107 protein-coding genes and 2 pseudogenes are annotated in these 108,528 nt (G+C 70.7%); 34 read left to right on the top strand and 75 right to left on the bottom strand.

The genetic code is table 11. The features are described 5' to 3' along the window. Positions 1-247: 247 nt before the first annotated feature. On the bottom strand, positions 248-1,660 hold the full coding sequence (sthA, locus tag BMZ92_RS29805) for a Si-specific NAD(P)(+) transhydrogenase (RefSeq protein ID WP_245783332.1): 1,413 nt from the start codon (positions 1,658-1,660) through the stop codon (positions 248-250). Positions 1,661-1,820: 160 nt separating this feature from the next. On the opposite strand from sthA, the gene BMZ92_RS29800 reads away from it, so the two are divergent. Beyond that, positions 1,821-3,929, top strand: a complete 2,109-nt coding sequence (locus BMZ92_RS29800) for a transglycosylase domain-containing protein (RefSeq protein ID WP_177228927.1) — start codon at positions 1,821-1,823, stop codon at positions 3,927-3,929. On the opposite strand, the gene BMZ92_RS29795 is transcribed toward BMZ92_RS29800, so the two are convergent. Further along, the gene (locus BMZ92_RS29795) at positions 3,913-5,097 is read right to left on the bottom strand and encodes a phosphodiester glycosidase family protein (protein ID WP_091514320.1); all 1,185 of its coding nucleotides are present in this window, start codon (positions 5,095-5,097) and stop codon (positions 3,913-3,915) included. The two genes, BMZ92_RS29800 and BMZ92_RS29795, sit on opposite strands and share 17 nt — an antisense overlap. A gap of 44 nt (positions 5,098-5,141) precedes the next feature. Beyond that, positions 5,142-5,546, bottom strand: a complete 405-nt coding sequence (locus tag BMZ92_RS29790; RefSeq protein WP_091514348.1) for an SsgA family sporulation/cell division regulator — start codon at positions 5,544-5,546, stop codon at positions 5,142-5,144. Between the two features lie 137 nt (positions 5,547-5,683). Here BMZ92_RS29790 and BMZ92_RS29785 point away from each other — a divergent pair, with 137 nt between their 5' ends. Both BMZ92_RS29785 and BMZ92_RS29780 read left to right on the top strand, forming a co-directional pair. Continuing rightward, positions 5,684-7,069, top strand: a complete 1,386-nt coding sequence (locus BMZ92_RS29785; protein WP_143249978.1) for a YibE/F family protein — start codon at positions 5,684-5,686, stop codon at positions 7,067-7,069. A gap of 78 nt (positions 7,070-7,147) precedes the next feature. Continuing rightward, on the top strand, positions 7,148-7,438 hold the full coding sequence (locus BMZ92_RS29780; protein WP_091514318.1) for a hypothetical protein: 291 nt from the start codon (positions 7,148-7,150) through the stop codon (positions 7,436-7,438). Here BMZ92_RS29780 and BMZ92_RS29775 read toward each other — a convergent pair. Together BMZ92_RS29775 and BMZ92_RS29770 are read right to left on the bottom strand one after the other, a co-directional pair. Continuing rightward, positions 7,395-8,069 carry a hypothetical protein gene (locus BMZ92_RS29775; RefSeq protein ID WP_091514315.1) on the bottom strand — a complete coding sequence of 225 codons (675 nt, stop codon included), beginning with the start codon at positions 8,067-8,069 and terminating at the stop codon, positions 7,395-7,397. The two genes, BMZ92_RS29780 and BMZ92_RS29775, sit on opposite strands and share 44 nt — an antisense overlap. Continuing rightward, positions 8,066-8,644 carry an MBL fold metallo-hydrolase gene (locus BMZ92_RS29770; RefSeq protein ID WP_091514313.1) on the bottom strand — a complete coding sequence of 193 codons (579 nt, stop codon included), beginning with the start codon at positions 8,642-8,644 and terminating at the stop codon, positions 8,066-8,068. The genes BMZ92_RS29775 and BMZ92_RS29770 overlap by 4 nt, the downstream gene beginning before the upstream one ends. A gap of 125 nt (positions 8,645-8,769) precedes the next feature. Here BMZ92_RS29770 and BMZ92_RS29765 point away from each other — a divergent pair, with 125 nt between their 5' ends. Continuing rightward, positions 8,770-9,633, top strand: a complete 864-nt coding sequence (locus tag BMZ92_RS29765) for a peptidylprolyl isomerase (protein WP_091514311.1) — start codon at positions 8,770-8,772, stop codon at positions 9,631-9,633. Here the strand turns inward: BMZ92_RS29765 and BMZ92_RS29760 are convergent, their stop codons facing one another. After that, positions 9,634-10,611 (bottom strand): substrate-binding domain-containing protein, encoded by a 978-nt coding sequence (locus BMZ92_RS29760; protein ID WP_425425874.1) that lies wholly within the window; start codon positions 10,609-10,611, stop codon positions 9,634-9,636. Positions 10,612-10,691: 80 nt separating this feature from the next. On the opposite strand from BMZ92_RS29760, the gene BMZ92_RS29755 reads away from it, so the two are divergent. Beyond that, complete coding sequence (locus BMZ92_RS29755; RefSeq protein WP_091514308.1) at positions 10,692-11,525, top strand: LysR family transcriptional regulator; 834 nt, start codon at positions 10,692-10,694, stop codon at positions 11,523-11,525. Here the strand turns inward: BMZ92_RS29755 and BMZ92_RS29750 are convergent. The 13 genes from BMZ92_RS29750 to pdxT form a co-directional block, all read right to left on the bottom strand. Beyond that, positions 11,522-12,289 carry an enoyl-CoA hydratase/isomerase family protein gene (locus BMZ92_RS29750; protein ID WP_091514306.1) on the bottom strand — a complete coding sequence of 256 codons (768 nt, stop codon included), beginning with the start codon at positions 12,287-12,289 and terminating at the stop codon, positions 11,522-11,524. The genes BMZ92_RS29755 and BMZ92_RS29750 overlap by 4 nt on opposite strands. A gap of 22 nt (positions 12,290-12,311) precedes the next feature. Beyond that, positions 12,312-14,627, bottom strand: coding sequence for a RelA/SpoT family protein (locus BMZ92_RS29745; protein ID WP_091514341.1), 2,316 nt, complete (start codon positions 14,625-14,627; stop codon positions 12,312-12,314). Between the two features lie 153 nt (positions 14,628-14,780). Further along, positions 14,781-14,972, bottom strand: coding sequence for a hypothetical protein (locus tag BMZ92_RS29740; protein ID WP_091514304.1), 192 nt, complete (start codon positions 14,970-14,972; stop codon positions 14,781-14,783). 55 nt (positions 14,973-15,027) lie between these two features. Continuing rightward, entirely contained in the window at positions 15,028-15,546 is a 519-nt protein-coding gene (locus tag BMZ92_RS29735) for an adenine phosphoribosyltransferase (RefSeq protein ID WP_091514301.1), read from the bottom strand. A gap of 2 nt (positions 15,547-15,548) precedes the next feature. Continuing rightward, positions 15,549-16,751, bottom strand: a complete 1,203-nt coding sequence (secF, locus tag BMZ92_RS29730; RefSeq protein ID WP_091514299.1) for a protein translocase subunit SecF — start codon at positions 16,749-16,751, stop codon at positions 15,549-15,551. A gap of 1 nt (position 16,752) precedes the next feature. Beyond that, complete coding sequence (gene secD / locus BMZ92_RS29725; protein WP_091514296.1) at positions 16,753-18,330, bottom strand: protein translocase subunit SecD; 1,578 nt, start codon at positions 18,328-18,330, stop codon at positions 16,753-16,755. 128 nt (positions 18,331-18,458) lie between these two features. Continuing rightward, positions 18,459-18,851 carry a preprotein translocase subunit YajC gene (gene yajC, locus BMZ92_RS29720; RefSeq protein ID WP_091514294.1) on the bottom strand — a complete coding sequence of 131 codons (393 nt, stop codon included), beginning with the start codon at positions 18,849-18,851 and terminating at the stop codon, positions 18,459-18,461. Positions 18,852-18,946: 95 nt separating this feature from the next. Beyond that, positions 18,947-19,993 (bottom strand): Holliday junction branch migration DNA helicase RuvB, encoded by a 1,047-nt coding sequence (gene ruvB, locus BMZ92_RS29715; RefSeq protein ID WP_091514290.1) that lies wholly within the window; start codon positions 19,991-19,993, stop codon positions 18,947-18,949. A 24-nt stretch (positions 19,994-20,017) separates the two neighbouring features. Beyond that, entirely contained in the window at positions 20,018-20,614 is a 597-nt protein-coding gene (ruvA, locus tag BMZ92_RS29710; RefSeq protein ID WP_091514288.1) for a Holliday junction branch migration protein RuvA, read from the bottom strand. Continuing rightward, a complete protein-coding gene (gene ruvC / locus BMZ92_RS29705; protein WP_091514285.1) occupies positions 20,611-21,195 on the bottom strand; it encodes a crossover junction endodeoxyribonuclease RuvC in 585 nt (194 codons plus the stop codon). Before ruvC ends, ruvA begins: the two co-directional genes overlap by 4 nt. Positions 21,196-21,287: 92 nt before the next feature. After that, the gene (locus tag BMZ92_RS29700) at positions 21,288-21,818 is read right to left on the bottom strand and encodes a DUF4262 domain-containing protein (protein WP_346055716.1); all 531 of its coding nucleotides are present in this window, start codon (positions 21,816-21,818) and stop codon (positions 21,288-21,290) included. 92 nt (positions 21,819-21,910) lie between these two features. Beyond that, the gene (locus BMZ92_RS29695) at positions 21,911-22,660 is read right to left on the bottom strand and encodes a YebC/PmpR family DNA-binding transcriptional regulator (protein ID WP_091514281.1); all 750 of its coding nucleotides are present in this window, start codon (positions 22,658-22,660) and stop codon (positions 21,911-21,913) included. 11 nt (positions 22,661-22,671) lie between these two features. Further along, a complete protein-coding gene (gene pdxT / locus BMZ92_RS29690; protein WP_091514278.1) occupies positions 22,672-23,292 on the bottom strand; it encodes a pyridoxal 5'-phosphate synthase glutaminase subunit PdxT in 621 nt (206 codons plus the stop codon). A 111-nt stretch (positions 23,293-23,403) separates the two neighbouring features. On the opposite strand from pdxT, the gene BMZ92_RS29685 reads away from it, so the two are divergent. Continuing rightward, a complete protein-coding gene (locus BMZ92_RS29685) occupies positions 23,404-23,628 on the top strand; it encodes a hypothetical protein (protein WP_091514275.1) in 225 nt (74 codons plus the stop codon). Positions 23,629-23,825: 197 nt separating this feature from the next. On the opposite strand, the gene pdxS is transcribed toward BMZ92_RS29685, so the two are convergent. Beyond that, the gene (pdxS, locus tag BMZ92_RS29680) at positions 23,826-24,734 is read right to left on the bottom strand and encodes a pyridoxal 5'-phosphate synthase lyase subunit PdxS (RefSeq protein ID WP_091514274.1); all 909 of its coding nucleotides are present in this window, start codon (positions 24,732-24,734) and stop codon (positions 23,826-23,828) included. A 223-nt stretch (positions 24,735-24,957) separates the two neighbouring features. Here pdxS and BMZ92_RS29675 point away from each other — a divergent pair, with 223 nt between their 5' ends. Together BMZ92_RS29675 and BMZ92_RS29670 are read left to right on the top strand one after the other, a co-directional pair. Next, positions 24,958-27,075, top strand: coding sequence for an elongation factor G-like protein EF-G2 (locus BMZ92_RS29675; RefSeq protein ID WP_091514271.1), 2,118 nt, complete (start codon positions 24,958-24,960; stop codon positions 27,073-27,075). A gap of 70 nt (positions 27,076-27,145) precedes the next feature. Beyond that, positions 27,146-27,985, top strand: coding sequence for a hypothetical protein (locus BMZ92_RS29670; protein ID WP_091514268.1), 840 nt, complete (start codon positions 27,146-27,148; stop codon positions 27,983-27,985). Positions 27,986-27,992: 7 nt separating this feature from the next. Here the strand turns inward: BMZ92_RS29670 and BMZ92_RS29665 are convergent, their stop codons facing one another. From BMZ92_RS29665 to BMZ92_RS29640, 6 genes are all read right to left on the bottom strand, one after another. After that, on the bottom strand, positions 27,993-28,457 hold the full coding sequence (locus BMZ92_RS29665) for an XdhC family protein (protein ID WP_091514266.1): 465 nt from the start codon (positions 28,455-28,457) through the stop codon (positions 27,993-27,995). 52 nt (positions 28,458-28,509) lie between these two features. Beyond that, the gene (locus BMZ92_RS29660; protein WP_091514264.1) at positions 28,510-29,001 is read right to left on the bottom strand and encodes an NUDIX hydrolase; all 492 of its coding nucleotides are present in this window, start codon (positions 28,999-29,001) and stop codon (positions 28,510-28,512) included. Then, complete coding sequence (locus BMZ92_RS29655; RefSeq protein WP_091514261.1) at positions 28,998-30,137, bottom strand: glycosyltransferase family 4 protein; 1,140 nt, start codon at positions 30,135-30,137, stop codon at positions 28,998-29,000. Before BMZ92_RS29655 ends, BMZ92_RS29660 begins: the two co-directional genes overlap by 4 nt. Continuing rightward, a complete protein-coding gene (locus BMZ92_RS29650; RefSeq protein WP_091514259.1) occupies positions 30,134-31,051 on the bottom strand; it encodes a phosphatidylinositol mannoside acyltransferase in 918 nt (305 codons plus the stop codon). Before BMZ92_RS29650 ends, BMZ92_RS29655 begins: the two co-directional genes overlap by 4 nt. Further along, on the bottom strand, positions 31,048-31,659 hold the full coding sequence (gene pgsA / locus BMZ92_RS29645; RefSeq protein ID WP_091514257.1) for a phosphatidylinositol phosphate synthase: 612 nt from the start codon (positions 31,657-31,659) through the stop codon (positions 31,048-31,050). The genes BMZ92_RS29650 and pgsA overlap by 4 nt, the downstream gene beginning before the upstream one ends. A gap of 137 nt (positions 31,660-31,796) precedes the next feature. Then, positions 31,797-32,306 (bottom strand): MarR family winged helix-turn-helix transcriptional regulator, encoded by a 510-nt coding sequence (locus tag BMZ92_RS29640; RefSeq protein WP_091514255.1) that lies wholly within the window; start codon positions 32,304-32,306, stop codon positions 31,797-31,799. A gap of 91 nt (positions 32,307-32,397) precedes the next feature. Between BMZ92_RS29640 and BMZ92_RS29635 the strand changes: the two genes are divergently transcribed. Further along, positions 32,398-32,946, top strand: a complete 549-nt coding sequence (locus BMZ92_RS29635; protein WP_091514253.1) for a YceI family protein — start codon at positions 32,398-32,400, stop codon at positions 32,944-32,946. Between the two features lie 50 nt (positions 32,947-32,996). On the opposite strand, the gene BMZ92_RS29630 is transcribed toward BMZ92_RS29635, so the two are convergent. From BMZ92_RS29630 to BMZ92_RS29610, 5 genes are all read right to left on the bottom strand, one after another. Next, the gene (locus tag BMZ92_RS29630; RefSeq protein ID WP_091514251.1) at positions 32,997-33,539 is read right to left on the bottom strand and encodes an HIT family protein; all 543 of its coding nucleotides are present in this window, start codon (positions 33,537-33,539) and stop codon (positions 32,997-32,999) included. 85 nt (positions 33,540-33,624) lie between these two features. After that, on the bottom strand, positions 33,625-35,694 hold the full coding sequence (thrS, locus tag BMZ92_RS29625; RefSeq protein ID WP_091514249.1) for a threonine--tRNA ligase: 2,070 nt from the start codon (positions 35,692-35,694) through the stop codon (positions 33,625-33,627). A gap of 79 nt (positions 35,695-35,773) precedes the next feature. Continuing rightward, positions 35,774-36,391, bottom strand: a complete 618-nt coding sequence (locus BMZ92_RS29620) for a malonic semialdehyde reductase (RefSeq protein ID WP_091514246.1) — start codon at positions 36,389-36,391, stop codon at positions 35,774-35,776. A gap of 89 nt (positions 36,392-36,480) precedes the next feature. Then, on the bottom strand, positions 36,481-37,293 hold the full coding sequence (locus BMZ92_RS29615; RefSeq protein WP_245783330.1) for a glycoside hydrolase family 16 protein: 813 nt from the start codon (positions 37,291-37,293) through the stop codon (positions 36,481-36,483). 16 nt (positions 37,294-37,309) lie between these two features. Further along, the gene (locus BMZ92_RS29610) at positions 37,310-38,185 is read right to left on the bottom strand and encodes a glycosyltransferase family 2 protein (RefSeq protein ID WP_091514244.1); all 876 of its coding nucleotides are present in this window, start codon (positions 38,183-38,185) and stop codon (positions 37,310-37,312) included. 83 nt (positions 38,186-38,268) lie between these two features. Here BMZ92_RS29610 and BMZ92_RS29605 point away from each other — a divergent pair, with 83 nt between their 5' ends. Then, on the top strand, positions 38,269-39,495 hold the full coding sequence (locus BMZ92_RS29605) for a glycoside hydrolase family protein (RefSeq protein WP_245783329.1): 1,227 nt from the start codon (positions 38,269-38,271) through the stop codon (positions 39,493-39,495). Between the two features lie 5 nt (positions 39,496-39,500). Here BMZ92_RS29605 and BMZ92_RS29600 read toward each other — a convergent pair whose 3' ends face one another. The 10 genes from BMZ92_RS29600 to BMZ92_RS29555 all read right to left on the bottom strand — a co-directional run bounded on the left by BMZ92_RS29600 (position 39,501) and on the right by BMZ92_RS29555 (position 50,855). Continuing rightward, on the bottom strand, positions 39,501-39,731 hold the full coding sequence (locus tag BMZ92_RS29600) for a hypothetical protein (protein ID WP_091514239.1): 231 nt from the start codon (positions 39,729-39,731) through the stop codon (positions 39,501-39,503). Beyond that, positions 39,728-41,716: a hypothetical protein gene (locus tag BMZ92_RS29595; RefSeq protein WP_091514238.1), complete on the bottom strand. Its 1,989-nt coding sequence runs from the start codon at positions 41,714-41,716 to the stop codon at positions 39,728-39,730. The genes BMZ92_RS29600 and BMZ92_RS29595 overlap by 4 nt, the downstream gene beginning before the upstream one ends. After that, the gene (locus tag BMZ92_RS29590; protein ID WP_245783328.1) at positions 41,713-42,978 is read right to left on the bottom strand and encodes a lipopolysaccharide biosynthesis protein; all 1,266 of its coding nucleotides are present in this window, start codon (positions 42,976-42,978) and stop codon (positions 41,713-41,715) included. The genes BMZ92_RS29595 and BMZ92_RS29590 overlap by 4 nt, the downstream gene beginning before the upstream one ends. Beyond that, a complete protein-coding gene (locus tag BMZ92_RS29585) occupies positions 42,975-43,340 on the bottom strand; it encodes a hypothetical protein (RefSeq protein ID WP_091514234.1) in 366 nt (121 codons plus the stop codon). Before BMZ92_RS29585 ends, BMZ92_RS29590 begins: the two co-directional genes overlap by 4 nt. A 33-nt stretch (positions 43,341-43,373) precedes the next feature. Further along, entirely contained in the window at positions 43,374-45,542 is a 2,169-nt protein-coding gene (locus BMZ92_RS29580) for a glycosyltransferase (RefSeq protein WP_091514231.1), read from the bottom strand. Further along, the gene (locus BMZ92_RS29575) at positions 45,539-46,435 is read right to left on the bottom strand and encodes a glycosyltransferase family 2 protein (RefSeq protein ID WP_091514229.1); all 897 of its coding nucleotides are present in this window, start codon (positions 46,433-46,435) and stop codon (positions 45,539-45,541) included. Before BMZ92_RS29575 ends, BMZ92_RS29580 begins: the two co-directional genes overlap by 4 nt. Positions 46,436-46,499: 64 nt before the next feature. Further along, positions 46,500-47,525, bottom strand: a complete 1,026-nt coding sequence (locus BMZ92_RS29570; protein ID WP_091514226.1) for an NAD-dependent epimerase/dehydratase family protein — start codon at positions 47,523-47,525, stop codon at positions 46,500-46,502. Then, the gene (locus tag BMZ92_RS29565) at positions 47,522-48,316 is read right to left on the bottom strand and encodes a glycosyltransferase family protein (RefSeq protein ID WP_091514225.1); all 795 of its coding nucleotides are present in this window, start codon (positions 48,314-48,316) and stop codon (positions 47,522-47,524) included. The genes BMZ92_RS29570 and BMZ92_RS29565 overlap by 4 nt, the downstream gene beginning before the upstream one ends. A gap of 4 nt (positions 48,317-48,320) precedes the next feature. Next, positions 48,321-49,580, bottom strand: a complete 1,260-nt coding sequence (locus tag BMZ92_RS29560; protein WP_091514222.1) for a class I SAM-dependent methyltransferase — start codon at positions 49,578-49,580, stop codon at positions 48,321-48,323. Positions 49,581-49,760: 180 nt separating this feature from the next. Further along, complete coding sequence (locus BMZ92_RS29555) at positions 49,761-50,855, bottom strand: class I SAM-dependent methyltransferase (protein ID WP_245783327.1); 1,095 nt, start codon at positions 50,853-50,855, stop codon at positions 49,761-49,763. 37 nt (positions 50,856-50,892) lie between these two features. Here BMZ92_RS29555 and BMZ92_RS29550 point away from each other — a divergent pair, with 37 nt between their 5' ends. After that, complete coding sequence (locus tag BMZ92_RS29550; RefSeq protein ID WP_091514219.1) at positions 50,893-51,444, top strand: dTDP-4-dehydrorhamnose 3,5-epimerase family protein; 552 nt, start codon at positions 50,893-50,895, stop codon at positions 51,442-51,444. On the opposite strand, the gene BMZ92_RS29545 is transcribed toward BMZ92_RS29550, so the two are convergent. The 3 genes from BMZ92_RS29545 to BMZ92_RS29535 all read right to left on the bottom strand — a co-directional run bounded on the left by BMZ92_RS29545 (position 51,425) and on the right by BMZ92_RS29535 (position 54,955). Next, entirely contained in the window at positions 51,425-52,075 is a 651-nt protein-coding gene (locus BMZ92_RS29545; RefSeq protein ID WP_177228925.1) for a PIG-L deacetylase family protein, read from the bottom strand. The genes BMZ92_RS29550 and BMZ92_RS29545 overlap by 20 nt on opposite strands. 66 nt (positions 52,076-52,141) lie before the next feature. Next, positions 52,142-53,635, bottom strand: a complete 1,494-nt coding sequence (locus tag BMZ92_RS29540) for a sugar transferase (RefSeq protein ID WP_218153573.1) — start codon at positions 53,633-53,635, stop codon at positions 52,142-52,144. Positions 53,636-54,130: 495 nt separating this feature from the next. Further along, positions 54,131-54,955 carry an IclR family transcriptional regulator gene (locus BMZ92_RS29535; protein WP_177228924.1) on the bottom strand — a complete coding sequence of 275 codons (825 nt, stop codon included), beginning with the start codon at positions 54,953-54,955 and terminating at the stop codon, positions 54,131-54,133. 523 nt (positions 54,956-55,478) lie between these two features. Between BMZ92_RS29535 and BMZ92_RS29530 the strand changes: the two genes are divergently transcribed. Both BMZ92_RS29530 and BMZ92_RS29525 read left to right on the top strand, forming a co-directional pair. Continuing rightward, on the top strand, positions 55,479-57,533 hold the full coding sequence (locus BMZ92_RS29530; RefSeq protein WP_091514212.1) for a GNAT family N-acetyltransferase: 2,055 nt from the start codon (positions 55,479-55,481) through the stop codon (positions 57,531-57,533). 106 nt (positions 57,534-57,639) lie between these two features. Then, a complete protein-coding gene (locus BMZ92_RS29525) occupies positions 57,640-58,098 on the top strand; it encodes an ASCH domain-containing protein (protein ID WP_218153572.1) in 459 nt (152 codons plus the stop codon). Positions 58,099-58,356: 258 nt separating this feature from the next. On the opposite strand, the gene BMZ92_RS29520 is transcribed toward BMZ92_RS29525, so the two are convergent. From BMZ92_RS29520 to BMZ92_RS29465, 12 genes are all read right to left on the bottom strand, one after another. After that, positions 58,357-59,364, bottom strand: coding sequence for a sugar phosphate isomerase/epimerase family protein (locus BMZ92_RS29520; protein ID WP_091514208.1), 1,008 nt, complete (start codon positions 59,362-59,364; stop codon positions 58,357-58,359). Continuing rightward, positions 59,361-60,443, bottom strand: coding sequence for a Gfo/Idh/MocA family protein (locus tag BMZ92_RS29515; protein ID WP_091514206.1), 1,083 nt, complete (start codon positions 60,441-60,443; stop codon positions 59,361-59,363). The genes BMZ92_RS29520 and BMZ92_RS29515 overlap by 4 nt, the downstream gene beginning before the upstream one ends. Next, a complete protein-coding gene (locus BMZ92_RS29510; protein WP_091514203.1) occupies positions 60,440-61,609 on the bottom strand; it encodes a lactonase family protein in 1,170 nt (389 codons plus the stop codon). Before BMZ92_RS29510 ends, BMZ92_RS29515 begins: the two co-directional genes overlap by 4 nt. After that, complete coding sequence (locus tag BMZ92_RS29505) at positions 61,606-62,730, bottom strand: sugar phosphate isomerase/epimerase family protein (protein ID WP_218153571.1); 1,125 nt, start codon at positions 62,728-62,730, stop codon at positions 61,606-61,608. Before BMZ92_RS29505 ends, BMZ92_RS29510 begins: the two co-directional genes overlap by 4 nt. Continuing rightward, entirely contained in the window at positions 62,730-63,194 is a 465-nt protein-coding gene (locus BMZ92_RS29500; RefSeq protein ID WP_091514201.1) for a C-glycoside deglycosidase beta subunit domain-containing protein, read from the bottom strand. The genes BMZ92_RS29505 and BMZ92_RS29500 overlap by 1 nt, the downstream gene beginning before the upstream one ends. 12 nt (positions 63,195-63,206) lie before the next feature. After that, a complete protein-coding gene (locus BMZ92_RS29495) occupies positions 63,207-64,877 on the bottom strand; it encodes a GMC oxidoreductase (RefSeq protein ID WP_091514199.1) in 1,671 nt (556 codons plus the stop codon). A gap of 29 nt (positions 64,878-64,906) precedes the next feature. Beyond that, entirely contained in the window at positions 64,907-66,181 is a 1,275-nt protein-coding gene (locus tag BMZ92_RS29490; protein WP_091514197.1) for an MFS transporter, read from the bottom strand. A gap of 104 nt (positions 66,182-66,285) precedes the next feature. Beyond that, complete coding sequence (locus tag BMZ92_RS29485; protein ID WP_091514194.1) at positions 66,286-67,506, bottom strand: ROK family transcriptional regulator; 1,221 nt, start codon at positions 67,504-67,506, stop codon at positions 66,286-66,288. A 9-nt stretch (positions 67,507-67,515) separates the two neighbouring features. Further along, positions 67,516-68,832: an MFS transporter gene (locus tag BMZ92_RS29480; RefSeq protein WP_091514192.1), complete on the bottom strand. Its 1,317-nt coding sequence runs from the start codon at positions 68,830-68,832 to the stop codon at positions 67,516-67,518. Between the two features lie 33 nt (positions 68,833-68,865). Further along, positions 68,866-69,624 carry a dihydropteroate synthase gene (gene folP, locus BMZ92_RS29475; protein WP_091514189.1) on the bottom strand — a complete coding sequence of 253 codons (759 nt, stop codon included), beginning with the start codon at positions 69,622-69,624 and terminating at the stop codon, positions 68,866-68,868. 68 nt (positions 69,625-69,692) lie between these two features. Continuing rightward, positions 69,693-70,658 (bottom strand): VOC family protein, encoded by a 966-nt coding sequence (locus tag BMZ92_RS29470; protein ID WP_245783326.1) that lies wholly within the window; start codon positions 70,656-70,658, stop codon positions 69,693-69,695. Next, complete coding sequence (locus tag BMZ92_RS29465) at positions 70,652-71,320, bottom strand: GntR family transcriptional regulator (RefSeq protein WP_091514186.1); 669 nt, start codon at positions 71,318-71,320, stop codon at positions 70,652-70,654. Before BMZ92_RS29465 ends, BMZ92_RS29470 begins: the two co-directional genes overlap by 7 nt. Before the next feature lie 126 nt (positions 71,321-71,446). Here BMZ92_RS29465 and BMZ92_RS29460 point away from each other — a divergent pair, with 126 nt between their 5' ends. The 5 genes from BMZ92_RS29460 to BMZ92_RS29440 are packed head-to-tail and all read left to right on the top strand — an operon-like array spanning position 71,447 to position 76,245. Continuing rightward, positions 71,447-72,805, top strand: a complete 1,359-nt coding sequence (locus BMZ92_RS29460; RefSeq protein ID WP_091514184.1) for a glycine cleavage system protein T — start codon at positions 71,447-71,449, stop codon at positions 72,803-72,805. Further along, on the top strand, positions 72,802-73,662 hold the full coding sequence (locus BMZ92_RS29455) for a methylenetetrahydrofolate reductase (protein ID WP_245783325.1): 861 nt from the start codon (positions 72,802-72,804) through the stop codon (positions 73,660-73,662). The genes BMZ92_RS29460 and BMZ92_RS29455 overlap by 4 nt, the downstream gene beginning before the upstream one ends. A gap of 13 nt (positions 73,663-73,675) precedes the next feature. Beyond that, a complete protein-coding gene (gene purU / locus BMZ92_RS29450; protein ID WP_091514182.1) occupies positions 73,676-74,545 on the top strand; it encodes a formyltetrahydrofolate deformylase in 870 nt (289 codons plus the stop codon). Continuing rightward, positions 74,545-75,414 carry a bifunctional methylenetetrahydrofolate dehydrogenase/methenyltetrahydrofolate cyclohydrolase gene (locus BMZ92_RS29445; protein ID WP_091514179.1) on the top strand — a complete coding sequence of 290 codons (870 nt, stop codon included), beginning with the start codon at positions 74,545-74,547 and terminating at the stop codon, positions 75,412-75,414. Before purU ends, BMZ92_RS29445 begins: the two co-directional genes overlap by 1 nt. A 12-nt stretch (positions 75,415-75,426) precedes the next feature. Further along, positions 75,427-76,245 (top strand): IclR family transcriptional regulator, encoded by an 819-nt coding sequence (locus BMZ92_RS29440; RefSeq protein WP_091514176.1) that lies wholly within the window; start codon positions 75,427-75,429, stop codon positions 76,243-76,245. Positions 76,246-76,394: 149 nt separating this feature from the next. Here the strand turns inward: BMZ92_RS29440 and BMZ92_RS38375 are convergent, their stop codons facing one another. Next, complete coding sequence (locus tag BMZ92_RS38375; RefSeq protein WP_245783324.1) at positions 76,395-76,754, bottom strand: heme-binding protein; 360 nt, start codon at positions 76,752-76,754, stop codon at positions 76,395-76,397. A 23-nt stretch (positions 76,755-76,777) separates the two neighbouring features. On the opposite strand from BMZ92_RS38375, the pseudogene BMZ92_RS38370 reads away from it, so the two are divergent. Beyond that, positions 76,778-77,161 (top strand): annotated as a pseudogene (locus BMZ92_RS38370) (C40 family peptidase); the annotation flags it as partial. A 42-nt stretch (positions 77,162-77,203) separates the two neighbouring features. Here the strand turns inward: BMZ92_RS38370 and BMZ92_RS29430 are convergent. After that, positions 77,204-78,019, bottom strand: a complete 816-nt coding sequence (locus BMZ92_RS29430; RefSeq protein WP_091514172.1) for a restriction system modified-DNA reader domain-containing protein — start codon at positions 78,017-78,019, stop codon at positions 77,204-77,206. A gap of 215 nt (positions 78,020-78,234) precedes the next feature. Between BMZ92_RS29430 and BMZ92_RS29425 the strand changes: the two are divergent. Next, positions 78,235-78,513, top strand: a pseudogene (locus BMZ92_RS29425) (SDR family NAD(P)-dependent oxidoreductase); the annotation flags it as partial. Here BMZ92_RS29425 and BMZ92_RS29420 read toward each other — a convergent pair. The 5 genes from BMZ92_RS29420 to BMZ92_RS29400 all read right to left on the bottom strand — a co-directional run bounded on the left by BMZ92_RS29420 (position 78,467) and on the right by BMZ92_RS29400 (position 84,750). Then, positions 78,467-80,107, bottom strand: coding sequence for a recombinase family protein (locus BMZ92_RS29420; RefSeq protein ID WP_245783323.1), 1,641 nt, complete (start codon positions 80,105-80,107; stop codon positions 78,467-78,469). The pseudogene BMZ92_RS29425 and the gene BMZ92_RS29420 sit on opposite strands and share 47 nt — an antisense overlap. A gap of 151 nt (positions 80,108-80,258) precedes the next feature. After that, on the bottom strand, positions 80,259-81,104 hold the full coding sequence (locus BMZ92_RS29415; protein WP_177228923.1) for an amidase: 846 nt from the start codon (positions 81,102-81,104) through the stop codon (positions 80,259-80,261). Further along, on the bottom strand, positions 81,101-81,613 hold the full coding sequence (locus BMZ92_RS29410) for an MFS transporter (RefSeq protein WP_218153570.1): 513 nt from the start codon (positions 81,611-81,613) through the stop codon (positions 81,101-81,103). The genes BMZ92_RS29415 and BMZ92_RS29410 overlap by 4 nt, the downstream gene beginning before the upstream one ends. 903 nt (positions 81,614-82,516) lie before the next feature. Then, on the bottom strand, positions 82,517-83,899 hold the full coding sequence (locus tag BMZ92_RS29405) for an MmgE/PrpD family protein (RefSeq protein ID WP_091514165.1): 1,383 nt from the start codon (positions 83,897-83,899) through the stop codon (positions 82,517-82,519). 86 nt (positions 83,900-83,985) lie between these two features. Beyond that, positions 83,986-84,750: a FadR/GntR family transcriptional regulator gene (locus BMZ92_RS29400; protein WP_030534550.1), complete on the bottom strand. Its 765-nt coding sequence runs from the start codon at positions 84,748-84,750 to the stop codon at positions 83,986-83,988. A 208-nt stretch (positions 84,751-84,958) separates the two neighbouring features. Between BMZ92_RS29400 and BMZ92_RS29395 the strand changes: the two genes are divergently transcribed. The 7 genes from BMZ92_RS29395 to BMZ92_RS29365 all read left to right on the top strand — a co-directional run bounded on the left by BMZ92_RS29395 (position 84,959) and on the right by BMZ92_RS29365 (position 94,037). Next, positions 84,959-85,501: a MaoC family dehydratase gene (locus BMZ92_RS29395; protein ID WP_030534551.1), complete on the top strand. Its 543-nt coding sequence runs from the start codon at positions 84,959-84,961 to the stop codon at positions 85,499-85,501. Then, complete coding sequence (locus tag BMZ92_RS29390) at positions 85,494-86,705, top strand: CaiB/BaiF CoA transferase family protein (protein WP_091514162.1); 1,212 nt, start codon at positions 85,494-85,496, stop codon at positions 86,703-86,705. The genes BMZ92_RS29395 and BMZ92_RS29390 overlap by 8 nt, the downstream gene beginning before the upstream one ends. Positions 86,706-86,710: 5 nt before the next feature. Then, positions 86,711-87,877 (top strand): acyl-CoA dehydrogenase family protein, encoded by a 1,167-nt coding sequence (locus BMZ92_RS29385; protein WP_091514161.1) that lies wholly within the window; start codon positions 86,711-86,713, stop codon positions 87,875-87,877. Beyond that, on the top strand, positions 87,874-88,710 hold the full coding sequence (locus BMZ92_RS29380; protein WP_177228922.1) for an HpcH/HpaI aldolase/citrate lyase family protein: 837 nt from the start codon (positions 87,874-87,876) through the stop codon (positions 88,708-88,710). The genes BMZ92_RS29385 and BMZ92_RS29380 overlap by 4 nt, the downstream gene beginning before the upstream one ends. Before the next feature lie 25 nt (positions 88,711-88,735). Beyond that, the gene (locus BMZ92_RS29375) at positions 88,736-90,832 is read left to right on the top strand and encodes a hydantoinase/oxoprolinase family protein (protein WP_091514158.1); all 2,097 of its coding nucleotides are present in this window, start codon (positions 88,736-88,738) and stop codon (positions 90,830-90,832) included. Then, positions 90,829-92,643: a hydantoinase B/oxoprolinase family protein gene (locus tag BMZ92_RS29370; protein WP_091514156.1), complete on the top strand. Its 1,815-nt coding sequence runs from the start codon at positions 90,829-90,831 to the stop codon at positions 92,641-92,643. The genes BMZ92_RS29375 and BMZ92_RS29370 overlap by 4 nt, the downstream gene beginning before the upstream one ends. Before the next feature lie 74 nt (positions 92,644-92,717). Beyond that, positions 92,718-94,037, top strand: coding sequence for an amidase (locus BMZ92_RS29365; RefSeq protein WP_177228921.1), 1,320 nt, complete (start codon positions 92,718-92,720; stop codon positions 94,035-94,037). Here BMZ92_RS29365 and BMZ92_RS37880 read toward each other — a convergent pair. The 6 genes from BMZ92_RS37880 to BMZ92_RS29335 all read right to left on the bottom strand — a co-directional run bounded on the left by BMZ92_RS37880 (position 94,029) and on the right by BMZ92_RS29335 (position 98,322). Next, entirely contained in the window at positions 94,029-94,547 is a 519-nt protein-coding gene (locus tag BMZ92_RS37880; protein WP_218153569.1) for a hypothetical protein, read from the bottom strand. The genes BMZ92_RS29365 and BMZ92_RS37880 overlap by 9 nt on opposite strands. A 666-nt stretch (positions 94,548-95,213) precedes the next feature. Beyond that, positions 95,214-95,582, bottom strand: a complete 369-nt coding sequence (locus tag BMZ92_RS29355; protein ID WP_168213846.1) for a hypothetical protein — start codon at positions 95,580-95,582, stop codon at positions 95,214-95,216. A 105-nt stretch (positions 95,583-95,687) separates the two neighbouring features. After that, the gene (locus BMZ92_RS29350; protein WP_091514150.1) at positions 95,688-96,218 is read right to left on the bottom strand and encodes a class IV adenylate cyclase; all 531 of its coding nucleotides are present in this window, start codon (positions 96,216-96,218) and stop codon (positions 95,688-95,690) included. A 35-nt stretch (positions 96,219-96,253) separates the two neighbouring features. After that, the gene (locus BMZ92_RS29345) at positions 96,254-97,336 is read right to left on the bottom strand and encodes a radical SAM protein (protein WP_091514147.1); all 1,083 of its coding nucleotides are present in this window, start codon (positions 97,334-97,336) and stop codon (positions 96,254-96,256) included. A gap of 188 nt (positions 97,337-97,524) precedes the next feature. Beyond that, on the bottom strand, positions 97,525-97,752 hold the full coding sequence (locus BMZ92_RS29340; RefSeq protein ID WP_143249976.1) for a hypothetical protein: 228 nt from the start codon (positions 97,750-97,752) through the stop codon (positions 97,525-97,527). 69 nt (positions 97,753-97,821) lie between these two features. Then, positions 97,822-98,322, bottom strand: a complete 501-nt coding sequence (locus BMZ92_RS29335) for a hypothetical protein (RefSeq protein ID WP_091514143.1) — start codon at positions 98,320-98,322, stop codon at positions 97,822-97,824. A 221-nt stretch (positions 98,323-98,543) separates the two neighbouring features. Between BMZ92_RS29335 and BMZ92_RS29330 the strand changes: the two genes are divergently transcribed. The 4 genes from BMZ92_RS29330 (at position 98,544) to BMZ92_RS29315 (ending at position 102,186) form a co-directional block, all read left to right on the top strand. Continuing rightward, positions 98,544-99,992 (top strand): NsdA family TPR-like regulatory protein, encoded by a 1,449-nt coding sequence (locus BMZ92_RS29330; RefSeq protein WP_091514142.1) that lies wholly within the window; start codon positions 98,544-98,546, stop codon positions 99,990-99,992. After that, entirely contained in the window at positions 99,992-100,984 is a 993-nt protein-coding gene (locus tag BMZ92_RS29325) for an o-succinylbenzoate synthase (protein WP_091514139.1), read from the top strand. Before BMZ92_RS29330 ends, BMZ92_RS29325 begins: the two co-directional genes overlap by 1 nt. A gap of 167 nt (positions 100,985-101,151) precedes the next feature. Further along, positions 101,152-101,709 (top strand): DUF5994 family protein, encoded by a 558-nt coding sequence (locus BMZ92_RS29320; RefSeq protein WP_177228920.1) that lies wholly within the window; start codon positions 101,152-101,154, stop codon positions 101,707-101,709. 99 nt (positions 101,710-101,808) lie between these two features. Beyond that, positions 101,809-102,186, top strand: a complete 378-nt coding sequence (locus BMZ92_RS29315) for a lipopolysaccharide assembly protein LapA domain-containing protein (RefSeq protein WP_091514137.1) — start codon at positions 101,809-101,811, stop codon at positions 102,184-102,186. Here BMZ92_RS29315 and BMZ92_RS29310 read toward each other — a convergent pair. Further along, on the bottom strand, positions 102,151-102,912 hold the full coding sequence (locus tag BMZ92_RS29310) for a DUF2637 domain-containing protein (protein ID WP_091514135.1): 762 nt from the start codon (positions 102,910-102,912) through the stop codon (positions 102,151-102,153). The genes BMZ92_RS29315 and BMZ92_RS29310 overlap by 36 nt on opposite strands. A gap of 228 nt (positions 102,913-103,140) precedes the next feature. After that, positions 103,141-103,410 (bottom strand): winged helix-turn-helix domain-containing protein, encoded by a 270-nt coding sequence (locus BMZ92_RS29305; protein WP_091514132.1) that lies wholly within the window; start codon positions 103,408-103,410, stop codon positions 103,141-103,143. A gap of 274 nt (positions 103,411-103,684) precedes the next feature. On the opposite strand from BMZ92_RS29305, the gene BMZ92_RS29300 reads away from it, so the two are divergent. Continuing rightward, positions 103,685-104,542, top strand: coding sequence for a helix-turn-helix domain-containing protein (locus BMZ92_RS29300; protein WP_143249975.1), 858 nt, complete (start codon positions 103,685-103,687; stop codon positions 104,540-104,542). 12 nt (positions 104,543-104,554) lie between these two features. Here the strand turns inward: BMZ92_RS29300 and BMZ92_RS29295 are convergent, their stop codons facing one another. Genes BMZ92_RS29295 through BMZ92_RS29280 form a run of 4 tightly spaced genes read right to left on the bottom strand, consistent with a single transcriptional unit; the run spans position 104,555 to position 106,594 of the window. Further along, positions 104,555-104,866, bottom strand: coding sequence for a hypothetical protein (locus BMZ92_RS29295; RefSeq protein ID WP_091514128.1), 312 nt, complete (start codon positions 104,864-104,866; stop codon positions 104,555-104,557). Between the two features lie 11 nt (positions 104,867-104,877). Beyond that, a complete protein-coding gene (locus BMZ92_RS29290; RefSeq protein ID WP_143249974.1) occupies positions 104,878-105,195 on the bottom strand; it encodes a hypothetical protein in 318 nt (105 codons plus the stop codon). Next, positions 105,170-106,114, bottom strand: a complete 945-nt coding sequence (locus BMZ92_RS29285) for a phosphotransferase (RefSeq protein ID WP_091514125.1) — start codon at positions 106,112-106,114, stop codon at positions 105,170-105,172. The genes BMZ92_RS29290 and BMZ92_RS29285 overlap by 26 nt, the downstream gene beginning before the upstream one ends. 15 nt (positions 106,115-106,129) lie before the next feature. Continuing rightward, positions 106,130-106,594 (bottom strand): glycine-rich domain-containing protein, encoded by a 465-nt coding sequence (locus BMZ92_RS29280; protein WP_245783322.1) that lies wholly within the window; start codon positions 106,592-106,594, stop codon positions 106,130-106,132. Between the two features lie 190 nt (positions 106,595-106,784). Here BMZ92_RS29280 and BMZ92_RS29275 point away from each other — a divergent pair, with 190 nt between their 5' ends. Together BMZ92_RS29275 and BMZ92_RS29270 are read left to right on the top strand one after the other, a co-directional pair. Continuing rightward, positions 106,785-107,849, top strand: a complete 1,065-nt coding sequence (locus BMZ92_RS29275) for a helix-turn-helix domain-containing protein (RefSeq protein WP_091514122.1) — start codon at positions 106,785-106,787, stop codon at positions 107,847-107,849. 11 nt (positions 107,850-107,860) lie between these two features. After that, a complete protein-coding gene (locus tag BMZ92_RS29270; RefSeq protein WP_091514120.1) occupies positions 107,861-108,418 on the top strand; it encodes an HD domain-containing protein in 558 nt (185 codons plus the stop codon). The last annotated feature ends 110 nt before the right edge of the window (positions 108,419-108,528 follow it).

Here is a 108,528-nt window from a genome sequence, read left to right as displayed (position 1 = left end):
ATAGGCTACCGCCCGCCACGTGAAGCACACTCCGAACATTTGAAATCGGCATGAATTGAACAATCTCCCTGTCCGGGAAACACAGGGCACTTCAGCACCTGCCCAGGGCGCGAAACGCCCCGCAGACCACCCAACGCCCCCCAAGCCGCCGCGCACGCCCCAGGGCGCGAAACGCCCCCAGGCCGCCAACCCTCAGGCCACCAACCGCCCCCAGACCACCCCAACGCCCCCAAAGCCACCCACCCCCTCAAGGCGCGAAGCGCTCCAAAGCCCGGATCTTGTTCGTCGCGTCGAGGGCGGCCACTTTGTACGCCTCCGACAGGGTCGGGTAGTTGAACACGGCGTCCACGAGGTAGTCCACCGTACCGCCGCAGCCCATGACCGCCTGTCCGATGTGGACGAGGTCCGTGGCGCCCGTGCCGAAGACGTGCACCCCCAGCAGCCTCCGGTCCGTTGTGGACACCAGCAGCTTCAGCATCCCGTACGAATCGCCCGCGATCTGGCCCCTCGCGAGCTCCCGGTACCGGGCCGTGCCGACCTCGTACGGCACCGACGACGACGTCAGCTCCGCCTCCGTCGCCCCCACGTACGAGATCTCCGGGATCGTGTAGATGCCGATGGGCTGCAGCGCCCCCAGCTCGTGCACCGGCTCGCCGAACGCGTGGTACGCCGCGAGCCTGCCCTGGTCCATCGACGTCGCCGCCAGCGCGGGGAAGCCGATCACGTCCCCGACCGCGTAGATGTGCTCCACCGCCGTCCGGTAGTGCTCGTCCACGGTCAGCCTGCCGCGGTGGTCCGCCTCCAGGCCCGCGGCGGCCAGGTTCAGCTCGTCCGTCATGCCCTGCCGCCCCGCCGAGTACATCACCGCGTCCGCCGGGATGCGCTTCCCGCTGACCAGCGTCGTCACGGTCGAGTGGTCGGACACCTCGACGTTGGCCACCTTCTCCCCGAACCGGAACGTCACCGCGAGGTCCCGCAGGTGGAACTTGAGCGACTCGACGATCTCCGGATCGCAGAAGTCCAGCATCCGCTCCCGCTGCTCGACGACCGTGACGCGACTGCCCAGCGCCGCGAACATCGACGCGTACTCGATCCCGATCACCCCCGCCCCGACGACGACCAGCGACGACGGGATGTCGTCGAGCTGGAGGATCTCGTCGGAGTCCAGTACCCGCTCCGCGTCGAAGTCGACCTGGGGCGGCCGGGCGGGGCGGGTGCCGGTGGCGATCACGACCTTCTCCCCCGACAGCGACCGCCGCTCGCCCCGGTGCGCGCCCTCCACCGCGACCGTGTGCGCGTCCACGAACGTGCCGGTGCCGGCGAGGAGGTCCACGTGGTTGCGCATCAGCTGCGCCCGCACCACCTGCACCTCGCGCCCCACGACGTGCCGCGTCCGCGCCAGGAGGTCGGCGATCGTGATGTCCTGTTTCACCCGGTAGCTGGCCCCGTACAGCTCCCGCTGGTTCATCCCGGTGAGGAACAGCACCGCCTCACGCAGGGTCTTCGACGGGATGGTGCCGGTGTTGACGCAGACGCCGCCGACCATGTCCTGCCGGTCGACCACCGCCACCCGCTTGCCCAGTTTCGCGGCCGCGATCGCCGCCTTCTGCCCGCCAGGGCCGGAGCCGATGACGATCAGGTCGTAGTCGTATTCGCCCACCCGCCCAGCCTGGACACCCCGGCGGGCACACGCAAGGTGCACCGGGGAAATCTTTACCGAAACCTGGGAAAAGGGCCCGCACATTCAAGGGAAAACCGCACACCGGTAATGGGTCAGGACAGAACAAAGGCCACACGGAATGGGGACTAACCTCGCTCGCGTGCAGCTTTCCCGTAATGTGCCGCGGTTCCTCGGTTCGTGCGCGGTCGCCGGTGTCCTCGTCGCCGGGGTAGCGGCGCCGGTGGCGATGGGGGCGGGCGTCCTGTCGAACGAGGTGAGCGATTCCGTCGACGGCATTTCCTCGAGCCTCGCCACGAGCAGGCAGCCGCTCGTCACGACGGTCACCGACCGCGACGGCAACCCCATCGCCACGTTGTTCGACCAGTACCGCCTCCCCGTGACCTACAACCAGATCGCGCCGACCATGACGGCCGCGATCGTCGCGGTCGAGGACCGGCGGTTCTGGTCCGAGGGCGGCGTGGACCCCAAGGGCATGGTGCGGGCCGCGCTGCACGACAGCTCCGGCAGCGGCGGCACGCAGGGCGGGTCCACGATCACCCAGCAGTACGTGAAGAACTACCTGATCAACGTCGTGGACCGCGGTGACAAGGCCGCCCAGTACGCCGACCGCGCCGACACCATCGCCCGCAAGCTGCGCGAGGCGAAGATCGCCGTGCAGCTCGGCCAGACGGAGTCCAAACAGGACATCCTCAGCGGCTACCTCAACGTGGTCGAGTTCTCCGGCAACATCTACGGCGTCCGGGCCGCCGCGCAGGCGTACTTCCACACCACACCGGACAAACTGACCGTCGCGCAGGCGGCGCTGCTCGCGGGCATGGTCAACAACCCGAACCTGTACAACCCGTACACGCACCCCCAGCAGGCGCTGGACCGGCGCAACACCGTCATCGACGACATGGTCACCAACCGCGTGCTCGCGGAGAAGGACGCCGAGACCGCGAAGGCGAGCCCGCTCGGGGTGGTCGACGGCGGCCCGGACATCCCGTCGAGCACCTGCATGGGCGCCCCGGACGACGCCGGGTTCTTCTGCGCCTACGCGGAAAGCTACCTCGAACAGGCCGGGTTCACCGCCGACGACCTCGAAACCGGCGGTTACACGATCCGCACCACGATGGACCCCGTCGTGAGCCGCACCGTCAAGGACGCCGTCGACGCCAACGTGCCTCCCACGCAGAACGGCGTCGCCAACACCTTCGCCGTGATCCGGCCGGGGAACACCACCCACGAGGTGCTCGCGATGGTGGCGAACCGGGACTACGGCACCGATCCCGCGAAGGGCGAGACCTCGACGAACATCGTGGCGAACGCCAGCAACGTGTTCGGCGCCGGCTCGTCGTTCAAGATCTTCACCTCCGCCGCCGCGATGGAGGCCGGGGTGGCGGGGCTGGACACGCCGCTGCCCAACCAGTCGGGCCAGTGCTTCACCCAGCCCGGCGCCAACCAGTACACGCCGCAGTACTGCGTGCAGAACGACGGCACGAGCTACCCGGACCCGATCTCGCTGCGCGACGGCCTCGCCACCTCGCCGAACGTCGCGTTCGTCGGGCTGGAGCAGAAGGTCGGGATGCCGGCCGTGCTGGACATGGCGCGGCGGCTCGGCCTGCGGAACTCCCTCAACACCAACGACGCGGGTGCCAAGCCCGATCCCACGTCGAAGGACACCCGGTACAGCGAGCCGCAGTCGCAGTACTTCCAGGACAAGCTGTCGTTCACCCTGGGCAACAGCCCGGTGAGCCCGCTGGAGATGGCGAACGTGTCGGCGACGCTGATGAGCGGCGGCGTGTGGTGCCCGCCGAACCCGATCCTGTCCGTCACCGACCGCGACGGCAAGGACGTGCCGGTCAGGCAGCAGGCGTGCGAACAGGTCGTGCCGGCGGGCCTGGCGAACACGCTGGAGGCGGGGCTGAGCCAGGACACGATCAGCGGCACCTCGGCGGCCGCGGCGCGAGCGGCGGACTGGCACCACCCCGACATCGGCAAGACCGGGACCACGCAGTTCAGCGAGTCCGTGGCGTTCGTCGGCGGCGTCGACGACTACGCACTGTCGTCCATGGTGTTCGCCGACGGCCCGCACCCGCAGGAGATCTGCCCCGGCACGCCGGTGCACCTCGGCGAGTGCGGGCACGGCGCCTTCGGTGGCACCGTGGCCGCCCCGCCGTACTTCCACGCGTTCAGCCAGTTGCTCGCGGGCAAACCGGACGTCCCGCTGCCGGCGGCCGATCCGGCCTACCTCACCGCCCGCCGCTGAACACGCCGATCCCGTTGGCCACCGCGCGTTCCGTGCCGTCGGACGGGACGTTGCGGATGGTCACGCCCTCGTCACCGGCGACGGCCATCGTGGTCGAGCCGCCGCCGTCGAGGTTGACGCCCGTGGCCGCACCGGAATCCCGCAGCAGCCCGGCGAGTTCGGCGACGCTCATCCCACTGCTGGCGGCGGTCCGGCCGTCCACGGTCAGCAGGTAGGCGGTGCGCCCATCCGCGCTCGCGCCCGCCGCCGTGCGAGGCGCCAGCGTCACGGCGTCGAGGCCGGACAGCGGGGTTCCGTTGCGCAGGATGGGAAAGCCGCCGACCGCGAACCGGAACGGCGGCGCCTGCCGCGCCACGAGGTGCGTGCCGACGACGACGTGGTCGCCGGGGTCGAGCGCTTCGAGCGCCGCCGCGCCCTGCTCGCGGCCGAGCAGCACCACGGTGTCCGGCGCGATCGGGCCGCTGCCGGGCGTCTCCGCTTCGGCCGTCACGACGCCGTGCCGGATGACGACCTCCTCGGTTTCGGTGGTGCAGCCCGCCGAACGGTCGGTGTCGGTGCCGCACGCGGCGCGGGCGCGCGACACCTCGCCCCAGTCCGACGTGTACTCGCCGATGCCGCCGACCGGCAGCGCGTACTGGTTGAGCCCGTCGATCCGGAAAACGCCTTCCGCGGACACCGCCGCCCCGGCGAGGTCCACGCTCGTCACGCGGGCGCGGCGGTCCACGCCCTCCCCGAACACGACCTTCGTCGTCGCCCCGGCGGGCATCGCGGGCCCGAAGCGCTGTCCGTCGGGCACCGCGAACTTCAGGTCCTCACCGGACGCGATCTCCGGTCCCACGGAGGAACCGGTGGCGGCGACCCCGGCGTGGGTTTCGCTGATGTTGAAGAAGTCCCCGTTGACCCCGGCGACGGCGCGCTGGGCGGTGGCCATCTCGGCCACCCCCGCGCGCTGCGCGACCCGGGCGGGGTGCAGCAGGTCCAGCCGGGCGACCCGCAGGTCCACGGTGAGCAGGTAGGCGGACACGGGGCCGTGCGCGGTGGACACGGAGAAGGTCCGGTAGGTCACGCCGGGCGCGACGAGGTCGTCGGCCGAGGCGACGGCGGGCAGGGTCAGCGGCAGCAGCGCGGCGGCGGCGAGCGCTGCACACCGGCGGGTGAAGGCAAGCACGCCCGCAGCTGATCATGCCGCGGTGAACACCGGCCGGACGCCGGTCAGACCCCGGTGATCTGCGCGATGAACGCGTCCACGTCGACGAAACCGCTTTCCCCGCCGACCGGCACGACCTCGTGCGAGGCGACCACGAACCGTTCGACGTCGGCGCGGCGGGTCTCCACCACCGCGTACCCGTCCGGCGACTCCAGCTCGATGACCAGCACTTCGTGCTCGAACGCCAGGTCCGGGCGCACCCGCACGTCCCCCAGCCCGGTAGGCTCGCTGAGCCCGCCCACGAGCAGGTCCCGCGCGAAGCACCACTCGATCCAGTTCCCGCGTGCGGTGCGGAAGGCCAGCGTGACCGCGTACGGGTCGCGGGCCACGTAGGACCAGCGGGAGAAGACGGGTGTGCCGGACCCGTTGAGGGTGACGAACTGGTGTTGTTCCGCGAAGTCGGTGCGCACGGCGTCCTCCCCGTCCACTGCTCTGTCCTGGAAGAGACGCCGGAGCGGCCCGGACGTTACACCGGTTCCGGGCACGAATTTCCGCGGGTGGCCGACCCGGCGGCACCGGGGCGGGTACCGCTGTGCACGATTACCCGGTGGCACGTGACGAACTGGCCGACGCGGAGACCGGCCCGATCCGCCGGATCCCCGCCGAGCCCCCGCGTGCCCGGGAGCAGCCTCCGCGGCGCCGGAGCACTTCCCCGGAGAAGCGGCCCGCCCGGAAACCGCCCGCGAAACGCCCGGCCGGAACCGCCGCGACGGGCCACGGACACGGGCACGGGCACGGCCCGGCGGCACCGGCGTCCAAGCGCGTGCGCCTGCTGCTGACGTGGCTGCTGGTGCCGATCGCGGTCGCCGCCGTCGCGGGACTGCTCGTGCTCTACCCGTGGGGCAAGGCGAAACCGGCGAGCAGCTACCAGCAGGGCGTCCCGGTGCACGGCACGATCACGACCGCGCTGAGCGGCCCGTGCCTCGCACCGGGGCAGGTGCAGGTGGGCGACCAGCCCGAACCCGGGCAGAAGCCGTGCCTCACCGTCGAGGTCGCGTTCAGCGACGGTGCCGCGGCGGGCTCGACGGTGAAGCTGATCGTCCCCATCGAGCCCAGCACGCCACGCTTCTCGGCGAACGACAAGGTCGTGCTGGCCTACAACGGCGGCGACCCGCACGACCCGGGTTCCTACCAGATCGTCGACTTCCAGCGCGGGCTGCCGCTCGCGGTGCTCGCGGGGCTGTTCGCACTCGCCGTCGTGGCGCTCGGCCGGTGGCAGGGGGTCGCGGCGCTCGGGGCGCTGGTGCTCAGCTTCGTCGTGCTGGTGCTGTTCGTGCTGCCCGCGATCCTGGCCGGGGAGAACCCGCTGCTGGTGGCGATCGTGGGCGCCGGGGTGATCATGTTCGTCGCCCTGTACCTGACACACGGGCTGTCGGCGCGCACGTCGGTCGCGGTGCTCGGCACGATGGTCAGCCTCGTGCTCATCGGGCTGCTGTCGGTGATCTTCTCGGCCGCCGCGTCGCTGACCGGGCTCGACGACAGCACGTCCACCTTGATCGGTTCGCTCGGGCACGGTATCGACGCGCGCGGGCTGCTGCTGGCCGGCATCGTCATCGGCGCGCTCGGCGTGCTGGACGACGTCACCGTGACGCAGACCAGCGCGGTGTGGGAGCTGCGGCGGGCGAACCCGGACCTCGGCTGGCGCGAGCTGTACCGGGCGGGCCAGCGCATCGGCAGGGACCACGTCGGCTCGGCCGTCAACACGCTCGTGATGGCCTACGCCGGTGCCGCGCTGCCGGTGCTGTTGTACTCCTCCCTGTCGGGCGTGGGGCTGGGCACGATCCTCGGCTCGCAGGACATCGCGGAGGAGATCGTGCGGACGCTGGCGGGCAGCGTCGGGATCGTCGCCGCCGTGCCCGTCACCACCGGGCTCGCCGCGCTCATCGCCAGCCGCGAGCCCAGCAACCCCAGCAGTCACAGGAGTAAGCAGTAGCCACAGGTCGCGGCCCCGGTGCGGGACGGCCCCCGTGCGTGGGGTACGAAGTCCGGCAAGCGAACAGAGGGGTTCCGCATGGATCTCGCACTGCCGCGCCGCCTGTCCCGCGCCGCCAGGACCGCCGCTCACGCCGTCTGGAGCCTGCCCCGGCTGACGGTCGTCCTCGCCGAACTGCGGGACGCGGTGAAGCAGATCGAACGGCTCGTCACCTTCGCCACGCAGGAGCTGCCCGAGCTGGTGTACCAGCTCGAACAGGTCCGCGAGCAGCTGGCGGCGATCGAACGGCGGCTTGCCGCGCAGGGGAACGGGGAACCCCCGCGCGTCAGTCGAGATGAGCGACGAAGCGGCTCACCGCGTCCATCGTGAAGCGCTGCGCGATGCGCCCGCTCGGCGCCGCGGACGCCAGCCGGTAGAGCGGACGGTCGGCCGCGCCCTCACCCTTGGCCTCGGCCCGCAGCTGCGCCACGAGCAGCTCCGAGAACACCATGCCGTTGGCCTCGATGTTGTTCATCAGCGCGTTCGCCAGCCGCCGCAGCGCCAGCACGCCCAGCTCCCGCCCGCCGGTCCCGGCGTACACCGCGAGGTCGACCTTGGCGACCTTGCGGCGCTGCCCGGCGTTGAACAGCAGGCTCACCGTCCGCATGCCGCGCACGTCCGTCACGAGCAGGTCGATCCTGGCGGCCTGCACGATGTCCACGCGGCGGGTGCGCCACGTCCGCACGAGCAGCGCGTCGCCCTCCAGCCAGATCCGCCGCCGCACGGCGAACAGGACCACGTACAGCAGCGGCAGGGCGACCACGGCCGCGACGACCAGGCCCACGACCTCACCGCCGATGAGCCCGCCGATCCCGCCGAACGCGGCCGCGAACAACGCGACGCCCGCCAGCCCCGACCACAGGCGCCTCCGCCGCAGCGCCGGGTCCTCCTGGTGCAGCGGCAAGCGCTCCGGCTCGGGCGGGCGCGTCGACTTCTTGGACTCGTTGCTCGGCTCGGTCACCGGGCCACCGCCCCGCCCGCCAGCAGCCGCCGCTCGCGCCCGATCGTCGTCGCGCCACCGTGCCCCGGCAGCACCACCGTGTCGTCCGGCAGCGGCAGCAACGTGTCCCTGACCGACCCGGCGAGCAGCTCCTGGTCGCCGCGGCCGACGGAACCGGCGAACAGCGTGTCACCGGTGAGCACCAGACGTCCCCCTTCCGGAGTGTCGAGACGGAACACCACCGAACCCGGAGTGTGCCCGGGTACGTGCCCGACCCCGACCTCCAGCCCCGCCACGCCGAGGGCCGTGCCGGACAGGTCACAAGTGGATATCGGGACGAGCGGGCGGTCGGCCGGGTGCAGCCACACCGGGATCCCGTGCTCGCCGGCGAGCGCCCCGGCGGAGTCCACGTGGTCGTGGTGGCCGTGCGTCAGCAGGATCGCCTCCGGCGTCAAATCGTGTTCCCCCAACGCTTTCCGCACCGGTTCGACGGCGTCCTGCCCCGGGTCCACCACGACGCACGGACCGTGGGGCGCGGGCGCGAGCAGGTAACAGTTCGCCCGGAGCGCGCCGGCCGCGAATCCGACGACGAGCACGAAAAGCCACCTCCACTCAGTCCGGCGCGTTCACCCTAACCGGACCTGTACGGGGTTCTCACAGGCTGTGCCCATAGACTGCCGCCACCCGATCGGTGAAGTCGAGCAGATTCTGGAGGGGGCAGGTGGCGACCAACCAGCAACGCCGTGAAGCCGCGAAGCGCAAACTCGAACGGCAGCTCGTCCGCCGGGCCGAGCGCGCACGGCGGCGCAAGATCATCGGCGTGGGGGCGACCGTGGGTGCCGTGGTCGTGGTCGCCGGGCTGGTGGTGTTCCTCGTGACCAGGGGCGGCGGTGACGGCTCGACCACCGCGGCCGACCAGACCAGCGCGCCCGAGAGCAGCCCCATCCAGATCCCCACCCAGCGGGTCACCGAGGCCGCGCGCCCCACGCCGCTGCCCAACCCGACCACGTGCCAGTACCCGGCGTCGGCGGACCAGCAGAGCACGAAGAAGGCGACCCCGCCGGCGGGTGCGAACGTGCCCTCGACGGGCACCGTGAACGTGACGCTGAAGACGACCGTCGGCGACATCCCGCTCACGCTCGACCGCTCGCTCGCGCCGTGCACGGTGAACAGCTTCCTCAGCCTGGTGAACCAGGGCTTCTACACCGACACCTCGTGCCACCGCCTCGGGACCGAGGGCCTGCAGATGCTGCAGTGCGGTGACCCGACGGGCACCGGCATGGGCGGCCCCGGCTACACCATCCCGGACGAGAACTACCCGCAGCTGACCTACGGCCGCGGCATCCTCGCGATGGCGAAGACGTCCCAGCCGAACAGCGGTGGCAGCCAGTTCTTCATGGTGTACGGCACGGCGCAGCTCGACCCCGACTACACCGTGTTCGGGTCCATTTCGGACGCCGGGCTGCAGGTGCTGGACAAGGTCGCGCGCGACGGCGTGGACCCGGCATCGGCCGCGCAGAGCCAGGACGGCACCGGCGCGCCGAAGACCCCGGTGAAGTTCACCGGGGCCACGGTCGCCGCCTAGCTAGGTGTCGAGCAGCTCGGGGGCGAACACCTCGTCGAGGCGCAGGAGCCGCTTGCTCAGCCCCTGCTCGTGGTGGTACCGCAGGAACGCCTCCAGCGCCGTCCGGTTCGCCGAGATGCCGTAGGGCCACCAGTCCTCGGCGAACTGGGCGGTGTTGCGCTCGACCAGGGCGTGCGCCCACGGCAGCATGGTCTGCACCTGGTACAGCCGCCGGTTGCGGCGGTACCGCCCGGCGGCCGCGTCCTTCGCCCGCGAGAAGGTGTCGTAGAGCTCGCGGGCGAGGCCGGGACGCCGCTCCAGCAGCTCCCGCCGGACCACCACCGCGTGCATGATCGGGAAGATGCCGGTGCGGCGGTGGTAGTCGCGCTCCAGCGGCTCGAAGTCCGGGAACAGCCGGGCCACGTTCGGGGACCCGTCGAGCACGCACTGCGGGACGTTCGCCGAGAACAGGGCGTCGATCTCCCCCGCGTCGAGCATCGCGCCCAGGCTGTCGGCGGCGACCGTGACCTCGACGTCGGCCGGGTGCGGGTGCGGGATGAACTCGAACGGCGGCGACGGGTATTCGAGGCCACCGATCACCCAGCGGTTGCGTTCGGGCCTGAACCCGTACTCGTCCATCAGGATCCCTTTGATCCACACACCCGAGTCCTGGCCGTAGACGCCGAACTCCCCCAGCGTCCGCCCCACGAGGTCGGCCGGTCCCCGGATCCCGCTCCGGACGTTGACGAACACGCACGAGTGCCGGAACACGCGGTTCGGGAAGACCGGCAAGGCGACGAACGGCGAGCCCTCGTCCAGCAGCCGGAGGTGGAAGGTCAGCCCGAGCTCGGCGACGTCGAACTCGCCGCCGCGGATGAGCCGCTCGAAGATCTCCGGCAGCGTCCCCGCGGTCTCCACCCGGACGGTTTCGCCGTCGACGACCACGTCGTCCTCGAACAGCAGGTTCGTTGTGTCGTACCGAAAACACGCGATTCTCACGTCTTGGATCGTGCCCGTGGCGCCTCAGCGTGTCCAAGACTTCCCGGGTCGACCCGATACCTTCCGGCTATCGTGGAGCGATGGACCTGCGCGCGCTGCGGTACTTCGTCACGGTGGCCGAGGAACGTCACGTCGGCCGCGCGGCCGTCCGGCTGCACATGACACAGCCGCCGCTGAGCAGGGCCATCCGCAACCTCGAGAAGGACCTCGGCGTCCGCCTGTTCGACCGCACCCCGAAAGGCGTCGGGCTCACCCCCGCCGGGAAGACCCTGTACGACGAGGCACGCGCCTTGCTGGCACAGGCGGACCGGGTGCGGGCGCGGGTGACGGGCGCGGGCCGCCTCAGCGTCGGGACGCTCGCGGACACGGCCGAGCAGGTGGGCAGGTCCGTGGTCGAGCTGTTCCGCCGGCGGCACCCCGGGGTCACGGTGGACATCCACGAGGTGGACCTCGGTGATCCGACCGCGGGACTGCGCGCGGGCCTCGTGGACGTCGCGCTCACGCGCTCCCCTTTCGACGACTCCGGCCTCGGCACCCGGGTGCTGCGCTCGGACGCGGTGGGCGTGGTCCTGCGCGACGACGATCCACTCGCCCGCCGGAAGACGGTCGCACCGGTGGAACTGGCGGCACGCCCGGGAGTCCGGCTGCCCGACCATACCGATCCACTGTGGACGGATTACTGGACGAGCGGTCCGCCCGCCGAGGACGCGCCGGTCGTGCGGACCATCCAGGAATGCCTGCAGTCGGTGCTGTGGAACGGAAGCGCGGCACTGGCCCCGGTCGGGCAGCCGCTGCCGCCGGGCCTCGTGCTCGTTCCGCTGACCGGCCGCCCGCCGAGCGACCTGGTGGTGGCGTGGCGGAAGACGAACGAGGGCCCGCTGGTGCGCGCGTTCGCGGAGAGCGCCACGGCCTAGCGGTACGAAAACCGCGGCGGGCGGCGCTCCAGGAAGGCAGCGACGCCCTCCGCGTAGTCCTCGCCGTGCACGGCCGCCGCCCGGATCTCGTCTACCTCCGCATCCGCTTCCCCTTGCCCCGCAAGGATCTTCTCGATGATGCGGTTCATCCCCCTGATCGAGGACTGCGAGCGCGAGCACAGCGTGCGGGCGAAGGAGTCCACTTCGGACTCCACATCCGCGAAGACGTCGTTCACCAGCCCGATTTCCCGTGCCCGCGCGGCGTCGACCAGCAGGCCCGAAAGCAGGAAGTACCGGGCGTGCGCGGGGCCGACCAGCTCGACCAGCTGCCGCGTCGACGGGAAGTCGTAGACGATGCCGAGCTTCGCCGGGGTGATGCCGAAGCGCGCTTCCGGCGCGGCGAACCGGAAGTCGCACGCGACGGCGAGCTGGCAGCCGCCGCCGATGCAGTTGCCGCGGATCATCGCGATGCTCGGCTTCCGCAGGCCCGTCAACGCCGAAACCGCGCCCTCCACCGCCTTGTCGTAGGTGGTCGCGCCCTCGGCGGTCGAGCGCAGCGAACCGAACTCGCCGATGTCCGCCCCCGCCGAGAAATCGCCACCCGCGCCCGTCAGCACCAGGACCTTGACCCCGGGATCCCGCTCCACCTCGGCGACGAGCCGCGGGATGGCCGACCACATCTCGTACGTGATCGCGTTCTTCTTCTCCGACCGCGTGAACGTCAGCCGGCCCACCTCACCGTCACGCACGAACTCCAGACCCATACCGGCACTGTAACCGGGAAGATCAGGACGCCGAGGTGACGCGGTACACGTCGTAGACGCCCTCGACCCCGCGCACCACCTTGAGCACGTGGCCCAGGTGCTTGGGATCGCCCATCTCGAAGGAGAACCGGCTCACCGCGACCCGGTCGCGCGACGTGGTGACCGACGCGGACAGGATGTTGACCTTCTCGTCCGCCAGCACCTTCGTCACGTCCGACAGCAGGCGGTGCCGGTCGAGCGCCTCGACCTGGATCGACACCAGGAACACCGAGTTCTCCGACGGCGCCCACTCCACCTCGACCAGCCGCTCCGGCTGGCGGCGCAGGTCCTCGGCGTTGGTGCAGTCCGTGCGGTGCACGCTGACGCCGCCGCCCCGCGTGACGAACCCGAGGATCTCGTCGCCGGGCACCGGCGTGCAGCAGCGCGCGAGCTTGGCCCACACGTCGCTGGCGCCCTTGACGATCACGCCGACGTCGTTGGAGCCGCGGCGGCGCGTGACGGTGGACGGCGTGGACCGCGCGGCCAGCTCGTCCTCGGCCTCCTCGACCCCGCCGATCAACGCGACGAGCCGCTGCACGACGTGCTTGGCGCTGGTGTGGTTCTCCCCCACCGCCGCGTACAGCAAGCTGATGTCCGGGTGCCGCAGCTCGGCCGCCAGCGCGCCCATGGACTCCGCCGTGACCAGGCGCTGCATCGGCAGCCCGACCTTGCGGATCTCCTTGGTGATGGCCTCCTTGCCCGCCTCGATCGCCTCGTCGCGGCGCTCCTTGGCGAACCACTGGCGGATCTTGGCGCGGGCCTTGGGCGAGCGGGCGAACGTCAGCCAGTCGCGGCTCGGGCCCGCGTTCTCCGCCTTGGAGGTGAAGATCTCGACCACGTCGCCGTTTTCGAGCTTGCGCTCCAGCGCGACGAGACGGCCGTTGACGCGGGCGCCGATGCACCGGTGGCCGACCTCGGTGTGCACCGCGTAGGCGAAGTCCACCGGCGTGCCGCCGACGGGCAGCGTGACCACGTCGCCCTTCGGCGTGAAGACGAAGATCTCCCGCGCGGCCAGCTCGTACCGCAGGGAGTCGAGGAACTCGCCGGGGTCGGCGGCCTCCCGCTGCCAGTCCAGCAGCTGCCGCATCCACGCCATCTCGTCGATGTCGACGGCCGTGCCGCTGTGGGTGCCCTTGGTCTCCTTGTAGCGCCAGTGCGCGGCGATGCCGTACTCGGCGGTGTGGTGCATCTCGTAGGTGCGGATCTGCACCTCCAGCGGCTTGCCGTCCGGCCCGATGACCGTGGTGTGCAGCGACTGGTAGACGCCGTAGCGGGGCTGGGCGATGTAGTCCTTGAAGCGGCCGGGCATCGGCTGCCACAGCGCGTGCACCACGCCCATCGCCGCGTAGCAGTCGCGCACGTCCTCGACCAGGATGCGCACGCCCACGAGGTCGTGGATGTCGTCGAGGTCGCGGCCGCGCACGATCATCTTCTGGTTGATCGAGTAGTAGTGCTTCGGCCTGCCCTCGACCTTCGCGGTGATCCGCGAGTTGCCCAGGCTCAGGTTCAGCTCGTCGATCACCTTGCGCAGGTAGATGTCGCGGGACGGCGCCCGGTCGGCGACCAGGCGCACGATCTCGTCGTACTTCTTCGGCTGCAGGATCGCGAACGCGAGGTCCTCCAGCTCCCACTTGACGGTGGCCATGCCGAGCCGGTGCGCGAGCGGGGCCAGGACCTCCAGGGTCTCCTTCGCCTTGCGCGCCTGCTTCTCCGGCGGCAGGAAGCGCATGGTGCGCATGTTGTGCAGCCGGTCGGCGAGCTTGATGACCAGCACGCGGGGGTCCCGCGCCATGGCGATGACCATCTTGCGGATGGTCTCGGCCTCGGCGGCCGTGCCGAGCTTGACCTTGTCCAGTTTGGTCACGCCGTCGACGAGCTGGGCGACCTTGTCGCCGAAGTCCTCGGCCAGCTGCTCGACCGAGTAGCCGGTGTCCTCGACCGTGTCGTGCAGCAGGGCGGCCACCAGCGTGATGGTGTCCATGCCGAGCTCGGCGAGGATCGTGGCGACCGCGAGCGGGTGCGTGATGTACGGGTCGCCGGACTTGCGCCGCTGGTCGCGGTGCAGCTCCTCGGCGACGTCGTACGCGCGCTGCAACAGGCTCAGGTCGGCGTTGGGGTGCAGCTCGCGGTGGATCGCGGCGAGCGGTTCCAGCACCTGCTTGACCGAGGCGGCCCGCTGCGCGGTGATCCGCCGGGCGAGCCGGGCCCGCACGCGCCGCGTGGCCGAGGGCGCCCTCGTCGCACCCTGGTGCGTCAACGCGTTGTCGGCGGGCGACGCGGCATCGAGCTCCTGGCTCACCGCCACCTCCTGCTCCTCGCGATGACCTACTGGAACATCAAGCCTAACGCGCGGAGGCCGGGAAAGTTCGTGATCCCCGTGCCCGGGAGCGGCGGCGTCGCCGAGCGGCCGGGTTTCGCGGCGGACGGGCGCGGGGGTGATCGGCCGCGGGGGTCAGGCCGACCGGCCGGGGTGGTCAGCCCACGCGCGTGGGATGGCGCGGGCGTCGAGCGGCACGACCAGCTCCAGTGGCTCCGCGCCGCACCGCCGACTCAACCGGGGCATCGGCCGCTGGTACTGCGCCGCACGCTCCAGCGGCGCCGCGCCGCGTCCGGACAGCGCCGCCAGCTCCAGCACCACCGACACGCGGCCACCCGGACCGCGCGCCGCGCCGCACCGCCGACTCCGGCGGCCGACGTGGTCAGACCACGCGCAGCGAGTGCACCGGGCGCCCGTCGAGCACGCTGCGTCCGGACAGCGCCGCCAGCTCCAGCACCACCGACACGCCGGACACCACCGCACCGGCCTCCTCCAGCAGGCGGCACGCGGCCTGCACCGTGCCGCCCGTCGCGAGGACGTCGTCCACCACCGCGACGCGGGAGTCCGGCGCCACGACGTTCTCCGGCAGTTCGAGCGCCGCCGTGCCGTACTCCAGCGCGTAGTCCACGCGGCCCGCCACGGACGGCAGTTTGCCGGGCTTGCGCACCAGCACAACCCCGAGCCCCCGCGCGTAGCCGACCGCGGCCGCGAGCATGAACCCGCGTGCCTCCACCGCGGCGAGCAGGTCCACGTCGGGCGGCACGGTCGCGGCAAGGGCGTCCGTCACCGCCCGGAACCCCTCACCGCTGGCGAACAGCGGCGAGAGGTCGCGGAACAGCACCCCGGGCTCGGGGAAGTCCGGCACCTCGGCGATCAGACCGAGCGCCGCGTCCAGGTCCATGCTCAGCGCTTCCGCTTGCCGCTCGGGCGGCCCCGGCGCGGCTGCGGCCTGGTGTTCTTGGTCGCGCGGGAGGAGCCGCTGGCCGCCGTGGCGTACGCCTTCTCCTGCTCGTCCTCGACGTCCTCCCCGGCGGCCTCCTGCTCGGCCTTGCGCGCCAGGTTCGCGCGGCGGGCCCGCACGCGCTCGGCCTGCTGCTTGTACCGCGGGTCGCGCATCTTGAGGTCCACCAGCAGCGGGGTCGCCAGGAACAGCGACGACATGACGCCGGCGAGCATGCCGGTGAGCTGCACGAGCGCGAGGTCCTGCAGCGTCCCGGAACCGAGCAGGAGGTAACCCACGATCAGCAGGCCCAGCACCGGCAGCAGCGCGATGACGGACGTGTTGATCGAGCGCATCAGCGTCTGGTTCAGCGCCAGGTTCGCCGTCTCGGCGTAGGTGCGGCGCGTCAGCCCGAGCAGGCCCCGCGCGTTCTCCTTGACCTTGTCGAACACCACCACGGTGTCGTACAGGGAGAACCCGAGGATCGTCAGCAGGCCGATCACGGTCGCCGGGGTGACCTCGAAGCCCACCAGCGAGTACACGCCCGCCGTGACCACGATGTCGTGCACCAGCGAGATCAGCGCGGCGACGGCCATCCAGCGCTCGAAGTAGATCGCCAGGAACACCGTCACCAGCACCATGAACACCGCGAGCGCGATCAGGGCCTGCCGGGAGATCTCCCCGCCCCACGACGCGCTCACCGCGCTGTCGCTGATCGCCTGCACGCTGGGCTGGCCGTTGGAACCGATGGGCTGCAGCCGGTCGAACAGCGCCTGCTTGACCTTCGAGACGTCGGTCTCGTCGAGCGCCTCGGACCGGATCTGCACGGTGGCCGCGTTGCCGACGCCCACCGTCTGCGCCGAGGACGCCTGCTGACCGAGCGCGTCGGCGAACACCTGCTTGGCCTGGTCGGCGGTGATGGTGCCGTGGGTGCCGTGCGCGGGCAGCTGCAGCTGCGTGCCGCCCTCGAACTCGATGCCGAGGTTGAAACCGCGGAACACCATCGAAGCGAGGCACACGAGCACCAGCCCGGCGAAGAACAGGTACCACCGCTTGCGCTTGCCGACGATGTCGAACGCGCCGGTGCCGACGTAGAGCCGGTGGAACACGCTGCCCTTCTTCGCGCCGGACGCCGGAGCGGGCGGGTTTCCTGCGGGGCTGGACACCTCACGCCTCCTTCGCGGCCGCGGCGGCGGCTTTCCTGGCGCCCCGGCGCTCGTCGGCGAGGTGCTGCACGCCACCGAGCCCGGTCAGCTTCGGGTTGGACAGGGACTTCGACTTCGCGGCCAGCGCCACCAGCGGGTGCGTCACGAGGAACACCACGATCAGGTCCAGCACGGTCGACATGCCGAGGGTGAACGCGAAGCCCTGCACGTCCCCGACCGCGATCGCGTAGAGCACCGCGGAGGCGAGGAACATGACCGCGTCGGACGCGAGGATCGTGCGCCGCGCCCGCGTCCAGCCGCGTGGCACCGCCGACCGGAAGGTGCGGCCCTCGCGTATCTCGTCCTTGAGGCGTTCGAAGAACACGACGAACGAGTCCGCCGTGACACCGATCGAGATGATGAACCCGGCGACGCCCGCGAGGTCGAGTGTGAAGCCGATCCACCGGCCCAGCAGCACCAGCACCGCGTACACCACGAGACCGGACAGGGCCAGCGACACGATGGTGAGCGCGCCGAGCAGGCGGTAGTAGAACAGGCAGTACACGAACACCAGCGCCAGCCCGACGCCACCGGCGATCAGCCCGGCCTTGAGCGACGCGAGCCCCAGCGTCGCCGACACCGTGGTCGCGTCGGACGTGGTGAACGACAGGGGCAGCGAGCCGTACTTCAGGATGTCGGCGAGGTCCTTGGTCTGCTGCTGGGTGAACTGCCCGCTGATCTGGGTGTTGCCGTCCACGATCGCGCTCTGGATCGCCGGCGCCGACACCACCTGCGTGTCGAGGGTGAAGGCCGTCCTCGTCTGCTGCTGGTAGTGCTTCGTGGTGAAGTCGGCCCAGATCTGGCGGCCCGCGGACTTGAACGTCAGGTCGACGGTCCAGCCGGGCTTGTTCTGCGCGGGCGGCGAGGACACCGCGTTGTCGATCTCGGTGCCCTCCAGGAACACCGGGCCGAGCAGGTACTTCTCGGTACCGTCCTTGTTGCACGCCAGCAGCGGCAGGTTCGGGTCGTCGTTGCCGCGCAGCGGGTCCTGCGCCGAGCAGGTGAACGCGGTAAGCGCCTGCTGCGCCGTCGGGGACGCGGCCAGCGTGTCCCCGGAGCCGGTGGCCAGCGCCGGGTCCTGCCGGGTGGCCTTGGCCTGCTGGATCTGCTGCGGCGACTGGTCGTCCGCACCCGGGGTGGCCGGGGCCGGCGGCGTGGTGGTGGTCTGCGCGTCGAGCACCTGGCGGAAGCCCAGCTTCGCGGTCTGCCCCAGCTTCTTCGCCTGGTCGCCCTGCTCACCGGGCACGGTGATGACGATGTTGTTGCCGTCGAGGATGATCTCGGCGCCGCTCACACCGAAGCCGTTGACCCGCCTCTCGATGATCTGGCGGGCCTGGTTGAGCGAGTCCTTCGACGGGGCGGAACCGTCGGGGGTGCGCGCGGACAGCGTGACCCGCGTACCCCCCTGCAGGTCGATGCCCAGCTTCGGCGTCGGCTTGCCGCCACCGGTGAAGAACACCAGCGCGTAGAGCACGACCACGATCAAAACGAACAAGCCCAGGTAGCGTCCCGGGCGGATCCGCCCGGCCGGTGGTGCCACGGTGGTCGTTCTCCTCGGGGAAAATAAGCTTCAGCCCATGTCAGCACCGAGACAGTACTCGGTGCCACGTGAGGACAGCGTGCAGCCCCCGGCGCCCGCGTGTCGGCGCCAGGGGCTTCGCGTCCTGGCTACTTCTTGTTGCCCTGCTCCAGCGGGGGCGCGACCTGCGGGCCCGGCTTCTCCTCGGCCGGGGTGTCCTCGACCGCGGCGACCGTGGTGGGCTCGTCGTCGGAGGTGGTCTCCTCGACCTCTTCGACCGGCGGGGCCACCTTCTCGCGGACCGCCTGGCGCAGCCACGTCGTCACGACACCGGGGGCGATCTCGATGTCGATCGTGGTGTCGTCGCTGGTGTCGGCCACCGTGCCGTAGAGGCCCGACGTGGTCATCACGCGGTCGCCCTCGGCGAGGCTGGCCTGCAGGTTCTGCTGCTCCGCGGCGGCGCGCTTCTGCTTGCGGCTGCCCAGCACGAGGGGGATCGCCACCACGAGCATGAGCAGCAACGGCAGCAAGAGCTGGTTCATGATTCTCCATTCGGCACACGCGGCGCGCGCACCTTTTTGTCCGGATGTGCTCTCTCGAGTGTGCCAGGTGAAGCCGCAACTCTCACCAGGCGGGGCTAGTCGAACAGCGTCGACTGGTCCGTTCGGCCGTGTTCCGCGGGCGGACGGAGGCCGAGGTGCTCCCACGCGGCCGCGGTCGCCACCCGTCCCCGTGGTGTCCGCGCGAGCATACCCGCGCGGACCAGGTACGGTTCGCACACCTCTTCGACGGTGGTCGGCTCCTCCCCCACCGCCACCGCGAGCGTGGACACCCCGACGGGGCCGCCGGCGAACGAGTGCACCAGCGCGCCGAGCACGGCGCGGTCCAGCCGGTCGAGGCCCAGTTCGTCCACGTCGTAGACCTTCAGCGCGGCCCGGGTGACGTCGAGCGTGATGTGCCCGTCGGCGCGGACCTCGGCGTAGTCGCGCACGCGCCGCAGCAGGCGGTTCGCGATGCGGGGGGTGCCCCGCGAGCGGCGGGCGATCTCGAAGCTGCCCGCCGGGTCGATCTCGATGCCCAGGATCGCCGCCGCCCGCCGGACCACCTGGTCCAGCTCCTCGTCGGCGTAGAACTCCATCTGCCCGGTGAAGCCGAAGCGGTCACGCAGCGGGCCGGTCAGCGAGCCGGACCGCGTCGTGGCCCCGACCAGCGTGAACGGCGCGATCTCCAGCGGGATGCTCGTCGCGCCGGGCCCCTTCCCGACCACCACGTCGACCCGGAAGTCCTCCATCGCGAGGTACAGCATCTCCTCGGCGGGCCGGGCGATGCGGTGGATCTCGTCGATGAACAGCACGTCGCCCTCGGCGAGGTTGGACAGCATCGCGGCGAGGTCGCCCGCGCGCTCCAGCGCGGGGCCCGAGGTGATCCGGATCGCCGCGTTCAGCTCGGCCGCGATGATCATCGCCAGGCTCGTCTTGCCGAGGCCGGGCGGGCCGGACAGCAGCACGTGGTCCGGCGGCACGCCGCGGCGCCGGGCACTCTCCAGCACCAGTTCCAGCTGCTCACGGACCCGGGGCTGGCCGACGAACTCCGAGAGCTTGCGCGGGCGCAGCGTCGTCTCGACCTCGCGCTCGCCGGTCTGCGGCAGCGCCGAGAGGGTCTCGTCGGAGTCGAATTCGGTCACGCTGTCATCGTGCACGCTCGTGGCCTAGCCCTTGCGGCCGAGGGTGGTCAGCGCGGCACGCAGCACCCCCGGGGTGTCGCTGACCTCGCCCGCCGCCAGCACCTTCTCCACGGCCTGCTCGGCCTGCTTGGCGGGGAACCCGAGCCCGGTGAGCGCCTCGACGACCTCGGCCCGGACCGCGGCCCCGGCGGCCGGCGCGGCCTCGCCGGGAGCGGCGCCGGTCGCGGTGACCTTGTCCCGCAGCTCCAGCGACAGCCGCTCGGCGCCCTTGCGGCCGATGCCGGGGACCTGCGTGAGCACGGTGATGTTGCCTTCGGCCAGCGCGGTGCGCAGCTTGTCGGGGTCGAGCACGGCGAGCGCGGCGAGCGCGAGCCGCGGCCCGATCCCGGACACGGTCTGCAGCAGCGTGAACAGCTCGCGCGACTCGGCGTCGGCGAACCCGAACAACGTCAGCGAGTCCTCGCGGACGACGAGCGCGGTGTGCAGGCGCACCTCCTCGCCGCGCCGCAGCGTCGCCAGCGTCGACGGCGTGGCCTGCACCGCGAAGCCCACCCCGCCGACCTCGACGACCACGTGGTCGAGCCCGACCGACAGCACCTCCCCGCGCACCGACGAGATCATCGTGCCGCCCCCTTCGCTTTCGCTGCCTTCGCGGCCGCGGCCAGCCGCGCCCGGTGCTTCTTCGCCAGCTCGGCCGCCCGCGCCTCCGCCTCGGCGAGCCGCGCCCGCATCGGCTCCCGCCACAGGTGGCAGATCGCCAGGCCCAGCGCGTCCGCCGCGTCCGCGGGGCTGGGCGCCTCCGCGAGCCCCAGCAGGCGGGTGACCATGTCCGTGACCTGGGCCTTGTCGGCCCGGCCCGAGCCGGTGACGGCGGCCTTCATCTCACTCGGCGTGTGGAACACGACCGGCAGCCCGCGCCGCGCCGCGCTGAGCGCGACCACGCCGCCGGCCTGCGCCGTGCCCATCACCGTGCGCACGTTGTGCTGGCTGAACACGCGCTCGACGGCGACGGCCTCGGGCCGGTAGCGGTCGAGCCACTCCTCCACCGCGTCGGAGATCTTCAGCAGCCGGTTCGCGAGCGTCGCGTCGACGGGGGTGCGCACGACGTCCACCGCCACGCAGCGGACCGTGCGGCCCACGCCGCCGTCCACCACCCCGAGCCCGCACCGCGTCAGCCCGGGGTCGACACCCAGCACCCGCATGATCCGCCCTTCCGCGCCCGAACACCAGTTCGGAGGCTACCGGGTCGGGTGCCGCCCGCCCGGGACGACGCGCCGGAGCGGACGTATGTCCACTATGGACCGTCGACGCCGGGCGTCCAGCTCTCCGGCCTGCCGCTGTCGGTCAGCACCGGCTGCCACTCGGCGAAACCCTCGGGGGCGTCGGGGTCCCACGGCCACTTGCCCTCGGGCGTCGCGACGATGATCTGCAGCGCCGGGAAGTCGCCGTCGGGGTAGACGAGGAAGGCGCTGCCGAAGTACTCGGGGTAGTGCCCGGGGTGCACCTGCTCGAAGACGACGGGCACGCCCTCGAAGAAGTCGTCGTAGATCCGGCCGGGCTCGAACGGCCCCGCGGTGGCGGCCCGGTCCACATAGGCGTCCAGCAGGACCTGCGCCATGTGCTCGGGCAGCCCGACGACGACGGCCTCCGGCACCTTGTGCAGCGCCCACACGCACGCGGTGAAGCAGTAGCCGGATCCCTTGTCGTCACTGGGAACCGAGATGACCGCGTTGCCCCGGCGCTCGGCCTCGGAGACGATCCACTCGAGAAGTTCGTGATCTTCGGGCGCGAGCACCTCGGTCGTCGTCTCGGTCACGGCGGCTATTGTGCCGCAAGGCCGCGCGCGGGCACAGTGCCTGTCCGCAAAAAAATCCCGGCATGCCTGGCACACCGGGATTTTTGTTCGCTCGAACGGGTTCAGCCCACCTCGGCGAGAACGTCGTCCGGGACGTCGAAGTTGGCGTACACGTTCTGGACGTCGTCGCAGTCCTCGAGCGCGTCGATCAGCTTGAAGACCTTCTTGGCGCCCTCGGCGTCCAGCGGCACGTTGACCGACGGCAGGAAGCTCGCCTCCGCCGACTCGTAGTCGAACCCGGCGTCCTGCAGCGCCTTGCGCACCGCGACGAGGTCGGTCGCCTCGGAGACGATCTCGAAGTTGTCGCCGAGGTCGTTGACCTCCTCGGCCCCCGCGTCGAGGACCGCCATGAGGACGTCGTCCTCGGACAGGTCGTTCTTGGGCATGATCACCACGCCCTTGCGGTTGAACAGGTACGCCACCGACCCCGGGTCGGCGAGGGAGCCGCCGTTGCGGGTCAGCGCGGTGCGCACCTCGGACGCCGCGCGGTTGCGGTTGTCGGTGAGGCACTCGATGAGCACCGCGACGCCGTTGGGGCCGTAGCCCTCGTAGTTGATCGTCTGCCAGTCGGCGCCGCCGGCCTCTTCCCCGGCGCCGCGCTTGCGGGCGCGCTCGATGTTGTCCTGCGGCACCGAGTTCTTCTTCGCCTTCTGGATGGCGTCGTAGAGCGTCGGGTTGCCGTCCGGGTCGCCCCCGCCGGTCCGCGCGGCGACCTCGATGTTCTTGATGAGTCTCGCGAACAGCTTGCCACGCTTGGCGTCGAGGGCGGCCTTCTTGTGCTTGGTGGTAGCCCACTTGGAGTGGCCGCTCATCTCTCCTCCGTCTACATCGTTTCGTGCACCATGCCCACGAAGAGCCGGTGCACCCGCTCGTCCCCCGTGAGTTCCGGATGGAAGGCCGTGGCGAGCACCGGCCCCTGCCGGATGGCGACGATCCTAGCGGCCGCGTCCCCGGCACCGGCCGTGTCGGGCACCCTGGCCAGTATTTCCACCCCGTCGCCCGCCTTCTCCACCCAGGGGGCGCGGATGAACACGGCGTGCACGGGACCGTCGTCGAGCCCGGCGAAGTCCAGGTCGCCCTCGAAGGAGTCGACCTGCCGCCCGAAGGCGTTCCGCCGCACGACGACGTCGAGTGCGTCGAGCTGCCGCTGGTCGGGGCGCCCGTCGAGGACCTGGCGGGCGAGCAGGATCATCCCGGCGCACGAGCCGTAGGCGGGCAGGCCGTCCGCGATGCGGTCCCGGAGCGGTTCGAGCAGCTCGAACGACTCCAGCAGCCGCGACATCGTGGTCGACTCGCCGCCGGGCAGGACGATCCCGTCCACGGCGGCCAGCTCCTCCGGCCGCCGCACCGGCCGGGCGGCCGCGCCGGCGTGCTCCAGCGCGGCGAGGTGCTCGCGCACGTCGCCCTGCAGGGCGAGCACGCCGATCACCGGCTTCGTGGTCACCTGACCTCCTCCTGATCCACTGTAGGCCGCGCCGCGCCGCGGCGGCCCAGACGTGCGCTGACGTGCAAGGACGCGGTTTTGGGCGTCCGTGCGGGGGGCTAGCCTGGGTGCATGACCGAGAACGCGGCCCACCCGCCCGAGCGGGAGGCACCCGGGCCCCGGCGCCCGGATGATCCGTTCAGCCTCGAGGCGTACCTCGAGCGCCGGCGGGCGGAGTTCGCCGACGGCCCGACGATGGCCGAGATCCTCGAGGACCTGGACCGGTACCGGGATGGCGGAGTTCCTGGCCATCTGATCGTCGCCGCCATCCGCGAGGACCGGGACAACGCCGGATGAGCGGCGCACGCTTCGTCCTGGACGCGTCCGCGGCCCTGGCGGTGCTCACCGGGAAGGACTGACGTGGCCGTCGAGGCGGAGTGCCCGGCCCGGTTTCCGGCCGGAGCGACCGATCGCCTCCCCCCGGCGCCTGCACCCGCTCCCGATCAACGGGCCCCAGCGCTCCGCCGCCGTCGAGCTGTACCCCGCCTGAGGGCCTACCAGCCGCGCTCGGCGAGGCGGTGCGGCTCCGGGACGTCGTCGACGTTGATGCCGACCATCGCCTCGCCGAGGCCGCGCGACACCTTCGCGATCACGTCCGGGTCGTCGTGGAAGGTGACGGCCTTGACGATCGCCGCGGCGCGCTTCGCCGGGTCGCCCGACTTGAAGATGCCCGAGCCGACGAACACGCCCTCCGCGCCCAGCTGCATCATCATCGCCGCGTCGGCCGGCGTCGCGATGCCGCCCGCCGTGAACAGCACGACCGGCAGCTTGCCGCGCTCCGCCACCTCGCGCACCAGCTCGTACGGCGCCTGCAGCTCCTTGGCCGCGACGTACAGCTCGTCCTCCGGCAGGGACGTCAGTCGCTTGATCTCCCCGCGGATCTTGCGCATGTGGGTGGTCGCGTTCGAGACGTCGCCCGTGCCGGCCTCGCCCTTCGAGCGGATCATCGCCGCGCCCTCGTTGATGCGGCGCAGCGCCTCGCCCAGGTTCGTCGCCCCGCACACGAACGGCACGGTGAACGCCCACTTGTCGATGTGGTTGGCGTAGTCGGCCGGCGTGAGCACCTCGGACTCGTCGATGTAGTCCACCCCGAGCGACTGCAGCACCTGCGCCTCGACGAAGTGGCCGATGCGGGCCTTCGCCATCACCGGGATCGACACCGCCTCGATGATGCCGTCGATGAGGTCGGGGTCGCTCATGCGCGCCACGCCGCCCTGCGCCCGGATGTCGGCGGGCACGCGCTCCAGTGCCATCACGGCGACCGCGCCCGCGTCCTCGGCGATCTTGGCCTGCTCGGCGGTGACCACGTCCATGATCACGCCGCCCTTGAGCATCTCGGCCATACCGCGCTTGACACGCGCCGTACCGCGCTCGGGCACCGGGGAGGAAGCAGTTTCGGACACGGGAAATCGCCTTTCGAAAGCACGGGGGAAGGGCTTGCGACGTCCAGTCTAGGTCGAGGTGGACCGCTCATTAAGGCCAATAAGCCACGATTCCGGAAGGCCACTTTTCCCCTCGGCGGGGGCAGACGGGTGGCCTGGTGGACACGGGGTTGCCGGGGCGTGTCCGACGGGTGTGTGATCGGGGGCACACCCGTTACCGACATCGAAGTCCGGGAGGCCTGCCATGGCCGAGAAGCAACCCCGCAACGGTGACGCCGGGGCCGCGGTCGCTGTGGACGACCCCCGCAACCTGCGCAACGTCGTCCTGGTCGGCCCCTCCGGATCGGGCAAGACCACCCTCACCGAGGCCCTGCTCGCCGTGTCCGGCACGGTCAGCAGGGCCGGTTCCGTCACCGAGGGCACGACGGTGTGCGACCACGACCCGGCCGCGGTGCGCCAGCAGCGGTCCGTCGGGCTCGCCGTCGCCCCCGTCCTGCACGGCGGGGTCAAGATCAACCTGATCGACACCCCCGGTTACGCGGACTTCGTCGGTGAGCTGAGAGCCGGGTTGCGGGCCGCCGACGCGGCGTTGTTCGTCGTGGGCGCCGCCGAGGGGGTCGACCCCGCCACCGTCTCGCTGTGGGAGGAGTGCGCCGCCGTCGGTATGCCGCGCGCGGTGATCATCGCCCGCACCGACCACCAGCGCGCCGACATCGCGGGTGAGATCGCCGCGTGCCAGGAGGCGTTCGGCGCCGGGGTGCTCCCGCTGTACCTGCCCGCGAGCAACCGGCCGGGGCTCGTCGGGCTGATCACGCAGCAGCTGTACGACTACTCCGACGGCTACCCGCCCAAGCTCGGTCAGCCCGACCCCGCCGACCTCGACCGCATGACCGAGGCCCGCAACGAGCTGATCGAGGGCATCATCGCCGAAAGCGAGGACGAGGGCCTGATGGACCGCTACCTCGCCGGCGAGGAGATCAGCGAGGACGTGCTGATCTCCGACCTGGAGAAGGCGGTCGCGCGGGGCGCGTTCCACCCCGTCATCCCCGTGTGCGCGACGAGCGGGCTGGGCCTCGCGGAGGTGCTGGACGGGATCGCCCGCGCCTTCCCGTCCCCGCTGGAGCACCCGCTGCCCGAGGTCACCGGGCTCGACGGCGGTGCCCACGAGGAACTGCGCGCCGACCCGGACGGGCCGCTCGCGGCGGAGGTCGTGCGCACGGCGGTGGACTCCTACGTCGGCCGGGTCTCGCTGGTCCGCGTCTTCTCCGGCACCCTGCGGCCGGAACGGCCGGTGCACGTCTCCGGGCACGGGCTCGCCGAGCGCGGGCACGAGGACCATGACGCCGACGAGCGCGTGGCGCATGTGTATTCCCCGCTGGGCTCGAACCTGCGCGAGGTGCCGTACTGCGTCGCCGGGGACCTGTGTGCGCTGACCAAGATCGGCTCGGCCGAGACGGGCGACACCGTGTCGGCGCCGGACCACCCGCTGCTCGTGGAGCCGTGGACGATGCCGGAGCCGCTGCTGCCGGTGGCGATCGTGGCGCACAACCGCAGCGACGAGGACACGTTGTCGCGCAACCTTTCCCGGCTCGTCGCGGGCGATCCCACACTCCGGCTGGAACGCAACGCCGAGACCGGGCAGCTGGTGCTGTGGTGCATGGGCGAGGCGCACGCGGACGTCGTGCTGTCACGCCTGCGCGCGGGCGGCGCCGAGGTCGACACCGAGCCGGTGAAGGTCAGCCTGCGCGAGACGTTCGCGAGCCCGGCGAAGGGGCACGGGCGGCACGTCAAGCAGTCCGGCGGGCACGGGCAGTACGCGGTGTGCGACATCGAGGTCCAGCCGCTGGAGCGCGGGGCGGGGTTCGAGTTCGTGGACCGCATCGTCGGCGGCGCGGTGCCGCACCAGTTCATCCCGAGCGTGGAGAAGGGGGTGCGGGCGCAGCTGCGGCGCGGGCTGGCGACGGGCAACCCGGTGGTGGACGTGCGCGTGACGCTGGTGGACGGCAAGGCGCACAGCGTCGACTCCTCCGACGCGGCGTTCCAGACCGCCGGGGCGCTGGCGCTCAAGGACGCGGCCGCGAACAGCCGGATCGTGCTGCTCGAACCGCTCGACGAGGTGACCGTGCTGCTGCCGGACGAGCACCTGGGCGCGGTGCTGGGCGACCTGTCGTCCCGGCGGGGCCGCGTGCTCGGCACGGAGGCCGCGCACGGCGGGCGCACGCTCGTCCGCGCCGAGGTGCCCGCGACGGAGCTGCTGCGGTACGCCACGGACCTGCGTTCGCTGACCTCGGGCACGGCGAGCTTCACCCGGCACCACGCCCGCTTCGACCCGATGCCGGAGGGGGCCAGGACCGGGGTCTGACGGGGCAGTCCGGCGGCGGCCCGCCGCGGAACGGCGATAGGTTGCGGTCCTGACGGAAGTGAGGACCGCGATGAGTTCGCCCGCCATCCTGCCGGCCTCGGAGGCGGAAGCGTCCGAGGCCGAGATGCTGCTCTCCTTCGAGACGGGAGCACCGGCGGAGGTCCGGTCTGCGCTCGGCATCGCGGCGGCGCGGATCGGCGGTGGTGTCGCGCTCGCGATGCGGCACGACTCGATGGACCACTGGAGCGTGGCGCTCGGGCTCGGCTTCGCGGAGCCGGTCACGGCGGATCTGGTCGACGAGATCGGCGCCTTCTACTCCGCCCAGCACGTGGGGCACGCGAGGTTCCAGCTGGCACCCGAGGCCCTTCCCGGGGACTGGCCGGAGATCTGCGAGAAGACCGGCCTCTCGGCCGGCGGCACGAGCGTGAAACTGGTCTGCCGCACGGAGATCGCGCTGGCCCGGATCACCGAGCACCGGCCGGCCACCGACTTGCGGGTCGCTCCGGTGTCGCCGCAGGACGCGACGGCCTGGGGTTCGGCGCAGGTGCGCGGGTTCGGGGAGCCCGAGGGGGACCTGGTCGCGCTGTCCGCGAGCGTGGTCGGCCGGGAGGGCTGGCACGCCTTCGGCACCTGGGACGGCGACGAGCTCGTGGGCACCGGCGCGCTTCACGTGCGCGCGGGCGTGGCCCAGTTCTTCGGCGGTGCCACCCTGCCCCGCGCACGCAAGCGCGGCGGGCAGACCGCGCTGCTCGCCGCCCGCGCGGAGCTGGCCGCGTCGCTCGGCTGCACCTGGCTGGTCGCCGAGACGGGAGCCGAGGATCCGGGCACGCACAACCCGTCCCTGCACAACATGCTGCGGCTGGGGTTCGAGGTGCGCTACGAGCGCCGCGACTGGATCTGGCAGGGCTGAGGCAGGGTCAGAAGAACCCGCCGGAGCGCCCGTTGCGGTCGGCGAGCAGGCCCGCGAGGGTCGCGATCGCGATCTCCGGCGGCGTGCGGGAGCCGATGTTCAGCCCGATCGGCCGGTGCACGCGGTCGATCTGCTCGGGTGGCACGCCGAGCTGCTTGAGCGCCTCGACGTGCGGGCCGGGGTGGCGCGGGTTGCCCATCACGCCCACCCAGCGCACGGGGTGGGCGAGCACGTCCCGCAGCACCTCGCCCAGCTCGGGCCGGTGGTGGTCGGTCACGACGACGTCGGCCGTGCCGTCCAGCGTCGGCAGGGAATTCTCGCGCGGGTCGTACTGGACCGTGTGGTAGCCCAGATCGCTGCCGTACTTGAGGAGGTACTCGGCGACCGGGGTGGCGAACACGGCGACGAGCGTGCGGGTCTCGGTCTCCGGCTCGGCTTCGCCGTGGGCCACCGCGCAGTTGGGGTCCGTCATGCAGTAAAGCTAGCGCGCGAAGCGCTCCGTGGTGGTCGGGCGAGGGGCCGGCCTACGCTGGATCCACGATTTCGAAGTACTGCGGCTGGGGGGCGGTGCCCGCGAGTTTGAAGTACCGCACCTTGCGCCGCCGCCGCAGGGCGAGCGTGTCGCGCACGGCGTCGTTGTGCACGCGGCGGGCGATGACGACGCGTTGTTCGGCGTCGGCCAGTTCCTCGGCGAGCCGGGGCGGCAGGCTCGTGCGGTCCACGGCGGAAAGCCGTTTCGTCAGCTCGTTTTCGGCGTCCTCGCGCTCGCTGCGGGGGGCGGCTTCCGCCGCGTCCGCGGCCTGCACCACCGCCAGCGCCTCCGCCCCGGTCAGGGCACCCGCCGCGACCGTGCGCGCGACGACGGCGCGCCGGGCCAGCGCCGCGTCGAGCGCCGCCCAGCCCGCGTCGAGCCGGACGTGCAGGCGGTCGAGCCGGTTCGCGGTCGCCACCAGGAACAACCCGCCGAGCACGATCACCGCGGCGACGACCGCGAGCAGCACCACGAGCCAGCTCACTGCACCGCCTCCTCGGCGCTGACCCGGCGGGGGTCGGCGGCGACGGCGGTCTCGTAGACACGCAGCACCTGCGCCACCACGACCGACCAGTCGAAGATCGTCACCCGCTCCCCCGCCGCGGCCGCCAGCGAACTCCGCCGGGCCGGATCGCCCAGCAGTTCGCGCAGCGCGTCGGCCAGCGCGCCCGCGTCACCGGGCGGGGTCAGCACCCCCGCGCGGCCGTCGTCGAGCACCCGCCGGAACGAGTCGAGCGCGCTCGCGACGACGGGCGTGCCCGCCGCCATCGCCTCGGTGAGGATCATCCCGAAGCTCTCGCCGCCGAGGTTGGGCGCGCAGTAGACGTCCACGCTGCGCAGCGCGCGGGCCTTCGTCGCGTCGTCGACCTGGCCGAGCAGCTCCAGGTGCGGGGCGAGGTGCGGGCCCGCCATCCGCCGCAGCTCGTCGGCGTCCCCCCGGCCGACGACGAGCAGCTTCAGCTCCGGGTACTCCGGCAGGAGCCGGCGCGCGGCCTCCAGCAGCACGTCCATCCCCTTGCGCGGCTCGGTGAACCGGCCGACGAAACCGAGCGTGCCGCCCGCGCGCGGGTAACCGTCCAAAGGGGACGCCCGCGCGAAGAACTCCGCGTCCACGCCGTTGGGGATCTCCACCGCGTCCCCGCCCGAGTGCTCCACCTGCACCCGCCGGGCCAGCGCCGACACCGCGATCCGCGCGGTGATCTTCTCCAGCAGCGGGCGCAGCACCGGCTGGAAGGCCGAAAGCGTGCGCGAGCGCGGGGTCGAGGTGTGGAAGGTGGCGACGATCGGCCCGTCCGCGACCTTCAGCGCCAGCAGCGACAGGCTCGGCGCGGCCGGTTCGTGCAGGTGCAGCACGTCGAAGTTCCCCTCGCGCAGCCACCTTCGCACGCGGGCGTAGGACACCGGCCCGAACTGCAGCCGCGCCACCGAGCCGTTGTACGGGATCGCGAGCGCCTTGCCCGCGGGCTGCACGAACTCCGGCACGTCGGAGTCGTCGTCGGCGGGCGCGAGCACGGACACCTCGTGGCCGCGGGCGATCAGGGCCCGCGCGAGGTCCACGACGTGCCCCTGCACTCCGCCGGGGACGTCGAACGAGTAGGGACAGACGATGCCGATCTTCACCCGGCCGCCGCCTCCTCCGCGGGTTCGGGCTCGCTCTCGCCGAGATCGGCGGTCCAGAACTTCTGCAGCATGTGCCAGTCGGCGGGGTGCGCGGCGATGTCCCCGGCGAAGATGTCGGCGGTCGCCTGCACCGCGGCGGGGATCTCCGCGCGGGCGGTGACACGGATCCGCGGGTGCACGCGCGCGGACCAGCCGTCCTCGGTGAACCACGAACCCACCGGCAGCAGCGCTGCCCCGGTGCTGACCGCGAGCCGCGCCGCCCCCGCGGGCATCCTGGTGCGCTCGCCGAAGAACGTGACCGGCACGCCGGAGCCCGACAGGTCGCGGTCCCCCACCAGGCACACGAGCTTGTTCTCCCGCAGCCGTTGCAGCAGCAGCCGGAACGAGCCGGTGCCCCCGCTCGCGGGCAGGATCTCGAAGCCCAGCGACTCGCGGTACTCGACGAACCGGCGGTACACCGACTCGGGCCGCAACCGCTCGACGACGGTGGTGAACGAGCCCGCGTAGCCGACCAGCCACACCCCGGCGATGTCCCAGTTCCCCATGTGCGGCAACACGATCACCGCGCCGTTGCCCTCGGCGAGCGCGGCCTCGATGTTCTCCACGCCGGTGATCGAGAACCGCTGCCGGACCACGTCGAGGTCCATCGCGGGCAGCCGGAACGTCTCCTCCCAGTACCGGGCGTAGGACCGCATGGCCCGGCGTGTCAGCTCGTCCAGCTCCGCGGGCCCCGCCTGGGGCACGACGCGCGCGAGGTTGCGCCGCAGCTGCACGACCCCGGCACCCCGCCGCCGCACCGCGAAATCGGCCCCCAGCGTGAACGCGGCGTCGGCGAGCCCCTGGGGCACCCGCCGGACCAGCCGCCAGCCGGCGGCGTACCCGAGATCGCTCACACGCTGGGAGAACCGGGTCACGGATGGGCCTCCCGGGCGGACGCGGCGAGCGCGACCATCCGCTGCCCCAGCGTCACCGCGGACAGCACCGCGAGCAGCCACTGGGTGACCTCGACGGCGTAGGGCACGTGGAAGCCCTCCAGCCCGGTGCCGACGAGCGCGATGATCAGCCGCTCGGCGCGTTCGATCAGCCCCCCGTCGGCGCTCAGGCCGGACGCCTCCGCCCGCGCCTTGACGTAGGAGATCACCTGCCCGAGCACGAGGCTCACCAGCGCCGCCCCCGCCGCGCGCAGGTTGCCGTTGTCCACGAAGCACCACCACGCGATGGCGCCGAACAACGCGCCGTCGACGAGCCGGTCGCACGTCGCGTCGAGCGTGGCGCCGAACGGGGTGCCGTGCCCGCGGGCGCGGGCGATGGCGCCGTCGAGCAGGTCGAGCATCGCGAAGCCCCAGACCGTGAACGTGCCCCACAGCAGCAGCCCGTTGGGGAAGAAGCCGAGCGCGCACGCGATGGCACCCGCGGTGCCGACGACGGTCATGACGTTGGGCGTGACGCCCGCGCGCAGCAGCACGCGGGCGAGCGGATCGAGTGCGCGGGAGACGGAGGCGCGCGCGAAGATGTTCAGCATCGGATCTGCGGGGGAAGGTTTTCGGCCTGCTGGCTCATCGCTGTCTACGTCACCTGGCTGCGTGAGAGGAGTGGTTCGCCCGCAGCCTATCGACCCGCCACCAGGGGATAACGCCCCGGCGCGCCCAACTGTGGCGATCAGTGCGCGGGAGAGGCCTCTTCGGCCTCGCAGGCGGCCCGCGCGGCGGCACAGCGCGGAGTCAGGCGGTTACGGATCGCGAGGCTGATCTCGCCGAGCGCCCGCACCTGCTCGGGCGTGAGCGCGTCGAACAGGGCCTCGCGGACGGCCGTGACGTGCCCCGGCGCGGCGGCCTCGATCGCGGCGAGACCCTCCTTGGTCAGGATCGCGAAGGCGCCCCGCTTGTCGGTGGCGCAGTTGTCCCTGCGGACCCAGCCGTTGTCCTCCAGCCGCGCGACGGCGTGCGAGAGCCTGCTGCGGGAGGAGCGGCAGCGCTCGGCGAGCTCGCTCATGCGCAGCGTGCGGCCGGGCGCCTCGGACAGCACGACCAGGACCTCGTAGTAGGTGCGCGGCATGCCCGAGTCGCGCTGGAGCTGCCCGTCGACGTGGCCCTGCACCATGTCCACGGCTACGAGGAAGTTCCGCCACACGCGTTGTTCCTCGTCGTCGAGCCATCGGGTTCCCGCCATACGGACAATCCTACCCTTAGTTGAGCCCTCAACTAGAGTTGCTAGAGTTCGTTCCGGACATCCCAAGACCTGATCCACCGAGGAGATTCCCATGAGCGCACCCGCGACCGAGATCCCCGGCTACGTCGCCGGCACCTGGAAGATCGACGCCACGCACTCCGACGTGACCTTCACCGTGCGCCACCTCGGCGTGTCGAAGGTCCGCGGCCGCTTCGACCAGGTCGAGACCACGATCGTGACCGCGGAGAACGTGCTCGACTCGACGGTGACCACGACCATCCAGGCCGCGAGCATCGACACCAACAACGAGCAGCGCGACGCGCACGTGCGCGGCGAGGACTTCCTGGACGTCGAGAAGTTCCCGACCATCACCTTCACCTCGACCGGCATCCGCGTCGAGGACGGCGACTTCTTCATCGACGGTGACCTGACCATCCACGGCGTCACCAAGCCCGTCACCCTGAAGGCCGACCTGGGCGGCTTCGGCGACGGCATGGCGCCGGGCAGCAAGGTGCTGGGCATCTCGGCCTCGACCGAGGTCAGCCGCGGCGACTTCGGCGTCGGCGGCTCCATCCCGGGCGCCGTCGTCAGCGACAAGGTCAAGATCGAGCTGGACATCGAGGCCGGCCTGCAGGCCTGAGCCCGTCCGCGAGAAAGCCCCCTCCGTGCGCGGAGGGGGCTTTTCCGTGGTCACTTCCAGGCGTTCGCGAGCAGCGCCCTGGTCTCGCCGAGGAGCTGCGGCAGCACCTTGGTGTGGCCGATCACCGGCATGAAGTTCGCGTCGCCGCCCCAGCGGGGCACGACGTGCTGGTGCAGGTGCGCGGCGATGCCCGCGCCCGCGATCTCGCCCTGGTTCATGCCGATGTTGAACCCGTGCGCCCCCGACACCGAGCGGATCACCGTCATCGCGTGCTGCGTGAACGACGCCAGCTCGGCCGTCTCCTCCGCGGTCAGCTCCGGGTAGTCCGCCACGTGCCGGTACGGCAGCACCATCAGGTGGCCCGGGTTGTACGGGTAGAGGTTCAGCACCGCCCACACGTGCTCGCCACGCGCGACGATCAGCGCCTGCTCGTCGGGCAGGCCGAGCAGGCGGCAGAACGGGCAGCCCTCGGGCTCGTCCCCCTCGGGCTTGTCCTGCCCCTGCACGTACGCCAGCCGGTGCGGCGTCCACAGCCGCTGCAGCGCGTCCGGGACGCCCACCCCGTCCTGGGGCACCAGCTCGGGTTCGCTCACGCGGCCTCCTCAACGGACGCGGCAAGCCGCGACAGCCACACAACCTCGGCCAGCGTGGCGCCCACGGTTCGCTCGCAAGCTTCGCTCACGCCTTGAACACCTCGGCGCTCGGCGAGGTGTTCTCCCGCCGGGCGACCCAGCCCGTGATCGCCTCGACCGCGTCGGCCACCGGGACGCCGTTGATCTGGCTGCCGTCGCGGAACCGGAACGACACCGCACCCGCCTCGACGTCCTTCGCGCCCGCCAGCAGCAGGAACGGCACCTTCTGCGTGGTGTGGGTGCGGATCTTCTTCTGCATCCGGTCGTCACTGGTGTCGACCTCGACGCGGATCCCCTTGGCGCGCAACGCCTTCTCGACACCCCGCAGGTGCTCGACGTGGTCGTCGGCGATCGGGATGCCGACCACCTGCACCGGCGCGAGCCACGCCGGGAACGCGCCCGCGTAGTGCTCGGTCAGCACGCCGAAGAACCGTTCGATCGACCCGAACAACGCGCGGTGGATCATCACCGGCCGCTGCCGCGAACCGTCGGCCGCGGTGTACTCGAGCTTGAACAGCTCCGGCAGGTTGAAGTCCAGCTGGATGGTCGACATCTGCCACGACCGGCCCAGCGCGTCCTTGGCCTGCACCGAGATCTTCGGCCCGTAGAACGCCGCGCCGCCCGGGTCCGGCACCAGCTCCAGCCCGGAGGACTCCGCCGCCGCGCGCAGCACCTCGGTGGCCTGCGCCCACACCTCGTCCGAGCCGACGTACTTCTCGTCGTTGCGGGTGGACAGCTCGAGGTAGAAGTCGTTGAGCCCGTAGTCGCGCAGCAGGTTCAGCACGAAGTCCAGCAGCGACTTCAGCTCGTCGCCCACCTGCTCCTGGGTGCAGAAGATGTGCGCGTCGTCCTGGGTGAAGCCGCGGGCACGGGTCAGGCCGTGGATCACGCCCGACTTCTCGTACCGGTACACGGTGCCGAACTCGAACAGCCGCATCGGCAGGTCCCGGTACGACCGGCCGCGCGAGGCGAAGATCAGGTCGTGGAACGGGCAGTTCATCGGCTTGAGGTAGTAGTCCTGCCCCGGCTTGCGGACCTTGCCGTCCTCGTCGTACTCGGCGTCGAGGTGCATCGGCGGGTACATGCCGTCGCGGTACCAGCCGAGGTGCCCGGAGATCTCGAACAGCGTGCCCTTGGTGATGTGCGGCGAGTAGACGAACTCGTAGCCCGCCTCGACGTGCCGCTGCCGCGAGTAGTTCTCCATCTCCTGCCGGATGATCCCGCCCTTGGGGTGGAACACCGGCAGCCCCGAGCCGATCTCGTCGGGGAAGGAGAACAGGTCCAGCTCGGCGCCCAGCTTGCGGTGGTCGCGCCGCTCGGCCTCGGCGAGCATCTCCAGGTACGCGTCCTGCGCCTCCTGGGACTCCCACGCGGTGCCGTAGATGCGCTGCAGCTGCGGGTTCTTCTCGTTCCCGCGCCAGTACGCGGCGGCCACGCGGGTCAGCTTGAACGCCGGGATGAACTTGGTGGTGGGCACGTGCGGGCCGCGGCACAGGTCGCTCCACACGCGCTCCTTGGTGCGCGGGTCGAGGTTGTCGTAGATGGTCAGCTCGCCAGAAACGCTATTGTCGACCTCCATCACCTCCGAGGTGTCCACTGTGTCCACATCGGACTTGAGGTCGATGAGCTCCAGTTTGAACGGCTCGTCCGCCAGCTCCTCGCGCGCCTGCTCCGGGGAGTCGAAGCGGCGGCGGGAGAACTGCTGCGCCCCCTTGATGATCTGCTTCATGCGCTTCTCCAGCGCCTGCAGGTCCTCCGGGGTGAACGGGGTCTCGACCTGGAAGTCGTAGTAGAACCCGTCCTTGACGGGCGGGCCGATGCCGAGCTTGGCCTCCGGGAACTGCTGCTGCACCGCCTGCGCGAGCACGTGGGCCGCGGAGTGGCGGATGACGCTGCGGCCGTCCTCGGTGTTCGCGGCGACCGGCTCGACCTCGGTGTCGGCCTCGGGGGCCCACGAGAGGTCACGCAGCCGGCCTTCCGGGTCGCGGACGACGACGATGGTCTCCGGCCCCTTGGTCGGCAGCCCCGCCTCCCTGATCGCGGTGCCGGCCGTGGTCCCGGCCGGCACCACCACGCTCGCGGCGGGGGCGGTTGCGGCGGACGACGGCTGGTTCACGATGGGCTCCTTCTGCGGAAGTGACGACCCTTCGATGCTATCCGCCGTCCGCCACCCGGTTTCGGCCAGGCCGGGCAGATCAGACGGCCTCGACGACCTCGTCGTAGTCCAGCCGCGGCAGGCGGTCGAACCACGGGTTCTCCCCCGGCTTGCCGACGTTGACCACGACGAGGGAGTGCCACTTGCGGTCGGCGAAGAACTCCTTGTCGATGCCCTCGGCGTCGAACCCGGTCATCGGGCCCGCGGCGAGGCCGGCGGCACGCACGCCGATGATGAAGTAGCCGACCTGCAGCAGCGAGTTCAGCTTCGCGAACTCGGCGCGGGCCTCCTCGCTGCCCGCGAACATGTCCTTCGCGTCCGGCTTGTGCGGGAAGGTCTTCGGCAGGTTCTCGTGGAAGTCGGTGTCGGCGGCGAGCACGACGGTCACCGGCGCCGCGGCGGTCTTGGCGCGGTTGCCCTCGGCCATGTGCGGCAGCAGGCGCTCCTTGCCCTCGGGGGTGCGGACCACGAGCGCGCGCAGCGGCTGGGTGTTCATCGACGTCGGCGCCCACTTGACGAGGTCGTAGATCGCCTGGATCTGCTCGTCGGAGACCGGCTCGTCGCTGAAGGTGTTCGCCGTGCGGGCTTCGCGGAACAGCAGGTCCTGCACGTCCTGGGGCAGGTGCAGTGCGTCGGCCAGGCTGGCGGTCGAGGTCATGTCTCTCCTTCGGTCGGGAAAGGATCCACCCCGACCAACCTAGTTGAGCGCTTGACTATTTCGCCTCGCCGCTGTGGCCGTGCTCACTCCTACCGGTACACCCGCGCCCAGTCGACCTGCGCGGTCGTCGCGACCGGCGTGCCCGGGTGCTTGCGCACGAAGCTCAGCTGCAGCACCAGGTGCATGGGCGTCTGCGGGATGTACTTCGGGTCGTCGTAGACGCCCCACACCTGCCCGTCCAGGTAAAGGGTGATCTTGTCCGCCTGCCAGTCCACCCCGAAGTTGTGCCACTGGATCAGGTCCACCGGGTTGCTCTTGATGTACGGGCCCTTGAGGTTGCCCGGCCCGTGCAGCCAGCTCTCGGCGAACTGCCGCTCGGGGTTCCACGTCTCGGAGAAGTCGATCTCCCCCGCCTCGGGGAAGTTCAGGTCGTCGGCGCCCCAGAGCAGGAACGTCGGGGCGTAGTTGGCGTCGGCGGGCACCGGCAGCCGCGCCCGCACCTCCCACCGGCCGAAGGTCTGGTCCCCCTTCCAGGACAGCCCGCACGTCGTCCCCGCGTCGTCGGCCCTGCCGGCCAGGGTCAGCACGCCCCCGGACACGGTGCACTGCTTCCTGCTCCAGGTCTCGCCGACCGAGTTGGCGCCGTCGTAGACGTCCCACCGCTTGGTGTCGATCTTGGTGCCGTTGAAGTCGTCGCCCGCGACCAGCTGCCAGCCGTTGAGCACGGCGGCCTCGGTCGACGCGGGCTGCGGCGGGGGCGCTCCCGCGACCCCGGGACTCCCCTGCTCGGCCCGCTCCCCGCTGTCATCGCTGCCGAAGCGTTGCGTCGTGAGGACGAACGCCGCCACCGCGGCGACGATCAGCACGGCACACAGGATCAGGGGAGTAGTCCGTCGCTTCACGGCCGTGAAACCTACCTCACTCTTCTGGGTGATCTGCGGTGGCCGTCACATCACGATCAGTGCGCCGCCCCTGCGCCCTGGCGACCACGAACAACGCCTGCCGCCGCAGCCGCGCGCTGGGCGCCTTCGCCGCGCCGACCAGCCGGTCCCGCTTGCGCACCCGCCACTCCGGCGTGCCCGCGATCTCGCCGGTCAGCCTCCGCTGCTCGGCGTACCCGGTGTCGTCGAGCGCGTCGGACAGCGAACCCCGGCTGATCCGGAAGGCCGCCACCGACTGCCGCATGCCGTAGAAGTCGCCGCGTTCCAGCAGCCGCACCCACAGCGCGAGGTCCATCGGGAACTTCCAGCGCCCGTCGAACCCGCCCACCGCGTCGAAGTCCAGCCTGCGGAACAGCGCCGCCGCCGGTTCCCCCAGCGGGTTGCCCCCGTGGCGGACGACCCGCCGCACCACGTCCTCGCTCGCGTGCCTGCCCAGCAGCCCGCGCAGGCCGCGGTTGCGGCTCATCGGACGGGACTCCTCGTTGACCATCGTGCGCCGCCCGCACACCAGCGCGAGCCCGGGATCCCGCGTGAGCACGGCGTGCTGCCACTCCAGGCAGCGCGGGTGGAGCAGGTCGTCGGCACACAGCAGCTTCACCAGCGGCGCCCGCGACTCGGCGACCGCCCGGTTCCAGTTGTCCGCCACCGGCAGCACGGCGCGGTTGCGCACCACCCGCAGGCGGGGGTCGTCGAACTGGCGGAGGATCTCGGCGGTCCGGTCGGTGCTGGCGTTGTCCACCACGACGAGCTCGAAGTTCCGGAAACTCTGCGCGAGCACGCTGCGGAGGGTCCCCGCCAGGTATCGTTCGGCCTGGTATGCCGGGACACAGACCGAGACTTCGGGATTTTTCACCACACTTTCCCCCTCTGGGCGGAATTTTCGGAAGGCGCCGTCGCCGGCGCTCGCTCAGACTCGGATATGTGAAAGGTTTTGCGTTGGTAGCGACCGTGCTGACCGGTATCGGGTCGTTCCTGCCCCTGGTGGCCGGACCGGACCAGCCCGTGCAGATGATGCTCGGCGTCACGCACGGTCAGCACAGCCTCGGCTCGTGGCTCCCGGAGGAGGACCGCGCCGCCGGGGAGCAGATCCTCAGCTCCGCCCCCATGCTGCAGAACCAGCACATCATGGGCTTCGGCGCGCTCAACCCCGAGCCCGCCCCCGGCGAGTACGACTGGTCCAGTCTGGACAGTCGGATGGACCTGATCGAGCGCACCGGCGGCACCCCGGTGCTGACGCTGTGCTGCGCGCCGGACTGGATGAAAGGCGGGAAAGCGGGCAGCACGGACTGGAACCGGCTGACCGACGCGCCGCTGCCCGCGCACTACGCCGACTTCGCCGAGCTCGCGGCCCGCGTCGCGGAGCGCTACCCGCAGGTGCACTACTTCCAGGTGTGGAACGAGCTCAAGGGGTTCTGGGACACCGCGGGCAACACGTGGGACGCGGAGGGGTTCACCGAGTTCTACAACCAGGTCTACGACGCGGTGAAGAAGGTGCGCCCCGACGCGGAGATCGGCGGGCCGTACGCGGTGCTCACGCTGTTCGCGATGGGCAACACCGGCTCCGCGATCGCGGGCCCCTGCGGGCGCGTCGACGAGCGCGTGCTGTCGTTCTACCGGTACTGGAACACGCACAAGCACGGCGCCGACTTCGTGGCCGTCGACGGCTCCACGCGGACCTGGGACCAGGGGCTGATCACCTCGCCCGGCGCTGCGAGCGCTTTCTACACCGACGCCACCCGCTGGGTCCGCAAGCTGACCGGGCTGCCGGTGTGGTGGGCGGAGTTCTACCCGGACGCGGCCGACAACACGGACGAGGCCAGGGCCGCCGCCACGCTCGACGCGGTCGCGCGGGCCGCCGAGGGCGGCGCCTCCGCGATGCTGCTGTGGCAGCCGCAGGCCGAGGCCGGCCTGCCCTACGGTGCACTGTGGACCGACCCGGCGGACGGCCCGATCTGCCCGACGAGCCTGACGAAGGCGTGGAGCTGGCTGGTGCCGCGGCTGCGGGCGGGCGTCGTCCAGATCGTGCGGGACGTGCCGCAGGCGCTGCTCCGGTTCGTCGACGCGGGGCAGACCCTCACGGTGAACCTGTCGGCCTCCGCGCAGCTGCTCCACCTCGACGGGGTGACCGAAAGCCTCCCGCCGTTCGCCGTCACCCTCGGCTGACGCGCTCATCCCGTCAGGCCCACCACGATCCGCGCGATCGCCCCGGCCACGGTGAACACCGTCAGGCCGACCGCGACGAAGTCGAGCGTCCTGATGCGGGAGGTGCGCGCGCTCGCCGAGTCCGTCGAGCGGCGCCCGACGGCGATCTCCTTCAGCACGGTACGCACCACCAGCACGACCAGCAGCGCCACCCCGCAGACCGCGGTGAGCAGCGTCAGCACGTCCCCCGCGCTCATCCCGTTCCTCCCTCCGCGGGCTGGGGGTTCGGCATGGCCTCGTTGGCCCTGCCCAGGACCAGCGCGCCGTCGTCGTTGAACACGACCCGGTAGAGCCTGCTCGCCTGCAGGCCCTGCAGCAGCTGCTGCTCGTAGCCCGGGGCCGCCGCGTTCAGGATCTCCAGGTACGCGAACTGCGGCCCGGTGAGCACAAGGTAGTCGGGCCCCTTCTCCTGCAGGCACTCGACGGCGGCGGGCACGTGCACGAGGTCGGCGCAGTAGATGTCCGCCTCGGACTGCTCCACCTCGCCGACCCTGGCGAACGCGCTCGGCACGGCGTTGACCAGCGAGTCCACCCGCTGCCCCGGCTGCGCCTGGCCGACCGCCCACGAGGCGGCGGCGAAGTCCTGCCTGCTCATGGACGTGTACGCGTCGTTGCCGCCGCGCGCGACCAGCGTCATGCCTGCCAGCACCGTGAGCGCGAGCCACGGGATCGCGGCGACCGCCATCGTGCGCCGGGGGCGGTTGCGCCAGCGCAGCCGCCGCGCCTCGGTCAGCGCCCGCTCCAGCAGGATCGCGCCGGGCAGCGCCATGATCGGCAGGGCGAACAGGAAGCAGCGCATGAACACCTCGCCGCCGTAGGACTGCACGAGCGCGAGCCCGAACGGCGCGGCGCACAGCGTGGGCAGCAGCCACGACTTCAGGTTGTCCCGGCGCATGGCGAGGATGCCCAGCAACGCCAGCGCGGCGACGTAGCCGCTGGCCGCGATGCGGATGAGCAGCACGACCAGGTGCCCGACGTCGCCGGACAGCCTGCTGAAGATCCCCTGGTCCACGGACGAGCTGACGTCGCCGAGCGGGCTGAGGATCATCTGGATGAGCTGCCCGCTCCAGAAGTCCGTCGCCCCGAGCGAGAACCACACGACGGCGGCGCCGAACACCACGAACGGCAGCCACGCCGGCCACAGCCGCCCGAACAGCAGCAGCAACAGCAGCATCCCGGCCAGCACGAACGGGGTGAGCTGGTGGGTCGGCGCGAGCCCGAGCGCGATCAGCACGACCGCGCCCTGCGCGACGAGCCGCGCCTTGGGGCTCGACCGGGGGGCCAGCCGCACGCGCAGCCGGGCCTTCACCGGTTCGGTGAGCCGCGGCCGCACGAGGTGCCGGAACGTGAGGGTGAGCGCGGCCAGCATCAGCACCATGGCGGTGGCCTGCGGGGAGAAGTAGTCCTGCTCGGTCCAGTTCCCCGCCAGGAACAGCCACGGCGCGAACCACGAGGCCCGCCGGTTGCCCAGCGCCGACACCGCGAGCGCGCGCACGCCGAGCACCATCAGGCCGGCGAACACGACCGGGGCCCAGTTCAGCAGCGGCAGCGCGTTCGGGATCCCGGCGGCCTTGGTGATCATCGCGACCAGCGAGAAGAACCCGGCCCAGGAGAAGCGGGCGTCGTAGCCCTGCAGCACCTCACCGTGGTTCGCGATGTACTCGGCGAAACCGGAGTGCAGCCACGCGGTCGGCAGCCGGGCGATCTCCTCGACGGCGGGCTGCACGCCGTAGACGAACACGACGCCGAGCAGCGTGTAGCCCGACATGAACCACGTGCGCGGCTGGTACCGGAGCAGTTCCAGCACCACCGCGGCGACCAGCAGCGGGTACGCGAGCAGGGTGGGGACCGACAGGTTCGCGATCAGCCCGATCGGCCCGATCGCCGACGGCGGTACCGGGTGCAGGCCCACCACCCAGAGGATCACCGAGACACCGGCGAGCCCCGGCCCGAAGAACGGGTCCGCCAGGATGGCCGGCTTCCCCGGCCCCGGGCCCGGCCGTGGCCGCACCGCGCGTGGCCGGACGGGCATCTCCTCGGGCGGGGTCAGGCTGCCGGTCGACGGGATGTAGCGGGTCTGGTCGCCCGGCGACGGGTAGTGCATCGGCCGGTTCGTGCCCGGGTACCGGCGCACCGGCCGGTCCGGGCGGAACGGCCGCAGGAACCGGGTCGCGACGCTCACGCGCGCGCCTCCCGCAGGCGGCGGCGCAGGTCGAGCAGCACGACGGCGGCCAGCCCGCACTGCCCGGCCAGCAGCCCGATCCCGAACGCCGCGGTCGTCGGCAGCACCAGCGCGAACACGACGGCCAGCGCCGCGGTGAGCGCGTGCAGCACCGCCACGCCCGACCCCCGGCCCTGCCCGAGGTGCACCGCGATCGCGACGAGCACGACCAGGCGGGGCGCCTGCGCCGCGAGCAGCGTCCGCAACAGCCCGGTGCCCGAGGTGTACTCCGGCCCGAAGATCATCAGCGCCACCCCGGCCAGCAGACCGCCGAGCAGCAGGAGCGGCACGAACACCGCGGCCAGCCGCGCCGCCGTGCCGCGCACCAGCTCACGGGCGTGCTCCGGCTCGGCGGACAGGCGCACCACCAGCGGGTTGACGAACATCGTCGCCGCCAGGTCCAGTGCGTTGATCGCGGTCCAGACCACGAAGAACACCGCGTTCGCGTCGGCGCCGAAGCGGTGCAGCATGATCAGCGGGACGAGGTTGTAGAGCACGACGACGCACACCGTCCCCGGGTACGTCGGCCCGAGCAGCCGCACCACCTCACGGCGGTCCGGCAGCACTCCCGGCTCCTCCTGCGGGCGCAGCCGGCGGAACACCAGCGCCGTCACCACGAGCACCGTCAGCACGGTCGGCACCAGCCAGGACAACACGAGCCCGAGCCCGCCCACCAGCGGCGCGAGCACCACCAGCACGACCAGCCTGGCCAGCGCGAACAGCCCGTTCTCGACGGGCACCCAGCGCGCCCTGCCGACCCCGGTGAGCACCGCGTCCTGGAACTGGAACACCGTCCACGCGGTCGCGGCGACCAGGAACAGCCACCAGCCCCCGGTGACGTGCCCGGCGACCTCACCGCCTGCGGGCACGAGGACGAACACGACCGCCCCGACCAGCCCGCCCGCGAGCACCAGCAGGTACGTGCGCTTGAGCAGCACCGGCCGCAGCGCACCCGAGCGCGGCAGCCACCGCAGCACCGCGGGCCCGAGCCCCAGTTCGGCGATGCCGGCGACCAGCAGGATCCCGGAGACGAACGCCGAGGTGTGCCCGACGTCGGCCGCGGGCAGCAGCCAGGCGGCGAGGATCCAGCCCACCATCCCGGCGACCGCGCTGATCGCCGCGCTGGCCGACAGCGCGAGCCCGTCGGCGAGCATGCCCCGTCCGGAGCGCGCGGCATCGAGCGGGGCCTGCGGGCGCGTGCGCAGGCGGGGCCAGCGGGTCACCGGGCACCGGCCTCACGGGGTGGCCTGCTGCGCACGACGTGGTGCGCCAGCAGCGCCGACGTCAGCACCGCCAGCACGACGACCGCCGCCTCCGGGTGCCAGGCGTGGGTGAGCACCAGCATCTGCGCCACCACGAGGGTGAGCGCGAGCGACAGGCCGACCGCGCTGATCCACGTCACCGACACGTGCCGCACGTTGACGTAGGAGATCAGCGCCCAGCCGGGCGCGGTGGTGACGAACACCAGCACCAGCAGCGTGCGCACGGGGGTGGTCAGCCCGGTGACGACGAACAGCACGGTCAGCAGGCAGACGCCGAGCAGGCAATAGGCGGTGATCCGCCGGTTCCTCAGTTGCTCGAGCACCCGCCGCCTCTTCTCTCCTGCCCCTGCCTATGGTTACCGATGGCCCGACCGGGCCCCGAACCGGTACCGCCGCCACGCCTTCGCCAGCGCGACCGGCCCGCTGAGCATGCCGGAGCGCTCGTCGCGGCGCAGCTGGCGCAGCCGCGAGCGCGCGGCGCGGTCGGACAGCGGCAGCTCGGGCGTGCGGGCGGCGAGGCGGGCCGCACCACGCGGGATCCGCCGCAGGATCGAGAACACCCCGATCGGCCGGCGCAGCACGGACAGCAGCAGCATCGCGGTGAGCCCGACGCCGTAGCCGCGCATCTGCTCCCGCAGCTCCAGCCAGTCGGCGCGGTGGGTGTGCCGCGCCACGGCGTGGGGCGTGTAGACGACGGTGCCGTCGGCGCGGGCCAGCCGCACGAACAGGTCGAGGTCCTCCCCCGCCATCGCGGGCGTGCCCGCGCCCAGCAGCGGGTCGTACCCGCCCAGGCTCTCGAACGTCGAACGGCGCCACGTGGTGCAGCTGCCGGGACCGTAACGCGCGAGCGACAGCGGGTACAGCGGGTCCTCGCGCACGGTCTCGCGGTCGAGCCGCTGGCGGCGCACGTGCTGGCTGTACCCCTTAAGCCGCTCGAACAGCACCTCGGCGTCGGTCTCCAGGCTCGCCGGCAGCACCATGGAGGTGACGCAGCCGACCTGCGGGTCGGCGACGAACTCCTCGGCCACGGCGTCGAACCAGCCCGGTTCGACCCTGATGTTCTCGTCGACGAACGCGATGAACTCGCCCTTGCTTTCGCGGGCGCCGGTGTTGCGGGCGACGCTCACGCCCTTGCGCGGCTCCACCAGGTACCGCGCGCCGAGCGCCTCCACCTCCTCGCGCAGCCAGGGTTCGCCGTCGGGCAGGTTGTCCACGACCAGGATCTCCAGCCGCGGGTACCCCGCCGCCAGCGCGGCGCGCACGCTCGCGACCGCCTGCTGCTTGCGGTGCGCCGTCGGGATCACGACGCTGATCAGCGGCCGCTCGAAGTCGGGCTTGGGGGCCGGCGCGGCGGGCGTGCCGAAGCCGAGCAGGTCCAGCCGCACCACCCCGCGGCGCACCGGCAGCAGCACCACGTCTAAGGTCCGGTCCCCGTCCCGCACGAGCACCTGCGCGGCGCGGTAGTGCCCCACCGCGCGGGCGGGCACCGGCAGCTGTGCCGGCATCCGGTTGATGTCCACAGTGGCCACGTGGATGGGCCCGTGCACGAGCTTGGGCGGCGCACCCAGCTTCAGCCGGCGGCGCGACAGCTTCCCGCGCGCGTAACCCGCGGCGGTCGAGCCCACGACCAGGCAGAGCGCGAGCACGCCCAGCGCGCCGGAGCCGCGCCCGCGCAGCAGGCGGCCCAGCTCCCGCAGCAGGGCGGCCGGGATGACCCGGCTGAGGTAGTCCCGTTCCGTCGCCAGCGCCGCGTCGGCGCCGACGGACCGCGAGACCAGCGCCTTCGACACGCCCTCGCCCCAGCCCCGGCGGCGCAGGTAGCCCCACGTGAGCCGGTCGGGGGTGACGCGGTGCCGCACGACGGCCTCCGGGCGGAACAACACGACCGAACCGGGCGAGGCCTGGTGCAGCCGGATGCACAGCTCGGTCTCCTCGCAGCCGAGCGGGGTCCGCCCGACGCGGCCGAGGTCCTCGGTGAACAGCCCGGCGAGCTGGAACGCCTCGCGGCGGAAGGACATGTTGCAGCCCATCAGGTTCCGCACCGGCGTCTCCGAGGTCGGCTGCCCGGTGTAGGTGCAGCCGACGACCCAGTCCAGCTCCCCCGTGCCGTCGCCGCCCGCGGGCAGCAGCGGGCTGCGTTCGCCGTCCGGCCACACCGGCCGCGCGGAGCCGCCGACCGCGAGCACGCGCGGATCCCGGTACCCGGCGAGCAGCTGCTCGAGCCAGTCCGGTTCGGGCACCGCGTCGTCGTCGAGGAACGCGACGACCTCACCCTTGGCCAGCTCGATCGCGGTGTTGCGGGCACCGGACAGGCCGCGCCGCCCCGCGTTGGGCACGACGAGGACGTCGGGGAACTCCGCCGCCGCCCGCCGCTCCAGCTCGGGGTTGTGGTCGACGACGAGGATGATCTCGCCCGGCCGCACGGTCTGCGCCCGCAGCGACGACAGCCCCGCCACCAGGTCGTCCCAGCGGCGCTCGGTGTAGGCGCACAGGACGACGGTCGGCGCGGGTTCGGTGGGACTCATACCGGCTCGCCCACGTTCTCGGTGGCGGGCAGCGGCAACGGGTTGAAGGTGCCGAAGCGGCGGCTGCGGCGCTGCTTGCCGACCCGCTGCCACTCGGCGACGAGCGTGCGCAGCACCCGGCCGCCGTCGCTGAAGGTGCGCAGGTTCGTCTCGCCGTGGATGCGCGCGCGCTCGACGCTGGGCACCTCGGTGATCCACAGCCCCAGTGCGGCGACCCGGCAGTTGATCACGGTCTCGATCTCGAACCCGTCGCCCCAGCGCATCGCGGGCCCGTCGGGGGCGAACACCGGCGGCAGCGCCAGGAGCGGCACCAGGTCCCGCCAGAAGGCGTTGTAGCCGTAGCACAGGTCGGTGAAGGCGCCGCTGAACAGCGTGTTGCTCAGCCGGTTGAGGCCCGAGTTGCCGGCCGCGCGCAGCGCCGTGATGTCGTGGCTGCCGCCGCCGGGCGCGAACCGGCTGCCCTTGGCGAAGTCGGCGCCGCCGACGAGCGCGTCCACGAAGCGGGGGATCTCGGCGGGGTCGGCGGAGCCGTCGGCGTCGAACATGACGATGACGTCGCCGGTGGCCGCGAGGAAGCCGCACGCGAGCGCGTTGCCCTTGCCGCGCCGGGTCTGCTGGATGACCCGCACGCCCGGCCGCACCTCGTGCGCGACGCGGGCGGTGTCGTCGTCGGAGTGCCCGTCGACGACGAGGACCTCGTGCACCTCGGGCAGCTCGGGCAGCACCACACGCAGGTTGGCTGCCTCGTTCTTGGCAGGGACGACGACGGTCACGGCGGGTTCGAGACGGCGTTTCGGGGTGTGCCGGGCGGCCAGGGCGATCGCGTCGCCGAGGTTCTCGTACTCGGGCCGGGGGGCGCCGGTGACGGGACGCGGGGAGTCGATGGTCGTCACGCGCTGGTTTCCTCACGGGCGGGGGTTATCGGGGAAGACATTTTCTCGGACGCCTGGCGGCGGCTCAGGTTCGGCGACGCCGCAGATCATCTCCCAGCAGCTGCCGTTCCCGCTGTTCACGCAGCCATGCCAATCGGGTGAAACGCTGCTCGAACGTGTTGGGTGTGAGCCCGTGGCGGGTGTACGCGTCGGCGAGCTCGCGCGCGCCGTCCGGGACGCTCCACGCCGCGGTGAAGCCCGGCAGCGCCGCGCGGATGCGGGAGAAGTCGACCCGGTAGGAGCGGGGGTCGGGACCCGCTTCCCCGGTGATGACGAGCTTCGCGTCGGGGACCGCCTCGGTCACGGCCTCCGCGATCTGGCGCACCGTGAGGTTGTTGACCTCGGTGCCCACGTTGAACGCCTGGTCGTGCACCGCGTCGACAGGGGCGGAAAGCGCTTCCCGGAACGCGGCGGCGATGTCGAGCGCGTGCACCAGCGGCCGCCACGGCGTGCCGTCGGACAGCACGCGCACCTCTCCGGTGAGCACGGCGTGCCCGACGAGGTTGTTGAGCACGATGTCGGCCCGCAGCCGCGGCGAGAAGCCGAAGGCGGTCGCGTTGCGCAGGTACACGGGGCTGAACCCGGAGTCGGCGAGCTCGTGCAGGTCGTCCTCGACGCGCACCTTCGACTCGGCGTACGGGGTCACCGGCCGCAGCGGGGCGTCCTCGGTGACGAGCTCCTCCCCCGCCGCGCCGTACACCGAGCACGTCGAGGCGTACAGGAACCGGCGGACGCCCGCGTCCTTGGCCAGGCGCGCCAGCCGCACGGAGGCGGCGTGGTTGATGTCGTAGGTCAGCTCGGGCTTGAGCGAGCCCAGCGGGTCGTTGGACAGGGCGGCGAGGTGGATCACCGCGTCGGCCCCGGCGAGCCGGTCGGCGGTCACGTCCCGCAGGTCCACGGGTTCGCCGGGCGGGTCGTCCGGTTCCGGGCCCAGCACGCACTCGGCGAACAGACCCGAGTCCAGCCCGAAGACCTCGTGCCCGGCCTCCCGCAGCACGGGCGCCATCACGGTGCCGAGGTAACCCTGGTGTCCGGTCAGCAGTACCTTCACGCGCTCGCCCCCACGGGTGCCTTCTTCTCCCAGAGCATCCACGGCCGCTCGCCGCTTTCGTACGCGGCGTCCAGCGCGGCCCGTTCCTTGAACGTGTCGGCGGGCTGCCAGAACCCGCGGTACGGGTAGGCCACCAGCCTGCCCTTGCCCGCGAGGGTGCCACAGGCGTCCTCCACGAGGTCGCCGTTTTCGGGAATGTGGTCGAAAATCTCCTGCCGCAGCACGAAGAACCCGGCGTTCTCCCACACCGGCAGGCTCGCCGCGGAGCTGATCGTGCGCACCTTGGTGCCCTCCAGCTCCACGCAGTGGAACGTGGACTGCGGGGGCACGACCATCATCGAGGCACCGGCGTCGGCGGCCCGGAAGTTCGCGATCATCTCGTCCAGCGGGGCGTCGGAGAGCACGTCCGCGTAGTTGGCGAGGAAGATCTCCTCGTCCGCGACGTGCTCACGCACGCGGCGCAGCCGCTCCCCGATCGAAGACTCGGTGCCCGTGTGCACGAAGGTGATCGACCAGTCGCTGATGTCGGTGGAGAGCAGCTCGACCCGGCCGTCGCGCAGCACGAAGTCGTTCGACGCGGTCTCGGTGTAGGTCAGGAAGAAGTCCTTGATGTGCCGGGCGCCGTACCCGAGGCACAGCACGAAGTCCTTGTGCCCGAAATGGGCGTAGTAGCGCATCACGTGCCACAGCAGCGGGCGCGGGCCGACGAGCTGCATCGGCTTGGGCACGTCGTCCGCGGGACCGTTGCGCATGCGCATGCCGTAGCCACCGCAGAACAGCACCACCTTCATGATGTCAGTTCACCTTCTCCTCGGGGGTGACGATCTCCAGTTCCGGGATCGGGAAGACGAGCCTGCCGCCCCACTCGGCGACGTACCGCAGCTGCTCGGTTAGCTCGGCCCGCAGGTTCCACGGCAGCACGAGCACGTAGTCGGGGCGGTCCCGCGCGATCCGCTCCGGCTCGGAGATCGGGATGCGGGTGCCGGGCGTGTAGCGCCCGTGCTTGTAGGGGTTGCGGTCCACTGTGTACGGCAGCAGGTCGGGCCGGATGCCGCAGTGGTTGAGCAGGGTGTTGCCCTTGCCGGGCGCGCCGTAGCCCACGACCCGCTGCCCGCGCCGCTTCGCCTGGATCAGGAACTCCAGCAGCGCGAGGCGGACCTGTTCGACCCGGCCGGCGAAGTCCCGGTAGCCCCGCAGCTCGTGCAGCCCGGCGGCCTCCTCCTCGGCCAGCACGGCGCGCATGCGCTCGCTCGGCCCGCCCGCGACGGCTTCGGGGCGGGCCCACAGCCGGATCGACCCGCCGTGCGTGGGCAGCTTCTCGACGTCGACGACCGCCAGGCCGGCGGTCGCGAGCGCCCGCTGCGCGGTGGCGACCGTGTAGTACTGGAAGTGCTCGTGGTAGATCGTGTCGTACTGGGTCAGCTCGATGAGGCTGAGCAGGTGCTGCACCTCGATCGACAGCCAGCCGTCGTCGGCGACGAGCTCGCGCAGGCCCCGCGTGAAGCCGAGCACGTCGGGGATGTGCGCGTAGACGTTGTTGGCCACCACCAGGTCCGCGGGCCCGTGCTCACGCCGGACCGCCGCGCCGGTCTCCGCGTCGAGGAACGCGGTGAGCGTCGGCACGCCCTTCTCCCGCGCCGCGGCGCCGACGTTGACGGACGGCTCGATGCCCAGGCACCGCAGGCCGCGGTCGACGACGTTGCGCAGCAGGTAGCCGTCGTTGCTGGCGACCTCCACCACGAACGACGAGTCCGTGAGCCCCAGCCGGTCGACCGCCGTGCCGACGAACGCCTCGGCGTGCTTGAGCCACGAGTGGGAAAAGGACGAGAAATAGGCGTATTCGGTGAATGTTTCCGCAGGGTCGATCAACGGCGGCAGCTGCACGAGGAAACAATTCGGGCAAACCCGCAAATGCAGCGGGTGCGTCAATTCGGGGGCGTCCAGCTGCACCCCGGTGAGGAACGACTCACACGGCGGGCTGGCACCCAGGTCGACCACGCTCTCCAGATCCCGTGCCCCGCACAGGCGGCACGACGGCCCCTCGCCCCTCAGCATGGTCGCTGCGCACTCCTCGTCGCTCTCCCCCAGGCTGCGCCCGGACTTTTGTCAACATGACTATAGGTATGTCTGCCGGCAGCGTTACAGGCAACCGGGTGAAGACAGACGACCAATTGGCTGAAAGTTGAAGCTCTGCGTAACCAGCACAGGACCACTGGTCACCCGAATGGCCCCACGTCAGGCCAGGAGCCATTCCGTGTCCTGGGCCTTCAGCTCAGGGAAGGACTCTCTCACCTCGCTCAACAGGTCCGGCACGAACAACACCACGACGTCGGGAAGATCACCCCTCAGGGTGGCCGGCCCGGTGATCGGAATTCTGCACCCCGGCATTCTGCGCCCGTGCTTGCCGGTAGAAATGTCCACAATGGCCGGGAGGAGTTCATGATCGATTCCGGCCCGGTTCAGCAGCGCGATCGTCCGCGAGGCGGCACCGTAGCCGAGCACGCGTTTTCCACCGCGCACCCGCTCCGCCAGCTCCCGCCGCAGCCGCGCGGCACCGTCGGCCGCCGCCCGGCCCAGCCCGGCGACGGTGGCGGCGTCGGTCACCCCCGCGGCCAGCTCGGCCCGTTCGCGGCGTTGGGTCTCCGGGTCCGGCCGGGCGCCGGGCCGCAGCTCCAGCAGCACGGTCCCACCGTAGAGCGGGAACGACCAGCTGCGGTCGGGCGCCAGCCCCGCCGTCCGCGCGAGCGCGGTCATCGCGGGCAGCGAGTAGTACGCGAAATGCCCGTGCCGCAAGGCGTTCCACTGCCCCTGCGCGAGGATCGAGGCGAGCGAGTGGAACTGCGCGACGAGCGCCCCGCCCGGCGCCAGCCGCTCCGCACGCTCCGCCATCGCCTTGTCCTGCACGGGTTCGTGCATCAGCCCGAAGCAGTCGACGACCAGATCCGCCCGCTCCCCCGGCGCCGCCTCGCGCATGCCGGCCGCGCGCAGCAGGGGCAGCCACGAACCGCCGTGCGGGCTGCCGTACTCGGCGACGGTGGCGCCGGGCCGCACCAGCCCGGCCTCGGTGAGCACGCGGACGGCGTCGGCGGCCTGCTCGGTCAACGCCCTCGGCTCCACCCCGGCGGGTTCCTCCGCGGTACCCGGGTCCTCCACGAGCTGCGCGAGCGAACACCGCCCGCACAACCACATCCGCAGCGGGAACACCGGATCGGGGCCGGGATCAGCGGCGGGCGGGAACAGGTCGCACGGTGGCTGCTCGCCGAGGTCGAGTACGACGTCGCCGACGACCGCGCCACAGGCCCGGCAAGATGGCACCAGCTTTCCCCTCACGAGAACTTCCGGAACGACGGACAGGAGCGACTCAGCCGTGCAGGTGAGCGAGACCGAGATCGCGGGAGTCTACTTGTTGCGCCCGCGACCCCACCACGACGAGCGGGGATTCTTCACCAGGACCTTCGACGCCGCGATCGCCAGGGAACACGGGATCGAACTGGGCGAGCGTGCACAGGACTCGCAGTCCCGCTCGCGGCGCGGGGTCGTCCGCGGCCTGCACGGGCGCTCGGGGCGCGGCGAGGCGAAGCTCGTGCGGTGCGCCCACGGGGCGGTGCTCGACACGGTCGTCGACATCCGCCCGGACTCCCCGACCTTCGGGCGGCGCCTCGAATTCCGGCTCGACGACACGGAGTTCGCGCACCTCTACGTCCCGCCGGGCATGCTGCACGGCTTCCAGGCGCTCACCGAGACCGCCGACGTGTGCTACCGGATCGACCGGCCGCACGACCCGTCGGAGGACATCGCGGTGCGTTACGACGACCCGGACCTGGCGATCGCGTGGCCGCTGCCGGTGACCGTCGTCAGCGAGCGCGACGCGCGGGCGCCGTCGTGGCGCGACCTGCTGGTCAGCCTCGGCCGAGCGTGAGCGCGAGCTTTTCCACGTGGAAGCCCTCGGCGTAGCGGGTGTGCTGCTGCACCCCGCGAAGCCGGGCCAGGCCGAGGAAGGCGTCCTCGTCGTACCAGTCCTTGCCGTGCTGCGACGGGTAGTGCTTGGCCAGCAGGTCGGCCTTGCGGCGCGCGATCTCCCCGGTCAGCGGCTGGAAGACCGCGGGCTGCCCGAGATCCCCGTCCCACTTGAGGATCTCGTAGCCGAGCACGAGCTGGTCGCGGAACACCTGCGGGACCAGCTCGGCGACCAGGCGGTGGTCCTGGTGCCGGTCGCCGCGGTGCGGCGCGAACACGAGGTCCGGGGTGACCCGTTCCCGCAGCCCTGCCACCGCCTGCTTGACCTCCAGCCAGTGCGCCGGCATCCGCCCGTCGGGGAAGGACAGCACGGTCAGCTCCACGCGGGCCGGGGCGCAGAAGTCGGCCAGCGCGGCGCGTTCCTCGTCCTCCCGCACGGTGCCCCCGCCGCTGAGCACGAGCGCGTGCACGGTCAGCTCCGGCCGCCCCTCGCACAACGTCAGCAGGCTGCCCCCGGCGCCGATCGCCAGGTCGTCGCAGTGCGCGCCGAGAAGCGCGACGTGCCGGATTTCGGGAGCGGTGAGCGAAAGCACCAGCTGAGATTAGGCAAGCCACGCGGAGCGTGTCCGTTGAGGGTGGTGGTGGGGAAGCGGCTGGCCCTAGTAGGCGCCCCGCCCGCTCACGACGGCCCTCGCCGTCTTCCAGAGGATCACCATGTCCAGCGCCAGCGACCAGTCCTCGACGTACCGCAGGTCCAGCCGCACGCTCTCGTCCCAGCTCAGGTCGCTGCGCCCGCTGACCTGCCACAGCCCGGTGAGCCCCGGCTTGACCAGCAGGCGGCGGCGCGCGGCGCGTTCGTAGCTCACGGTCTCCTCGGGCAGCGGCGGCCGCGGCCCGACGAGCGACATCGAGCCGCCGAGGACGTTGAACAGCTGCGGCAGCTCGTCGAGCGAGTACCGGCGCAGCACCGCTCCCACCCGCGTCACCCGGGGGTCGCGGCGGAGCTTGAACAGCGGGCCCGCACCCTCGTTCGCGGTCAGCAGCTCGTCGCGGATCCGGTCCGCGCCGACGACCATGGTGCGAAACTTGATCATCATGAAGGTGCGCCCGTCCCGGCCGACGCGGCGCTGCCGGTAGAACACCGGGCCCCGGTCGTTGAGCTTGATCAGCACCGCGATCAGCAGCAGGACCGGCGAGATCAGCAGCAGCCCCGCGACGGCCGTGGCGCGGTCGAAGATCTCCTTCACCACGCGGCGGACGCCGGTGAAGGCGGGGGCGCTGACCCGCAGCAGCGGCATGCCCAGCACCCCGGACACGTTGAGCCGCGGCCCCGCGACCTCCATCAGCACCGGCGCGACGACGAGCTCGGCCCCCGTGCCTTCGAGGTCCCACGCGAGCCGCTGCAGCCGCTTCGGCGTCCAGTACGGGTCGGAGGTCACGGCCACCACGCGGTAGCCCCCGCGGCACACCTGCTCGGCGACCTCGTCCAGCCGCCCCGCGACGGCCACCCCGCCGACCTCACCCGTGCCGCTGTCGGTGCACACCGCCTCGACGCGCCAGCCGACGTGCGCGCCGGCGCGGGTGCGCTCGATCAGGTCCCGCACGCTGCCCGGGGCACCGGCCGCGAGCACCGGCAGCATGCACGTGCCGTGGACGTGGCGGGCGTGGTGCAGCACCTGGCGCAGGGTGTACCGCTGGACCATCGTCACGAGCCCGACCAGCGGCACGACCGCGAACACCCACGGCTGCACGTCCAGCGCGCCGAACAGCAGCCCGGCGAGCGCCACGACGACGCCCGCCATGAGCAGGGCGCGGCCGAGCCTGCGGAACTCCTCGGCCCCCTCGCCGAGCACGTGCCTGCTCCACGCGCGGTTGAACGGCAGCGCGCACAGGACCGCGGCGGTGGTGCCCGACGCGTGCAGCAGGTACGGCCGTCCGGTGAGCTCGACCAGCACCAGCACGGCGGAAGCGATCACCACCAGCGTCGCGACGACGTCCCCGCCGATCACGAAGGCGGAGTACCGGCGCTCCCAGGACGTGCCGGCCGCGCGCGGCCGTGCGTCCTCCGCCGTCCCGGCGGCGGACGCGGGTGGCAACCGCAGCCGGGCCACCCCTCGGGCACCCGGAACCCGCTTGCCCACCGGCTCTTCCATCCGACCTCCCGCCATCCGGCAGCGGGGACCGCACCGCGTCCCGCTCGTCCCCGAATTAGTCACGCTCAGTAACCAGATTGCCTGTGACGTTCCGCTTCCCGGCGTTCCATCAGCCCGGGAGTCGGCGGTGATCGGGCACGCGTTACAGCGTCAACCCCAGCAAGATCCGGCTTCTCACCCAACGGTCGTCCCCGCACCCCGCCGTTCGGCGCAGCCGTTACCCACCGGCGAACAATCACGCAAGGTAGCCGGTAAATCCACCACGATCCGGTGAGTGCCGGTAGCTGAAACCACCGTTTCGATTTAACCCGAATGGAGCATTGTGTCGCGCACGCGCGGCAACGACGATGGAACCCGTCAGCGAGAGCTGGTCGTGAATAGGAAAACCGCCGGGTGCGTGCGCTTCTTCAGCCATTGACCAGCGCAGCCGGCCGGAACCCCGGCGCGAGTATCCGCCCTCCCCGAGCGCCGGGGTTCCTCCCTGCTCAGGGGTGTTCAGGCAGCGCCGTTGCTGCGGGCGCGGGGTCGCGAGATGATCCGCGTCGCGACGTCCTGCAAAGCCTTGGCGGCCCGGCCCACGTCCTTCGCGGGGAAGCGCGCGGCGGGAGCGCTCAGGCTGATCGCGGCGGGCACGCTGGTGCCCAGCAGCGGCACGGCCACGCAGCGGCCGTCGGCCTCGTTCTCCAGGTTGTCCACCGCGTAGCCGAGGCTGCGGACGGTTTCCAGCTCGGTGAGGTAGTCCTCCACCGAGGTGATGGTGTTGGCCGAGCGGCGGGGCATGCCCGAGCGGGCGAGGATGTCCCGCACCCGCTCCTCGGACAGGTGGGCGGCGATCGCCTTGCCCAGTGCCGTGGCGTGCAACGGGTCCCGGTCGCCCCGGGACGCGGCGAGCCGCACGCCGCGGCGGCTTTCGATGATGTCGACGTAGATGATGCGGTCGCTGTCGAGCACACCCAGGTTCGCGGTCTCGCCGAACTCGTCACGCAGCTTCTCCAGCCACGGGCGCGCGACCTCGCGCAGCAGTTCGAGGTGGCGGGACTGCATCCCGAGGAAGCCCAGGCCCAGCCGGCACAGGCCGGTCTCCTCGTCCCGTTCGACGTAGCGGTGGGCCTCCAGCGTCCACAGGTAGCGGTAGGCCGAGGACTTGGGCATCCCGGTGGCTTCGACGACCGTGTTCAGGCTGATACCGTCGACGGACTGCTGCAGCAGGTCGAGGATCGCGCAGACGCGGTCCACGGCACGCAGCGAGTAGTCGCGATCTTCGGCGAGGGGCCCGTCGCCGGCGCCTTCTTCGGGATCGAGGTTGGGGTCGGCCGACAAGACTCACACACCTCGTTTCAGTGGGCAGAGTAAGCGTTTCGAATAGTAGCGCCCTGGGGCATACCGGAAAAGGGCCGCCGAACAGGCCGCTCCGCCACGGCCGCCTCACCCGACCGCGTGAGGAACTTCGAAGGGGGAAACAAAACGACGAAACCCCGGGTTGGAACCCGATGTCACTCGGACTCCGAACCCGGGGTTCGGGGGGTGGGCGATACTGGGATCGAACCAGTGACCTCTTCGGTGTGAACTATGTACGCGCTACCGCGCTGACCTGCGGAAATCTGACTCCTGCAGGTCAGCGCGGTTGGTTCAGGTCGGTTGAGGACCGTTCCGGTCCGCTCGGCACGCAAGGCTGCTCCCAAGGTGCTCCCCCACCGTGCTCCCCACGGCGCATTGCGCGAACGAATCCGCGGTTCGAGAACGGCTGGACAGCCTAACCGGCCCGCTTCACTCACTATGCCAACTGGGTGGTTGATCACTGTTCTGGCTCCGCGGCGCCGCTGATCGTCCATGCTTGAACCTCATGGGCGATTCGCAGGTCCAGGTAGTGCCACTTGCGCCCGAGGATCGAGACGGCTATCAGGCCGTCATCGATCTCGGCAACCGGTTCATCGGCCGGCTGGGGCAGTTGCCCTACGCCGCGTTCGAAGAGGCCGCGGAGCAATCGCGGTTGCTCATTGCACGCGACGAGCGGGCCGGTGCGTTGATCGGATATGCCCTGTACCGCCTCCCCCGCAACGAGGTCTCCTTGACCCACCTGTGCGTCGAGCCGGACGCACGTGGCACCGGCGTCGCTCGTGCTCTCGTCGACGAGATCACGCGCCGCCACCAGGATCGGCTGGGCGTTCGCGCCAAGTGCCGTGACGACTACGGGCTCGAGCAGACGTGGTCCAGCCTGGGCTTCAAAGCCCGGGCACGAACCACAGGCCGGGGGCGCGACCGAGCCCCCATGACCGTGTGGTGGAAGGACCACGGTCATCCGGACCTCTTCACCGAGTTCGAGCAGCCGGTCGAGCTACGGGCGGCGGTTGACCTCAACATCGTCCGCGATCTGGCCGCCCCTGCGGCACGACGGCACCGCTCGGACTTCCTCATCGCCGACCATCTCGCGGGACGGCTTCAGCTGGTGATCACCTCGGGTATGCACGCCGAGCTCGATCGCACCAGCCGCGACGGCCGGCAACCCCTGGTACAAGCGATCGACACCTACCCAACGATCCATGCCGACCGCGCCGCAGCAGAATCGCTGCACGATCAGCTGCTGGAAGTCATTCGCGCGGATGAGCCCGGATACCCGGCAACCGAGCAGGACCGCAGCGACTTGTTGCAGGTGTCGCATGCGGCGGCTGCCGGCCTCAGCGTGTTCCTCACGTGGGACGAGGGCCTGATCAAGCTCCTCGCCCCTGCCATCCGGAACCTCACCGGCATGAAGATCATGACCCCGACCTACGTGGTCCTCCACCTGGACGAACTCGCCAACGCCGAAGCGTTTCGCCAGGTAGCCTTGTCCGGTAGCAGCTTCAGCCACGCCCGAGCTGGGGCCGGACTCAGACGCGAACTCGCGGCCTTCCTCGCGAAAACCGGCGGCGAACGCAAGCGCGACCTGCAAGAACGTGTTGAGCAACTGATCCAAGGCGGACAAGGACCGTGGCTGGTTCACGGCGACGACGGTCGCGCGATCGCCCTGTACTGCGGCTACCTCGAAGGCAAGCGCTGGTCCGTGCCCCTCCTGCGGGTAGCCGACCACCCTATGGGCGACACGCTCGCCAGGCACCTCCTCTGGCTGTTCAAGCAACAAGCACGGGAGGCGGGGGCCAACCTCGTCGAGATCGCCGACCCCCACCTGGCACTGCGGGTCGAGCAAGCGGCCGACTTCGAGTTGATGACCCACGTGGACGGCCGTTGGTACGCACCCGTCGTCGACGTCTGCGGCACTGCACGCGAGGTGGTGAGCGCGGCCAACGGCGCCCTCCGGGCCGCCGGTCTCGGTGCCGCGCCACTCCTGAACCCTGCCCTGACCGCTCACGCGGCGGCGAGGCTCGAGCACGCCTGGTGGCCAGCCAAACTGCTGGACAGCGAGCTGCCCTGCTTCGTCGTTCCGATCAGAAGCGGGTACGCGCACGAGCTGTTCGGGTACCCCGACGGCATCGTGCCCCGCGACCCACAACTGTCCCTGGGACGGGAACACGTCTATTACCACAGCGTCGGCAACAGCCCCCTCGCCGAGCCCGGACGCGTCCTCTGGCTCTCGACAGGCAAGGGCACCGGCAGCGGGCACTTCTTCGCCGCCTCACAGCTCGATGGGCTGATGATCGACAGCCCGGAGAATCTGCATGCGGCGCTGTCCTACTACGGCGTGTTCGACCTGGCCGCGGTCACCCGCGCAGCACGAGGTCGCCAGCAAGCCGAAGCCCTCCGCATCTCCAACACGGAGATCTTCCGGGCACCCGTATCACTGCGCCGTTACCACCGCTACCGCGAGCAAGTGGGCGAAGGGCCCACGGCGTTCATGAGCACCCGGCGCATCCCGGCCAAGCTCTTCGGCAAGATCTACCGGGAGGGAACCGGCACGCAGTAGCAGCCGCGGCCCCGTGACAATGTCGATCAATCGAACTAGTGTTCCCCTCATGTCCGGTCGCACCAGGGGTCAGCTACCGCTTCCCCTCCCGGTAAGGTCACCGGCTGTGACGAAGCAGGCCTCAGAGCGCACCGACGAACGACCACTGCTCATGTCGCTCCGCCCACGCTTCGCCCAGGCCATCCTCGACGGCAGCAAGACCGTGGAACTCCGCCGAACCCGGGTCTCGGCCCAACCCGGTACCACCATCATCATCTACGCCAGCGCCCCGATCATGTCGGTCGTCGGCGTCGCCCGGCTCACCTCGGTACACACCGACACCCCCACCCGACTGTGGCGGCGCCATCGGAAGAACCTCGCACTGTCACGCGCCGAGTTCGACAACTACCTCGCCGGCGTCGAAGCCGGCACTTGCCTGACCCTCGACTCACCACAGCGCCTCCACACGCCATACGAACTCGCCTGGCTCCGCGACTACGCTGCATTTCGGCCGCCGCAGAGCTACCGCTACCTCGCCGAGCACGACCCCGAACCACTTCACACCCTCGTCGCCACGGGCGCGTGAATCGCCAGATCGCCACCGCGCGGAGTGTCGCGTTCGAACGCCCGACGTCGGTCCAGCTGCGCAGCTCTATCTGGAACACGAACCGCGAACCCGCGTAACGGGCTCGGTGCATTCGATCGGGCTACCATGCTCAGTGGTGCTCATGCGCCGTCCACGAAGAGGGCTGCCGGGGTCGAGGACTCCCAGGAATTCGTCGGGGTGACCTCACCTCTCACCCGCCGTTGGCGGTAGCCAGCGAGTACCAACCGCTGATCAACCTTACTGGCGCTGATCGAAGGCCGCGTCGAAGCGCGCGGACGGGGGCTGCCACAACAGTGAGCGCACGAAGCCGACCGCTTCGGCGGCGCCCTGGAGGCGGTCCATGCCGGCGTCTTCCCATTCGACGGAGATCGGGCCGGTGTATCCGATGGCGCGCAGGGTCCGGAACGCGTCCTCCCAGGGGACGTCGCCGTGGCCGGTGGAGACGAAGTCCCACCCGCGGCGCGGGTCGCCCCAGGGCAGGTGTGAACCGAGGACACCGGCGCGGCCGTGGGGTGGGCGGAGACGGGTGTCCTTGCAGTCGACGTGGTAAATGCGGTCGCGGAAGTCCCAGATGAAGCCGACCGGGTCGATGTTCTGCCACATCATGTGCGAGGGGTCCCAGTTGAACCCGAAGGCGGCGCGGTGGTCGATGGCGTCGAGGGTGCGCACACTGGACCAGTAGTCGTAGGCGATTTCGCTGGGGTGGACTTCGTGGGCGAAGCGGACGCCCTCGCTGTCGAACACGTCGAGGATGGGGTTCCAGCGTCGAGCGAAGTCCTCGTAGCCGGCGTCGATGACGGACTCCGGGACGGGCGGGAACATCGCGACGTAGGGCCAGATCTTCGAGCCGGTGAATCCGACGACGGTGTCGACGCCGAGTTTGCGGGCTACCTGTGCGGTCAGCCGCATCTCCTCCGCGGCCCGCCGCCGGACGCCTTCGGCGTTCCCGTCCCCCCACACGCGCGGCCGGACGATGGCTTCGTGCCGGAAGTCGATGGGGTCGTCGCAGACGGCCTGTCCGGTGAGGTGGTTGGAGATGGCGAACAGTTTCAGCCCGTGCTGGTCGAGGATGCGGCGCCGGCTGTCCAGGTAGTCCGTGTCCTCGGCGGCGCGCCAGACGTCGAGGTGGTCGCCGGAGCAGGCGAGTTCGAGACCGTCGTAGCCCCATCCTGCGGCGAGCTTCGCCACCTCCTCCAGCGGCAGGTCAGCCCATTGCCCCGTGAACAGCGTGACCGGCTGGTTCATGATTCCTCCCGCACCGGGGTCCACTGCCCGGTTCGTGCCGATTCGACGACGGCGTCGACGATGTGTGCCGAGCGGTTGCCGTCGGCGAAGGTGGGCAGGCCGTCGCGCTTCTCACCGCGGATGGTGGCGTAGGTGTCGGCGACGAAGTTGTCGAAGCACTGCGCGTAGCCCTGCGGGTGGCCGGGTGGCAACGTCGACAGCCTGCGGTGCTCGGCCGAGGCGGAATCGGCGCCCCGCGCGAGGACTTCCGCCGAGGCTTCCGAGCCGAGCCAGACGGTCTCCGGGTTCTCCTGGTCGAAGACCGCCGATCGGTGCTGCCCGTCGAACTCGAACCACAGCCGGTTCTTCCGGCCCGCGGACACCTGCGAGACCGTCACGGAGCCGAGGACACCCGAGTGGGTGGTGAACAGCACGGTCGCCGCGTCCTCGGTGTCCACTGCGCGCACCGAGCCCCGGATCGGGCGTTCGGGCACCGTGGTGGTCATGGCCGCGAGGACGGTCGCGATGCGTTCGCCGGTCACGAACTCCATCAGGTCGCACCAATGCGAGCCGATGTCGGCGAAGGCGCGGGACGGTCCGCCGGCCGCGGAGTCGACGCGCCAGCTGGTGGCCTCAGGGGACAGCAGCCAGTCCTGCAGGTAGCTGCCGTGCAGCAGCTGCCAGCGCCCGAACTCGCCCGCGACGACCCGCGCCCGGATCTCCCGCACCAGGGGGTGGAACCGGTACACGAAGGGCACCGTCGCGACCTTGCCGCGTTCCTCGGCCAACCGGGCGAGGCGCTCGGTGAGCGACCTGCCGACGGCGAGCGGCTTCTCGCAGATGACGTGCGCGCCGGCGTCGAGGGCCGCTTCGACGTGCTCGGCGTGCAGGCTGTTGGGGCTGCACACGTGCACGACATCGGGTGCCAGCCGGGCCAGCTGGTCGAGGGAACGGACCGGTTCGGTCCCCCACCGCAGCGCGACCTCCGCCGAACGCCGTGGTGTGGAGGCCATCGCGCCGATGATCCGCGCGCCCGCCAGGACGGCCGCCCGGCGGTGGACCTCCCCGATCATTCCGGTTCCCAGGATGACCACGTTCATCCGCTCACCTCCGCGAAGACGACGAACGACGGCTCGGCGACGGCCACCGTCGTGAGTGGACAGACTTGGCCGTCGTCGGCGTCGACGGCGAAGGAGCGGACGAGTCCCGCGGGACGGTCGGCCAGCAGCAGGAAACTTCCGGTGGGGTCGAAGGCGAAGCTGCGCGCCGCGAGACCGGGGTGGACCGAGCGTGCCAGTGGCACGTGCCCGAGCCGGAGCAGTCGTCCCTCGTGGTCGGCGCGGAACCAGGCCAGTGAATCCTCGCCGCGGTTGTTGACGTAGACATAGCCCCCGCTGGGGTGGACACGGACCTCAGCCGGTTCGTTGCGGCCCTGGTAGCCGGACGCCACAGTGGACACCCGGTCCAGCAATCGCAGCGCTCCCGACGTCGCGTCGAAGTCGAACGACGCCAGTTCGGAGGAGAACTCGCAGGTGACGAACACCCGGCCGGTGCCCGGCTCGAAGGCCAGGTGTCGCGGCCCGGTCTCCTCCTCGAAGGCGTAGGCGGACTCCAGCTCCAGAGTGTCGCCGAGGGCGAAGACCAGGATCCGGTCTGTGCCCTTGTCGCAGACGAGCACGTGGCGGCCGGAGGGGTCGATGACGGCGCAGTGCGCGTGCGGGCTGGCCTGCCCGTGCCCGCCCGCCTGGGGTGAACTGTTGGGGTCCTTGCCGTGCCCGGTCAGGACGTGCAGGTCCCGGATCTCGCCGAGGCGCCCGTCGTCCTCCAGGCCGTAGAGGATGACGGTGGAGTCGTCGTAGAGGTACTCGACGGTCCACCCGCCGTCGGGGGTGCGCACCACGTGTTCGACGTGGTCGAAGTCGCCGTGGTTGGCGGTGACCAGGACCCGCCCGTCCGTGCTCAGGAAGGTGGGCCGGGGTCCGGGCGCGAGCCGGGAGTTCAGCCAGGTCAGGCTGCCGTCGCGCGGGTCGACGGCGAACGCGTGCACGCTCGCCGCTGGTTCGACCGGTCCCCGGCCGTCGGTTTTGCGTTCGTCGACCGCGTACAGGGTGCCGTCGAGGTAGGCGAGGTAACCGGCTTCCCTGGGCTCGGGCACCTGGCTCACCGGGGTCAGGGACCGGCCGTCGCGGCTCACGGCGAGCACGGTGATGCCGCCGCCGTCGCCGGACTCGTCGCGGTAGGAACCGATGTAGGCCACCAGTTTCATGCCGCCAGCAACCTTCCCAGCATTTCCTGGTGCCGCCGGACCTGGTCCACCTCGTCGGCGAGGTCTTCGCGGCCGCTGTCCTGGAAGTAGCGCTGCCCCTCGTATTCGGAGTTGATGTAGCCGTCGAACCCGCCGGCCTTGAGCGCGCCGATCGCTGCCTCGTAGTCGATGGACAGCTCCTGGAACCGGCCGGGTTGCCCGGGTACGGGCGACATGTTGTTGAACTTGCCGTGGACGTGGGTGACGTGCGGAGCGAGTTCGCGCAGCGTGTCGGCCTTGGTGTCGGAGAGCATGATGGCCTCGGCGACGACGGTGTAGTCGATCTCCTGCGGGTTCTCGACACGCTCCTCGGTGTACTTGCGCAGGCCGTGGAAGGTGTCGGTGAACGCGGGGTCGCACTCGCCCGTGGTGAGGAACCGGCGGAAGTCGCTGCGCAGGTTGCCGGCGGTGCTGTAGGACAGGTCGACGAATCCGAACGGCGCCTCGTGCCGGTGCAGCTGGTCGGCCAGGTCGACCGCGGCATCGCGGGCCGAGGCCTGTGCCCCGCGGCGGCCGAACCACGCCAGCTGCACCTCGGACGGGCGGAACTGGAAGATGCCGAGGTCGGGCACGATGCCGAGGTGGCGGGTGCCGGTGCGCTCGATGACGTCGAGGATCTCGCCGACCTGCTTGCCTTCCAGCGGCATCGGCTGGTGGATCTCCTTGCCGAGGCGGATGTCCAGCTCCTCGGCCAGCGGGAGCGCGGCGGTGAGCACGTCGATCGGTACGACCGACAGGACGCGCACGCAGCCGAACCCGAGGCGTTGGGCGAGGTGGAGGTCGTGGCGGAGCCGGTCGGCGCACTCCTCGATGGTCATCACGTGGTCGCGGAACTGCAGCACGTCCATACCGACGTCCATCGCGACCGGCCGCGTGCCGTAAGCCTGCATCCACTCGAACCACTGGCGCACGAACTCCTCGCCCGGGTCGGGGTAGCGCAGGGACATCTCGTCGACGATCTCGATGCCGTCGGCGCCGTCGAGGTTCTGCCCGACCTCCCGGATCTCGGCGTGCAGGTCGAGGTCCTTGAAGAACTGGGCCTGCTGGTAGCTGTAGAGCGACACCCCGCGCTGGATGGTCATCAGTGCTCCTCCTCGGTCAGCGTCAGGGTGTAGGTCATGATCTGCGGCGCCTTGTCCGAGCCGGCCCCGGATCCGGGTTTGGGCGGGTTCTTCACCCATTCCTCGTCGGTGGGTTGGTACCCGTAGGCGGCGAGAACAGACTGCTGGAACCGGATCGTGTGCTTCCCCGGTGCCAGGCCACCGGGTGCGGCGACGTGCAGGATCCCCTCGTCGTCGTAGTCCCAGTGCTCCCACACCGCGGTGCGGATTTCGTCGAAGCCGCGCGGGGGTTTGCCGTTGATTTCGAAGGTCTGGGCGCTCACCGGGTAATCGACGCCGTCGACCTCGAGGTAGTAGCCGTTGTGCAGGGACAGGTACACGCCTCGGTAGTTGGCGTTGCGGGCGGCCAGGGAAAAGCCGACAACCTCGCCGTCGCGGCGGTCGTTGCGCAGGCTGTCCTCGCGGATCAGGAAGTTCTCGAACATCGGGTGGCTCCTCTACAGTGCGCCGGTGGCGTGCTGGTCGGCGATGTACTCGCAGGCCCTGGCGGTGAGGGCCATGATCGTCAGCGTCGGGCCCACGGCGCCGTTGGTGACGTAGGAGCTGGCGTCAGTGACGAACAGGTTGGGCACGTCCCAGGTCTGGTTGTAGGCGTTGAGCACCGAGGTCTTCGGATCCGAGCCCATGCGGGCACCACCGCACTCGTGGATGGCGGCGCCCATCGCCATGCTCTTCTTGAAGCCGAGGAGGAAGATCGCCCGGCTGAGCGGGTCGGCGTCCGGCCACACCTTGCGCGAGTCGAGCCCCAGCGCGGATCCGGCGAAGTTCACCCGGAACCCGCTGGCCTCGGCCATGTCGCGCAGGCCCGCGACCTGCGCCCGCATCAGGGCACGCTCGTTGTCGGTGATGCTCAGCCGGATCCGCGGGATCGGGATTCCCCAGGCGTCCTTGCGGCGCGGGTGCAGAGTGATCCGGTTGTCCCGGTACGGCAGCATCTCACCGAACCCCATGAGCCCGACCGTGCCCGGACTGCCCTCGGGGACGGGCAGCCTGCCGACAGTGCCCTGCATCGCCCAGCCGTGCGCGAAGCGGGTGTTGGTGATCTCCTCGACGTTGTCGAACTGCGGGATGTACACGCCACCGACCGGCGGGTAGTACGGGTCCGGCGGCGCCGGGTCGATCGTCTCGAACCCAGGGTGGTGGGGGTCGTGGCCGAACAGCAGGCTCGGGGTCTGGTCCATGAAGTAGCGGCCGAGCAGGCCCGAGGAGTTCGCGAGCCCGTCGGGGTGGCCGTCGGTGGCGGAGTTGAGTAGCAGCCGCACCGACTCGATGGTGGAGGCGCACAGCAGCACGACGTCGGCCTGGGCGCGGTGTTCCTTCTTCGTGTGCCGGTCGACGAACACGACACCGTTCGCCTTCCCGGTCTTCGGGTCGAGCGTGACGCGGCGCACGATCGCATCCGTGCGGGTGGTCAGGCGGCCGGTCGCCCGGGCGGCCACGATGCCCAGCGGGACCCGGTGCGGGTTGGGCGCCGCGTACCGCCAGGGCACCACGCGCCGGCCGGACCAGCGGGCCTCGACCGTGCTCTTGAAGTGCTTCTCGGCCTCGGTCAGCAACGACGTACCACGGTACTTGCCGTCCGGCAGGTTCGTGATGCCCTCATCGGTCCCGTACAGGCCGATGAACTCCTCGATCCGGTCGTAGTAGGGCGCGAGATCGGCGTAGGAGATCGGCCAGTCCTCGCCGCCGAGCCCCATGCTGGCGCCCTTGAACTCGTGGTCGGAGGCCCGCAGCAGCACGCGCCCGTAGGAGTGCAGGCGCCCACCCAGCTGCTGCCCGCGGATCCACAGGAAGCCCCCGCCCTGGGTCGAGTAGGGGTGCTGGAGGTCGTTGACCAGGAACGGGTTCTTCTGTTCCTGGTACATCGCGCGTCGCGCCTGGATGTACTGGCCCTTGAGCACCGCACGCAGGCGCGCGCCCAGGTCGATGCTCATCGCCGCGGGTGGTTTCGGGGGTTGCGGGACGAAATCGGCCTCGGTGATGTCCCGCCCGGCTTCCAGCAGCAGGACGTCCATCCCGCGCTCGGTCAGCTCCTTGACCGCGATGCTGCCCGCGGCGCCCGAGCCGACGACGAGTGCGTCGTAGCGCTTGTTCGGTGTGGTGCTCATTCTTGTTCCGTTTCTTCTGGATGCCGGGTTCAGCCTGCCGTCGCGGCGGGGACGAACGGCACGGGTTTGTCCTTGCGGCCGTGGCGGAAGAAGCTCGCCCAGACGATCGCGGTGATCACCGCGCTTACGATCGGGACGATCCACATCGGAGTCCACGCCGACGGGCCCGCCGACGGATCAGACGCCACGACCGAGTCGTAGATCTCGCCGGACACGAGCGCCCCGATCAGCTGCCCGAAGCCCGACACCACCGCGATCAACATCGTCTGCGCCTGGTTCGCGAGTTCGGCCGGGGCGATCTCGCCGATGTACATCGCCGCGAGGACCAGGAAGAAGTCCTGGCAGATGCCCTGCAACGCCACGGCCAAGATCGCCAGCCAGTGGTCACCGGCGGCGGCGATGAGCACACCGAACCGGATGCCCCACGTCACCATGCCCATCAGCAGGGCCCACTTCATCCCGATGTGCTTGAGCACGAATGGGATCGTGATGATGAACAGCACCTCGGCCGCCTGCCCGATGGCCAGGACCCCGGCCACGTTCTGGATGCCCAGCGCACCCAGGAACGGCGAGGCGTAGGTGTTGTAGACCCCGAGTGAGATCGACGTCAGCAAGGCGCAGATGATCAGCACAGTGAAGTTGCGGTGCCGGAACATCGCGAACGCCTTCGAGCCGATCACGTCACCGATCGAGAACCGCACCCCCTTCGCGGCAGGCGCCGTGGCCGGCAGGGTGAACGAGTACAGACCGAACACGAAGCTGACGATCGCGGTGACGGTGAACATGCCCACCGAGGCCGACAGCCCGAGCGCACCGACGCCGAGTCCGGCCAGCACCCAGCCGAACGTGCCGAACACCCGGATGTAGGGGAACCAGCGGTTGTTGGCGCCGAGGTGCCGGAACGCGATCGCGTTCGTCAGGCCCAGTGTCGGCTGGAAGAACAGGCAGTACACGAAGATGAGGGCGAGGGCGAGGCCACCGTTGCCAGCCTCCACCACGGCCGGCAGGAACACCATCACCACGCCACCGGCGAGGTGCGCCAGGCCGAGGCTCTTCTGCGAGGCGAGGAACCGGTCCCCGATCGCGCCCAGGAACATCGGGGACACGATGGCCGCGACCGCGGCCAGCGAGTACGCGGTGCCGATGATGGCCGGCAGCTGGTAGGTCGCCAGGACCAGGCCCAGTGTGGCGAACCAGGAGCCGAAGACGACGAACTCCAGCAGCATCATGAGGGTCAGGCGGGCGAAGACGATCTTGGTGCCGCTGCCCGGCGTGGTCGCCGGCAGCGTGGACGTTCTCATCATTGAGATTCCTTTGAACCGTTCGGACGATGAACGTTGTCCGGGGAAGCAGATGACGTCATCGTAAGAACGTTCAGCGTGAAGTCAACAAAGAGCGCGAAAAACGTTCAGTTGCTGAATGATCGAGCCGCGGAAGTCGTCTTCGCCCACTCGGGAAGGACGCTGAGACCCTGTCCGAGGTGGTCCATCATGGCGGCGAGCCCGCCGAGCAAAGTGGCGTCAGCTCCCAGCCGGGCGAGCTGGACCGACAGCGTAGGCGCCACCGTACGCAGGTTGCTGATCTCGACCGAAGAGTTCAGGCCGTCGAACACCAGCTCCCCGGCTTCGCCAAGCAGACCCCCGACGGCGATCACGGACGGTGCCACGAGTTTGGCCGCGTTGGCGAACGCTCGCCCGAGGTGACGGCCGGCCTCGAACAGGACGCGGGCACAGGCCGGATCGCCGCCCCGCGCGGCGGCGATGACGTCGGCCAGCGAGGAGGCCCGGGCGCCCGCGGCCGCTTCCAGGGTCGCCAGGATCGGGCGCTCGGCCACGAACGTCGTGAGGCAACCGCGGTTGCCGCAGAAGCACACCGGGCCGCCGGGTTCGAGAACCGCGTGCCCGATCTCGCCGGCCAGGCCGTCCCCGCCGCGGTGGATGCGGCCGCCGAGCACCAAACCGCCGCCGACCTGCTCCGACGACAGGACGTAGAGGAACGTGTCAGTCCCCTGCCCGGCGCCCCAGGTCCACTCGGCGAGCGCGGCCAGGTTGGCGTCGTTGTCCGCCACGACCGGAACTCCCAGCTCGGCACCGAGATGATCGGCGACGACCACGTCCTTCCACCGGGGCAGCTGCAGACGCGCCCAGGAGGTGACCACCCCGGTCGGGCGGGCGATCGGCGCCTGCATGCCGACCGCCACGCCCGTCAGATCGCCCGTCTCCAGACCGGCCTCGGCGACGAGCGACCGCACCACCTCGATCACCCGCGCGGGGCTGCCACCCTCGTGGCCGGGGCTGAACGGGATCGTGACGTCATACCGTGCGCGGTGGACGAAGTCGAACAGCGCCGCGTGCAGCGACGTGACGTTGACCTGGACCGAGACCACCACGCCGCGGCTGGACACCAGGGAGACCACGGACTCCCGGCCGTTGACCGGGCGGATTTCCGCGGCTCCTTCGGCGCGCAGCTGTTTGACGATGTTGTTGATGGTCGCCGGCGACAGACGGGTGCGGCGGGCCAGCGCCGCCTGCGAGGATGGCCCGTCGCTGCGCAGCGCTTCCAGAACGCGGGCGACGCTGCCGCTGCGACCGTTGCCGCCCCATCCGGACGTGTCCTGCCGACGACCCATGCACCGACTTTATTGTTCAGATAGTGAATGGTCAACCGTGCGCTGGGGTGACGGCGCCCCGACGTCGAGCAGTTCCCGCCTCACCGGCAGGACGGCCAGCATGCTCACCAGACAGACGACACCGATCACGATCGCGACCGCGGTCGAGGTGCCGAACCGGGCGTAGGACGACGCGGCCACCAGGGGAACGATGCCGCCGCCCACGATGGAACCGACCTGGAAGCAGATGGACGCGCCGCTGTAGCGCACGCTCGCGGGGAACATCTGGGTCAGCATGGCCGGCTGGGCACCGTTGATGACCGAGTTCGCGGCCGTCATCAGCAGGAGCCCGGCGAACACCAGCGGGACGGCGGCGGTGTTGACCATCAGGAACATCGGGAACACCGCCACGGCCGCCAGTCCGCTGCCGATGACGAACATCCGTTTGCGGCCGAACCGGTCAGCGGCGCGGCCCGCGAAGAGCATCATCGCGATCCACGGCAGGCTCAACACGACCGTGATCCACAACATCGTCCCAGACGACAGGTGCAACTGTTTGGTGCCATAGCTGACCATGTACACGGACAGGAACGTGCCGAGGGTGGGGCCGGCGAAGGAGAGCAGGCTGCCGGCGAACAGTTGCAGCGGCGAGCGGCGGAAGACCTCCACGAGCGGCAGGCGCGCGATGTCGCGTGCCTCGCGTGCCCGTTCGAACTCCTCGGTCTCGGTGATGGACGCTCGCACGATCAGGCCGACCACGATGAGCACCCCGCTAAACAGGAACGGCAGCCGCCAGGCCCACGACTGCAGAGTGTCGTCGGAGAAGACCTGCGTCAGGAGCAGGAATGCCAGCTGTGAGACCAGGATTCCGGAGGGGATGCCGATCTGCGGGAAGGCGCCGTAGAGCGCCCGCCGGTTCGGTGGCGCGTGCTCGACGGCCATCAGCGCCGCGCCACCCCATTCGCCCCCGACGCCGATGCCCTGGACCAGGCGGAGCACGACGAGCAGAATCGGCGCCCACACGCCGATGGCCGCGTAGGTCGGCAGCAGGCCAATCAGCGTCGTGGCGACACCCATGGTCAGCAGGGACGCGACCAGCATCGCCTTCCGACCGACGCGGTCGCCGAAGTGACCGCTGATCAGCGCGCCGACGGGCCGGGCGACGAACCCGACCGCGAACGCGGCCAGCGCGGCGAGAGTGCCGCCGGCTTCGGAGAAGCTGGGAAAGAACTGCTTGCTGAACACGAGCGCCGTGGCCAGCCCGTAGATGTTGAAGTCGTACCACTCGATCACGCTGCCGATGTAGCTGGCGAGCGCGATCCGGCCCGGTCCTGGTTTGGTCGTCATGGGACACTCCTCCTTGAGCGATCCGCTGATGGGTCAGACGTTCAGTGCCGCCGCGACCTGCACGGCGGTGAGGGTGCGGCGCACGTCGTGCACGCGGACGCAGGCGGCGCCCGCAGCGGCCGCGAGCGCGGACACCGCCGCGGTGGCGGCGTCGCGGTCCCGCACGATTCCGAGGAACGACTTGCGCGAGGCGCCGACGAGAACCGGGCGGCCGAGCACGCTCAGCGCCCGCAGATCCGCCAGTAGCTGCCAGTTGTGGCGGGGTTTCTTCGCGAACCCGAGCCCGGGGTCGATGATGATCCGTTCCGGGCGCACACCAGCGGCGACCAGCGCGTCGACCCGTTGAGACAGTTCACCGACGACCTCGGCGACCACGTCGTCGTAGAGGGCGTGCTCGTGCATCCGGGAGCTGGGCGCCCGCCAGTGCATGGCGACGTAAGGGACGTCCGCCGCCGCAACGCAGGAAGCCATGCGGGGATCGGCGAGTCCCCCGCTGACGTCGTTGACGATCGCCGCGCCGGCCTCCAGCGCGGCGTCGGCCACCTCGGCCCGCGTCGTGTCGATGCTGATCGTGACTCCCGCCGCGGCCAGCCTCCGGATCACCGGCAGCACCCGCCGTTTCTCCTCCGCACAGGACACGCGCCCGGCGCCGGGCCGGGTGGATTCGCCCCCGACGTCGACGATGTCGGCCCCCGACGCGGCGAGTTCCACGCCGTGTGCGATCGCCCGGCCGGTCGTGAGATAGCGGCCGCCGTCGGAGAAGGAATTGGGGGTCACGTTGAGAATGCCCATGACCAGGCACCGGTTCCGGGACGGCAGTCCGGCAGCGGCCGCAAGGTCCGTGGGGGCGGCGGTCGTGGTCACTGGCCCGGTGCCGGCGGTGTGCCGTGGGTGTGGAAGGACTCGATGGTCTTCAGTCCCCACGCCTGGCCCTTGGCCCGTTCGGCTTCGGTCCAGTCGATGGTGCGCCAGTCCGGGGCCAGCACGAGGCGGGCTCCGGCGTTGCACAGCTCGATGCGGTTGCCGCCGGGTTCGTAGACGTAGAGGAAGAACGTCTGCTGGATCGCGTGCTTGTGCGGGCCGGTCTCGATGAACACATCCTGTTCGAGCGCGAGGTCGGCGGCGCGCAGGATGTCCGCCCGGCTGTCGGTGGCGAACGCGATGTGGTGCAAGCGTCCGGTGATGCCCAGCCGGTCGCGGGTGTACACCGCGTCGTAACCCTTGTTCGTGAACGTGGTCCAGCTCCCGGCGACCGACCCGTCGTCGAGCACGATCTGTTCGGTGACCTTGGCGCCCAGCAGGTCGCGCAGCACGTCGCGGTTGGCCTCGACGTCCACGCCGAGGAAGTTGACGTGGTCCAGGCGCCGGACGCAGACGCCGGCGCCCGGGTAGGCCTCCGCCTGGTTCTTCAGCGCCGGCCGGGTGTCCTCCTCGGGCTGGAACCACTCGGATTCGTAGTAGAGGCCGAACTCGTGCCCGTCCGGGTCGTGGAAGAGGTAGGTGGGCCCGTACCCGGGTTCACCATCGGTCCAGCCGATGCCGAGGCCCGCCTCCTTGATCGCCTCGACGCGACGCTGGAGCGCGTCCTCGTCGGCGGCGCGCAGATGGGTGCGACCGATTCCGGCAGTGGTGCGCGGGGTGAGCGTGATCGTGTGGTGCTCGTAGTCGTCCCAGGCCCGCAGGAACACCGAGGAGCCCTGGGACCCGTGCGTCCTCATGCCGAGGTAGTGCGTGAAGAACTCGACGCTCTCGTCGAAGGCGGGGGTGAACAACTGGAGATGGCCGAGGTGGGCGACGTCGTGGGCGGCGGGGTTTCGGTTCAGCACAAGGGTTCCTTCTCGTGGTGGCCGACGATGGCGGCGATGAGGGATCGGACGTGTTCGCGCGCGGCACGCTCGGCGGCGACTGGATGACGCCCGGCTACGGCTTGGACGATCGCAGCGTGCTCACGCGCGGAGTCCCGGAGGCGACCGGGGCGCAGGGACACGCGAAACCGCAGCCGGGCGACGCGGGCGTCGAGCCGTGAGACGATTCCGGCGGCCGTCGGGTGACGTGACAGGCCGACGACCAGGTCGTGGAGTTCGTCGCCCAACCGGAAGCACTCGACCGGCTCGCCGCGTTCCGCGGCCGCAGCCAGCCGGTTGCCGGCGGCGCGCAGGCGCCGGTGTTCCTCATCGGTCGCCCGCACCGCCGCGCGAGCGGCGAGGAGGCCGTCCAGCACCTGTCGGCACTCCAGAATCTCGACCACTTCCCCGATCGGCACCGCGCGTACCCGGGCGTTGCTGCCGCGCACGCGGTCGATCAGTCCTTCGGCCGCCAGCTCGTGCAGCGCCTGGCGGACACAACTGCGGGTCGCTCCCAGCGCCGTGCCGACTTCCGCGGCGACGATCCGCTGTCCCGGGACCAGATCGCCGGTCACGATCGCCCGCCGGAGGGAGTTCCGGACATGGGTGGCGCCCGCAGCTCCGCTTCTCGCAGCGAGGTTCATCGTCACCTCCTCTCACCGGCATTGTTGACAATCTTGCGGCCAATGTTGCTTCCGTGTAGCGTCTGTATAGCAGTCAGCGCGTCTGGTGTACAGACATCAGCAGTCTCAGTGGAGAGGTGGCCCTAGATGAGTGCCGAAACCGTGGAACAGGGGATCCAGCGCGCGGGAGGAGCGGTCGAGCTGCTCCGGAACTCCCCGATCCGCCCGCACACGTTCCCGGTGACCGCGGAGTTCACCAACTGGCGCAGCGAGCAGCGGGCGTGGCGGGATTCGTGCGCGTTGCTGGACCAGTCGCACCACATGACCGACCTCTACGTCAGCGGCCCCGACGCTTCGCGGCTGCTGAGCGACCTGGGGGTGAACAGCTTCGCGAAGTTCACACCGGGCAAGGCCAAGCAGTACGTCGCGGTGAACCACGACGGTCAGCTGATCGGGGACGCGGTGCTGTTTCACCTGGAGGAGCAGCACTTCGACCTGGTCGGGCACCCGATGGTGCTGGACTGGGTGCAGTTCAACCTCGAAACGGGGAACTACGACGCGACCACCGAACGGGACGACAACTCCTTCGACCGCGTCTCCGGACCGCCGAAGGTCTACCGGTACGAGCTGCAGGGTCCCACCGCATCCGCGGTGATGGAGAAGGTCATCGACGGCCCGTTGCCGGACGTGAAGTTCTTCAACATGGCCACCTTCACCATCGCCGGGTGCACCGTGCGCGGCCTGCGGCACGGCATGGCGGGCCAGCCCGGCTACGAACTGTTCGGCCCGTGGGAGGAAGGCGACCGGGTCCGCGAGGCGATCCTGGCAGCCGGAGGGGACTTCGGGTTGGTTCGGGTGGGCGCGAAGGCGTACTCGGCGGCGAACCTGGAGTCGGCGTGGATTCCCGCGCCGCTGCCCGCCATCTTCTCCGGCGAGAAGATGAAGGCCTACCGGGAATGGCTGCCGACCACCGCGATGGGTTCGCTGGCCGGTTCGATGGACTCCCCGGACATCGAGGACTACTACGTCACCCCCTACGACGTGGGATACGGCCGGCTGGTGGCCTTCGACCACGACTTCGTCGGCCGCGAGGCCCTCGAAGAGATCGCCAAGAACCCCCGTCGGGAAAAGGTCACGCTCGTGTGGAACAGCGACGACGTCACCGAGGCGATCGGCTCGCTCTACCGCCCCGGGCTGCCGGCGAAGTACATCGAGGTCCCCAAGGCCCGGTACGGACTGCACCAGAGCGACAAGGTCCTGGCCGGGGGCAAGCTCGCCGGGATCTCCATGGACGCCGGCTACCTGGCCAACGAGCACGTCATGGTGTCGCTGGCCACTGTGGACATCGAACACAGTGAGCCCGGCACCGAGGTGACCGTGGCCTGGGGTGAGGACCCCAACTCCACCAAACCGCTGGTGGAGCAGCACAAGCAGGTCGAGATCCGCGCCACCGTCGCACCGGCCCCGTACGTGCAGTTCGCCCGCGAGAGCTACCGCGCGCTGTGACCGAAACAACGACACGCCGGCGGGCGCCGCGCTCGACACGGGACATCCTGCGCACCATCAGCTACGAGATCATGCCGTTCCGCGGCACCGAGGACGCCGTCCTCGAACACGTCCCGGTGGACGTGCCGCTGACCGTCACCGTCACCGAGGCGAAGGGCATCGAGACCACCATCGCCCTCGCGGCGAACCTGACCGCGCGCGGCTACCGGGTCTCCCCGCACGTCGCGGCCCGTATGGTCAGGGATACCGCGCACGCCAAGGACCTGGCCGCACAACTCACCGAAGCTGGGATCGATCGCGTCTTCGTCGTCGGCGGCGACGCGCCGGTCCCGGCCGGGGAGTTCACCGAGGCGCTCGACCTGCTGCGTGTGTTCGCCGAGACCGGGATGTTCACACGGACCGGGATCGGCGGCTACCCGGAGGGGCACGCCAGAATCACCGACCAGGATCTGGACGCCGCACTCACCGCGAAAGCCCCGCTGGCCACGCACGTCATCACCCAGATCTGCTTCGACGCAAGGACCACTGTGGACTGGGCGCGCCGCGTGCACCGCGGCCACCCGGACCTGGAAGTCGTGATCGGGGTGCCCGCTCCGGTGAGCAGGCAGAAGCTCGTGCGTATCGCGGGCGGCATCGGTCTGGGACAGTCGGCACGGTTCCTGCGCAAGCAGCAGAACACGATCTGGAAGCTGATCCGCCCCGGCGGATACCGGCCCGACAAGCTCCTGCGCGCCTTCGAACCCCACCTCGCCGCGCCGGACGTCAACATCGCCGGCATCCACCTGTTCACCTTCAACGAACTGGCCGGCGCCGAAGCCTGGCGGCGATCACTGCTGGCCCGCCTCGACGCCGGCTGAAGGAGGCACCCTCATGCGAACCACGACCACCACCGGCGAGGGGCGACTGCTGGTGTCCGGCGAGGACGGACCCGGCATCGTCGCCGCCGTCTCGGCCATCCTCACCGGTCACGGCGCCAACATCGTCTCCCTCGACCAGCACTCCACCGGCCCGTCCGGTGGGCGCTTCTTCCAGCGGGCCGTGTTCCACCTCGACCGGCTCGCCGACCAGCGCTCCGCGCTCGAAGTGGACCTGCACCGCGAACTCGGCGAACGGTTCGGGCTGCAGTGGTCCCTGGTCGACACCGCGGTCCCGAAACGGGTGGCGCTGTTCGCCTCGAAACTCGACCACTGCCTGCTCGACCTGCTGTGGCGGCACCGCCGTGGCGACCTGCCGATGGAGATCACCCACGTGGTGTCCAACCACACCGACCTGGCGTGGGTCGGCGACCGGTTCGAGGTGCCCTTCACCCACATCCCCGTGGCCAGGGGCGCCAAAGGCGAGGCCGAAGCCGCGCAGCTGGACCTGCTCAAGGGCACCGTCGACCTGGTCGTGCTGGCCCGGTACATGCAGATCCTCTCCGGCGACTTCCTCGCCGCGCTGGGCGTGCCGGTGATCAACATCCACCACTCGTTCCTGCCCGCCTTCGTCGGCGCCGCCCCCTACCGCAAGGCCAAGGAACGAGGCGTGAAACTGATCGGCGCGACCGCCCACTTCGTCACCGAGGACCTCGACGAAGGACCGATCATCGAACAGGACGTCGTCCGCGTCAGCCACACCGACTCCACCGACGACCTCGTCCGCCGCGGCGCCGACGTCGAACGGCTCGTGCTGGCGCGCGCGGTCCAGGCCTTCTGCGAAGACCGGATCATGCGTGACGGCAACACCACGGTGGTGTTCTGATGGGCGCCGGCCTGCTCGACGGCAAGCTGGTCGCCGCGAAGATCAAAGACGATCTCCGCGGCCGCGTCGCAGCGCTGACGGCACGGGGGCACACGGCTGGGTTGGGAACGGTGCTCGTCGGCGACGACCCGGGCAGTGTGCTCTACGTCAACGGCAAACACCGCGACTGCCGCGACGTGGGGATCGAGTCGATCCGGCTCGATCTGCCCGCCACCGCTACGCGCGCAGACGTGCTCAGGGCGGTCGAGCAGCTCAACGCGGATCCCCGGTGCACCGCCTACATCGTCCAGCTACCCCTTCCCTCTGGGCTTGACGAGTTCGAGGTCATCGAGCGCATCGACCCGGCGAAGGACGCCGACGGCCTGCACCCCGCCAACCTCGGCCGGCTCGTCCTCGGCGCCGACGGACCGCTGCCCTGCACCCCGGCCGGGATCGTGGAACTCCTGCGCTGGTACGACATCCCGCTCGCCGGAGCCAGGGTGTGCGTGATCGGCCGCGGCATCACAGTCGGCCGGTCACTGGGCCTGCTGCTCACCCGGCGCAGCGAGAACGCGACCGTGACGCTGTGCCACACCGGGACCCGGGACCTCACTGCCGAAGTCCGGGCCGCGGACATCGTCATTGCCGCGGCCGGCGTGCCTGGACTGGTCCGGCCGGAGATGGTCAAGCCGGGCGCCGTGCTCGTCGACGTCGGCGTCAGCCGCGGACCGGACGGCAAGGTGGCGGGCGACATCGACCCCGCCGCCGGCGACCTCGCCGCCTGGCGCTCCCCCAACCCCGGCGGCGTGGGCCCGATGACCCGCGCGATGCTCCTGGCCAACGTCGTCCGCGCCGCCGAACGGGCTGCCCACGGTCATCGACACGGATGAGATGCTGTCACCATGACCACCGGGCCTGACCACCTGGGCGAACTGCTCCAGCCCGAGAACAGGGCCGCACCGGCGTACCCGATCGCGTCGGTCGACAACACCCTGCGCATCCTGCTGCTCCTGCGCGATCGCGGCACCCTCACCCTCGCCGACGTCGCCGCCGAACTGGGCATCGTCCGCTCCAGCGCGCACCGCCTGATGGCCATGCTCACCTACTACGACTTCGTCCGGCAGAGCCCGGTCGACCGGTCCTTCCGCACCGGACCCGCGCTCATCGACGTGGGCCTCACCGCCGCCCGTACCCTCGACATCCGTGCGCTGGCCCGCCCGATCCTCACCACGCTGGCCGAGTCCACCGGCATGACCGCCCACCTCGTCCTCCCCCGCGGCCGGGAGGTCCTCTTCGCCGACGGCGTGGAAAGCGGGCGCACCATCCGCGCGGCACTGCGCACCGGCAGCACCCTGCCCGCCCACGTTACCGGCGCCGGCAAGGCACTGCTGGCCACACTCACCGACGACGAGCTCCGCCGGCTCTACGCGGACAACCCACCGGAAGCCCTCACCGGCAGATCCATCTCCTCGCTGACCGCCCTCCTCCGCGAAGCGGCCCGGATCCGCCGCACGGGCTATGCGATCAACCACGGAGAAAGCGAAACCGGCGTACTCGCCATGGGAATCGCCTGCACGGTCCCCGAAGCCGACATCCGCGCCGGTCTCGGCGTCTCCGGGCCAGCCTCCACAGTGGACGACAGCTGGGCGGAGCGGATAGCCCAGGCACTCCGCGAGGCCGCGGCGGAGCTGACGAAACAGATCCAGGCCTACCACCTCTGAACGGTGTTTCCCGGACCGCGCTGCTCAGCAGGGACGGAGGTCGGCCCTGGATGGAGAGAACGCCGAAGTGCTCGCTCCGACCACGGGCCGGACATCCAGCGAGAGGAGCAGCAGGCGAGCTGCCATCGCTTCGTGCTCGGGCGAACCTCTTACGGTGATGATGCCGATGAGAGCGGCAGCGACGTCTCGGCGGGGACATCGGCACGGAGTTCACCCGCTCGTGCGACCAGTTTGCAGGATCTCGTCGATGGCCGTGAGCGGCTAGGTCCGGGTGCGGGCATGCGCGATCTCCCCCGATTCGACCAGCGCGAGCCGCGGGCGGGCCGAGTCCGACGGCGAGGTGTCAGGCGAGCACGGCGGCGCCGGCTTCGGCGACCTCGGTGTCCTCGCTCCAGTGCCCGCCCGTGGGCCAGGAACTCGTGCCACTGGGCGGTCGGCATCCCGAACCCGGCGGCGGTGTAGGCCTTGTCCTGCGCGATCTGGACCGCCTGGATGGGCACACCGTCCATCCGCACGAACGCGCAGAGCTGGCCCGACCTCGGCGGCGCTGACCGCCATCAACTACGCCTGCGGCCAACGAGGACTGCCCTACATCTGGGGCGGCGACGGACCCGACAGCGGCGACCGCGGATTCGACTGCAGCGGCCTGACCAAGGCCGCCTACGACGCCGCCGGAATCACTCTGCCCCGCACCGCCCACGCCCACTTCCACACCGGACCCCACGTTCCCGGCGGATCCCCGCTACTACCCGGCGACCTCGTCTTCTACGGCACCCCAGCCCGCATCACCCACGTCGCGCTCTACCTCGGCAACAGCAAGATGATCAATGCCCCCACCTTCGGCAGTCCCGTTCAGATCGACAACTACCACCACCCGAATGACGACTACGTCGGCGCCACACGGCCGTCGAGGTAGTGCAGCTTGGTGTGACGTGACGAGCAGCGACTTGCGGCGCCGTCAGCCCGCGTACGAACTTCCGACGTCGGCGTTCCACCACTCCGAAGCCCGCCGACGGTAGACGACTTCCGCGTAGCATGCGCGGATCTGGAACAACGGACGACCATCGCTCACGCGCGACCAGAAGTACCACCCGTTCTGGTGTGGACTACCCAGCGCAGTAGTCGCCCCGCACGGGGTCGCGAACACCTGACCGTCGTCCAAACGCAGCTTCCCGTCGCTGGTCACGCGTGCCGTGCGGTGCAGGCCGAGCCTGGGTCGCTCATACACCAGCTCCTCGCCCACCGCAAGCGCGCCGACAGCGACCAAGTCCCGCACACTCAGGCGCGCATCCGGATCCTTACCCGACAACAGCGGCGGTGACAGCCGGACTTCGATCGGTGTGGAATCGACACCGTCGGCAAGGACGGTCGCGGCCTCCGCCCCCGCCGTGGCGGGCCACGTACGGTCGAGCCGAGGCCAGGTCCGGACCGCCTCCCAACCGTCGCCCTCGGCCGTCAGCATGCGGACCTCGACAGCATCCGAGTCGTCAGGACCATCACCGGCATGCTGCAGCTGGACCACGAGGTCCCCATCGAAGCCAGTCGACTCGAAATCCTGCTCGCACCACGTCCCGGCGAACAGCAGCACCTCGCCGTCGGCCGCTGATCGGTCGACAGCGGTCACCAACAGCCCCCACGCACCAGGCGGCATGCCCATCGGCGCGGCCTGGGCAGCGCCGTCGGCGATCAACACCACCGCCTCCCGCTGCAGCCCCTCGCGCACACGAAGATCGACAAGACTCTCGGCCGGCTTAGTCACCAGATTCTCTTGCACAGCAGCCCCCTTCGATGAATGGCAATGCGATACGGGTCCATCCACGCTCGATACACGCACGAATGTCAAGCCGTCTATGCATTTTTTTCTGCTTCGACCGGATTGTGCTTGACGGGGAAGAGAATCCTTGTCAACGGATGGCGGGACCATGCCGACAGCGGTCTTTTTTGGACAATCACTTGACACGGCGGCGGTGACGAAGCGTCCACGTCGGCGTGAACCTCGAGGGGTTCTTCCGCCTCACGCGGCGCGCGATCCCGCATCTGCTGGACAACGGAGGTGGCCACATCGTGAACCTGACCACCAGCCTGGTCGACCACGCCCTGTCCACCGTCCCGTCCGCCCTGGCTTCCCTCACCAAGGGCGGTCTGCAGTCGGCGACCAAGGCGCTGGCCATCGAGTACGCCGACCGCGGTGTGCGCGTCAACGCGGTGTCCCCCGGGATCGTCAAGACCCCGATGCACGCCCCGGAAACGCACGAGTCGCTGGCCGGCCTGCACCCGGTCCGCCGAATGGGCGAGATCTCGGACATCGTCGACGCGGTGCTCTACCTGGAAAACGCCCCACCGATTTAGTCATTGTGCGAACCACTCCGTTCGGGGCCGTTTCCGTTGGTAGGGCGGGTGCTGCCCCGTCGTTGTTGCGGGGTTGGGGGATGCGGAAGACCGGGATGAGCCGGTCGGGGCCGGTGATGGTGACTTTGGCGACGAGGGCTTCGACAAGTGCCTTGGTTTGGTTGTGGGTGCCGTTGGTGATGATCTCGGTGATGTGATCGGCCACCGCTGCCAGGGTGGCGGGCTCGGGGGTGGTGGGCTCGTCGTCGAGCGCGAGGGTGAGTTCGTCGCGGCGGATGCGGAGTTGCTTGGTCTTGGCGCGTAGTTCGGTGAGCCGGTCGGCGACGAGTTCTTCGTCCATCGTGCCGCGCTCGAACGCGGACAGGTACCGGTCTATGGCCTGCCCGGTCTTGGTGATCTCGTTCTCGACGGCGGCGAGTTCGGCGTGCCGGTCGGCGTGCGCCGCCTGGTGCTGTTTCTGTTCGTGGGTGATGGCGTCGGCGATGAGGTCGTGCCGGGTGCGATAGAAGGTGGCCAGGGCATCCAGGACGGCTGCGTCCACGGCGTCGGCGTTGAGCCGCGACATGTCGCACTTGCTGGCGTCGTAGCGGGCGAGGTTCCAGCACGTGTAGTAGCGGTAGGTGCGGTTTCGTCCGGTGGCGCGGGTGCCGATCATGGCTTTGCCGCACTGGGGGCAGCGCAGGCGTCCGGTGAGCACGTAGTCGGAGCCGGACGCGGCCCGGTGGGCGTGGGATTCGCCGCGGGCGTCGAGGATGGCTTGGGCCTGCTCCCACCGGGTGAGGTCGATGATGGGTGCGTGGGTGTCGGTCACGGTGGTCTCCCGGAACGTCAGTTCGCCGAGGTAGACGCGGTTGTTCAGGGCGCGGATGACTTGGTAGCCGGACCACTTGCCACCCGAGCTGGTGCGGTGGCCCCGGTCGTTGAGCACTTTGGCGATGGCGCGGGACCCGAGCCGGTCTTTGGTGTAGAGGTCGAAGATCATCCTGACGATCACCGCTTCGTGCTCGTCCACGATCAGCGTGTGCGAGGTCTTGTCCACCTGGTAGCCGAATGGGCGTTTGCCGCCCTTCCACTTGCCCTTGGCGTGCTTGCGTTCCATCCCGGCGATGACCCGGTCGATGATGGTGTCGCGCTCGAACTGGGCGAACATGCCGAGCATCTGCACCAGCATCCGACCCATCGGCGTCGAGGTGTCGAACGGTTCCGTGGCGCTGCGGAACACCACCCCGGCTGAGTCCAGTTCGTCAAGCAGCATCACCATGTCCCGCAGGTTCCGGGAGAACCGGTCCACCCGGTACACCAACAGCACGTCGATCAACCCGGCACGGGCGGCGGCGAGCGCGCGTTGCAACCCGTCGCGTTCGGTAGTGGCACCGGAGGCGTCATCAGGGAACCGCGCCACGAGCCGCCAACCGGGCTGGGAGCCGATGTAGGCTTCCAGGCGCGCATCTTGAGCTTCGATCGAGTAGGGCTGGTGCTCGTCGTCAGTGGAGCGCCGCACGTAGATCCCCACTCGCACGTCATCGCCGAGTGTGGTTATCGCTGCTTTCTTGGTGCGTTGCGCGGTTGTTGATCGCGCCATTGTCCGACCCCCCTTGGTTCGGCATTTCCGCGTGCCCTGTGGTAGCCGTTTGTCCGGCTGCCACAGGACGGCTACGCGGCTACTAGATCACTACTAGTTTTGACTTAGTGTCCAATGCCCGCAGGCACGCGGCGCCGACCGCCGGTTGCACGTCGTCGAAGTAGAACGCGTCCGGGACCCCGATCCGGTAGCCGTCGAGCCGTTCCCGCGCCGCCGTGTCCCGTGGGGTGGTCCGGCCCGCCAGGACGGCGAACAACGCCGCGCAGTCCCGAACGGTGCGGGTCAGCAGCCCGACGCAGTCGAGAGTGGGCCCGAGCGGCACCACTCCCCCGGTGCCGACCGCGCCCCGGGTCGGCTTGAGCCCGACGACGCCGCACAGTGCCGCGGGCACCCGGACCGACCCACCGGTGTCGGTACCCAAGGCCGCGGCGCACAGCCCGGCCGCGACCGCGGCCGCCGATCCGCCGCTCGAGCCGCCCGCCATCCTGGCCGGATCGTGCGGGTTGCGCACCGGCCCGAACGCCGACACGTCACCGGTGGCGCCGTAGGCGAGCTGGTGCAGGTTGGTCTTGCCCAGCACGACGGCTCCGGCCCGTTCCAGCAGGCGGACCGCCTCCGCGCTGCGCACCGGTTCCGCCACGGCGGGCGGGTACACCCCCAGGGATGTGGGCGCACCGGCCACGTGCAGGTTGTCCTTCACCGCGACCGGCAGTCCCGGCAACGGTCGCGGCGTCGTGCCCGTGGTCCGGCCGATCGCGTGCGCCCGGGCGAGTGCACGTCCGCGAAGCAGAGTGGTGTAGGAGTTCAGGACGGGGTCGATCCGCTCGACCCGCTCGAGGACCGCCTCGACGAGCTCGACCGGCGAGATCGTCCCGGCCGTCACGGCGGCCGCGGTGGCCACGGCGTCCGGCAGCGGGGCGGTGCTCACGCCGGATCGCCCGCCCGGGCCGCGTCGGCCGAGGCAGACGACCCCCCGGCATCCAGGGTGCGGTTCTTGCCGGTCTCGCGCGCCAGGTACACGCACACGAGACTGATCACCGCCAGGGCCGCCAGCCAGGCCGGGGCCGGCCAGTAGCTGTCGGCCTGGGCGACCAGTCCGGTCACGATCAGCGGTGTCGTCCCGCCGACGGCCGCGGCCGAGACCTGCTGCCCGATCGAGGCACCGGTGTAGCGCACCCGGGCGTCGAACATCTCCGCGGTCAGCGCGCCCATCAAGCCGTACAGCGTGCCGTTCGCGACACCTCCGAGCCCCTGGGCCAGCCAGATGATCGGCGCCGACCGGATGTCCACCAGCCAGAAGAGCGGAAACGCGTACAGCGCGGTGAAAGCGGCTGCCACGATGAACACGGGTCGCCTGCCGACGCGGTCGGACAGCGCCGAGAAGCCGAGGGAGCCGAGCAGCCCGCCCACGGAGAAGACGATGCCGCCGATGAGCATCGTGGTGGCCGGCATCCTCAGGTGGACCTGGCGGCGCTGATGACGGGCGCGCACGCCGCCGGCTGACCGGCGCCCCGGCCGGTGGCACCGCGGCGCCAGGACGACAGCCGTCCACCGCGACCAGGAGCAGCGCCCCGGCCCCGGAACACCACGTCCCGGTACCGCGGGTGCCTGCCACGACGTGATCCGGTCGCACGGCGCGGGTCCGGCCGCTGCGCCGCCGGCGCGGCTCCGGGGCGGCCACGGCGTCGAGCGGCCGGGCGAGCGTCGGGGCGAGCTCCACGTCCTCGGGTGCGTCGGTCATCCGCGTGATCGAGGCGGCCGGCCGGTCCGGCTCCGGGCCCGCTCGCGCGGCGTCGAGCGCCCGGCCCACTCCGCGACGACCCGGCCGGGGCATGTGCGGCAGGCGGGATCCAGCGTCCCGCTCGACCCGGACGATCCCACCTCCGGCGGCACCGCCAGGCCGCCCGGAGGCGAGGCGGGCGATGCGCGCCCGATGCCGCTCGCGTTGCCGGCTCTGCGCGCGCAGCCGAGCCGGCGGAACCCCGGCTCCGGCGAGCGTCTCGATCCGGATGAGCTCGACCACCGCACCGGCGTCGTACCTGCGGTAGCCGGAGTGGTCCTGTGTGTCCGGCCGCGCGGCGGCCCGAACCAGCCCGGCCACATCGAGCGCGTGGGTGACGAGGAGCCGGTGGTCGGCGTCCACCAGGACACGTCGGCGTGCGGGTGCGCACGGACCAGCCGACGCCGGCCCGCCAGTCCGGCCATCACGGCACCGAGACCGCCGAGGGACGCCTCGAATATGTAGCGGCTCGCGCGGGAGGACAGGTCGTGACCGCGAGCTCGAAGGTGACCACGTCGACGTCGAGGCCGGCCGCTCGACGCGCGCGGACGGTACGGCGCTCAGCCCGCGGTGGCGCAGGCCTCGGCGAAGTCGCGCGCGCCGCGGTCGGACCCCAGATCCGCCACGGCCGCCCGGACGCGCTCGATCGTCGGCTCGTCGGCGACCTGCCGCATGTTCGCCAGGTACTTCCGCTCGATGTCCGACGGGGTCAGCGGCCGCTCGTGGTGGCCGCGGTTGACGTCCTCGCGGTGGGTCAGCACGCGACCGTCCCGGAGGGTCACCTCGATCTCGGCCGAATAGGCCTCCGGGAACCGGCTGTCCGGGTCGTCGGTGATGCGCACCCGGTCGGCGATCGCGTGGATCGCCGTGTCGGTCAGGGACTCGTCGGTGAACTCCGCCAGCGTCAGCCGTCCGCGCTGCAGGCACGCGCCCACCACGTAGGGCAGGCTGAACTTCGCGTCGTACAGGTCGCGCGGGCGGCGCTTGCCCTCCAGCGGCTCGCACACCGCGGCCGCGGCCGTCGGGTGGATGCGGCACAGGATGTCGGTGACCTGGTCGGGTTCGAGACCTTCGTGCTCGCGCACCGCGAGCACGGCATCGGCGAAGCTGTGTGTGAAGTGGCAGCTCGGGTACGGCTTGACACCGGTGCCGAGCATCTCCCACCGCTGCCCGAGATCGGCCACGATGGTCTCGGTGTCGCACTCCTGCCCGGGCAGGTGCGTCGCGAACAGCCCGTAGCGCCCCTCGTACACCGCGCGCGGCCCCGGCCAGTCCGCGGCCGCGAAACCGGCCGCGGTGAGCGCCGATGCCGCCGCCCATCCCGGGTGCAGGCGCTTGGTCCACGCACCGTCCTCCAGGAACTCGAGGATGCCGGACGCCATCGAACCGACGATCTGCTGCGCGCCCGCGATCCCGGCGGCGTCCGAACCGGACACCGTGGCGGCCGCCACCGCCGCGCCGAACGCGCCGGCCAGTCCGGTGGGGTGGAAACCGGCGCGGTGGAAACCCCCGTGCGCGGCCAGACCGACCCGGGCGCTGATCTCGAGACCGAGGATGTAGCCCAGCATGAGCTCGCGCGTCGTGCGGTCATGTTCGACGGCCGCGGCGAGCGCGGCCGGCAGCGCCGAGGCGGACACGTGCACGATCGAGCCGATGTGCGTGTCGTCGAAGTCGTGCCCGTGGACCAGGATCCCGTTGAGCAGTGCGGCGTCGCGCGCCGACAGCCGGTCCGGCGACCCCAGCACGGGGTGATCACCTCGCCCGAACCGGGACACCGCCCGGCGGGCGCGCTCGGCGAACGGTTCTCCCGCGGCGCAGAACGCGACCCCCACCGAGTCCAGCGCCAGGTTGCGGGCGTGGTCGACCACGGCCCGCGGCAGGTCCTCGAAGGTCGCTGCGGCGGCGAACTCCCCGATGCGCTCGGCGATGCTGGACGATCCCATGCGATTCCCTTCCCTGCGGCGTGGGCAGGAGTGTGCCAGCCCGTCGAGCACCGCCGCAAGAAAACATCGGACTTTTCCTGGCGGAATCAGTCCGACGGAGGACGCGGCGGCGCGGGCTGCCGCACCTCCATCTGCTCGTAGAGCGGTCGCAGGCTGTGCAGGTGCTCGCGGGTGAGCCGCTCGGCGGCCTCGGCGTCCCCGCTGGTCACCGCTTCGTAGATGTCCACGTGATCGCGGTCGACCCGCTCCCACTCCGCGCGGCTGATCCGGTCCCGGTCCAGCCTGCTGTGCAGCACCTCGTTGATCGGGCGGCACATCAGCTGCAGCAGCGGGTTGCCGGTGGCCGACACGAGCGTGGTGTGGAAGTCCCAGTGCACGACGAAGCCGCGGTCCGGCTCCAGCGTCGAGGTGCTGGCCGCGGTGGCCCGCAGCATGTCCAGCGCCTCGGCGTCGGCCCGCTCGGTGGCCAGCCGGGCCGCCGACGGTTCCAGGATCAGCCGGGCCTCGAGCAGGTCTGACACCGTCATCGACCTGGTGTTCACCAGCAGCCCGAGGGTGCCACCCAGGTTGTCGGCGATGCTGTCGGCGTCCGGGTTCGACACGAAACTCCCGCCGGTGACACCGCGGGTGGTGTCGATCAGGTGCTGGCTGGCCAGCAGCCGCAGCGCCTCCCGTACGGTGCTGCGGCTGACCCCGAACAGGCCGGTGAGTTCCGCCTCGCTGGGCAGCCGGGTGCCCGAGGGCAGCGTGCCGGTCAGGATCTGCTCCCTGAGCTGGTCGGCGACCTGCCGGTAGGCGGCGCGCACGCGGCGGACGCGGAGTCCGGAGCCGGGAGCTGGGGCGTCGGTCATGTCGGCGGTGTCCTGTTCATCGATGTCGGGCGTCGTGCGCAACGGAACGCAACCGAAGCACACCGGAGTCTAGCCGCACGAGCGAGGTGCACGCGGAAAACGTCTGAGGTATTGCGCGCTGCGGTCTGCGTCACGCATACTGCCCGCCAAGCCCGGACCCGAGCCGGTCCGGGGAACCCCCCAACGCAACACGACAGGAGGTCGCCGCGTGGCTGTGCACGACGGCTGGCAAGGGCGCTACTACGAGGACTTCGTGGTCGGGGACGTCTACCGCCACCCCCTGGGCCGGACGATCAGCGAGGCCGACAACACCTGGTTCACGTTGCTCACGATGAACACCCACCCGGCGCACTTCGACGCGAACTACGCCGGACGGACCCCGTTCGGGCGCGTCCTGGTCAACTCCGGGCTCACGATCGCCATGCTGATCGGGCAGAGCGTCACCGACATCAGCCAGCGCGCGATCGCGAACCTGTCGCTGACCGACGTGCAGCTGACGCACCCCGTCTTCGTCGGCGACACGGTGTACGCCGAGTCGATCTGCACGAACAAGCGGGAATCGGCGTCGCGGCCGTACGCGGGCCTGGTCAGCGTCCGCTCGCGGATGCTCAACGCCGACGGCGACGAGTGCGTGTCGTTCGACCGCACGGTGCTGATCTACAAGCGCGCCCACGCCACGGTGATCGACTCCTTCCCGGAGGCGAAGAACGGCCCGATGACGCTGCCCGCGGAACAGGGAACCCATGACTGAGCGGCTGCCCCTTTCCGACGTCCGGGTGCTCGCGGTGGAGCAGTACGGTGCCGGCCCGTTCGGCACCCTGCACCTCGCCGACCTGGGCGCGGAGATCATCAAGATCGAGGACCCGCGCTTCGGCGGCGACGTCGGCAGGCACACCCCGCCCTACGCGCAGGACGGCGACTCGCTGTTCTTCGAGGCGTTCAACCGCAACAAGCGCTCCATCGTCCTCGACCTGTCCAGTGAGTCCGGGCGCCGCACGTTCGAGCGGCTGGTGTCGGTGAGCGACGCGGTGTACTCGAACCTGCGCGGCGACGTCCCGGCGAAGATGCGCATCCGGTACGACGACCTCAAGCACCTCAACCGCGCGATCGTGTGCTGCTCGCTGTCCGGCTACGGCATGACCGGTCCGCGGCAGGACCGGCCCGGCTACGACTACATGTTGCAGGGCCTCGCGGGCTGGATGTCGGTGACCGGCGAGCCGGACGGGCCGCCCACCAAGTCCGGTCTGTCCATGGTGGACTACTCCGGCGGCATCGTGGCCGCGACGTCGCTGCTGGCGGGCATCCACGCCGCGCGGCGGGACGGCGTCGGCATGGACTGCGACGTCAGCCTCTACGACACCGCCATCGGCATGCTGACCTACCTGGCGACGTGGCATCTGAACAAGGGGTTCGAGCCCCGGCGCACGCACCACTCCGCCCACCCGAGCCTGGTGCCGTTCCAGAACTTCCCCACGAAGGACTCCTGGATCGTCATCGGCTGCGCCAAGCAGAAGTTCTGGGAACGGCTCGTGGACGCGCTCGGCTCGCCGGAGTGGGCGCGCAGCGAACGGTTCGCCACTCCCGCCGCCCGCTACGAGAACTCCGCGGAGTGCGTGCGGCTGCTGGAGGTGGAGCTGGCCGAGCGGACCACGGCGGAGTGGCTGGACTGCCTGGAAGCCGCCGGGGTGCCGTGCGCGCCGATCAACTCGGTGCCCGAGGCGCTGGCCGACGAGCACGCCGCCGCGCGCGGGCTGCTGATCAGCACCGAGCACCCGCGGTTCGGCACCGTGCGCCAGGTGGCCTCCGCCGCCCGCGCCGGTGCGCCGCGCAGCGACCACCGGCGCGCCCCGTCGCTGGGTGAGCACACCCGTGAGGTGCTCGAGCAGCTCCTGGACATGGACGCAGGCGAGATCGACGCGCTGGCACGGGCCGGCGCGTTCGGAGAGCGGGAGTAGACGCGGTGGACTTCACACTGAGCGGCGACCAGGAACAGTTCCGGTCGATGCTGCGCGACTTCGTCGACGGCGAGATCGTTCCGGTCGCGCGGGAATGGGAACACAGCGGCCGGTACCCGACCGAGATCGTCGACCAGATGAAACAGCTGGGTCTGTTCGGCCTGATGATCCCGGAGGAGTACGGGGGAGCGGCGGCGGACTTCGTGTCGTTCACCCTGATGTTCGAGGAGATCGCGCGCGGCTGGATGGGCATCGCGGGCATCCTCGGCAGCCACTCGCTGTCCTGCTGGATGCTCGCGCGGCACGGCACCGAGGAGCAGAAGCGCCGGTACCTGCCCGACCTCGCCACCGGGGCCCGGCGCACCGGGATCGCTCTGACCGAGCCGGACGCGGGCACCGATCTGCAGGGCATCCGCACCACCGCGACCCGCGACGGCGACCACTACGTCGTCAACGGCACGAAGATGTGGATCACCAACGCCCGGTACGCCGACCCGTTGCCCGTGCTGGTCAAGACCGACCGCAGCGCCACCCCCGCGCACAAGGGGATGAGCGTGCTGCTGATCGAGGCAGGCACACCGGGCTTCACCGTCACCAAGGACATCCCCAAGCTGGGCTACAAGGGCACCGAGTCCTGCGAGGTGGTCTTCGACGACGTCCGCGTTCCCGCGGCGAACCTCCTCGGCGGCGTCGAGGGTCGCGGAATGCAGCAGGTGCTGTCGGCGCTGGAGGTGGGCAGGCTCAACATCGCAGGCCGCAGCCTCGGCATCGCGCAGCGCGCCTACGACGAGGCACTGCAGTACGCGCGCGACCGGCGCGCCTTCGGCAAGCCGATCGCCGAGTTCCAGGCGATCCAGATCCGCCTCGCCGAAATGGCCACGCAGCTGCAGGCGGCGCGGCTGCTCACCTACTGGTCGGCCGATGCGCTGGACCGGGGCAAGCGCTCGGACCTGCAGACGGGGATGGCCAAGTTGTTCGCCTCCGAGGTGGCGCTGCAGGCGGCGCAGGACTCGATGCGGGTGCACGGCGGGTACAGCTACTCGGCGGAGTTCGAGATCGAACGCCTCTACCGCGATTCGATCCTGATGACGATCGGCGAGGGCACGAGCGACGTCATGCGGACGGTGATCGCCCGGTCGCTCATCGGGGACAAGGGCAGGGTCGGCTGGTGATCGCGCGCAGCTGGCTGTTCTGCCCGGCCGACCGCCCGGACCGCCTCACCCGGGCGGTGGACGTGGCCGACGTCGCGGTGGCCGATCTGGAGGACGCGGTGGCCACCGACGCCAAGGCGCGCGCACGCGCGACCGTCGCGGAGTGGCTCGCGGCGGACCCGGCACGGGCGCGCCGGGTCTGGGTGCGGGTGAACAACGAGCAGGATCTCGTGGACGCCGATCTGGACGCGATCGCCGGGCTCGGGATCGCGGGCGTGGTGCTCCCGAAAGCCGACCTCGTCACGGTGACGGCGCTGGCCGGGCGGTTGCGCGTCCCCGTGCTGCCGCTCGTGGAGACCGCCGCGGCCCTGTGGCGGCTGCCCGAAATCGCCGCCGTGCCGGGTGTGGCGACGGTCACGCTCGGCGAGTACGACCTGGCCGCCGACCTCGGGGTGAGCGGCTTCGAGGACGACCCGCAGCCGCTCGCCTGGGCGCGCTCGGGAGCGGTGGCGGCCGCGGCGGGGTGCGGCCTGGTGCCGCCGCCCGCCCCGGTCACGGCGGCGTTCGACGACCGGGAGGCGTTCACGGCGTCGACGCGGGCGCTGCAGCGGATGGGTTTCGCCGGACGGATGTGCATCCATCCGCGCCAGGTGGAGTGGACGCACGACGCAGTGCGGCCGGGTGCGGACGACGTGGAGCGGGCGCGCGCGGTGCTGGCCGCGGCGCAGGACGCGGAGCGGAAGGGAAGCGGTGTGGCGGTCGTGTCCGGGCGCATGGTCGACGCCGCGGTGGTGCGGCGTGCGCGCCGCGTGCTGGCGCTGGCCGCTCCGGACGCCGGATCAGTGATGGACTAGCAGGGTCACTTGGAGGACCAACCAGATGAAACGCATCGGAGTCGATGTCGGTGGCACGTTCACCGACCTCATGTACTGGGACGAGGACGGCACCATCGCGGTGCACAAGATCCCGTCCACACCGCAGGACCCGTCCGTGGCCACCGTCGCGGGCGTCGGAGAGCTGGCCGAGCGCGTCGGCGTGTCCGTCGAGGCCCTCGACCAGTTCCTGCACGGCACGACCGTCGCGACCAACATCGTCCTGGAGCACAACGGCTCCGACGTCGGCTTGATCACCACCGAGGGCTTCCGCGACATCCTCCACATCGCCCGCAAGAAGCGCCCCCTGAACTACTCGTCGTACCAGGACCTGCCGTGGCAGAAGTGGCAGCTGGTGCGGCGCCGCAACCGGCGGGTGGTGCGGGAGCGGATCAACGCGGCCGGCGAGATCCTGACGCCGCTGGACGAGGACGGCGTGCGCGAGCAGGTCCGCGTGCTCAAGGCCAACGGGGTGCGGGCGATCGCGGTGTGCTTCCTGCACGCCTACCGCAACCCGGTGCACGAGCAGGCGGTCAAGCGCATCGTCGAGGAGGAGTACCCCGGTGTCTTCATCTCGCTGTCCAGTGAGGTCGCCCCGCAGTACCGCGAGTACGAGCGGTTCTCCACCACGGCGCTGAACGCGTTCGTCGGGCCGAAGGTGTCCGGCTACGTCACCAACCTCGTCGACACCGCCCGCGAGTCGGGTGTGCGCGGCGACGTGCGGCTCATGACGTCGGCGGGCGGGCTGATCACTTCGCGCCGCGCAGTGGAGCACCCGGTGTCGCTGCTGACCAGCGGGGTGGTGGCGGGCCTGCTCGGCGGGTGCGCGATCGGCAAGGCCTCCGGGTACGAAAGCGTCATCACCCTCGACGTCGGCGGCACCTCGGCCGACATCGGCGTGGCGGCCGACGGCAAGCTGCGGATGAAACACCTGCTCGACACCCGCATCGGCGATTACCACGCGATGGTGCCGATGGCGGAGGTCGACACGATCGGCGCGGGCGGCGGTTCCATCGCCTTCATCGACGAGGGCGGGATGTTCCGCGTCGGTCCGCGCAGCGCGGGCGCGGTGCCCGGACCGGCCTGCTACGCGCGCGGCGGCACCGAACCCACCAGCACCGACGCCATGGTGGCCATGGGGTGGCTGCGCGAGGACAGTTTCCTGTCCGGCGCGATGCGGGTGGAGACCGACCTGGCGATCAAGGCGATCGAGGAACACGTGGCCGCCAAGCTGGGCACCAGCGTCCAGCACGCCGCGATCGGGATCTTCCAGATCCTGGCGCACGCGATGACCGAAGCCATCAGCCTGCACTCGGTGCGCAAGGGCTACGACCCGCGCGATTTCTCGCTCGTCGCCGAGGGCGGCGCGGGGCCGCTGTACGCGTGGCACATCGCGCAGCAGCTCAACGTCCCCCGCGTCATCGTGCCCGCGCACCCCGGCATCGCCTCGGCGATGGGGTTGCTGTCCACCGACATCCGCGTCGAGGTGCCCGCGACGGTGTGGACCTCCTCCGCCGATCCGGACACCGACCGGATCGCCGCCGAGATCGACCGGTTGTCCGCGCAGGTGGTCGAGCAGGTCACCGCGGACGGACTCTCGCCCGACGACGTCGTCATCGAACGCAGCCTCGACTGCCGCTACATCGGCCAGGGCTACGAGCTGCGCGTGCCCGCGCCCGACGGCCCGGTGGACGCCGACTGGGTGGCGCGCGCCGCCGAGTCGTTCCACCAGGTGCACGAACGCACCTACCTGCAGCGCTTCGACGACAAGCCGGTGCACTTCGTGAACGTGCGGGTGGCCGCGGTCGGCAAGGTGGGGCACGTGCCGCTCGCCGAGGTCGAAGCGGGCGGGCCGGACCCGTCGGGCGCGCTGAAGGCGACGACGCAGACGTTGTTCTGGGATGAGGGCAACCAGCCCGCGGAGTTCACCACGAACGTCTACGACCGGGACCGCCTGAAGGCGGGCAACGTGATCGACGGTCCCGCGATCGTCGAGCAGTTCGACTCGACCACCATCATCGGGCCGGGGCAGCGCGCGACCGTCGACCGCGTCGGCCACATCATCATCGAGACCAGTGACAACAGCCAGGGAGGTCAGCGGTGACGGCATTGAACCCGGCGGGCGAGACCCTCGCGGGCGTCGCCCCGGACGACTTCGTCCGCGTCGACGTCGACCCCATCACGCTGCGGGTGATCGGCGGTGCGCTCGACTCCATCGCCAAGGAGATGGCGCAGATCCTCTACCGGATGGCGTACTCCAGCCTGATCCGGGAGTCCGAGGACCTCGGTGCGGGCATCTTCGACGTCAACGGCCGTGAGTTGTGCGAATCGGACTCGACGCCGATGCACTGCGGATCCATCCCGGCCTACATCCGTGGCATCGACCGCAGGCTGTCCGGCACCTACCAGCCGGGCGACGTCATCCTGCACAACCACCCCTACCACGGTGCCGCCCACTCCCCGGATTACGGCATCGTGATCCCGATCTTCTTCGGCGGGCGCCACGTCGGGTTCGCGGGCTGCACCGGCCACGTGTCCGACATCGGCGGCAACTTCCCCGGTCTGTGCATGGACGTCGTGGACGTCTGGGCCGAGGGCAAGCTGATGGACGCGGCGAAGATCTACGACGCCGGCGTGCGCAACGACGCGCTGATCCAGCACATCCTGGACAACGTGCGCACCCCCGAGCAGAACGCGGGAGACCTCGAGGCGCTGATCGCGTGCGCGCGGCTGGGCGAGCGGCGGTTCGTCGAGCTGCTGGAGCGCTACGGCGTCGACGTGGTGATGTCGGCCGCCGAGAAGTGGATGGACTACTCCGAGGAGATGTTGCGCCGCCGGGTGCGCGAGATCCCGGACGGCGAGTACGAGGCGCCGCTGTCCTACCTGGACGACGACGGCAAGAACCGCGAGGTCCCGCTGGCGGTCGCGGTGAAGGTCAAGGTGACCGGCGACGACGTCGTCGTCGACCTCACCGGCTCGCACGGGCAGGTGCCGACGGCGTTCAACGTGCCGTTCGAGGGTTCGGTGCTGCCCACGGTGGCCTCCGCGGTGCGCACGTTGCTGCTCGACGAGGCGCTGACCGAGGAGTACGTGCCGCAGAACGACGGCTGCTTCCGCCCCGCCAAGGCCTACGCCCCGGAAGGCACGCTGTTCAACCCGGATTTCCCGGCGTCGTGCTTCGCGCGGTTCTCGCAGATCAACCGGATGTTCGACTCGATCAACATCGCGCTGGCCGATGTTCTGCCCGACCGTGCGGTGGCGGGGTCCTCGGCCGCGCTGTGCGCCATCGCCTACTCGGGTCTCGCCGAGGACGGCCAGTCGTACTGGGTGTACATCGAGATCAACGAGGGTTCCTACGGGGCGCGCAACGGCAAGGACGGCCTGGACTGCGTCGACACCCTGATGGCCAACACCCGCAACAACCCGATCGAGGAGCTCGAGCTCAACCGCTCGATGATCGCCGAACGCTACGAACTGCGCGACGAACCGCCCGCACCCGGCCAGTACCGGGGTGGTATCGGCAGCGTCCGCACGTGGCGGATGCTCACCGACACCTTCATCGGGTCCGAGGCGGACAACCGCAACGACCCGCCGAAGGGGCTCGCGGGCGGACACGACGGTCTGCCCGGTGCGTTCACCCGCAACGTGGGTACCGAGCGGGAGGAAACGCTGTACTCGAAGGTCACGCAGGAGCGTTGCGCGGCAGGCGACACGCTGGAGATCCGGATGCCCTCCGGCGGCGGGTACGGCGATCCGCTGCTGCGGGAACCCGCGCTCGTGCTGGAGGACGTGCTCGACGACTTCGTCACCGTCGCCGATGCCGAGCGCCACTACGGCGTGGTGATCGACGAATCGACGATGACCGTGGACGAGGACGCGACCGCCAGGGCGCGCGCGTCGCGGCAGGCGGCGTGATCGCGGGTCCGCCGGGGCGGCCGGTACCCCGGCGTCCCGGCGGACCCGGTTTTTCGGCAGGGAAAGGAGACCAGGTGGGTCCGGTCCGGGAACGAGTCGAGCGGTACCTGGCGCGCACGCGGGAACGCGATCGGGATCTGCGCGCGTTCATCGCGGTGCTCGCCGACCGCGCGCGGTGGCAGGCCGACGAACGGGACGCGACGCCACCCGCGCGGCGGGGGAGCCTGCACGGTCTGACCGTGTCGCTCAAGGACAACATCGACGTGGCCGGTGTCCGCAGCACCGCGGGCTCGGCGCACCACGGTGGCGTCCCGGCCGCGCGGGACGCCACGGTCACCCGGCTGCTCGACGACGCCGGTGCCGTCGTGTTGGGCAAGAACAACATGGCGGAGTTCGCCATGGGCGCCACCGGACGCAACGCGGTGTTCGGCGACTGCCGCAACGCGCGGGACGGGCACCGGATCGCGGGCGGGTCCAGCAGCGGTTCGGGGGTCGCGGTGGCGGCGGAGCTGGTCGAGGCCGCGCTCGGCACGGACACCGGCGGATCGGGCCGGATCCCCGCCTCGGTCAACGGGGTCGTCGGGTTGCGCCCGACAGTGGGGCGGGTGTCCAACCGCGGGGTGTTTCCGGTGAGCCCGTCGTTCGACACGGTCACGCCGATCGCGGGCGACGTCCGGACGGTCGCGCGGGTCCTTGCCGCGCTGGACCGGTTTGATCCCGACGACCCCACCGCGGTGCCCGGTGAGCGGACACCGGTCGACGCGCTGCTCGGCGCCGGGCTCGACGGTCTGCGGGTGGGGGTCGCCGGGGGATTCCTCGCGGACGGCGTCGAACCGGGTGTGCGGCGGGTGGTCGCGACCGCGACGGAGCTGATGGCCCGGCACGGTGCCACGGCGACGCCGGTCACGGTCGCGGGTGCGGAGTCGGCGCAGGAGCGGATGCTCGAGATCATGTACCCGGAGGCGGCGGGCGTGCACGCGGAGCGCATGCGGGCCGATCCGCGCTCGATCGACGCGGACGTGTTGCGCCGGCTGCGGATCGGCGCCGGCACGCCGGAGGACATCACCCAGCGCGCCCGCCGCTGGCGGCGGGATTTCCAGGCGCGCGCGAGCGAGGTGTTCAGCCGCGTCGACGTCGTCGTGTGCCCGACCATCCCGGTCGACGTGCCCCGCGCGGACGCCGTCGACCTGGCGGCGTCCACTCGCGACCTCGCCCGGTTCACCTACGTGTGGGCGATGTACGGCGGCCCGTCGATGAGCGTCCCGTGTGGACGACATCCGGAGTCCGGGATGCCGGTGGGGCTGCACCTGGCGGCGGCCCCGTGGCGGGAGGACGTGTTGCTGCGTGCGGCGGCCGGGTTCGAGGCCGCCCTCGGCGGGCCGGTCTCAGGCTGACGCCGTGGTCTCGGTGGCGGGGAAGCGCACGCCGGTGAGCTCCTCGGTGACCGTCCACAGTCGACGGGCGTCCTCGGCGTCGCGCAGTCGGGAGTAGAGCTTCTGCTCGGCCGGTGGGCCGGCGAAGTGCCCGACGCCGCTCGGGCCGTACAGGCGGACAGGGCGCGGATGAGACGGGCGCGCGGGGTGGGGCGGTCGCGACCGAGGTCGGGCCGGGCGCCGAGAAGGTTCGTGGGAGCCACGCCCGGGTGGGACAGGTTGCTGGTGGAACGGGCGGTCGCGGTGCAGCACGCCCCGCGCGTGCAGCGCGGCCAGCCGATGCTGTGCGGTGATCACCGAGCCGAACCCGGCGAGCAGGGCGAGCTGTGAGGTGGTGAAGGTGAAGTGTTCGTCCAGCAGGGCCAGGATGCGGCGATCCCGGTCGGTCAGACGGCCGCCCGCAGCGGCCACGGCCGCCGCCGTCACGCGCCGCCGCAGCCCCGAGGATGTGTCATGAGGACAGTTGTCCATCGAGTCTGGCACCGTAGCCGCGCCTACTACGACGCGCTGACCTGCAACAACACGGCCGGAACCCGGCAGGTCGGGTCGGCAACTCTGAGAGGACTCCCCAACGGAATCCCCAACGGAATCCCCATGTGAACCCCCACGTGCACCCACCAACCAGCCGTCTCGGCCGGGCGCGGAACCCGCGCCACGCTCGCGCACCATGATCACCACCACCGAGGGGAGACACCGACAACACCGACCGGCCCGCACGATCACGGTGGACGCGGTAAACACTTGGCTCGGCGTCACAACGACGCCGACGACACCAAGGCGCGTCACGGTGCGGGACACGTTCTGCCGATCCTCGGCGAGGCCTCGACCATCTGCCTGCGCAGACCCGAGCCGACAGCGGATCGGCCAATTAGGCTAGCATCCGTCCTCGGCAGCCGTCAACAGTCGATGTTGCCGTAGCCGCCCGGCGTGTTCCGGTCGTTGTGTGGATGTGTGTACGCCGCACCACGGGTGGCCATATAAGGCCAATCGGGCACCCGCGTAGCACGACCGCACGACTGAAACCGCAGGTCAACCGCTACTAACGCCAGATGTGTACCCCGGCAGCTCTGGGTTGCCTAGGAAATGGTCGATGAGTTGCCCAGTGAGTTGCCGGGTGAATGGCTGGCGGCTCGTTTCTCAGTTGATCTCGTCGGGGTCGGGCTCGCTCGGCGGCCACGATCTGGCGGGCGGGGCGTAGGGTCGGGGCAGTCGCCCACCTGTGGTGTCGGCGCTGTTCAGTAGCCAGTTCAGGGCGTTGGTGGCGTGGCCGAACCGGTGTTCGACCACCGCGCCGTGTTCGGCGGGGCGGCGATAGTCGAACCGGGCCTCGGCGCGGACGGCGTGCGCGAGTCCGCTGGGGCGCAGCGCGAGGTATTCGACGTATCCGGCTCGGACGCGCCAGAGCCGGGTGCCGATCAACCCGCCGTCGTCATCGACGTCGGGCAGCGGGCGGAAGCCTGCGGTGTGGAGGCGTCGGCCCAGCTCTTGGGCTGCTTGCGCGGGCATGGCGCTCACGGTTGGCGGGCTCCTGGTGGGCGTGCGGGGGCCGCACGCCCGCAGGGCCGATCGGCAGTGCGCGGGCGTGCGGACGCGGTGGACGGGTGGCGATGGTCAGAAGCGCAGTTCGGGGATTGTGTTCAGGTCGATGCCGTAGCGGGCGTAGATCGTGATGGTGTTTTCGCCGGTCAGGTCGGCTTCGGTGTGGCCGAGCAGTCCGGCGACCCTGACCACCTCGTCCTTGGACCCGGCTTCGATCTCCAAGTACGGGGGGATCTGGGGCCAGGTGTCGATCTCGACCTGTGCGCCGTCGAGGATGAAGCTGGTGCGCTTGGTCTCCTGGTAGGACTTCGCGGTGAAGCCGAGCACGTTCAGCAGTGCGTTGGTGGCGGCGAAGTCGTCGACGCCCACTTCGATCTCGTGGGTGCCGTCGATGGCGTCGCTGGTGATCTGCTTGACGGTCAGCGTGGTCTCGTCGCCGGTGTCGCGGAGCCTGATCCACTTGGACTGGTCGCCAGGGGTGATGTCGTAGACGTAGCGGCGCATGAACCGCTCGCCGAGCTTCTGGCCGCCCTTGTCCAGGATCAGCTGTTCCATGGCGTCGGGGTCGATGTCGAGGATCTTGGCTTCGTGCTCGATGGGCACTGCGGGCTCCTTCCGATGGTGATCAGTGGTGGACGTTATCCGGCGAGGCGGGTGGTGAGCCGCTGGTACTCGGCTTCGCGCAGGGCGAGGATCTCGGCGCGCTTCGGGCTGGTCACGAACTCGTCCAGCGGCATGCACAGGTCCATGCGCTGGATGCACACGCCGACCTGGTAGCGGCCGGTGCGGTCGTAGTAGAGCCGCACGCCGTAGAAGCCTTCCTGGCAGTCGGTGTCGTTGTTGAACCGGCACCCGGCGCACGTGTCGGGCAGCCGCACGGGCCGGATCTGCTTGAAGAACACCCGCCGTCCGTCCGGCAGCCGGTAGGCGGTGCGTGCGCCGGACACACCAGCGGTGATGTAGTGGGCCTCGGCGACCGCGCCACGCTCGGCGAGGATGCGTTCGATGGCTTCGATCGAGACCGGGCCGTGGTCCAGCGAGTTGAGCAGCCGCACCGACAGGTACGGGGAGTATTCGTCCAGCAGGCGGTGCACGCGCGGGGCGTGGCTGTGGTCGAGCACCACGATGTTGGCGCCGGCCTTGATCCCGTGCGCCTCACATTCGGCGATGGAGCGTTTCAGGGCGTCGATCTTGCGCTGTGCGCGGTCGGGGTCGCGGTAGCGGGCGTGCTGGACCTCGGCGAGTTCGGCGGCCGTGGTGCCGAAGACGGAGAAGTTCACCCGGTCCAGCCCAGCGGCGGCGCAGTCGGCGAGTACCCGGTCACCGCGCTCACCGTTGGAGGTCATCCCGACCTGGAACCCGGCGTCCACCGCGATCTTCGTCAGCCGCGCCACGGCGGGATGCAACGTCGGTTCACCACCGGTCAGATGCACCTCGCTGAGGTCCAGGGCGTCGCCCAACACGGTCAGCGCCTCGCCGAACTGCTCGTTGTCGGGGACTGCGGCGGGCAGGAATGCCGCGCCGTTGGTGGCGGCGTAGATCGACACGCGCCCACTGGGGCCGGCGGTGGTGAAGTCGCCGAGCGGCCGGCGGCGGTTGTCCACCACGACCGGGGTGCCTTCGTTGTGACAGAAGTCGCAGGTCAGCCCGCAGGGATCGTGGATCTTCACGCGCGCCGTCTTGTCCTTCTCGACGTGGACAGGGATGCCGGTGGGGAACATCGGAGGTGGCCCTTCCGTGGTTGCGGTGGGATCGGGAGACCGGCACCCGGCGCGCGGGGGATCACGCCGGGTGCCGGGTGCGGCACGTCGAGCCCGGTCGGGGTACGGGCTGGCGACGTGCCGCGTGGGGTGCTCCGGCAGCGCAGGGGCCAGGTGCGGGAGGGGCCGCGCCTGCGCCGCCGGAGCGGTCAGGTGGTCTTGCGGGACGACGACGGGTAGTAGGGCAGCGTCTCGGCGTCGTGGCGGGCACGCAGGGACTTCACGGGTTCGCCCGTGCGGTGTCGCGCCGTGGGGCTGTGCTTGGCGGGTGTGCCGTCCACCTGCCGGTGCCGGAACGCCCGCAGGTCGGCCGCGCTGCGGCGGCGACCCTCGATCTCGCCGTATCCGAGGATCAAGAGTTGGAGCAGCACCGTCACGGCGACGAGTTGCCAACCGCAGACGCACATCGGCTCGCCCATCCGCTCATGCGCGGCGATGCGCGGCGGTCACGCCAGTCCCACCGTTTCGGTCACCGCGCGGACTGCTGCGACCACGGCGGTGAACGGCGGCAACGACGGGCCGTCCAGCGACGGAGGCACCTGCCAGGTCACGACGCCGGATTCCAGGCGGCTCGGCGGCAGCGGTACCAAGGTCCCGCAGCGGTGCGTCAGCGCGCCACGGGCACGCAGCCGGACGAGGTTGACCGGGGCGGACTCGTCCGCGGACTCGGTGAGCAACAGCCAACGGCGCGGTACGCCGGGCAGGGCGACCACCGGTCCGGCGAGCATCCGCACCGTGAGGTAGTGCTGTACCTCGGCGCCGATCGCGGCGGGCAGCTCGACCGCGCTGACCCGTTCGTTGGTGGTCAGCAGCAGCCGATCATCGGCTCGCAGGACCAGCCATTCCCACCCTGCGTAGTGGGCAGCGGTCGCGGTCAGCCCGGACAGGGGCTGCTCTTGGTGGGGCCCGTTGCCGCCCTGTGCGGCTGTGATCGTCGGCGTGGCCATTGTCTAGCCTCCTTGGCAACGGTCGGTCAGTGATCCGTCACCACCAGACAAACGCCCAGCTCAGCTAGACGGCAGTCAGGGTTGCGTGGCACTGCGTCCGCTTGCTGTTCAGGGGTCCCACTTCGGTCCCACTTCGCACGCGGGGCTTCACAGGACATCGGCCGGTGCGCCACGATCGACTACGGCCAGCAATGGGACGAGTACGCCAGGATGTGACCGGGATGGGCCGCGACGGCCGAGCGGGCGACAGCAACACCGCGCTGCGTGCGCTGCTGGACGAGGCCGGAATGAGCAACGCCGCGCTCGCGCGCGCCGTGGTGACGGCGGGCGCGGAGGAAGGCGTGCACGTCGGAACCAACACCACCTCGGTGAAGCGGATGCTGGACGGTTCCCAGCCACGTTGGCCGGTGCCCCGGCTCGTCGCCAAGGTGCTGTCCCGCCACCTGCACCGCGAGATCAGCGTCACCGAGTGCGGGTTTGCCGATCGCACTCCGGCATCCGATGATCGGTACGACGGGCTCCAGTGTTCAGGCACACTGGACGGCACGGTTCGCACGGTTGTCGAGTTGTCGGGACGGGACATGGATCGGCGCAAGTTCCTGCTGGGCTCCGCCTTCACGGCGGCGGCCTTCTCGGAGCCCGCGCTGTTCGCGCTCACCGTGCCGCCCACCGAGAACACCGCGCGGGTCGCGGGCAAACGCATCGGGATGCCCGATGTCGAGATCATCACCGAGAACATCGCCCACCTACGCCGCCTCGATCACCGGTACAGCTCGGGCCGCGTCCGTGAGCAGATCGTGCAGTTGCTGCACCGCGAGGCCAGCACGGTCATGCACGGCAGCTACTCGGAGAAGACCGGCAAAGCGCTGCTCGGCGCGGTCGCCCAAGCCTCCTGGCTGGCCGGTTCGATGGCCGCCGACGTGGGCCGCCACTCGCTGGCCCAGCGCTACTACATCCAGACGCTCAACCTCGCCATGAGCGCAGGTGACCGGCTCTACGCCGCCAACGTGCTGTCCCACATGAGCCGCCTCACCGTGCAGATCGGCCACGGCGCGATCACCGACCACGACCGGCTGCGCCACGCCCGCCAAGCCATCGCGCTCGCGCGCGCCGGTCACAGCGTCACTGACGGCAAGGCCACCCCCGTGCTGTCCGCCCTGCTACACGCCGTCGAGGCACGCGGGCACGCCCTGCTCGGCGAAGCCAACGCCACCCGCACCGCCGTGCTGCAAGCCGAGCGCTGCTACGAGCGCGCCCGTGCCGACGACGAACCCACCTGGCTGGCCTTCTACACCGAAGCCGAACTCGCCGCCGACCTCGGCCGCTGCCTGCGAGACGTGGGCGAGCCCGAGCAGGGCACCCGGTTGATCAGCCAAGCGATGGACACCTACGAACCGTGGCGCGTCCGCAGCCGCTGCTTCGTGCAAACCGACCTCGCCACCGCCCACCTCGTCGGCCGCGACTACGAACACGCCGCAGCGCTCGGACGCGACGCGGTGCGCACCGCCGCACAGGTCAGCTCCACCCGCACGCTCGACCGGCTGCGCACGCTGCAACGACAGGTCCGACCGTTGCGCGCCAGCTCACGGCACCTCGGCGAACTGGACGAGCGCATCACCGACCTGCTGACCCGCAACCGCGCTCGCCGAGACGAGGACTCCACCACCTGATGACCATCGACTTCGACGCCGCCCACGTCTACGCCATCCCCATGCGCGCCCGGTTCCGAGGCATCACCGTGCGCGAGGGGATGCTGATCCAAGGCCCTGCCGGGTGGGGCGAGTTCTGCCCGTTCGCCGACTACGACGACGCCGTGTCCGCCTCCTGGCTGGCCACCACCATCGAGCAGTGCACCGTGGGCTGGCCCGAGCCCGTACGTGACCGCATCCCGATCAACTGCACCGTCCCCGCGGTCGGCCCGGAACGCGCTCACGAGATCACCGCCCGCTCGGGCTGCCGCACCGCCAAGGTCAAGGTCGCCGACCACCCCGAATCGCTGCCCGAAGACCTCGCCCGCGTGGAAGCCGTCCGCGACGCGCTCGGCCCGGACGGGGCGATCCGCGTAGACGCCAACGGCGTCTGGGACGTGGACCACGCGGTCACCGCCATCCGAGCGCTCGACAAGGCAGCGGGCGGACTGGAGTACGTCGAGCAACCCTGCCGCACCATCGAGGAACTGGCCGCCGTCCGCCGCCAGGTCGACGTGCGCATCGCCGCCGACGAGTCCATCCGCCGCGCCGAAGATCCGATGCGGGTAGCGGTCGCGGGCGCGGCGGACGTAGCCGTGATCAAGTGCACGCCGCTGGGCGGCGTGCGGCGTTCGCTGCAAGTCGCCGAAGCCGCCGGGCTGCCCTGCGTGGTTTCCTCCGCGCTGGAAACCAGCGTCGGACTCGCGGCGCAACTCGCCCTCGCCGGGGCGCTGCCCGAACTCGACTTCGCCTGCGGTCTCGGCACGCTCTCGCTGCTGGAAGGCGATGTCGTGGCCGGTGCCGACTCGCTGCGCCCGGCAGGCGGCTACCTCCCAGTACCCCGCACACCGCCCACGCCCGACCCCGCCCTACTTGACACCTACGCGCTGACCGACACCGAACAGGCGGCGTGGTGGCGCGACCGGCTGGCCCGCGTCCGCGCCGAACTCGACCACGCCGCCGGTTCCGACTGAGCACCACGCCCGCCCCTCCGTGGTGAGAGATCGCCGGGGTGTGAGCAGGTGTTCGGCGTAGGCTGGAAGGTACCGGAGGCGACCACGTATCCACGGGCAGTGGGTGCCGCCTCGGGCGCAGTAGCTATCCCCGATCCGCTTGGCGGGTCGGAGGCAGGAGCGCCGAGATGATCTCGGCTCAGAATCGCTCCCACGCAGCCCCAGTCGATCAGATCGGTGTGGTCGTGCGGTTGCAGATGAAACCGGCCGGTGCGGCGCGCGGGTTTGTCGATGGCGGTTGGTGGCCGCACTCCAATGATCCGGCCGCCGAGTTTCCCGCTCTGGTCGTCGCGCTCGGGGCGTCGGTCGGGCCGGTCAGCCGGATGTCCTACCACCTCGACACATGGGACGCGGTGGCGCGGAAGATGCCGGTTCAGGGACGGGTGGTGCGGTTCGGAGGCTTCCGGTCAATGGACACGCACACCGTCGAGGTGATCGGTTCGGACGGTCGCCGAGTCAGCTTGTTGGTGGTCCCTCCGGGTACACCCGGCGGGACGGCGCGCGCGGTGTTGCGCTCGGCCGCAGCCAGCGACTCGACCGCCAGCGTGGCGGACATTCTCGCCAGCAACGGCGTCACCCCGTCGACCGGCGACAGCAGCCCGCTGGGCACGACGTCCAGGACGGCCGAGCCAGCACCGGAACAGCGCTGGGAGACCGAGGGCGGCCACCTCCACGCCCCCGCCTGAGCCGGTGCATTCTCGTTCGAACGATGCGGCGTGTGTGGACGCGCGCAGATCGGCGTAGGGTGGGACAGGTAGCCCCTCACCTAAGAGAGGGGGCATCTCATGACCGATACGTCGGCCACCAGGCTCGTACAGTCCCACCCCACGCCCGCCGACTCGACCCCGCCGCCGCAAGCGCCGGTCGCCGAGACTGCCCCACTAGCAGCAGGCCCGGTCGGTCGCAGCCCGTTGCGGCGCACCCGCACCAGCGCCACCTGGATCGGCGTCATCGTGTTCACCGCCGTGCTCGTGTTGCTGCTGATCTTCATCTTGCAGAACACGCAGTCGGTGCAGATCTCCTACTTCGGCGCGACCGGACACGTCTCCCTGGCAGTGGCGATGCTGCTGGCCGCCGTGGCAGGTGTGCTGCTGACCGCGATCGCCGGATCGCTGCGAATCTGGCAGCTACGCCGACGCCTGCGCGGAGTCACGCGCCGGTAGGCCGTCCACACCGAGGCGACGAGGCGCTGCGGCGGCCACGCGCGTGGCACTGGTCCCTGCTGGGCCGCCCACTGTGCGCCAGCGGCGCAACACTCGGCGGCCGTAGTTGTTCGTGCCCGCGATCCGGTCCAGTTCCGCGCCGGTCGGCGTGCGGCCCTTCGATCGCTCGGTGACGTAGTACGCCCACATCCGCTGTTCGGCGGTCGGCTCCGCCGGGCGAGAGTCGTCCGGGATCGCCGCGAGACGCACCACGGACGTCATCTTGTCGCCGGTCTCGCTCGTCTCGGCGGTCTCGTCGCTGGTCTCGCTAGTGGTCTCGGCGCGGTGCCGCTTCAGCGCACGATTGAGCAACTCCACCGCCAGCAGCAGCGCCAGCGGCGGGCACGCCGCCACCGCCACGGCGAACACGCTCAACTCCGGAGCCGCCGCCACGTTCGCGCACAGCGACAGCACGATGCCGAACACGAACGCCAACCACGCCGCCCACCGACCACCCGCACGGCGGCCCTGTCCGGACTTCCACAGCTCGACCGTGGCCGTGGTCAACAACCCGTCCACGATCAACGGCCAGATAGCCGCCGTGGCCTCGTCCGCGCCGAACCGCAACGCGAACTCGCGCCCGTGCCGATACGAGGCGTACGCCGCGCCCAAGGCGACCAGTGCCGTACAGGCGCACTGGACCCACAGAGCGCGGTCCCGCCGAGCCGGGGCAGCCGCCGCGCTCATCGGGAACCACCCGCCATCTGTCGGCGCGTACCCACCGGGCGGATCATGATCTCAGGGCCTTCGACCAGCACTTCGCGGTTCGTATGCTGAAGCGTTAGGTCCGTTCGTGACAGGCGAGATCCTGCACGTCGACGGCGGGCAGAGCGCCGGTCACTGACAACGACACCTCTGCGGCCGCGAGTCATCCACTCGCGGCCGCACAGGCGGAGCGGCGAGACTTCGCATTTATCAAGATCGCGCCCCGGCACCCTCGGCGGACTTCAGCCGCGTGTCGCGGATGAAGGTCCCCTTCGACGGCACCGTGACGACGAGTCCCTCCTCCCGTAAGAGCTGAGTCGCGTGGCGAAGGGTGCCCAGCGCGACGCCGAGTTCCGCTGCCAGACGCCGTTCGGCCGGAAGCGGCGTGTTGGGCGCCAGTTCGCCGGATTCGATACGGGCTTTGAACTGCTCGAAAACCGTCCGGTAGAGATATTGCGGGGTTCGCTGATCCTCCGTCATCGCCGACTCCGGCGAACGCGTCCCCAGCCGTTTTCTTCGTTGAGCGCCACCTTCACACGTTCAGGCATCGCGTGGCGAGGACGATGCTGCGATCGACCGTTCCTAGTCGCAGAAGGCACACCGCCGCAAATACGCGAAATCCATCGCCACATATCTTCCCTCCAAGTTTGGTGCGAAAACTTACGCACCAAACAACGGTGCATGGCGGCAGCGAGAAGGGGCAATAGCCCATCCGGGTCGTTCTGACAAAGGTCTTTCTCGGTACTCTTGGCCCATGCCGAGGCACCCCGATACGGCGAAGCAGCTCGACGGCCAGCCGCTCGCACGTCTTCTGCGCTCGCACTGGTTAGCTTGCTCACCTCGGCCCACCACGCGAGACATCGGTCGCCAGCTCGGCGTCTCGCATACCACCGTGAGCCGGTGGCTCGACGGCACACTTGTCCCGACCGGCGAGCAGACGAAAGCGCTCGCCGACACCCTGGGAATCACGGGTAAAGCACGCGCAGACCTGCTCCAGGTCGCGGCGTGGGTCACTCCGAAACGGGCAACCCCGAACCGTGGCACCCCCGGCCTTTTCGGCATTTCACATCAAACCGCCAAGGCGATGGAGCTCGAAAAGCAAGCCACCTCGATCACAGAGTGGTCACCTCTGCGCATCCCCGATCTCTTGCAGAGTGACGATTACGCCCGTCACGTTACATCCGATATGAGCGACTTGCCCTCCAAATCCGAACGCCAGGCCGCAGTGGTCGAGCACCGACGAACCAAGTATGAAGTTTTCCTCGGCCGACCGGCACTCACCTGGCGCGTCGGCGGGGTGACCGTCATGGCGAAGCAGGTTCAGCGGTTGATCGAGGTCCTCGACCAGCGATGGGCCGCGGTGCGTCTCGTACTCGAGGGTCCGGATTGGCATGACGGGCAGCTTGGCCCTTTTGCGCTCTACGACCGGGACGATGGCGAGGACGCCGTCGTCATCCAGCACCTCGGGGCGGTCACCCTCCTGACCGATCGCGAAATCGTCGGACGCTACCGACAGCTTCGTGCCACGCTCGCGCGATTAGCCCTGACGCCGGCGGAAACTCGTCGGCACCTCGAGGATGTTCTCCGGGAGTTGAGAACCCCGTCACCATGAGACAGACCGCGGTCAGTCGTCGCGGCGACGTAGGGCGTAGGCCGGGACGAGCTGGTCGACGACCTCGAGCTTGTTCCGCCGCGCGTCCGCATACGGGATGTCGAAGTCGACGACGCCGAGCCAGTCCCCCTTCGCGGTGGAGAACCAGCCCGTCAGGCGACCGGGCACCTCACCGGTCATGTCCAGTCCAGTGACGACGGTGTGCACGGGCGCGCCCGGCACTCGCAGGTAGATGGCGTCGAGCCGAACCCAGACCGGTGTGATGACGGGGGCCCGCCCGTGGTCGTCGTCGCCCCTGAACCGGGTGTACGGGCTGTGCAGCATCCGCAGACCCCCTACCTCCGGCCCGGGCGCGCAGCGTCCGACCGAGTCCATCGATCGAGGTACGGCTGGTCATCGAACTCGGCCCGCGCGGCGAGTGGCCCGGCCGTGCCGAAGTGCCACGCTGCCGGAGAAACGCCTTCGGCCCGGCACGCCTGGCACTCGACAGCGACGCCAGCACTGTCGGCAACGGCGCGGTATCCCGCCACGACAAGGGAATGTCGGCCCGCCCTGCAGATCGCGGGCAGGACGACGACCCGCTCACCGTGGGGATCGACGCGGTAGTTGACGAGCCCGTCGTAGTGCTCACCGGTCAGGCCCTCCACGTTCATGTCCCGAGGCTAACACGTCATCGAACTGGTGTTCGACGCCCGTGTTGTCGCCCAGGCGGTGCGTGGCCCAGGCGCGGGCGGCCGGGACGAGGATGCGCCACAGGTCGCGGTGCTGCTGCGCGGCCTGGTACTGCCAGATGCCCCAGATCTCGACCGCCAGCGCGGTGCGCGCGGCCGGTGGAGTTCGTTGCCACACCGGGAGCGCCTCGGCCCAATCCTCGGCAGCAGGCGGGGTGTGGCCGGCGGCGATCAGCCGGGCGATGAGGAACGCCACGTCGACCGCCGCAGATCCGGTGCGCGACCACGCCCAGTCGATGATCGTGGCTTGCCGCCCGGCGACCAGGATGTTGAGCGAGTGCAGGTCGGTGTGCACCAGGTCGTGCCCGTCGGCGGCCTCGACCGCTCGCGCCTCCCACGCTATGAGCTGCTCAGGTACCGACATCCCGGGTGGCGGGTTCTTGGCGAGCCGTCGCCAGGGTGCGAGTCGTGCCCACTGATCGGCCAGCCGGGGTGCGGGTGCTGGGCAGTCGGCGAGGTCGCGCCCCAGCGCTGCCATGGCGTCGGCCACCACGGGCAGGTCCGGTGAGCCGGGTGTGAGGTCGGCGTGGGCGCCTGTGACGCGGTCGAAGCCGAGTAGCAGCCAGCCGTCGGCCTCGATGCGCCAGCGCAGTCGCGGCGCGAGGGCCGAGGGCAACCACGGGTTGATGTCCGCCTCGTGGCGGTGCACCGCGCCGCGTTTGCCCTCGGCATCGGCGATGCCCTTGCAGAACACGACTCCGCCGGAGTGCAGGTGCAACGTGGCCGAGAAGTCCGAGTTGCGTCCCGCCGAGGGGATCTCGGCGCGCGCGACCAGCCCGGCCTTGCGTTCGATCGCGGCTTGCACCGTGGCGGGGAGCTCGTCCCAGGTGCTGCGAGGCATCGTAGAGCTCCCTTGTCAGTCGCGGGCCGGCGGCGGGTCGTCGTGGCAGCCATTGTGGCAACCGGTGCACCCAGCCGCCTGCGGCCACAGCTCGGAGTCGAGCGTGAAGCCCGCTGCCTCGATCGCCGCCACCGTCCGGGCCACCGTCTCGCTGGCGGCTTCGCCGCTGGCGGCCGGGTCGTGGTCCACGGTGGGCACGTGGTGCAGGAACCGGCCGGCGATCCGCTCGCAGAAGGCCGCGTAGTCGCGGGTGTGCAGGACGAAGGTGTGCCAGCCGATGTCCACCAGCTCGCTGGGCGCGAGCGGATCACCGGTGTTGCGGGCGCACGCGGCCAGGAAGGCCAGCGCCTGGTCCATGATGCGTTCGGCCAGGCCCCGCTTGAGGTCGTGCTCGGCGACGATCCGGTTCACCAGCCGCTCGAACAAGGTCGGCTCGATCAGGGACTGGCCGGTCATCGGGGTGCTCAGTACTGCTGTCAACGTGTCCTCCTTCGGCGTGTGCGATCACTCGCCGTAATCGCTTGAGAACACGTTACGATCGGGGCGGCCGCGGCAGAACGCACTGCCAGTACGGGTTGCGGCAGCGACGGAGGCTCGACCTGGGGGCGAACGCATGGCGAGGACGTCACGAACACCGACCGGCAGTCAGGGATCACGCTGCCTGGGCGTCGTGGCGGGGTTCCTGCTCAAGCTTGCCCGCCAATCCGCGAACGCGACGCAAGACCAGTTCGCCGAAGCCGCGGGCGTCGACATCACGACCGTGCAGGGGTGGGAATCCGGCCGCAGGCCCCTCGCCGCGATGCAGACCCGCGACTTCCTCAGGCTCCGGTCCACCCTGACCCGGCTCGGCACGCCGGCCTCGGTGGGCCGGCATCTGCACGAGGCCATCGAAGCCGACCTGGTCCTCGCCGCGGCGGTAGACGCCGGTCCGGCCTGGCTGGACCCGGCGCAGCATCCCCTGGCGGACAACGTGCATCGCCGGTCGCTGACGAACCTGATCACCTGGCCGGTCACCGGGATCCTGCCCGAGCAACTCCGCCCACTCGCGACGCCTGCACGGCGACGGGGACCGTCGGCCTCGAAACCCGTGCTCTACGCCGACGAGCGAGAACGCTTCTTCGACCACCTGCTCACCATCGCCGACCGCGCCTCCGGCACCGAACAAACCCTGCTGCGCCGCCAAGCGGTCTACCTGCTCAGCTTCGACCAACGGCCCGCCAGCGTTGACTGGCTCCGCGGCGAGTGGGCACGAGCCAGCCGCCAATCCATCCAGACCGACAACGTCAACCGGCTACTCGAAACCCGCTCCGCCTCAGTCGCCCTGGCTGGCCGCGGCGACGGCGACGTCCTGCGCGACTTCACCACCGCCATGACCACAGGCTCGACTCCGGACGTCGCGAACCTGAACTACTGGGCCTACTGGATCGGCGAACTGCGCGAGGACCACGTCGACGACGCCTTCATGCTGCACGCCGACCCCCGCTCCTGGGGCGGCATGCACCTGCTGGAACACCTCACCCGCCGCGTCGCACCGTCCTCGCCCCACCTACCGCTGAACCTGCACACCCTGTTCACGTTGATAGCCTCACGCCCGTCACTGCTGACCGACTGGCCCCACCTGCGCCCACCGCTCGCCGACGCCGTCGAGGTGGGCCTGTCCACCGACGAACTCACCCGCGCCGAGCGGGACCAGTTCGCCGGCCTGCACTACGCCCTCCGCATCGCCGACCGTTAGGAGAACCGCGCGTGTCACACGCCAGCGCCATCGCCAGCTTCGGCTACGAACTCGGCATCCTCAAACGGATCCGGCGCTCGGGCTGGTGGCACGCCGGCGTACGCGACCCCGAATCGGTGGCCGAGCACTCCCTGCGCGTCGCCCAGCTGGCCGGACTGCTGGCCGCCGAAGAAGGCGTCGACCCCGCCCGGGCCGCCTACCTCGCCCTCTGGCACGACACCCAGGAAACCCGCACCGGCGACCTCCCCCACACCGTCAAGCCCTACCTCGCCAAACCCGATCCCCGGCAGATCACCGCCGACCAGACCTCCCAGCTGCCCGATGCCGCGCGCACCTCCGTCCGGGACGCCGTCGACGAGTACGAGACAGCCGACACCGCGGAGGCGCGCTGCGCCCGCGACGCCGACAAGCTCGAAATGCTCCTGCAGGCGGTTGAATACCGCGAGATCGGCGTCCAGCGAGTCCAGGGCTGGATCGACAGCGCCCTCAAGGGCCTGACCACCGAAACCGCCCGGAGCGTCGCCGAAGCGGCGATCTCCCTGTCACCACTCGCCTGGCGGGACCGATAAGCACGAGCAAAGCCCCTTACAACTCGTTTCAAAATGATCGGCGCGTCTGCTGGCCGTAGTTGATCAAGTGTGGGCATGCTGATGTGGTGATTGAGAAGTTGGTTCCCGAC

The sequence above is a fragment of the Amycolatopsis sacchari genome, assembly GCF_900114035.1.
Lineage (GTDB): Bacteria > Actinomycetota > Actinomycetes > Mycobacteriales > Pseudonocardiaceae > Amycolatopsis_E > Amycolatopsis_E sacchari.
Note: the sequence above shows the minus strand (reverse complement) of the source record. Positions and strands in the feature narration are given on the sequence as shown.

Bases quoted from the DNA above. Each gene is read 5' to 3' on its own strand.
- BMZ92_RS29780 (WP_091514318.1), top strand. From the start codon at position 7,148: ATGGATCTCGCACTGCCGCGCCGCCTGTCCCGCGCCGCCAGGACCGCC.
- BMZ92_RS29755 (WP_091514308.1), top strand. From the start codon at position 10,692: ATGGACCTGCGCGCGCTGCGGTACTTCGTCACGGTGGCCGAGGAACGT.
- BMZ92_RS29750 (WP_091514306.1), bottom strand. From the start codon at position 12,289: ATGGGTCTGGAGTTCGTGCGTGACGGTGAGGTGGGCCGGCTGACGTTC.
- BMZ92_RS29735 (WP_091514301.1), bottom strand. From the start codon at position 15,546: ATGGACCTGGACGCGGCGCTCGGTCTGATCGCCGAGGTGCCGGACTTC.
- yajC (WP_091514294.1), bottom strand. From the start codon at position 18,851: ATGAACCAGCTCTTGCTGCCGTTGCTGCTCATGCTCGTGGTGGCGATC.
- ruvA (WP_091514288.1), bottom strand. From the start codon at position 20,614: ATGATCTCGTCGGTGCGCGGGGAGGTGCTGTCGGTCGGGCTCGACCAC.
- ruvC (WP_091514285.1), bottom strand. From the start codon at position 21,195: ATGCGGGTGCTGGGTGTCGACCCCGGGCTGACGCGGTGCGGGCTCGGG.
- BMZ92_RS29695 (WP_091514281.1), bottom strand. From the start codon at position 22,660: ATGAGCGGCCACTCCAAGTGGGCTACCACCAAGCACAAGAAGGCCGCC.
- BMZ92_RS29685 (WP_091514275.1), top strand. From the start codon at position 23,404: ATGACCGAGAACGCGGCCCACCCGCCCGAGCGGGAGGCACCCGGGCCC.
- BMZ92_RS29675 (WP_091514271.1), top strand. From the start codon at position 24,958: ATGGCCGAGAAGCAACCCCGCAACGGTGACGCCGGGGCCGCGGTCGCT.
- BMZ92_RS29670 (WP_091514268.1), top strand. From the start codon at position 27,146: ATGAGTTCGCCCGCCATCCTGCCGGCCTCGGAGGCGGAAGCGTCCGAG.
- BMZ92_RS29665 (WP_091514266.1), bottom strand. From the start codon at position 28,457: ATGACGGACCCCAACTGCGCGGTGGCCCACGGCGAAGCCGAGCCGGAG.
- pgsA (WP_091514257.1), bottom strand. From the start codon at position 31,659: ATGCTGAACATCTTCGCGCGCGCCTCCGTCTCCCGCGCACTCGATCCG.
- BMZ92_RS29640 (WP_091514255.1), bottom strand. From the start codon at position 32,306: ATGGCGGGAACCCGATGGCTCGACGACGAGGAACAACGCGTGTGGCGG.
- BMZ92_RS29635 (WP_091514253.1), top strand. From the start codon at position 32,398: ATGAGCGCACCCGCGACCGAGATCCCCGGCTACGTCGCCGGCACCTGG.
- BMZ92_RS29620 (WP_091514246.1), bottom strand. From the start codon at position 36,391: ATGACCTCGACCGCCAGCCTGGCCGACGCACTGCACCTGCCCCAGGAC.
- BMZ92_RS29600 (WP_091514239.1), bottom strand. From the start codon at position 39,731: ATGAGCGCGGGGGACGTGCTGACGCTGCTCACCGCGGTCTGCGGGGTG.
- BMZ92_RS29580 (WP_091514231.1), bottom strand. From the start codon at position 45,542: ATGAGTCCCACCGAACCCGCGCCGACCGTCGTCCTGTGCGCCTACACC.
- BMZ92_RS29565 (WP_091514225.1), bottom strand. From the start codon at position 48,316: ATGAAGGTGGTGCTGTTCTGCGGTGGCTACGGCATGCGCATGCGCAAC.
- BMZ92_RS29560 (WP_091514222.1), bottom strand. From the start codon at position 49,580: ATGCTGAGGGGCGAGGGGCCGTCGTGCCGCCTGTGCGGGGCACGGGAT.
- BMZ92_RS29540 (WP_218153573.1), bottom strand. From the start codon at position 53,635: ATGGAAGAGCCGGTGGGCAAGCGGGTTCCGGGTGCCCGAGGGGTGGCC.
- BMZ92_RS29530 (WP_091514212.1), top strand. From the start codon at position 55,479: ATGGGCGATTCGCAGGTCCAGGTAGTGCCACTTGCGCCCGAGGATCGA.
- BMZ92_RS29520 (WP_091514208.1), bottom strand. From the start codon at position 59,364: ATGAACCAGCCGGTCACGCTGTTCACGGGGCAATGGGCTGACCTGCCG.
- BMZ92_RS29515 (WP_091514206.1), bottom strand. From the start codon at position 60,443: ATGAACGTGGTCATCCTGGGAACCGGAATGATCGGGGAGGTCCACCGC.
- BMZ92_RS29510 (WP_091514203.1), bottom strand. From the start codon at position 61,609: ATGAAACTGGTGGCCTACATCGGTTCCTACCGCGACGAGTCCGGCGAC.
- BMZ92_RS29505 (WP_218153571.1), bottom strand. From the start codon at position 62,730: ATGACCATCCAGCGCGGGGTGTCGCTCTACAGCTACCAGCAGGCCCAG.
- BMZ92_RS29500 (WP_091514201.1), bottom strand. From the start codon at position 63,194: ATGTTCGAGAACTTCCTGATCCGCGAGGACAGCCTGCGCAACGACCGC.
- BMZ92_RS29495 (WP_091514199.1), bottom strand. From the start codon at position 64,877: ATGAGCACCACACCGAACAAGCGCTACGACGCACTCGTCGTCGGCTCG.
- BMZ92_RS29490 (WP_091514197.1), bottom strand. From the start codon at position 66,181: ATGATGAGAACGTCCACGCTGCCGGCGACCACGCCGGGCAGCGGCACC.
- BMZ92_RS29485 (WP_091514194.1), bottom strand. From the start codon at position 67,506: ATGGGTCGTCGGCAGGACACGTCCGGATGGGGCGGCAACGGTCGCAGC.
- BMZ92_RS29480 (WP_091514192.1), bottom strand. From the start codon at position 68,832: ATGACGACCAAACCAGGACCGGGCCGGATCGCGCTCGCCAGCTACATC.
- folP (WP_091514189.1), bottom strand. From the start codon at position 69,624: ATGGGCATTCTCAACGTGACCCCCAATTCCTTCTCCGACGGCGGCCGC.
- BMZ92_RS29465 (WP_091514186.1), bottom strand. From the start codon at position 71,320: ATGAACCTCGCTGCGAGAAGCGGAGCTGCGGGCGCCACCCATGTCCGG.
- BMZ92_RS29460 (WP_091514184.1), top strand. From the start codon at position 71,447: ATGAGTGCCGAAACCGTGGAACAGGGGATCCAGCGCGCGGGAGGAGCG.
- purU (WP_091514182.1), top strand. From the start codon at position 73,676: ATGCGAACCACGACCACCACCGGCGAGGGGCGACTGCTGGTGTCCGGC.
- BMZ92_RS29445 (WP_091514179.1), top strand. From the start codon at position 74,545: ATGGGCGCCGGCCTGCTCGACGGCAAGCTGGTCGCCGCGAAGATCAAA.
- BMZ92_RS29440 (WP_091514176.1), top strand. From the start codon at position 75,427: ATGACCACCGGGCCTGACCACCTGGGCGAACTGCTCCAGCCCGAGAAC.
- BMZ92_RS38375 (WP_245783324.1), bottom strand. From the start codon at position 76,754: ATGGACGGTGTGCCCATCCAGGCGGTCCAGATCGCGCAGGACAAGGCC.
- BMZ92_RS29410 (WP_218153570.1), bottom strand. From the start codon at position 81,613: ATGCTCATCGGCGGCATCGTCTTCTCCGTGGGCGGGCTGCTCGGCTCC.
- BMZ92_RS29405 (WP_091514165.1), bottom strand. From the start codon at position 83,899: ATGGGATCGTCCAGCATCGCCGAGCGCATCGGGGAGTTCGCCGCCGCA.
- BMZ92_RS29400 (WP_030534550.1), bottom strand. From the start codon at position 84,750: ATGACCGACGCCCCAGCTCCCGGCTCCGGACTCCGCGTCCGCCGCGTG.
- BMZ92_RS29390 (WP_091514162.1), top strand. From the start codon at position 85,494: ATGACTGAGCGGCTGCCCCTTTCCGACGTCCGGGTGCTCGCGGTGGAG.
- BMZ92_RS29375 (WP_091514158.1), top strand. From the start codon at position 88,736: ATGAAACGCATCGGAGTCGATGTCGGTGGCACGTTCACCGACCTCATG.
- BMZ92_RS37880 (WP_218153569.1), bottom strand. From the start codon at position 94,547: ATGGACAACTGTCCTCATGACACATCCTCGGGGCTGCGGCGGCGCGTG.
- BMZ92_RS29355 (WP_168213846.1), bottom strand. From the start codon at position 95,582: ATGCCCGCGCAAGCAGCCCAAGAGCTGGGCCGACGCCTCCACACCGCA.
- BMZ92_RS29345 (WP_091514147.1), bottom strand. From the start codon at position 97,336: ATGTTCCCCACCGGCATCCCTGTCCACGTCGAGAAGGACAAGACGGCG.
- BMZ92_RS29335 (WP_091514143.1), bottom strand. From the start codon at position 98,322: ATGGCCACGCCGACGATCACAGCCGCACAGGGCGGCAACGGGCCCCAC.
- BMZ92_RS29330 (WP_091514142.1), top strand. From the start codon at position 98,544: ATGGGCCGCGACGGCCGAGCGGGCGACAGCAACACCGCGCTGCGTGCG.
- BMZ92_RS29325 (WP_091514139.1), top strand. From the start codon at position 99,992: ATGACCATCGACTTCGACGCCGCCCACGTCTACGCCATCCCCATGCGC.
- BMZ92_RS29320 (WP_177228920.1), top strand. From the start codon at position 101,152: ATGATCTCGGCTCAGAATCGCTCCCACGCAGCCCCAGTCGATCAGATC.
- BMZ92_RS29315 (WP_091514137.1), top strand. From the start codon at position 101,809: ATGACCGATACGTCGGCCACCAGGCTCGTACAGTCCCACCCCACGCCC.
- BMZ92_RS29310 (WP_091514135.1), bottom strand. From the start codon at position 102,912: ATGAGCGCGGCGGCTGCCCCGGCTCGGCGGGACCGCGCTCTGTGGGTC.
- BMZ92_RS29305 (WP_091514132.1), bottom strand. From the start codon at position 103,410: ATGACGGAGGATCAGCGAACCCCGCAATATCTCTACCGGACGGTTTTC.
- BMZ92_RS29300 (WP_143249975.1), top strand. From the start codon at position 103,685: ATGCCGAGGCACCCCGATACGGCGAAGCAGCTCGACGGCCAGCCGCTC.
- BMZ92_RS29295 (WP_091514128.1), bottom strand. From the start codon at position 104,866: ATGCTGCACAGCCCGTACACCCGGTTCAGGGGCGACGACGACCACGGG.
- BMZ92_RS29290 (WP_143249974.1), bottom strand. From the start codon at position 105,195: ATGAACGTGGAGGGCCTGACCGGTGAGCACTACGACGGGCTCGTCAAC.
- BMZ92_RS29285 (WP_091514125.1), bottom strand. From the start codon at position 106,114: ATGCCTCGCAGCACCTGGGACGAGCTCCCCGCCACGGTGCAAGCCGCG.